The organism is Streptomyces sp. NPDC002386 (assembly GCF_053593175.1).
Genome location: NZ_JBSFBX010000006.1, coordinates 89,818 through 202,626 on the forward strand (window position 1 = coordinate 89,818; position 112,809 = coordinate 202,626).

General features: G+C 72.0%; 103 protein-coding genes, 2 tRNA genes, 2 pseudogenes and 1 riboswitch. Of the genes and pseudogenes, 65 read left to right on the plus strand and 42 right to left on the minus strand.

What is annotated here, in order from left to right:
• Window positions 1-2,032, minus strand: a 2,032-nt coding sequence (locus tag ACWCPN_RS14385; protein WP_451205475.1) for a DEAD/DEAH box helicase, incomplete at its 3' end; no start/stop codon positions are given.
• A gap of 505 nt (window positions 2,033-2,537) precedes the next feature.
• Here ACWCPN_RS14385 and ACWCPN_RS14390 point away from each other — a divergent pair.
• Entirely contained in the window at window positions 2,538-3,284 is a 747-nt protein-coding gene (locus tag ACWCPN_RS14390; protein WP_365120020.1) for a ferritin-like fold-containing protein, read from the plus strand.
• Window positions 3,285-3,340: 56 nt separating this feature from the next.
• Here the strand turns inward: ACWCPN_RS14390 and ACWCPN_RS14395 are convergent, their stop codons facing one another.
• The 4 genes from ACWCPN_RS14395 to ACWCPN_RS14410 form a co-directional block, all read right to left on the minus strand.
• Window positions 3,341-3,613, minus strand: a complete 273-nt coding sequence (locus ACWCPN_RS14395; protein WP_351662479.1) for a hypothetical protein — start codon at window positions 3,611-3,613, stop codon at window positions 3,341-3,343.
• A gap of 287 nt (window positions 3,614-3,900) precedes the next feature.
• A complete protein-coding gene (locus ACWCPN_RS14400) occupies window positions 3,901-4,128 on the minus strand; it encodes a DUF3107 domain-containing protein (RefSeq protein WP_199211899.1) in 228 nt (75 codons plus the stop codon).
• 133 nt (window positions 4,129-4,261) lie between these two features.
• On the minus strand, window positions 4,262-4,903 hold the full coding sequence (locus ACWCPN_RS14405) for a TetR/AcrR family transcriptional regulator (protein ID WP_199211900.1): 642 nt from the start codon (window positions 4,901-4,903) through the stop codon (window positions 4,262-4,264).
• A 169-nt stretch (window positions 4,904-5,072) separates the two neighbouring features.
• A complete protein-coding gene (locus ACWCPN_RS14410) occupies window positions 5,073-5,309 on the minus strand; it encodes a hypothetical protein (RefSeq protein WP_451205480.1) in 237 nt (78 codons plus the stop codon).
• Between the two features lie 265 nt (window positions 5,310-5,574).
• Here ACWCPN_RS14410 and ACWCPN_RS14415 point away from each other — a divergent pair, with 265 nt between their 5' ends.
• From ACWCPN_RS14415 to moeZ, 12 genes are all read left to right on the plus strand, one after another.
• Entirely contained in the window at window positions 5,575-6,558 is a 984-nt protein-coding gene (locus tag ACWCPN_RS14415; protein ID WP_199211902.1) for an alpha/beta fold hydrolase, read from the plus strand.
• Between the two features lie 6 nt (window positions 6,559-6,564).
• On the plus strand, window positions 6,565-8,196 hold the full coding sequence (locus ACWCPN_RS14420) for a DUF3152 domain-containing protein (protein ID WP_451205483.1): 1,632 nt from the start codon (window positions 6,565-6,567) through the stop codon (window positions 8,194-8,196).
• 56 nt (window positions 8,197-8,252) lie between these two features.
• Window positions 8,253-8,348: an Ms4533A family Cys-rich leader peptide gene (locus ACWCPN_RS14425; RefSeq protein WP_351662488.1), complete on the plus strand. Its 96-nt coding sequence runs from the start codon at window positions 8,253-8,255 to the stop codon at window positions 8,346-8,348.
• 179 nt (window positions 8,349-8,527) lie between these two features.
• Complete coding sequence (locus tag ACWCPN_RS14430; protein WP_451205485.1) at window positions 8,528-10,246, plus strand: ABC transporter substrate-binding protein; 1,719 nt, start codon at window positions 8,528-8,530, stop codon at window positions 10,244-10,246.
• A gap of 4 nt (window positions 10,247-10,250) precedes the next feature.
• Window positions 10,251-11,300, plus strand: coding sequence for an ABC transporter permease (locus ACWCPN_RS14435; RefSeq protein ID WP_451205487.1), 1,050 nt, complete (start codon window positions 10,251-10,253; stop codon window positions 11,298-11,300).
• Complete coding sequence (locus ACWCPN_RS14440; RefSeq protein ID WP_451205490.1) at window positions 11,297-12,295, plus strand: ABC transporter permease; 999 nt, start codon at window positions 11,297-11,299, stop codon at window positions 12,293-12,295. The genes ACWCPN_RS14435 and ACWCPN_RS14440 overlap by 4 nt, the downstream gene beginning before the upstream one ends.
• Window positions 12,292-13,884, plus strand: coding sequence for a dipeptide ABC transporter ATP-binding protein (locus ACWCPN_RS14445; protein ID WP_451205493.1), 1,593 nt, complete (start codon window positions 12,292-12,294; stop codon window positions 13,882-13,884). Before ACWCPN_RS14440 ends, ACWCPN_RS14445 begins: the two co-directional genes overlap by 4 nt.
• A gap of 201 nt (window positions 13,885-14,085) precedes the next feature.
• Window positions 14,086-15,789 (plus strand): DUF3492 domain-containing protein, encoded by a 1,704-nt coding sequence (locus ACWCPN_RS14450; RefSeq protein ID WP_451205496.1) that lies wholly within the window; start codon window positions 14,086-14,088, stop codon window positions 15,787-15,789.
• A gap of 170 nt (window positions 15,790-15,959) precedes the next feature.
• The gene (locus ACWCPN_RS14455) at window positions 15,960-17,267 is read left to right on the plus strand and encodes a hypothetical protein (RefSeq protein WP_451206035.1); all 1,308 of its coding nucleotides are present in this window, start codon (window positions 15,960-15,962) and stop codon (window positions 17,265-17,267) included.
• A gap of 207 nt (window positions 17,268-17,474) precedes the next feature.
• Entirely contained in the window at window positions 17,475-18,434 is a 960-nt protein-coding gene (locus tag ACWCPN_RS14460; RefSeq protein WP_199211905.1) for an NAD-dependent epimerase/dehydratase family protein, read from the plus strand.
• On the plus strand, window positions 18,422-19,171 hold the full coding sequence (locus ACWCPN_RS14465) for a spherulation-specific family 4 protein (RefSeq protein ID WP_451205500.1): 750 nt from the start codon (window positions 18,422-18,424) through the stop codon (window positions 19,169-19,171). Before ACWCPN_RS14460 ends, ACWCPN_RS14465 begins: the two co-directional genes overlap by 13 nt.
• Window positions 19,172-19,234: 63 nt before the next feature.
• Window positions 19,235-20,413, plus strand: a complete 1,179-nt coding sequence (gene moeZ / locus ACWCPN_RS14470; RefSeq protein ID WP_451205503.1) for an adenylyltransferase/sulfurtransferase MoeZ — start codon at window positions 19,235-19,237, stop codon at window positions 20,411-20,413.
• 175 nt (window positions 20,414-20,588) lie between these two features.
• Here moeZ and ACWCPN_RS14475 read toward each other — a convergent pair whose 3' ends face one another.
• From ACWCPN_RS14475 to ACWCPN_RS14490, 4 genes are all read right to left on the minus strand, one after another.
• Entirely contained in the window at window positions 20,589-21,089 is a 501-nt protein-coding gene (locus tag ACWCPN_RS14475; RefSeq protein WP_451205506.1) for a lamin tail domain-containing protein, read from the minus strand.
• 450 nt (window positions 21,090-21,539) lie between these two features.
• Complete coding sequence (locus ACWCPN_RS14480) at window positions 21,540-23,096, minus strand: alpha/beta hydrolase (RefSeq protein ID WP_451205509.1); 1,557 nt, start codon at window positions 23,094-23,096, stop codon at window positions 21,540-21,542.
• 133 nt (window positions 23,097-23,229) lie between these two features.
• Entirely contained in the window at window positions 23,230-24,780 is a 1,551-nt protein-coding gene (locus ACWCPN_RS14485) for an alpha/beta hydrolase (RefSeq protein WP_451205512.1), read from the minus strand.
• An 84-nt stretch (window positions 24,781-24,864) separates the two neighbouring features.
• Entirely contained in the window at window positions 24,865-27,717 is a 2,853-nt protein-coding gene (locus tag ACWCPN_RS14490; RefSeq protein WP_451205515.1) for a lysylphosphatidylglycerol synthase transmembrane domain-containing protein, read from the minus strand.
• Window positions 27,718-27,902: 185 nt separating this feature from the next.
• Here ACWCPN_RS14490 and ACWCPN_RS14495 point away from each other — a divergent pair, with 185 nt between their 5' ends.
• From ACWCPN_RS14495 to nudC, 5 genes are all read left to right on the plus strand, one after another.
• Window positions 27,903-28,289, plus strand: coding sequence for an MGMT family protein (locus ACWCPN_RS14495; protein ID WP_365119962.1), 387 nt, complete (start codon window positions 27,903-27,905; stop codon window positions 28,287-28,289).
• A 275-nt stretch (window positions 28,290-28,564) separates the two neighbouring features.
• The gene (locus tag ACWCPN_RS14500) at window positions 28,565-31,939 is read left to right on the plus strand and encodes an ATP-dependent helicase (RefSeq protein WP_451205519.1); all 3,375 of its coding nucleotides are present in this window, start codon (window positions 28,565-28,567) and stop codon (window positions 31,937-31,939) included.
• A 113-nt stretch (window positions 31,940-32,052) separates the two neighbouring features.
• Window positions 32,053-35,736 carry a UvrD-helicase domain-containing protein gene (locus tag ACWCPN_RS14505; RefSeq protein ID WP_451205522.1) on the plus strand — a complete coding sequence of 1,228 codons (3,684 nt, stop codon included), beginning with the start codon at window positions 32,053-32,055 and terminating at the stop codon, window positions 35,734-35,736.
• Between the two features lie 47 nt (window positions 35,737-35,783).
• A complete protein-coding gene (locus ACWCPN_RS14510) occupies window positions 35,784-37,187 on the plus strand; it encodes a dipeptidase (RefSeq protein ID WP_451205526.1) in 1,404 nt (467 codons plus the stop codon).
• A 161-nt stretch (window positions 37,188-37,348) separates the two neighbouring features.
• Entirely contained in the window at window positions 37,349-38,293 is a 945-nt protein-coding gene (nudC, locus tag ACWCPN_RS14515; RefSeq protein WP_199211909.1) for an NAD(+) diphosphatase, read from the plus strand.
• Window positions 38,294-38,377: 84 nt separating this feature from the next.
• On the opposite strand, the pseudogene ACWCPN_RS14520 reads toward nudC, so the two are convergent.
• A pseudogene (locus ACWCPN_RS14520) lies at window positions 38,378-38,482 on the minus strand (NrdH-redoxin); the annotation flags it as partial.
• A 44-nt stretch (window positions 38,483-38,526) separates the two neighbouring features.
• Between ACWCPN_RS14520 and ACWCPN_RS14525 the strand changes: the two are divergent.
• Window positions 38,527-40,230, plus strand: a complete 1,704-nt coding sequence (locus tag ACWCPN_RS14525) for a recombinase family protein (protein WP_451205529.1) — start codon at window positions 38,527-38,529, stop codon at window positions 40,228-40,230.
• Between the two features lie 137 nt (window positions 40,231-40,367).
• Here the strand turns inward: ACWCPN_RS14525 and ACWCPN_RS14530 are convergent, their stop codons facing one another.
• Window positions 40,368-40,901, minus strand: coding sequence for a helix-turn-helix domain-containing protein (locus ACWCPN_RS14530; RefSeq protein ID WP_451205531.1), 534 nt, complete (start codon window positions 40,899-40,901; stop codon window positions 40,368-40,370).
• Between the two features lie 198 nt (window positions 40,902-41,099).
• Here ACWCPN_RS14530 and ACWCPN_RS14535 point away from each other — a divergent pair, with 198 nt between their 5' ends.
• From ACWCPN_RS14535 to ACWCPN_RS14550, 4 genes and pseudogenes are all read left to right on the plus strand, one after another.
• On the plus strand, window positions 41,100-41,288 hold the full coding sequence (locus tag ACWCPN_RS14535) for a hypothetical protein (RefSeq protein ID WP_451205534.1): 189 nt from the start codon (window positions 41,100-41,102) through the stop codon (window positions 41,286-41,288).
• A complete protein-coding gene (locus ACWCPN_RS14540; RefSeq protein ID WP_451205536.1) occupies window positions 41,285-41,428 on the plus strand; it encodes a hypothetical protein in 144 nt (47 codons plus the stop codon). The genes ACWCPN_RS14535 and ACWCPN_RS14540 overlap by 4 nt, the downstream gene beginning before the upstream one ends.
• 348 nt (window positions 41,429-41,776) lie before the next feature.
• Window positions 41,777-42,361: a recombinase family protein gene (locus ACWCPN_RS14545; RefSeq protein WP_451205539.1), complete on the plus strand. Its 585-nt coding sequence runs from the start codon at window positions 41,777-41,779 to the stop codon at window positions 42,359-42,361.
• A gap of 157 nt (window positions 42,362-42,518) precedes the next feature.
• Window positions 42,519-43,318, plus strand: a pseudogene (locus ACWCPN_RS14550) (hypothetical protein).
• A 247-nt stretch (window positions 43,319-43,565) separates the two neighbouring features.
• Here ACWCPN_RS14550 and ACWCPN_RS14555 read toward each other — a convergent pair.
• Window positions 43,566-43,823 (minus strand): mycoredoxin, encoded by a 258-nt coding sequence (locus ACWCPN_RS14555; RefSeq protein WP_451205541.1) that lies wholly within the window; start codon window positions 43,821-43,823, stop codon window positions 43,566-43,568.
• A 193-nt stretch (window positions 43,824-44,016) separates the two neighbouring features.
• Here ACWCPN_RS14555 and ACWCPN_RS14560 point away from each other — a divergent pair, with 193 nt between their 5' ends.
• The 4 genes from ACWCPN_RS14560 to ACWCPN_RS14575 all read left to right on the plus strand — a co-directional run bounded on the left by ACWCPN_RS14560 (window position 44,017) and on the right by ACWCPN_RS14575 (window position 47,557).
• Window positions 44,017-46,212 carry an ATP-dependent DNA helicase UvrD2 gene (locus tag ACWCPN_RS14560; RefSeq protein ID WP_451205543.1) on the plus strand — a complete coding sequence of 732 codons (2,196 nt, stop codon included), beginning with the start codon at window positions 44,017-44,019 and terminating at the stop codon, window positions 46,210-46,212.
• 201 nt (window positions 46,213-46,413) lie between these two features.
• Entirely contained in the window at window positions 46,414-46,695 is a 282-nt protein-coding gene (locus tag ACWCPN_RS14565; protein ID WP_451206037.1) for a hypothetical protein, read from the plus strand.
• 173 nt (window positions 46,696-46,868) lie between these two features.
• Window positions 46,869-47,237: a WhiB family transcriptional regulator gene (locus ACWCPN_RS14570; protein ID WP_250403421.1), complete on the plus strand. Its 369-nt coding sequence runs from the start codon at window positions 46,869-46,871 to the stop codon at window positions 47,235-47,237.
• A complete protein-coding gene (locus tag ACWCPN_RS14575; RefSeq protein ID WP_451205546.1) occupies window positions 47,234-47,557 on the plus strand; it encodes a hypothetical protein in 324 nt (107 codons plus the stop codon). Before ACWCPN_RS14570 ends, ACWCPN_RS14575 begins: the two co-directional genes overlap by 4 nt.
• 104 nt (window positions 47,558-47,661) lie before the next feature.
• On the opposite strand, the gene ACWCPN_RS14580 is transcribed toward ACWCPN_RS14575, so the two are convergent.
• Window positions 47,662-49,032 (minus strand): ABC1 kinase family protein, encoded by a 1,371-nt coding sequence (locus ACWCPN_RS14580; protein WP_451205548.1) that lies wholly within the window; start codon window positions 49,030-49,032, stop codon window positions 47,662-47,664.
• On the minus strand, window positions 49,025-50,263 hold the full coding sequence (locus ACWCPN_RS14585; protein ID WP_451205551.1) for a TOMM precursor leader peptide-binding protein: 1,239 nt from the start codon (window positions 50,261-50,263) through the stop codon (window positions 49,025-49,027). The genes ACWCPN_RS14580 and ACWCPN_RS14585 overlap by 8 nt, the downstream gene beginning before the upstream one ends.
• Window positions 50,264-50,564: 301 nt before the next feature.
• On the opposite strand from ACWCPN_RS14585, the gene ACWCPN_RS14590 reads away from it, so the two are divergent.
• The 4 genes from ACWCPN_RS14590 to ACWCPN_RS14605 all read left to right on the plus strand — a co-directional run bounded on the left by ACWCPN_RS14590 (window position 50,565) and on the right by ACWCPN_RS14605 (window position 54,411).
• Window positions 50,565-51,161, plus strand: coding sequence for a M48 metallopeptidase family protein (locus ACWCPN_RS14590; protein ID WP_365119933.1), 597 nt, complete (start codon window positions 50,565-50,567; stop codon window positions 51,159-51,161).
• A gap of 135 nt (window positions 51,162-51,296) precedes the next feature.
• Entirely contained in the window at window positions 51,297-52,946 is a 1,650-nt protein-coding gene (locus ACWCPN_RS14595; protein ID WP_451205554.1) for a TerD family protein, read from the plus strand.
• Between the two features lie 11 nt (window positions 52,947-52,957).
• Window positions 52,958-53,638 (plus strand): AIM24 family protein, encoded by a 681-nt coding sequence (locus ACWCPN_RS14600; RefSeq protein WP_359545680.1) that lies wholly within the window; start codon window positions 52,958-52,960, stop codon window positions 53,636-53,638.
• A gap of 17 nt (window positions 53,639-53,655) precedes the next feature.
• Complete coding sequence (locus tag ACWCPN_RS14605; RefSeq protein ID WP_392292223.1) at window positions 53,656-54,411, plus strand: AIM24 family protein; 756 nt, start codon at window positions 53,656-53,658, stop codon at window positions 54,409-54,411.
• Between the two features lie 52 nt (window positions 54,412-54,463).
• Here the strand turns inward: ACWCPN_RS14605 and ACWCPN_RS14610 are convergent, their stop codons facing one another.
• Together ACWCPN_RS14610 and ACWCPN_RS14615 are read right to left on the minus strand one after the other, a co-directional pair.
• A complete protein-coding gene (locus ACWCPN_RS14610; RefSeq protein ID WP_451205558.1) occupies window positions 54,464-54,985 on the minus strand; it encodes an NUDIX hydrolase in 522 nt (173 codons plus the stop codon).
• Window positions 54,982-56,418 carry a zinc-dependent metalloprotease gene (locus ACWCPN_RS14615; RefSeq protein WP_451205561.1) on the minus strand — a complete coding sequence of 479 codons (1,437 nt, stop codon included), beginning with the start codon at window positions 56,416-56,418 and terminating at the stop codon, window positions 54,982-54,984. The genes ACWCPN_RS14610 and ACWCPN_RS14615 overlap by 4 nt, the downstream gene beginning before the upstream one ends.
• Before the next feature lie 191 nt (window positions 56,419-56,609).
• Here ACWCPN_RS14615 and ACWCPN_RS14620 point away from each other — a divergent pair, with 191 nt between their 5' ends.
• The 4 genes from ACWCPN_RS14620 to ACWCPN_RS14635 all read left to right on the plus strand — a co-directional run bounded on the left by ACWCPN_RS14620 (window position 56,610) and on the right by ACWCPN_RS14635 (window position 59,857).
• Window positions 56,610-57,770, plus strand: coding sequence for an NAD-dependent epimerase/dehydratase family protein (locus ACWCPN_RS14620; RefSeq protein WP_199211920.1), 1,161 nt, complete (start codon window positions 56,610-56,612; stop codon window positions 57,768-57,770).
• Between the two features lie 171 nt (window positions 57,771-57,941).
• Window positions 57,942-58,403 (plus strand): molybdenum cofactor biosynthesis protein MoaE, encoded by a 462-nt coding sequence (locus ACWCPN_RS14625; protein ID WP_199211921.1) that lies wholly within the window; start codon window positions 57,942-57,944, stop codon window positions 58,401-58,403.
• A gap of 128 nt (window positions 58,404-58,531) precedes the next feature.
• Window positions 58,532-58,708 (plus strand): hypothetical protein, encoded by a 177-nt coding sequence (locus ACWCPN_RS14630; RefSeq protein WP_199211922.1) that lies wholly within the window; start codon window positions 58,532-58,534, stop codon window positions 58,706-58,708.
• A gap of 51 nt (window positions 58,709-58,759) precedes the next feature.
• Window positions 58,760-59,857 carry a YlbL family protein gene (locus tag ACWCPN_RS14635; RefSeq protein WP_451205565.1) on the plus strand — a complete coding sequence of 366 codons (1,098 nt, stop codon included), beginning with the start codon at window positions 58,760-58,762 and terminating at the stop codon, window positions 59,855-59,857.
• Between the two features lie 71 nt (window positions 59,858-59,928).
• On the opposite strand, the gene ACWCPN_RS14640 is transcribed toward ACWCPN_RS14635, so the two are convergent.
• Window positions 59,929-60,471 (minus strand): PPA1309 family protein, encoded by a 543-nt coding sequence (locus tag ACWCPN_RS14640; protein ID WP_199211924.1) that lies wholly within the window; start codon window positions 60,469-60,471, stop codon window positions 59,929-59,931.
• A 163-nt stretch (window positions 60,472-60,634) separates the two neighbouring features.
• Between ACWCPN_RS14640 and ACWCPN_RS14645 the strand changes: the two genes are divergently transcribed.
• The 4 genes from ACWCPN_RS14645 (at window position 60,635) to ACWCPN_RS14660 (ending at window position 65,815) form a co-directional block, all read left to right on the plus strand.
• Complete coding sequence (locus ACWCPN_RS14645) at window positions 60,635-63,532, plus strand: UPF0182 family membrane protein (protein ID WP_451206040.1); 2,898 nt, start codon at window positions 60,635-60,637, stop codon at window positions 63,530-63,532.
• Between the two features lie 41 nt (window positions 63,533-63,573).
• Window positions 63,574-63,647 (plus strand) — tRNA-Met (locus ACWCPN_RS14650).
• Window positions 63,648-63,854: 207 nt separating this feature from the next.
• Complete coding sequence (locus tag ACWCPN_RS14655; protein ID WP_451205568.1) at window positions 63,855-65,675, plus strand: tetratricopeptide repeat protein; 1,821 nt, start codon at window positions 63,855-63,857, stop codon at window positions 65,673-65,675.
• A 66-nt stretch (window positions 65,676-65,741) separates the two neighbouring features.
• Window positions 65,742-65,815, plus strand: a tRNA-Met gene (locus tag ACWCPN_RS14660).
• Between the two features lie 145 nt (window positions 65,816-65,960).
• Here the strand turns inward: ACWCPN_RS14660 and ACWCPN_RS14665 are convergent.
• Window positions 65,961-66,377, minus strand: a complete 417-nt coding sequence (locus tag ACWCPN_RS14665; protein ID WP_451205571.1) for a Fur family transcriptional regulator — start codon at window positions 66,375-66,377, stop codon at window positions 65,961-65,963.
• Between the two features lie 143 nt (window positions 66,378-66,520).
• Here ACWCPN_RS14665 and ACWCPN_RS14670 point away from each other — a divergent pair, with 143 nt between their 5' ends.
• Window positions 66,521-67,975, plus strand: coding sequence for a catalase (locus ACWCPN_RS14670; protein ID WP_451205574.1), 1,455 nt, complete (start codon window positions 66,521-66,523; stop codon window positions 67,973-67,975).
• A 72-nt stretch (window positions 67,976-68,047) separates the two neighbouring features.
• Here the strand turns inward: ACWCPN_RS14670 and ACWCPN_RS14675 are convergent, their stop codons facing one another.
• The gene (locus ACWCPN_RS14675) at window positions 68,048-68,443 is read right to left on the minus strand and encodes a CBS domain-containing protein (RefSeq protein ID WP_451205578.1); all 396 of its coding nucleotides are present in this window, start codon (window positions 68,441-68,443) and stop codon (window positions 68,048-68,050) included.
• A 150-nt stretch (window positions 68,444-68,593) separates the two neighbouring features.
• Complete coding sequence (gene hisN / locus ACWCPN_RS14680) at window positions 68,594-69,400, minus strand: histidinol-phosphatase (protein WP_451205581.1); 807 nt, start codon at window positions 69,398-69,400, stop codon at window positions 68,594-68,596.
• Window positions 69,401-69,543: 143 nt separating this feature from the next.
• On the opposite strand from hisN, the gene ACWCPN_RS14685 reads away from it, so the two are divergent.
• A complete protein-coding gene (locus ACWCPN_RS14685; RefSeq protein WP_451206042.1) occupies window positions 69,544-70,149 on the plus strand; it encodes a TetR/AcrR family transcriptional regulator in 606 nt (201 codons plus the stop codon).
• Window positions 70,150-70,223: 74 nt separating this feature from the next.
• On the opposite strand, the gene ACWCPN_RS14690 is transcribed toward ACWCPN_RS14685, so the two are convergent.
• From ACWCPN_RS14690 to ACWCPN_RS14705, 4 genes are all read right to left on the minus strand, one after another.
• Window positions 70,224-70,547: a DMT family transporter gene (locus tag ACWCPN_RS14690; RefSeq protein ID WP_358927546.1), complete on the minus strand. Its 324-nt coding sequence runs from the start codon at window positions 70,545-70,547 to the stop codon at window positions 70,224-70,226.
• Between the two features lie 84 nt (window positions 70,548-70,631).
• Complete coding sequence (rsgA, locus tag ACWCPN_RS14695) at window positions 70,632-71,642, minus strand: ribosome small subunit-dependent GTPase A (RefSeq protein WP_451205585.1); 1,011 nt, start codon at window positions 71,640-71,642, stop codon at window positions 70,632-70,634.
• Window positions 71,643-71,658: 16 nt separating this feature from the next.
• Window positions 71,659-72,999, minus strand: coding sequence for a 3-phosphoshikimate 1-carboxyvinyltransferase (gene aroA / locus ACWCPN_RS14700; protein WP_451205588.1), 1,341 nt, complete (start codon window positions 72,997-72,999; stop codon window positions 71,659-71,661).
• A 28-nt stretch (window positions 73,000-73,027) separates the two neighbouring features.
• Window positions 73,028-73,738, minus strand: a complete 711-nt coding sequence (locus ACWCPN_RS14705) for a M50 family metallopeptidase (protein ID WP_451205591.1) — start codon at window positions 73,736-73,738, stop codon at window positions 73,028-73,030.
• 50 nt (window positions 73,739-73,788) lie between these two features.
• Between ACWCPN_RS14705 and ACWCPN_RS14710 the strand changes: the two genes are divergently transcribed.
• The 10 genes from ACWCPN_RS14710 (at window position 73,789) to ACWCPN_RS14755 (ending at window position 83,731) form a co-directional block, all read left to right on the plus strand.
• Window positions 73,789-74,604 carry an SOS response-associated peptidase gene (locus ACWCPN_RS14710; RefSeq protein ID WP_451205594.1) on the plus strand — a complete coding sequence of 272 codons (816 nt, stop codon included), beginning with the start codon at window positions 73,789-73,791 and terminating at the stop codon, window positions 74,602-74,604.
• A gap of 10 nt (window positions 74,605-74,614) precedes the next feature.
• Window positions 74,615-75,244 carry an alpha/beta hydrolase family protein gene (locus tag ACWCPN_RS14715; protein WP_451206044.1) on the plus strand — a complete coding sequence of 210 codons (630 nt, stop codon included), beginning with the start codon at window positions 74,615-74,617 and terminating at the stop codon, window positions 75,242-75,244.
• 254 nt (window positions 75,245-75,498) lie between these two features.
• Complete coding sequence (sigR, locus tag ACWCPN_RS14720) at window positions 75,499-76,200, plus strand: RNA polymerase sigma factor SigR (RefSeq protein ID WP_199211933.1); 702 nt, start codon at window positions 75,499-75,501, stop codon at window positions 76,198-76,200.
• Complete coding sequence (gene rsrA / locus ACWCPN_RS14725) at window positions 76,197-76,508, plus strand: mycothiol system anti-sigma-R factor (RefSeq protein ID WP_451205598.1); 312 nt, start codon at window positions 76,197-76,199, stop codon at window positions 76,506-76,508. The genes sigR and rsrA overlap by 4 nt, the downstream gene beginning before the upstream one ends.
• A 125-nt stretch (window positions 76,509-76,633) precedes the next feature.
• Window positions 76,634-77,980 (plus strand): HD-GYP domain-containing protein, encoded by a 1,347-nt coding sequence (locus tag ACWCPN_RS14730; RefSeq protein WP_451205601.1) that lies wholly within the window; start codon window positions 76,634-76,636, stop codon window positions 77,978-77,980.
• The gene (locus tag ACWCPN_RS14735; RefSeq protein ID WP_451205604.1) at window positions 77,977-79,218 is read left to right on the plus strand and encodes an HD-GYP domain-containing protein; all 1,242 of its coding nucleotides are present in this window, start codon (window positions 77,977-77,979) and stop codon (window positions 79,216-79,218) included. Before ACWCPN_RS14730 ends, ACWCPN_RS14735 begins: the two co-directional genes overlap by 4 nt.
• Window positions 79,219-79,318: 100 nt before the next feature.
• Window positions 79,319-80,299, plus strand: a complete 981-nt coding sequence (locus ACWCPN_RS14740) for a hypothetical protein (protein WP_365119907.1) — start codon at window positions 79,319-79,321, stop codon at window positions 80,297-80,299.
• A gap of 70 nt (window positions 80,300-80,369) precedes the next feature.
• Window positions 80,370-81,020 carry a peptide deformylase gene (gene def, locus ACWCPN_RS14745; protein ID WP_199211936.1) on the plus strand — a complete coding sequence of 217 codons (651 nt, stop codon included), beginning with the start codon at window positions 80,370-80,372 and terminating at the stop codon, window positions 81,018-81,020.
• A gap of 258 nt (window positions 81,021-81,278) precedes the next feature.
• Window positions 81,279-82,364, plus strand: a complete 1,086-nt coding sequence (gene cyc1, locus ACWCPN_RS14750; protein ID WP_451205608.1) for an epi-isozizaene synthase — start codon at window positions 81,279-81,281, stop codon at window positions 82,362-82,364.
• On the plus strand, window positions 82,361-83,731 hold the full coding sequence (locus ACWCPN_RS14755; RefSeq protein WP_365119900.1) for a bifunctional albaflavenone monooxygenase/terpene synthase: 1,371 nt from the start codon (window positions 82,361-82,363) through the stop codon (window positions 83,729-83,731). The genes cyc1 and ACWCPN_RS14755 overlap by 4 nt, the downstream gene beginning before the upstream one ends.
• Window positions 83,732-83,750: 19 nt before the next feature.
• On the opposite strand, the gene ACWCPN_RS14760 is transcribed toward ACWCPN_RS14755, so the two are convergent.
• Window positions 83,751-84,716 (minus strand): helix-turn-helix domain-containing protein, encoded by a 966-nt coding sequence (locus tag ACWCPN_RS14760; RefSeq protein WP_199211938.1) that lies wholly within the window; start codon window positions 84,714-84,716, stop codon window positions 83,751-83,753.
• A gap of 92 nt (window positions 84,717-84,808) precedes the next feature.
• On the opposite strand from ACWCPN_RS14760, the gene ACWCPN_RS14765 reads away from it, so the two are divergent.
• Window positions 84,809-85,063, plus strand: a complete 255-nt coding sequence (locus tag ACWCPN_RS14765; RefSeq protein WP_451205611.1) for a hypothetical protein — start codon at window positions 84,809-84,811, stop codon at window positions 85,061-85,063.
• On the opposite strand, the gene ACWCPN_RS14770 is transcribed toward ACWCPN_RS14765, so the two are convergent.
• The 6 genes from ACWCPN_RS14770 to nagB form a co-directional block, all read right to left on the minus strand.
• Window positions 84,976-85,989: a ribonucleotide-diphosphate reductase subunit beta gene (locus ACWCPN_RS14770; protein ID WP_351662632.1), complete on the minus strand. Its 1,014-nt coding sequence runs from the start codon at window positions 85,987-85,989 to the stop codon at window positions 84,976-84,978. The genes ACWCPN_RS14765 and ACWCPN_RS14770 overlap by 88 nt on opposite strands.
• On the minus strand, window positions 85,989-88,373 hold the full coding sequence (locus tag ACWCPN_RS14775; protein ID WP_451205614.1) for a ribonucleoside-diphosphate reductase subunit alpha: 2,385 nt from the start codon (window positions 88,371-88,373) through the stop codon (window positions 85,989-85,991). The genes ACWCPN_RS14770 and ACWCPN_RS14775 overlap by 1 nt, the downstream gene beginning before the upstream one ends.
• A 125-nt stretch (window positions 88,374-88,498) precedes the next feature.
• Window positions 88,499-88,623: riboswitch (cobalamin riboswitch) on the minus strand.
• Window positions 88,624-88,770: 147 nt separating this feature from the next.
• The gene (gene mctP, locus ACWCPN_RS14780) at window positions 88,771-90,399 is read right to left on the minus strand and encodes a monocarboxylate uptake permease MctP (protein ID WP_451205616.1); all 1,629 of its coding nucleotides are present in this window, start codon (window positions 90,397-90,399) and stop codon (window positions 88,771-88,773) included.
• Complete coding sequence (locus tag ACWCPN_RS14785; protein ID WP_451205619.1) at window positions 90,396-90,659, minus strand: DUF3311 domain-containing protein; 264 nt, start codon at window positions 90,657-90,659, stop codon at window positions 90,396-90,398. Before ACWCPN_RS14785 ends, mctP begins: the two co-directional genes overlap by 4 nt.
• A 138-nt stretch (window positions 90,660-90,797) precedes the next feature.
• Window positions 90,798-91,562 (minus strand): GntR family transcriptional regulator, encoded by a 765-nt coding sequence (locus ACWCPN_RS14790; RefSeq protein WP_199211944.1) that lies wholly within the window; start codon window positions 91,560-91,562, stop codon window positions 90,798-90,800.
• A 201-nt stretch (window positions 91,563-91,763) separates the two neighbouring features.
• Window positions 91,764-92,549 carry a glucosamine-6-phosphate deaminase gene (gene nagB / locus ACWCPN_RS14795; protein ID WP_451205622.1) on the minus strand — a complete coding sequence of 262 codons (786 nt, stop codon included), beginning with the start codon at window positions 92,547-92,549 and terminating at the stop codon, window positions 91,764-91,766.
• A 192-nt stretch (window positions 92,550-92,741) separates the two neighbouring features.
• On the opposite strand from nagB, the gene ACWCPN_RS14800 reads away from it, so the two are divergent.
• Complete coding sequence (locus ACWCPN_RS14800; RefSeq protein WP_451205625.1) at window positions 92,742-93,371, plus strand: TetR/AcrR family transcriptional regulator; 630 nt, start codon at window positions 92,742-92,744, stop codon at window positions 93,369-93,371.
• Between the two features lie 335 nt (window positions 93,372-93,706).
• Complete coding sequence (locus ACWCPN_RS14805; protein WP_199211947.1) at window positions 93,707-95,182, plus strand: sensor histidine kinase; 1,476 nt, start codon at window positions 93,707-93,709, stop codon at window positions 95,180-95,182.
• A 164-nt stretch (window positions 95,183-95,346) separates the two neighbouring features.
• Here ACWCPN_RS14805 and ACWCPN_RS14810 read toward each other — a convergent pair whose 3' ends face one another.
• On the minus strand, window positions 95,347-95,604 hold the full coding sequence (locus ACWCPN_RS14810) for a WhiB family transcriptional regulator (protein WP_016639615.1): 258 nt from the start codon (window positions 95,602-95,604) through the stop codon (window positions 95,347-95,349).
• Between the two features lie 321 nt (window positions 95,605-95,925).
• Entirely contained in the window at window positions 95,926-96,894 is a 969-nt protein-coding gene (locus ACWCPN_RS14815) for a diacylglycerol/lipid kinase family protein (protein ID WP_365119887.1), read from the minus strand.
• Window positions 96,895-97,052: 158 nt separating this feature from the next.
• Here ACWCPN_RS14815 and ACWCPN_RS14820 point away from each other — a divergent pair, with 158 nt between their 5' ends.
• Window positions 97,053-97,505, plus strand: coding sequence for a hypothetical protein (locus tag ACWCPN_RS14820; protein WP_451205630.1), 453 nt, complete (start codon window positions 97,053-97,055; stop codon window positions 97,503-97,505).
• 19 nt (window positions 97,506-97,524) lie between these two features.
• Here the strand turns inward: ACWCPN_RS14820 and ACWCPN_RS14825 are convergent, their stop codons facing one another.
• The 3 genes from ACWCPN_RS14825 to ACWCPN_RS14835 form a co-directional block, all read right to left on the minus strand.
• Window positions 97,525-98,598, minus strand: a complete 1,074-nt coding sequence (locus tag ACWCPN_RS14825; protein ID WP_451205632.1) for an RNA polymerase sigma factor SigF — start codon at window positions 98,596-98,598, stop codon at window positions 97,525-97,527.
• A 17-nt stretch (window positions 98,599-98,615) separates the two neighbouring features.
• The gene (locus tag ACWCPN_RS14830; protein WP_004925829.1) at window positions 98,616-99,029 is read right to left on the minus strand and encodes an ATP-binding protein; all 414 of its coding nucleotides are present in this window, start codon (window positions 99,027-99,029) and stop codon (window positions 98,616-98,618) included.
• A 261-nt stretch (window positions 99,030-99,290) separates the two neighbouring features.
• Window positions 99,291-99,551 carry a UBP-type zinc finger domain-containing protein gene (locus ACWCPN_RS14835; protein ID WP_199211950.1) on the minus strand — a complete coding sequence of 87 codons (261 nt, stop codon included), beginning with the start codon at window positions 99,549-99,551 and terminating at the stop codon, window positions 99,291-99,293.
• A 62-nt stretch (window positions 99,552-99,613) separates the two neighbouring features.
• On the opposite strand from ACWCPN_RS14835, the gene ACWCPN_RS14840 reads away from it, so the two are divergent.
• Window positions 99,614-101,209 (plus strand): Na+/H+ antiporter, encoded by a 1,596-nt coding sequence (locus ACWCPN_RS14840; RefSeq protein ID WP_451205637.1) that lies wholly within the window; start codon window positions 99,614-99,616, stop codon window positions 101,207-101,209.
• Between the two features lie 34 nt (window positions 101,210-101,243).
• On the opposite strand, the gene ACWCPN_RS14845 is transcribed toward ACWCPN_RS14840, so the two are convergent.
• Together ACWCPN_RS14845 and ACWCPN_RS14850 are read right to left on the minus strand one after the other, a co-directional pair.
• Window positions 101,244-102,137, minus strand: a complete 894-nt coding sequence (locus tag ACWCPN_RS14845; RefSeq protein WP_451205639.1) for a 1-aminocyclopropane-1-carboxylate deaminase/D-cysteine desulfhydrase — start codon at window positions 102,135-102,137, stop codon at window positions 101,244-101,246.
• Between the two features lie 31 nt (window positions 102,138-102,168).
• Entirely contained in the window at window positions 102,169-102,762 is a 594-nt protein-coding gene (locus ACWCPN_RS14850) for an N-acetylmuramoyl-L-alanine amidase (protein WP_451205641.1), read from the minus strand.
• A gap of 290 nt (window positions 102,763-103,052) precedes the next feature.
• Between ACWCPN_RS14850 and ACWCPN_RS14855 the strand changes: the two genes are divergently transcribed.
• Both ACWCPN_RS14855 and ACWCPN_RS14860 read left to right on the plus strand, forming a co-directional pair.
• Window positions 103,053-104,459 carry a family 2B encapsulin nanocompartment shell protein gene (locus ACWCPN_RS14855; RefSeq protein WP_451205644.1) on the plus strand — a complete coding sequence of 469 codons (1,407 nt, stop codon included), beginning with the start codon at window positions 103,053-103,055 and terminating at the stop codon, window positions 104,457-104,459.
• 112 nt (window positions 104,460-104,571) lie between these two features.
• Complete coding sequence (locus ACWCPN_RS14860; RefSeq protein ID WP_451205647.1) at window positions 104,572-105,702, plus strand: family 2 encapsulin nanocompartment cargo protein polyprenyl transferase; 1,131 nt, start codon at window positions 104,572-104,574, stop codon at window positions 105,700-105,702.
• A gap of 179 nt (window positions 105,703-105,881) precedes the next feature.
• Here the strand turns inward: ACWCPN_RS14860 and ACWCPN_RS14865 are convergent, their stop codons facing one another.
• Complete coding sequence (locus tag ACWCPN_RS14865) at window positions 105,882-106,472, minus strand: TetR/AcrR family transcriptional regulator (protein WP_451205650.1); 591 nt, start codon at window positions 106,470-106,472, stop codon at window positions 105,882-105,884.
• A 143-nt stretch (window positions 106,473-106,615) separates the two neighbouring features.
• Between ACWCPN_RS14865 and ACWCPN_RS14870 the strand changes: the two genes are divergently transcribed.
• The 3 genes from ACWCPN_RS14870 (at window position 106,616) to ACWCPN_RS14880 (ending at window position 107,860) form a co-directional block, all read left to right on the plus strand.
• Window positions 106,616-107,200 (plus strand): dihydrofolate reductase family protein, encoded by a 585-nt coding sequence (locus ACWCPN_RS14870; RefSeq protein WP_451205653.1) that lies wholly within the window; start codon window positions 106,616-106,618, stop codon window positions 107,198-107,200.
• 26 nt (window positions 107,201-107,226) lie between these two features.
• Window positions 107,227-107,454 carry a hypothetical protein gene (locus tag ACWCPN_RS14875; protein WP_451205656.1) on the plus strand — a complete coding sequence of 76 codons (228 nt, stop codon included), beginning with the start codon at window positions 107,227-107,229 and terminating at the stop codon, window positions 107,452-107,454.
• Window positions 107,455-107,527: 73 nt separating this feature from the next.
• Complete coding sequence (locus ACWCPN_RS14880) at window positions 107,528-107,860, plus strand: DUF952 domain-containing protein (protein ID WP_451205659.1); 333 nt, start codon at window positions 107,528-107,530, stop codon at window positions 107,858-107,860.
• A gap of 121 nt (window positions 107,861-107,981) precedes the next feature.
• Here the strand turns inward: ACWCPN_RS14880 and ACWCPN_RS14885 are convergent, their stop codons facing one another.
• From ACWCPN_RS14885 to ACWCPN_RS14895, 3 genes are all read right to left on the minus strand, one after another.
• Window positions 107,982-108,725 carry a VOC family protein gene (locus ACWCPN_RS14885; protein ID WP_451205661.1) on the minus strand — a complete coding sequence of 248 codons (744 nt, stop codon included), beginning with the start codon at window positions 108,723-108,725 and terminating at the stop codon, window positions 107,982-107,984.
• 43 nt (window positions 108,726-108,768) lie between these two features.
• Complete coding sequence (locus ACWCPN_RS14890) at window positions 108,769-109,224, minus strand: VOC family protein (protein WP_199211957.1); 456 nt, start codon at window positions 109,222-109,224, stop codon at window positions 108,769-108,771.
• A gap of 92 nt (window positions 109,225-109,316) precedes the next feature.
• Window positions 109,317-109,715, minus strand: coding sequence for a helix-turn-helix transcriptional regulator (locus ACWCPN_RS14895; protein WP_365119867.1), 399 nt, complete (start codon window positions 109,713-109,715; stop codon window positions 109,317-109,319).
• A 39-nt stretch (window positions 109,716-109,754) separates the two neighbouring features.
• Here ACWCPN_RS14895 and ACWCPN_RS14900 point away from each other — a divergent pair, with 39 nt between their 5' ends.
• The 4 genes from ACWCPN_RS14900 to ACWCPN_RS14915 all read left to right on the plus strand — a co-directional run bounded on the left by ACWCPN_RS14900 (window position 109,755) and on the right by ACWCPN_RS14915 (window position 112,643).
• Window positions 109,755-110,273, plus strand: a complete 519-nt coding sequence (locus ACWCPN_RS14900; protein WP_451205666.1) for a GNAT family N-acetyltransferase — start codon at window positions 109,755-109,757, stop codon at window positions 110,271-110,273.
• 47 nt (window positions 110,274-110,320) lie between these two features.
• A complete protein-coding gene (locus ACWCPN_RS14905) occupies window positions 110,321-110,758 on the plus strand; it encodes a VOC family protein (RefSeq protein WP_451205669.1) in 438 nt (145 codons plus the stop codon).
• A gap of 178 nt (window positions 110,759-110,936) precedes the next feature.
• Complete coding sequence (locus ACWCPN_RS14910) at window positions 110,937-111,914, plus strand: magnesium transporter CorA family protein (protein WP_451205672.1); 978 nt, start codon at window positions 110,937-110,939, stop codon at window positions 111,912-111,914.
• A gap of 195 nt (window positions 111,915-112,109) precedes the next feature.
• Window positions 112,110-112,643 carry a DUF5994 family protein gene (locus ACWCPN_RS14915; RefSeq protein ID WP_451205675.1) on the plus strand — a complete coding sequence of 178 codons (534 nt, stop codon included), beginning with the start codon at window positions 112,110-112,112 and terminating at the stop codon, window positions 112,641-112,643.
• The last annotated feature ends 166 nt before the right edge of the window (window positions 112,644-112,809 follow it).

Genomic DNA, 112,809 nt, shown 5'->3' on the forward strand with positions numbered 1-112,809 from the left:
CGGTCTTGCGGGTGCGACGCGGCTTGGCCTCGGCCTCGGGCGCCTGGGGTGCCTCGGTGGTCTCCGGTGCGGCGACCGCCTTCTTGCGGGTGCGGCGGGGCTTGGCCTCGGTGGCTTCCGCGGTGTCCACGGCGGTCTCGGCGGCGGCCGCGGTCTTGCGGGTGCGACGCGGCTTGGCCTCGGCCTCGGGCGCCTGGGGTGCCTCGGTGGTCTCCGGTGCGGCGACCGCCTTCTTGCGGGTGCGGCGCGGTTTGGTCTCCGTGGCTTCCGCGGTGTCCACGGCGGCCTCGGCGACCGGTTCGGCGGCCTTGCGGGTCCGGCGGCGCGGCTTCGGCTCGACGGCCTCGACCACGGCCTCGGCCGCTGCCTCCACCGGGGCGGACTCGGCCACGGGCGCCTCGGCCACCGGTGCCTCGGCCACGGCGCTCTCGGCCGGCTGGGCGGCCTTCCGCGTGCGGCGACGGCGCGGCTTCTCCGGAGCGTCCAGGACGGCCGGGCCCTCAGCCGTGTCCACCGACTCGACGGCGGGCGACTCAACGGCGGGCGTCTCGACGGCGGGCGTCTCGACGGTCGCGGCGGCGGCCGTCACCGGCTCGGCCCCGTTCCCGCCGCGCGTGCGGCGACGGCGGCGCGGGGTGCGGGTGCCCGCGGTCTCCTCGGCGGTGCTGGACTCGGTGGCCGGCGCCGGGGCCGCGGCGGCGTCCGTCGGGGCCCCGCCGCGCGTGCGGCGACGGCGGCGCGGAGTGCGGGGTGCGCGCTCACGCTCGGCCGCGGGGGCGGCACCGGACTCGGCGCGGCCGCCACGGCCGCCCCGGCTCCGGCCGCGCGCTCCGCGGCCACCGGTCTCGCCCAGGTCCTCGAGCTCCTCCGCGTCGAGCCCGGCGCGGGTCCGCTCCGAACGCGGCAGTATGCCCTTCGTGCCCTCGGGGATGCCGAGGTCGGAGAACAGGTGCGGGGAGCTCGAGTACGTCTCCGCCGGGTCGTTGAAGTCCAGCTCCAGCGCCTTGTTGATGAGCTGCCAGCGCGGGATGTCGTCCCAGTCGACGAACGTGATCGCCGTACCCTTGGCGCCCGCGCGGCCGGTGCGGCCGATGCGGTGCAGGTACGTCTTCTCGTCCTCGGGGGACTGGTAGTTGATGACGTGGGTCACGCCCTCGACGTCGATGCCGCGCGCGGCGACGTCGGTGCAGACGAGGACGTCGACCTTGCCGTTGCGGAAGGCCCGCAGGGCCTGCTCGCGGGCGCCCTGGCCCAGGTCGCCGTGGACCGCGCCGGAGGCGAAGCCGCGCCGTTCGAGCTGCTCGGCGATGTCGGCGGCGGTGCGCTTGGTGCGGCAGAAGATCATCGCGAGCCCGCGGCCGTCGGCCTGCAGGATGCGGGCGGCCATCTCCGGCTTGTCCATCGAGTGCGCGCGGTAGACGAACTGCTTGATGTTCGCGACCGTCGCGCCCTCGTCGTCCGGCGAGGTGGCGCGGATGTGGGTCGGCTGCGACATGTAGCGGCGCGCGAGGCCGATGACCGCGCCCGGCATGGTCGCGGAGAACAGCATGGTCTGGCGCCTGGCCGGAAGCATGTTGATGATCTTCTCGACGTCGGGCAGGAAGCCCAGGTCGAGCATCTCGTCGGCCTCGTCGAGGACCAGGCTCTTGATGTGGTTCAGGTTCAGCTTCTTCTGGCCCGCCAGGTCCAGGAGCCGGCCCGGGGTGCCGACGACCACGTCGACGCCCTTCTTCAGGGCCTCGACCTGGGGCTCGTAGGCCCGGCCGCCGTAGATCGCGAGGACGCGCACGTTGCGCACCTTGCCCGCGGTCAGGAGGTCGTTGGTGACCTGCTGGCACAGCTCGCGCGTCGGGACGACGACGAGCGCCTGCGGGGCGTCGGTCAGGGCCTCGGGGGCGGCGCGTCCGGCCTCCACGTCGGCGGGGACCGTCACGCGCTCCAGGAGCGGGAGGCCGAAGCCCAGCGTCTTGCCGGTGCCGGTCTTGGCCTGGCCGATGACGTCCGTGCCGGAAAGGGCGACGGGGAGCGTCATCTCCTGGATGGGGAAGGGGGTGACGATGCCGACGGCCTCCAGGGCCTCGGCCGTCTCGGGAAGGATTCCGAGGTCTCGAAACGTCGTAGTCAGGGTGCTGCCTCTTCTGTGTGGCGCGGCGCGAGGCGAGCGCGGGGGTCTTTGACGGACCGTGCCGGGGACGTCGGCTGCCATACGGGCGAACCACTCGGGCCAGCCGTAAAGCACGGGACCTCTGCCGACGCTCTAGCGCTCGTACCGCTGAGGGTGTCCCTCCGGTCGACGTACGTAAGAGCCGTACGGCCGGGGAGGGCTGTCGGGTCGGAGCCGATCGGGCCACCGACCGGGCATCCTCATGCGTGCGGCCTGTCGGGACGCGTCGAACATCGTCGACGCACTCTGCCAGGCGCATTACCACCATACCCCGGATTCGCGCACATGCGATGGCCGATTTGCTCACGTAGTCGTGGTCACACCGGTTGGCCGGGGGCTTCCGGGGCAGGCGGAGCGGACTATTGTGCGCCTCATGACTAGCTCTGACAAGCCTGAGAACGCGCCCGCCGCCGATGCCGGACCCACCGGCGTCGCCGCCCAGGACTGGGCCCGGGCCTCCGCCGACCCGCAGTACCGCGCCGCGGTCGTGGACCTGCTCGGAGCGCTCGCGTACGGCGAGCTCGCGGCGTTCGAGCGGCTCGCGGAGGACGCCAAGCTGGCGCCGACGCTCGCGGACAAGGCGGAGCTGGCCAAGATGGCCTCGGCCGAGTTCCACCACTTCGAGCGGCTGCGCGACCGGCTGACCGAGATCGGCGAGGAGCCGACCGCCGCGATGGAGCCGTTCGTCGCGGCCCTGGACGGCTTCCACAAGCAGACGGCGCCCTCGGACTGGCTGGAGGGCCTGGTCAAGGCTTACGTCGGCGACTCGATCGCCAGCGACTTCTACCGGGAGGTCGCGGCCCGCCTGGACTCCGACTCGCGCGAGCTGGTCCTGGCCGTCCTCGACGACACCGGGCACGCCGAGTTCGCGGTGGAGAAGGTGCGTGCGGCGATCGACGCGGACCCGCGCGTGGGCGGACGGCTGGCGCTGTGGGCGCGGCGGCTGATGGGCGAGGCGCTGTCGCAGTCGCAGCGCGTGGTCGCCGACCGCGACGCGCTGTCCACGATGCTCGTGGGCGGCGTGGCCGACGGGTTCGACCTCGCCGAGGTGGGCCGGATGTTCTCCCGCATCACCGAGGCGCACACCAAGCGGATGGCCGCGCTGGGCCTCGCGGCCTGAGACCGGGCCCCGGCGTTCGGGGGGGGCGCCGCGCGCCCCCTTGCCGGCGCAGCTCGCTACGCCGGGATCGATCGTCGGCGCAGCCGGCGGCCGGCCGGGCGGAGCAGCAGGGACAGGGAGGCCGCCGAGACGACCGCGGCGCCCAGCAGGCTCAGCAGGGCGGTGCCGGGACCGAGTGCGCTGTGGGTGACGAAGTCACCGAAGAGGGCGCCGGCGACGCCCGTCGCGAAGACCAGGGCGGGGGCGGGCAGGCGGTGTGCCAGCCGCTGGGTCGCCGCCCAGGCGAGGAGCAGGCCGACCAATGCGGATCCGAGTGCTTCCAGGATCATGTCGGGGGTCCCTCCCACGGCCGGCCGGTGCTTCGCGGTCGTAGCCCGTCCTACCCGTGACCTGCGCAGTGCAACCCTCCTCCGTGAACGACATGTGCGCCATCTGTGCGCGGTCACCACGGCCGCCACGGCGGCCCGGCCCCCACGGCGGCCCAGCCCCGCCGCGGCCCGGACCTGACTGCGGCCCGGACCTGACTGCGGCACGAGCACTTCGGCGCCTCCGGCACCGGAAAGACGGAAGGGACCCGGCGGCACAGTGCCGCCGGGCCCCTTCCGCTGAACAGGACCTACAGAGTGCCGAAGCCGACCTTGCGGACGGTCGGCTCGCCGATCTCCACGTACGCCAGACGGTCCGCCGGCACCAGGATCTTGCGACCCTTCTCATCCTCGAGGCTGAGCAGCGGCGTCTTTCCGGCCAGGGCCTCGGCCACCACGCGCTCGACCTCGGCGACGCTCTGACCGCTCTCCAGAACGATCTCGCGGGGCGCGTGCTGCACGCCGATCTTGACCTCCACGGCTATGTCCCTCCGACGGTCAGTGCTGTGCGCGATCTTCCGCGCCGTACCAGCACACATTAGCCCGGTGAGGGGACGTACACGCTGCGGGCCGGAACGCCATCAGCGAACACCGCGGGGGAACAGATGACCGTCAGTGGTGATCGAGGCCGTGCAGCGGGAAGCCGGCGATGCCCCGCCAGGCCAGCGAGGTCAGCAGCTGCACCGCCTGGTCGCGCGGCACGCTGCGGTCGCTGTGCAGCCAGGAGCGCGCCACGACCTGGGCGAGACCGCCGAGGCCGGAGGCGAGCAGCATCGACTCCGCGCGCGAGAGACCGGTGTCCTCGGCGATGACGTCGCAGATGGCCTCGGCGCAGTCGTTGGTGACCTTGTCGACGCGCTCGCGCACCGCGGGCTCGTTCGTCAGGTCGGACTCGAACACCAGGCGGAAGGCGCCGCCGTCGTCCTCCACGTAGGCGAAGTAGGCGTCCATGGTGGCCCGGACGCGCTGCTTGTTGTCGGTCGTCGAGGCGAGCGCGTTGCGCACCGACTGGATCAGCGCCTCGCAGTGCTGGTCCAGCAGCGCGAGGTAGAGGTCCAGCTTGCCGGGGAAGTGCTGGTAGAGCACCGGCTTGCTGACGCCCGCCCGCTCGGCGATGTCGTCCATCGCCGCGGCGTGATAGCCCTGCGCGACGAAGACCTCCTGGGCGGCGCCCAGCAACTGGTTCCGTCGGGCTCGGCGTGGCAGCCGTGTGCCACGTGGGCGTGCCGCCTCAGTCTGCTCGATGGCTGTCACGCCGCCTCCCAAAGTCGTCCACGTGCGGTGTAGGCCGCGCGGCCATCGTACTTTTCGGTAACCGTGCTGTGCGCGGTGCGAGCGCAGAATTTCACGTACCGGACGGCGATGAAAGCGGTTGACGCCCCCCTGGCGCGGCCGAACGGGTACCGCCCGGTCGCCTCCGGGGTCAGCGGTAGTCGTCCTCGTCGAGGGAGACCACCCGCCGCTGCTCGACGAGATCGGCCTCGCTTCCGCGGGCCGGGTCCACGTCCGTCAAAGGGTCGTCGCGCTCCGGGGTGACGTCCGTGTGCTGCTCGGCGGAGTCCCCCTCGGGGGCCTCGACGTCGACCTCCGGGGCGCTGTCGTCCTCCCGGTCCTCGATCGCGTCGGGCTCGATGGGGTCCTCGATGGATTCGTGGGTCATGGTGGGCTCCCTTCCTACGAACGTCCCTGGATCCGGCAGGGGCCACATGCGGGTGCCCTCTCTATGAGCCTAGGAGACACCCGATCCCGGTGCCATGCCGTGAACGCCCGCCTTGCCGTGTGGTTGAGCGGCTCCCGCGGTGCGGCCGCCCCGTCCGCCCCGTCCGGTCCCCGCCGGGGTCCCGAACCTGTGTCCGTGACGCACCGGTGCAATCTGTGACGGCGAACACATGAGCCGCTATGTGATCGTCTCGTAACATTGCCGCATGTCTTCGACCGAGTCGCCGTCCGTACCGGCCGCAAGTGTCCTTCCCAGGGTCGCGCCCGTCCGGGTCGGAGAGGGCGAGCGGCTGAGGTCGGTGGGGCTGCCGGGGGTCACCCTGTCGCTGCGTTCGCGGCCGCCCGCGCGCGAGGGGCTGCCGCCCGCGTTCTTCGTCCACGGCCTCGGCGGTTCCTCGCAGAACTGGTCGTCGCTGATGGCGGAACTGGACGGCGTGGTCGACGGCGAGGCGGTGGACCTGCCCGGCTTCGGCGACTCCCCGCCGCCGGACGACGGTGACTACTCCGTCACCGGGCACGCGCGCGCGGTCATCCGCTGCCTGGACGCCGCCGGCCGCGGCCCGGTGCACCTCTTCGGCAACTCCCTCGGCGGCGCGGTCGCCACGCGCGTGGCCGCCGTCCGGCCGGATCTCGTCCGCACGCTCACCCTCGTCTCGCCCGCCCTGCCGGAGCTGCGGATCCAGCGGACCGCGGTGCCGACGGGGCTGCTGGGCGTCCCCGGGGTCGCCCGGCTGTTCACCCGGCTCACCCGGGAGTGGACCGCCGAGCAGCGGGTGCGCGGGGTCATGGCGCTCTGCTACGGCGACCCGGGACGTGTGTCCGCCGAGGCGTTCGGCCACGCGGTGGAGGAGCTGGAGCGCCGGCAGCAACTCCCTTACTTCTGGGACGCGATGGCGCGCTCCGCGCGCGGTATCGTCAACGCCTACACCCTGGGCGGACAGCACGGGCTGTGGCGGCAGGCCGAGCGTGTGCTCGCCCCCACCCTCCTGATCTACGGTGGCCGCGACCAACTGGTCGGCTTCCGCATGGCCCGCAAGGCCGCCCGCTCCTTCCGCGACTCGCGTCTGCTGTCGCTGCCGGAGGCGGGGCACGTCGCGATGATGGAGTACCCGGAGACGGTGGCGGGGGCCTTCCGGGAACTCCTCGCGCAGGCCGGGAGACCGGCCGCCGACACGGACACGGAGAGCTGAGGGCTGGTGGGACGCCACAGTCGCCGCGGAGCGGCCCCCAGGGCCGGCTCCGCGGACACAAAGGCACAGGGAGAGGCACGGGGCGCGGCCCCCGGGGCCGGGCGCGAGGTCCGGCTCCCCGGCCAGCGACAGGCCCCGGCGGGCGGCCCGAACGCCCCGGGGACGGCACCGCGCCCGGCGCCGGGTGTGCCCGGTTTCCCGCCCGGCACGCCCGCGCGAGGTGTGCCGGGCTTCCCGGACGGCACGCCCGCCCACGGGGTGCCGCGCCTGCCGGACGGCACGCCCGCGCGAGGTGTGCCGCGCCTTCCGCAGGGCAATCCGCTCCATGTGACACCCAGGCTTCCGGACGGCACTCCCGCACGAGGCGTGCCCGGGCTTCCGGACGGCACGCCGGCCCGTGGCGTTCCGCGACTCCCCGACGGCACGCCCGCGCGAGGGGTGCCGCGGGTCGGTGGCGGCGCCTCCCGGACCCGTGGCGGGCATCCCGAGCAGCGTGAGGCCGGGGGCGGCTGGGGCGAGTTCAAGGGGGCGGCCGGCGGCGCCAGGACGGCTCCCGGCGGCCCCGGTGCGCCCGGGGGAGAGCCGGCGGCTCCCGGTGCCGCGCGGGGCGCGGGCGGCCCCGGCACGGCCCTTCCGCGGCAGCGGCGGCGGCAGGCCGGTCCCCGGCAGGACTACCTGGACGCCTTCGACGAGGACCTCGACGTCTTCGAGCCCGGCGCCGGCCGCCGCGCCGAACCAGGCGGCGGACAGCGGCCGTACGACCCCAAGACGGACACGGCCGCCGCCGGAGCCGGTTCCGGACCGGGCGGCGACGGGGCCGGGGCCACTGTGCCCGCGCCGCGCTCCGGAGGCCGGAGCCGGGCCTTCACCGGTATAGCGGCCGCCGCCGTGACCACCGCTCTGGCGATCGTCGTCGCCGGACAGGTCGCCGACGGACACGACGGCAGCGGCGTCCAGGCCCGGTCCGCCACTGGCCGGGCGGGCGACGCACCGGCCCCCGGCGGCACCGCGCCCTCCGCCGCGCCGAGCGTGGCGGCGCTGACGTACGACCAGAAGATGGCCCGGACGTACCGGCTCGGCGCCGAGCTGAAGGGCTCCGGGAAGTTCGACGCGGTTCCCGGCCTCGACAGGGCGCCCGGCAAGGGGCAGAAGTACACGTACCGCGTGGACGTCGAGCAGGGACTCGGTCTGGACGGCGCGCTGTTCGCCGAGGCCGTGCAGAAGACGCTGAACGACGACCGCAGTTGGGCCCACGACGGCGCCCGTACCTTCGAGCGGATCTCCTCCGGCAAGCCGGACTTCGTGATCACGCTCGCCAGCCCGGGCACCACCGCCGAGTGGTGCGCCAAGTCCGGCCTGGACACCACGGAGGACAACGTCTCCTGCGACTCCGCGTCCACCGAGCGCGTGATGATCAACGCCTACCGGTGGGCGCAGGGCAGCGAGACATACGGGGACAAAATTCATGAATACCGGCAGATGCTGATCAATCACGAAGTGGGTCACCGGCTCGGACACGGTCATGTGACCTGCGACAAGGACGGCGAACTCGCCCCGGTCATGCAGCAGCAGACCAAGTTCCTCGACCACGACGGAATCCACTGCCGTCCCAACCCCTGGCCGTATCCCAGGAGTTGACGGACGGCGCTTGTGTCACATTGACATGAGTCGCATGTTCGTTCATATTTCTCAGCATGTGGTCCCGTCATACCGTCTCTCGCAGCGCCGCCATCGAGCTGGCGCTGTTCGGTGTGACCGCGCTCTGCGTGGCCGACATCCACTGTCGCTGACGCCGCCTCCCTGGCGTTCGCGTCGCGACTTCTCTCCCCTTTCTCATCCGTGACCGTGTCACGGACGTTCACGACGACCCGACGCCGGGGCCGACGTCTGTCCGCAGTCGTCTCACTCCTCGTCCATCTGTCTCACTTTTCGAGAAATTCTCGATCAGCCCCGAGAGGTCGTCATTCCGATGCGTCAACCGTCCGTCATAGCGCGCCGCGTGGCAGCGGCATCCGTCAGCCTGGTCGTGGCAGCGGGCGCCGCCGCCTGCGGCCCGAAGGACAACGATGCCAAGGGCTCAGCCGGCGACTCCGCGCCGCACAGGGGCGGCACCCTCACGGTGCTGAACTCCAACCCGCAGGCGGACTTCGACCCCGCCCGCCTGTACACCTCCGGCGGCGGCAACGTCCCCTCGCTCGTCTTCCGCACCCTCACCACCCGCAACCGCGAGAACGGCGCGGCCGGCGCCGAGGTCGTCCCCGACCTCGCCACCGACACCGGGCGCCCCAGCAAGGACGCGACCGTGTGGACGTACACCCTGCGCAAGGGCCTCAAGTACGAGGACGGCACCCCGATCACGTCCGCCGACGTCAAGTACGGCATCGAGCGCTCCTTCGCGCCCGAACTGTCGGGCGGCGCGCCCTACCTGCGGGACTGGCTGGTCGGTGCCGCCGACTACCAGGGTCCCTACAAGGACAAGAAGGGGCTGTCGGCGATCGGGACGCCGGACGAGCGGACCATCGTCTTCCATCTGAACAAGCCCGAGGGCGAGTTCCCCTACCTGGCCACCCAGACCCAGTTCACGCCCGTGCCCAAGGCCAAGGACACGGGCACGAAGTACGAGGAGCACCCGGTCTCGTCCGGCCCCTACAAGGTCGTCAGCAACGAGAACGACGGCGAGCACCTCGTCCTGAAGCGCAACACGTACTGGTCCGCGGCCGTCGACGCCGAGCGCAAGGCCTACCCGGACACCATCGACGTCCGCTCCGGCCTCGACTCCTCCGTGATCAACCAGCGGCTGTCCGCGTCCCAGGGAGCGGACGCCGCCGCGGTCACCACGGACACCAACCTCGGTCCGGCCGAACTCGCCAAGGTGACCGGTGACAAGGAGCTGGCCGCGCGCGTGGGCACCGGCCACTTCGGCTACACGGACTACATCGCCTTCAACCCGAAGGTGAAGCCGTTCGACGACCCCAAGATCCGGCAGGCGATCTCCTACGCCGTCGACCGGTCCTCGGTGGTCAACGCGGCCGGCGGCAGCGCGCTCGCCGAGCCCGCCACCACCTTCCTGCCCGACCAGAAGTCCTTCGGCTACACGCCCCACGACCCGTTCCCGGCGGGCAGGTCCGGCAACGCGGCCAAGGCCAGGGAACTGCTGGCTCAGGCCGGCCACAAGAACGGCCTCACCGTCACGCTGACCCACTCCAACAGCAAGGACCTCGAGACCAGCCCCGAGATCGCGACCGCGGTCCAGGACGCCCTCAAGAAGGCCGGCATCACGGTCAGGCTGCAGGGCCTGGAGGAGAACGACTACGCGGACAAGATCCACAGCGTGAAGACCGAGCCGGGCTTCTTCCTCGCCCACTGGGGTGCCGACTGGCCCTCCGGCGGCCCCTTCCTCGCCCCGATCTTCGACGGCCGGCAGATCGTCAAGGACGGCGCGAACTTCAACACGGGCCTGCTCGACGACAAGTCGGTCAATGACGAGATCGACGCGATCAACAAGCTGACCGACCTCGACGCGGCCGCCGAGCGGTGGGGCGCGCTGGACAAGAAGATCGGCGAGAAGGCCCTCGTGGTGCCGCTGTTCCACCCGGTCTACAAGCGCCTGTACGGCGAGGACGTCCGGAACATCGTCATCAGCGACTGGACCGGCGTTCTCGACATCTCCCAGGTCGCGGTGAAGTAAAGCCGTGAGCGAGGCACTTGTCGCCACCCAGGCCCCCGGGACGGACACCGTCGTCCCGGGGGCCTCGGGGGCCCGTCAGTTCTGGCGGCGGCTGCGGGCGCAGCGCGCCGCCCTGGTCGCCGCGGCCGTCGTCGCGCTGCTCCTCCTGGTCGCGCTCGCCGCGCCGCTGCTCACCGCCCTGGAGGGCCAGGACCCCACCACCTACCACCCGTCCCTGATCGACTCCGCGCGCGGGGGCGTGCCCATCGGCTCGTTCGGCGGCGCCGGCGGCGGCCACTGGCTGGGCGTCGAGCCGCAGACCGGGCGCGACCTGTTCGCCCGGCTGGTGTACGGGGCGCGGGTGTCGCTGGGGGTCGCGCTGGCCGCGACCGCGATCCAGGTGACCCTCGGCGTGCTGATCGGGATCGCCTCGGCGCTCGGCAGCAGGCTCATCGATCAACTGCTGAGCCGGATCACGGACATCATCATCGCCCTGCCGCTGATGATCATGGCGCTGGCGCTGCTCGCCATCGTTCCCACGAGCTTCCCCCGGCCCGTCCTGGTCACCTTCGTGATCGGCCTGATCGCCTGGGGCAACATCGCCAAGATCACGCGCGCGCAGACGCTCACCCTCAAGGGGCTCGACCATGTGGCCGCCGCGCGGCTCAGCGGCTGGGGCACCTGGCGGATCGCCCGTCGTGAGCTGCTGCCCGGGCTCGCCGCACCCGTCATCACCTACGCGGCCCTGCTCGTCCCCATCAACATCTCGGTCGAGGCGGCCCTGTCGTTCCTCGGTGTGGGCGTCAAACCGCCCACGCCCTCCTGGGGACAGATGCTCACCGCCGCCGATGTCTGGTACCAGGCGGCGCCGCAGTACCTGCTGCTGCCCGCCGGCGCCCTCTTCGTCACCGTCGTCGCGCTGACCGTCCTCGGCGACGGGGTGCGCACCGCCCTGGACCCGCGCGCGGCCTCCCGGCTGCGCGTCGGCACCGGTGCCAAGGGCGAGGGCAGGGCGGCCGTGACCGGCCCGGGCGACGGAGCGGCCACCGGGCCCGGCAAGGAGGAGAGCGCATGAACGGGTTCGGCGGTTTCGTGCTGCGCCGCACCGTCGGTGCCCTGGTCACCCTGCTCGCCATCTCGGTGATCATCTACGTCGTCTTCTACGTCACCCCCGGCAACGTCGCGCAGATCAGCTGCGGTCCGCGCTGCTCGCCGGCCCAGGTCCACCAGGTCGCCCAGCAGCTCCACCTGGACGACCCCCTGTACCTGCGCTACTGGCACTTCCTGCAAGGCGTCCTCGTCGGCCAGGACTACTCGACCGGCACCTCGGGGGCGCACTGCCCGGCGCCCTGCCTCGGGCTCTCCTACCAGAGCGACCGGCAGGTCACCGACATCATCCTGACCAAGCTCCCGGTCAGCCTGTCGCTGGTGTCCGGCGCGATGGTGATCTGGCTGGTCCTCGGCGTCGGCACCGGGGTGCTCTCCGCCTGGCGCCGCGGCCGGTTCACCGAGCGGGCGCTGACCGCGGTCACCCTCGCGGGCACGGCCACGCCCGTCTTCGTCATCGGTCTGGTGCTGATGATCGTGGTCTGCGGGGAGCTGCGGCTGCTGCCGTTCCCGCAGTACGTGAAGTTCACCGACGATCCCGAGCAGTGGGCGTGGAACCTGCTGCTGCCCTGGCTGTCGCTCGCTCTCATCGAGGCCGCCGCGTTCGCCCGGCTGACCCGGGCGGCCATGCTGGAGACGCTCGCCGAGGACCACGTACGGACGTTCCGCGCCTACGGCGTCTCCGAACGCTCGGTCGTCGGGCGGCACGCCCTGCGCGGGGCGCTCGCGCCGGTCATCGCGCTCAACGCCAACAACTTCGGCGGAGCGGTCGGCGGGGCCGTCCTCACCGAGACCCTCTTCGGTCTCCCCGGCATCGGGCAGGAACTGGTCCACGCGGTCAAGGTGGTGGACCTGCCGGTCGTCGTCGGCATGGTCCTGGTCATCGGCTTCTTCGTGGTCATCGCCAACGCCGTCGCGGACGTCCTGTACGCGGTGGCCGACCGACGGGTGGTACTCGCATGAGCCTGGTCGAAGTCACGGACCTGACCGTGGAGTTCGGGTCCCTGCGGGCCGTGGACGGACTCTCCTTCCGGCTGGCGCGGGGCGAGGCACTCGCACTGGTCGGCGAGTCCGGTTCCGGCAAGTCCACGGTCGCCGGCGCCCTGCTGGGCCTGCACCGGGGCACCGGGGCGCGGGTCGGCGGCTCGGTCCGCGTCGCGGGCACCGACGTGCGGCAGGCCTCGGACGAGGAGCTGCGCGCGCTGCGCGGCGCCAGGGCGGCCATGGTCTTCCAGGACCCGCTGTCCTCGCTCGACCCGTACTACGCGATCGGCGACCAGATCGCCGAGGTGCACCGCGTGCACACGCGCGTGTCGCGCCGCGCCGCACGCGCGCGTGCCGTCGAGGTACTGGACCGGGTCGGCATCCCGGACGCGGGGCGGCGGTCCCGTTCCCGCCCGCACGAGTTCAGCGGCGGCATGCGCCAGCGCGCACTGATCGCCATGGCGCTCGCCTGCGAACCGGACCTGCTGATCGCCGACGAGCCCACCACGGCCCTGGACGTCACCGTCCAGGCCCAGATCCTCGATCTCCTGCACACGCTGCGCGAGGAGACCGGCATGGGCCTGCTGCTCGTCACCCACGACGTCGGGGTCGCCGCCGAGAGCGTCGACGAGGTGCTCGTCATGCGGCACGGCAGGGCCGTCGAACACGGCCCGGTCGGCACGGTCCTGGCGTCACCCGGGCAGGCGTACACCCGCGAACTGCTCGACGCCGTCCCGCGCGTGGACGCGCCGCGGGCCGCCGCGCGGGCGTCCGGGGAGACCGTGCTGGAGGCCACCGGCCTGCGGCGCGAGTTCGGGCGCGGCAGGAGCGCGTTCGCGGCCGTGGACGACGTCTCGCTGACCGTCCGCCGGGGCGAGACCCTGGGCGTGGTGGGGGAGAGCGGCAGCGGCAAGACGACGCTGGGCCGCATGCTGGTCGGGCTGCTGGAGCCGACCGCCGGCGGGATCCGCTACGCGGGACGCCCGCACACCGGCGTGGACCCGGCCGTCCAGATGGTCTTCCAGGACCCGGTCTCCTCCCTGAACCCCCGCCGCAGCGTGGGCGAGTCCGTCGCGGACCCGCTCCGCGCGCGCGGCGAGCGGGACGAGCGGCGCATCCGGGCCCGGGTGGGCGAACTGCTGGAGCGCGTGGGGCTGGAGGCGGCGCACTACGGCCGCTACCCGCACGAGTTCAGCGGCGGCCAGCGTCAGCGCGTGGGCATCGCCCGGGCGCTCGCCGCCGACCCGCGCGTCATCGTCCTGGACGAGCCGGTCTCCGCGCTCGACGTCACCACCCAGGCCCAGGTGGTCGCGCTGCTCGGCGAGCTGCAGCGGGAACTCGGCCTCGCGCTCGTGTTCATCGCGCACGACCTCGCCGTGGTCCGCCAGGTCAGCGACCGGGTCGCGGTCATGCGCCGGGGACGGATCGTGGAGTCCGGTCCCGTGGACGAGGTCTACGACGCCCCGCGCGAGCCGTACACGAAGCAGCTCCTGGCCGCCGTGCCCGCGCTCGATCCGCAGCTCGCGGCCCGACGGCGGGCGGCCCGGCGGGAGTTGGCCGCGGCGTAACGTTTCACGCACGGACGATCACCTTCCGCAGTCTTAGCGCGACAGAACGCGACGCGCACCCGAAAGTCACGACCGTTCACCCCTTTTGGTGGCGCGACGGACAACCGTCCGTCGCGCCACCGCTCTGTCCGCATACGTTCGTCCCGCTGCGAGCCGCCGGGACGAAGGCGGCTTCCCACCACGGAGATCGGGGGTGCACACGTGCGCATCGGACTGCTTACGGAGGGTGGCTACCCGTATGTGGGCGGTGACGCCGGGCTCTGGTGCGACCGGCTCGTGCGCGGGCTCGCCCAGCACGAGTTCGACGTCTACGCGCTCAGCCGCGGCCGGCAGCAGGAGGACGCGGGCCGGGTCCCGCTGCCACCGCAGGTCGACCGGGTGCGCACCGCTCCGCTGTGGAGGGCCGAGGGCGACGGGGTCGCCTACGGCCGGCGCGCGCGCCGGCGCTTCACCGAGTACTACGGCGAACTGGTCGAGGCCCTGAGCGGCGGACCCGGCGCCGCCTCCGGAACCGGGCCCGCCCAGCAGGCGGACCGTTTCGGCAACGCGCTGTACGGCCTCGGCGAACTCGCCCGTGACGAGGGCGGACTGGTCGGCGCCCTCCGCTCCGACACCGCCCTGCGCACCCTGGAGCGCGCCTGCCGCGCCCCCGGCGCGCCGCGCACGGCGCGCGAGGCGCGCGTGGCCGATCTGCTCACGGTCACCGCCCACCTCGAACGCGCCCTGCGCCCCCTCTCCCTGGACTGGTACGGCGCCGACTGCCTCGGCGCCGCCGACCTCTGCCACGCCACCGCCGGCGGCACCGCCGCCCTGCCCGGACTGCTCGCCCGGCACCTGTGCGACGTGCCCCTGCTGGTGACCGAGTACGGCGTGCAGCTCCGCTCGCACTACCTGGCCCTCGGCCCCGACGCCGCCGCCCCCGCCGTACGCGCGCTGCTCGCCGCCTTCCACGGCCTGCTCGCCGCCGAGGTCTACCGGCGCGCCACCCTGCTCACCCCCGGGAACGCGCACGCCCGCCGCTGGCAGGAACGGTGCGGCGCCGAGCGCGCCCGGATCCGCACCGTGCACCCCGGCATGGACGCCTCCCCGTTCACCGAGGTCGGCGAGTCCCCGGACCGCGCCGATCCGCACACGCTCGGCTGGGTGGGGCGCGTCGAACCGGCCAAGGACCTCGTGTCCCTGCTGCACGCCTTCGCCGAGGTCCGGAAAGAGGAGCCGAAGGCCCGGCTGCGGATCGTCGGCACGCCCGTGGGCCCCGAGGGCGAGGCCTACCTGGGCCACTGCCGGGTGCTCGCCGCCCAGCTCTTCCCGGACGAGGCGGAGGGCGTGCACGCGGTCGGCGACAACCCGGTCTCCTTCGAGGAGATCGGCGACCCCGAGGTGCCGGCCCTGCCCGACGCCTACGCGGGCGCCGCCGTCGTCATCCTCTCCAGCGTCGTGGAGGGCTTCCCCAACACCCTGGTGGAGGCCATGTTCAGCGGCCGCGCCACGGTGTCCACCGACGTGGGCGCCGTGGTGGAGGTGATCGGCGGGACCGGCCTCGTCGTACCGCCGCGCAACCCCCGGGCGCTCGCCGAGGCGTGCGTCGCGCTGCTGCGCGACCCCGAGCGCCGTGAGCGCCTCGGTGCCGCCGCACGCGCCCGCGCACTGGAGCTGTTCACCGTCGAGCAGAACATCGAGGCGTTCGACGGCATCTACCTGGAGATCGTCTCGCACTGCCCGGTGCGCCGCGTCGTCCTCGACGAGGACGGCGATCCGCTGCCGTTCGCCGCCCCGGCCGAGACCCATGTGCCCGTCCACTGGACCGGACCCATGGCCCGGGAACGCGTCCGGGAGGCGTCCGGCCGGCCACCGGGCGACCCGGTCCGCGCGACCTCCGGAGCGGTATCGGAGGGGACGCTGTGAGCGGCACGGAAGGCGGCGCCCCGAGAGGTTCCGGCCGGGCGGAGGGCGCAGGCGGTGACCGGGACGTCATGCGGGAGTCGCGCGGCGGGCCGGGCGGCCCGGGCCGGTCGAACGGAACGGACGCGCCGCGCGGTACGGACTCCCTGAGCGGTGCGGACCCGCTCGACGTCATGGACCGGCCGGGCGGATCCGACCGGCCCGGGATGCCGGCCGGTGGCACGGCCTGGGACGAGCGGTCGCGGGAATGGCTCACCGGCGCCGTGGCGCACCCCGGACCGGCCGCCCGGAGCCGCCCGGACGCCGGCGCCGCCGGCTCCGCGTCCCCGGCCCGGACGGGCGCGGACGCCACGCCCGCCGGAACCCGTACGACCCCGTTCCGGCGCGGCACCGCCGACCCCGTCAAAACTCTGCTGCACCGTCACCGGGAACTGTGCGAGCGGGCCGTGGACCCGCTGGAGATCGCGGCCGGACTGGAGGCGCACGGCGTCACCGACCGGACCGCCGCCCGGTTCCGCCACCGCGACGTCTTCTCGCTCGCCGAGGAGCTGTACGCGCGCGTGCCCCGCGACGGCGCACCGCACCCCCGTCCCGAACCAGGCCGGGGACCCCGCGTCCGGGCCGGCTGGGTCCTGCTGACCCTCCTGCCCGGAGCGTGCGCCGCGACCACCCTGACCGGACTGCGCCTCACCCAGGGCCAGTTCCGCCCGCTGGTGGCCGGCGTCGGCCTCCTCGCCCTCGCCGTCGTGACACGCGCCGCCCTGCGCCGCGGCCCGCTCGCCGCGGTGCGCGGCCCGGTCCCGTGGCGCACGGCTGTCGGCCTTCGCGCCTGGACCCTCTGGCTGCTCGGCTACGCCCTGCTCGGCGACGGACTCCTGCAGGCCGTCGTCGCGGGCGGCCCCGACGCCCCGCCCACCGGCGCTCCCGACGGCCCCTGGCCCATGACCGCCGCACCCGCGCTGGCACTCACCCTGGCCTGCGCCCCGGCCGCCTGGTGCGCCCACCTCCTCGCCGCCGGAGCCCGCCGCCGCCTCGCCGGCAGCCGGGGACTGGAGGACTTCACCAGCGCCGCCCGGCCGCTGCTGACCGGTGTCCTCGGCCTGTTCCTCGGCGCCCTCACCGGCCTGCTCGCCCTGTGCGGCACGGCTCTGCACGAGAGCGCGGCCTATCCGCGGGGTCTCGCCCTGGGCGCCCTCCTGCTGCTCGCCCGCCTCCTCGTCGCGCACCGCCGGCGGCACGCGGCCGTGCTCGCCCTGGGAGCCGCCGCGTTCACCGAGGCGGCGGCGCTCGCCCTGCTGCTGGCCGCCCGGCTGCCCGGCTGCGCCTTCCTCGCCGTGCCCGTCCAGTTCCCCGTGGACTCCTGGGGCCCGGCCGCCGTGCCGACGCTCGCCTGCGGCGCCGCGGCGCTCGCCCTGCTGGTCCACGCGTTGCGCACCCTGACCCGGGCCTCGGCCCACGCCCCGGCGGGAGCACCCGAGTGAGGCTTCCGCCACCGGCCCCGGCCGCGTCCGCCCCCACTCGCGCCGAGCGCGCGGCGACCGGCCACGGCCACGGCGTCCGGCCCCCCACCGCGGGCCACCGCATCACCCCTTCGAAGGAGAAGACCAGATGACCACCTCCCGACACGGAGCGCCCGGAGCGTCCGGAGCCTTGGGAGCCGCCGGAGCGCACACCCCGGGAGCTGCCCGATGAGGGTCCTGCTGATCGGAGCCAACGGATACATCGGCCGCTTCGTCGCCGACCGTCTGCTCGCCGACCCGGCCGTCCAGCTCACCGCGCTCGGCCGCGGCGACGACGCCGACGTCCGCTTCGACCTCGCCTCGGGCAGTCCCGGAGCGCTCACCCGCTTCCTGGACGCGGTCCACCCCGGCGTGGTCGTCAACTGCGCCGGGGCCACCCGGGGCGGCGCCCGAGACCTCGTCCGGCACAACACCGTCGCCGTCGCCACCGTCTGCGAGGCCCTGCGCCGCAGCGGCTGCGGAGCCCGGCTGGTGCAGGTCGGCTGCGGCTCCGAGTACGGCCCCAGCCAGCCCGGCTCCTCCACGGCCGAGGACGCCGTGCCCCGCCCCGGGGGCCCGTACGGCGTCAGCAAGCTCGCCGCCACCGAACTGGTCCTCGGCTCCGGCCTCGACGCCGTCGTGCTCCGCGTCTTCTCGCCCGCCGGACCCGGTACGCCGGCCGGCTCCCCGCTCGGCCGGCTCGCCGAGGCCATGCGCCGCGCCATGCAGTCCGGCGACGGTGAACTCAAGCTCGGCGGACTTGGCGTCCAGCGCGACTTCATCGACGTCCGCGACGTCGCACGCGCCGTGCACGCCGCCTCCCTCTCCGCCGCGCAGGGAGTCATCAACATCGGTTCCGGCCGCGCCGTCCGCCTGCGTGACGCCGCCGCCGTCCTCGCCCGGGTCGCCGGATACGGCGGCGCCCTGCACGAACTCGACGCGCCCCCCGGACCGCTGCGCAGCGCCATCGGCCACCCCCGCGCCGACTCCGAGCACGCGGCCCCGGTCGCCTACCCGTACCCGGACGGCTGCGGCAGCTGGCAGCAGGCCGACGTGCGCACCGCCCGCGACCGGCTCGGCTGGCGCCCCCGCATCAACCTCGAGGAATCCCTCGCCGACATCTGGATGGAGGCGGCATGCCGCATCTGACCAGCACCACAGCGAGCACCACCGGCACCGGCGTCCGTACCGGCCTCGGCATCCCCGGCTACGCCCATCCGCTGGTCGCCCCGGCCCAGTGGGCCGAACTCGCCCGCCCCGGCACGCCCCTCGACTGGGTGGTGCTCAACGTGGCCGCCGGGCCCGGCAGCCGTCCCGACCCGCACTGCCTGGAAGCCGCGGGCCGGCTGCGCAACGGAGGCGTGCGGGTCCTCGGCCACCTGGACCTCGCCCACGGCGTCCGCCCGTTCGGCGACCTGCTCTCCGACGCCCACCGCCACCTGGAGTGGTACCGCGTCGACGGCTTCCTGCTCGACCGGTGCCCCACCGAGCGCGGCGCGCTGCCCGAGGTCCGACGGGTCATCACCACCCTGCGGGCGATCAGTGACACCGCTCACGTCGTCCTGGGCCACGGCAGCCACCCGCACCCCGGTTACGCCGAGAACGCCGACCAGTTGGTGACGTTCTCGGGCGCCTGGTCCGACTACCGCTTCTCGCAGGCCGCCGAGTGGACCGCCGACTATCCGCCCGAGCGTTTCTGCCACTTCGTCCACGGCGTGCCGCGCGGCCACCTGGAGGAGGCGCTGCGCATCGCCCGCTGGCAGGGCGCGGGCACGATCTACCTCACCGACCGCACCGACCGCGGCGGCCGGGACGACCCCTGGGAGACGATGCCCGGCTACTGGGACGAAATCGTCTCGCGGATCGGAACAGGTGTCTCGGAATGAAGAAGCCCGTGGCAGTGTTACAGGGAGAACAACCGTAGTGATCGACCGACCAACGGAGTCCCCGTGTCGCTGCCACCCCTGGTCGAGCCAGCCTCTGAGCTCACCGTAGACGAGGTCCGCCGGTACTCCCGCCACCTGATCATCCCCGACGTGGGGATGGACGGGCAGAAGCGGCTGAAGAACGCCAAGGTGCTCTGTGTGGGCGCCGGCGGCCTGGGCTCGCCGGCGCTGATGTACCTGGCCGCCGCGGGCGTCGGCACGCTCGGCATCGTGGAGTTCGACGAGGTCGACGAGTCGAACCTGCAGCGTCAGATCATCCACAGCCAGTCCGACATCGGCCGCTCCAAGGCCGAGTCCGCGCGGGACAGCGTCAAGGGCATCAACCCGTACGTGAACGTGGTCCTTCACGAGGAGCGGCTCGAGGCCGACAACGTGATGGACATCTTCAGCCAGTACGACCTGATCGTCGACGGCACGGACAACTTCGCGACCCGCTACCTGGTCAACGACGCGTGCGTGCTGCTGAACAAGCCCTACGTGTGGGGTTCGATCTACCGCTTCGACGGCCAGGCCTCCGTCTTCTGGTCCGAGCACGGTCCCTGCTACCGCTGCCTCTACCCGGAGCCCCCGCCCCCCGGCATGGTCCCCTCCTGCGCCGAGGGCGGCGTGCTGGGCGTGCTGTGCGCGTCCATCGGCTCCATCCAGGTCAACGAGGCCATCAAGCTGCTCGCCGGCATCGGTGAGCCGCTGGTCGGCCGCCTGATGATCTACGACGCCCTGGAGATGCAGTACCGCCAGGTCAAGGTCCGCAAGGACCCGGACTGCGCGGTCTGCGGCGAGAACCCGACCGTCACCGAGCTCATCGACTACGAGGCCTTCTGCGGCGTCGTCTCCGAGGAGGCCCAGGCGGCGGCCGCCGACTCGACGATCACTCCCAAGCAGCTCAAGGAGTGGATCGACGACGGCGAGAGCATCGAGATCATCGACGTCCGCGAGCCGAACGAGTACGAGATCGTCTCCATCCCCGGCGCCCGGCTGATCCCCAAGAACGAGTTCCTCATGGGCACCGCCCTGGAGAGCCTCCCGCAGGACAAGAAGATCGTCCTGCACTGCAAGACGGGTGTCCGCAGTGCGGAAGTCCTCGCGGTCCTGAAGTCCGCGGGCTTCTCCGACGCGGTGCACGTCGGCGGCGGCGTGATCGGCTGGGTCAACCAGATCGAGCCGGACAAGCCGGTCTACTGATCAACGCTCTCACCGTCCGGTGGGACAGACGAAGCCCACGGCTCTGACCAGCTCAGAGCCGTGGGCTTCGGGTTTCTCGGGCCGTGCGGGGCGGGCGTGGCGTTCTCCCGGGCGAGTGCCACGCCCACCTGTTCAGCGGGAACGCGGGTCAGCGTTCACCGGTTCGCGGCCAGGGTCAGCGACGGTGGCCGCGGTCGCCGCGGTGGTCACGGTCGCGGTCACCGTCACGGTCACGGTCACGGTCGCGGCCCCAGGAGGCGTCGTCGACGAAGCGGCCGTAGTCGTTGCGCAGGGTCGCCGTGTCCGAGCGGTCCCAGACGGACCGGTTGCGGTCCTGGAACACGTCGCTGCGGGTGTCGTGGCCGTAGCCGGTGTGCACGCGGACGGTGGAGCGACCGGCCAGCCGGTAGTGGTGGAAGGTGTAGGTGTGGCCGTCCCTGTCGGCCAGGGTCCAGCCGTCGAGGTTCACCGGGCGGCGCGAGTTGTTGGTGACGTCGACCCACTCCCGGTTCAGGGCGCGGTTCGAGCGGTCGTCGCGTCCCGGGGCGTCGTACCGCACGCTGCTGATGTAGACGCTGTCGCGGTGGTGGTGGCGGCCGTGGTGGTGGTCGGCGGCCGAGGCCGGCAGGGCCACGGCTCCCACAGCGGCGGCCGCCACGGCGGCGACAGCGGTCATGCGGCGCACGGATGCGGAAACGGTCACGAGGATCCCCCTACAGGAGTCCATGGCACCCCCCTCGTGGAACTGCGGACGCAGGAACTCCGCAGGCCGGTGGTGGTGCGTTGTACGAGTGGCGGCCGGCTGACCGCGCACTCACACTGTGCAAGCCGTGCGCCCGGTTTGTGGGGGAGATGTGCGCGGCATTACGGGTTCAACATATTCCTGTGACTCTCTACTGCAACGTCCATGTATGACTCCAACACACCGAATTGAACGTTCGTCAGGAAAACGGCCGCTTCATTACTGGCCCGCCCGGCTCGTGAGGCCGGCCCACCGGCCCGCCGTGCCGGGCCGGTGTCACCCGAAAGTGAGTAACAGGAATCCCCCCGACCGATCGGACTAGTCCGTTGCGGCACGGCTGTGTCCCACGCCGGAGCGCCCCTGCCCGGCTCCGGTCGACTGTGGTCAGGAGCAGACCTTGCCGTCCTCCGGCACCGTTCCGTCGAGCAGGTAGGCGTTCACCGTGGAGTCGACGCAGTCGCTGCCGTTGCCGTACGCCCCGTGTCCCTCGCCCTTCCAGGTGAGCGCGACACCGACGCCCTTGCCCAGTTCGTCGGCCATCCTGCGCGCGCCCTCGTAAGGGGTGGCCGGGTCCCCCGTGTTGCCGACGAGCAGGATCGGAGCCGCGCCCGGTGCGCTCACCCGCGGGGTGTCGTACTGCCCGGCCACCGGCCAGTCGTGGCACCAGCCGGCCGTGTCCCAGCCGAGGTAGTCCCCGAAGACCGGTGATATCCGCTCGAACTCGGGCAGCAGGCTCCTCGTCCTGGCCGGCGTGGGCCGCTGCTTGTCGTCCAGGCACGAGATGGCCCGCTGCGCGTGGCCCCTGGTGCCGTAACGCCCCGAGGGGTCCCGCTCGTTGTACTGGTCCGCGAGTGCGAGGAGCTTCGAGCCGTCGCCCTGCTCGGCGGACTTCAGCGCACTGGTCAGCCGGGGCCAGCCGGCCTCGCTGTACAGGGGCAGGATGATGCCGGTGAGGGCGAGCGTCTGGGTCAGCTTCCGTCCGGACGCCGTCGGCAGGGGCTTGGCGTCGATGCCCTTCAGCAGCGCGGCTATGTGCCGCGTACCCCGCTGCGGGTCCTGGCCGGTGGACCTCAGGTAGTCCTCCAGAGCCCGCTGGAAGCCCCGTGCCTGGTTCTTCGCGTGGCCCACCGTGTCCGCGGCCGGGTCCACCACCGCGTCGAGGATCATCCGGCCGACGTGCTCGGGGAACAGGTGGGCGTAGACGCCGCCGAGTTCGGTGCCGTAGGAGATGCCGAAGTAGTGCATCGTCCGGTCACCCAGCACGTGCCGCAGCAGATCCATGTCGCGGGCGGTGTCGGTGGTCGAGACGTGCTCCAGCAGCCGGCCCGCGGCCCGTTCGCATCCCTTCCCGAAGTCGGCGGCGTCCCGGAAGTACGCCTTCTCCTCGGCCGGATCGTCCGGGGTGGCGTCCACGGCCTCGGCGGCTTCGATGTCCCGGTCGCCGCGGCAGCGCACGCCCTCGCTGGCGCCGACCCCGCGCGGATCGAAGCTCACCAGGTCGTAGCGCTCGCGCAGCGTGGGGATGGTGGCGCCGTAGTACGGCATCGTCGTCACGCCCGAGCCGCCGGGGCCGCCGAAGTTGAACAGCAGCGAGCCGATCCGGTCGTTCCCGGTCGCCCGGGCCCGGATGAGCGCGACGCCGATCGTCGGACCCTCGGGCTTCGACCAGTCCAGCGGCACCTTGAGCGTGGCGCACCGCCATGCGTCGCCCGGCGCCGCGGAGTCCTCGCCGGCCCCGCACCGGTGCCAGCCGAGCCGTTGGGAGGTGAGTGAGGACGGCAGGTTCGCCAGGGACGCCGCCGGTGCGGAGGCCGTGTCCTTCGGGCCGGCCGGGCCCGTTGCCTTGCCCTCGTCATGGCCCCCGCCCGAGCCGCCGCCACCGCACCCGGCCACCAGCAGCGCCGCGGCCACCCCGGCCGTCCACCGCAGAACCCGTAGCATGCGCACCCCCCTCGCAGGCCCCCCGCGTCGTGCCGCGGAAGGCGTCCACGTCATGGTAGGCGGCGGGGACGGGGCCCGTGACGGGCTGTGGATAACCGTCTGACCTGCATATTTACTGCAGTGGTCGGGTTTTTCAGGAACAGACCGTGCCGGCCTTCGGCACCTTCCCGTCCAGCAGGTATCCGTTCACCGCGCTCTGCACGCACTTGTTCTTGCTGTCGTACGACCCGTGCCCCTGGCCCTTGTACGTCAGCTCGACGCCGACGCCCTCGCCGAGCGCGTCCACCATCTTCTTCGCGCCCTCGTAGGGGGTGGCCGGGTCGCCGGTGTTGCCGACGACGAGGATCGGCGCCGATCCCGGTGCGCTGACGTCGGGATGGTCGGCGGCGCCCGGTACCGCCCAGTCGGTGCAGCTGAGCATGCCCCAGGCCAGGTAGTCGCCGAACAGCGGGGAGACGGCGCGGAACTGCGGCAGCCTCCGCCGGACCTCGTCCGCGGTGTAGCGCGGCTTCTCGTCGGCGCAGTTGATGGCGATGTTCGCCGCGGCGATGTTGCTGTACTCGCCGTTCTCGCTGCGCCCGTTCATCGAGTCGGAGAGCAGCATCAGGATCTTGCCGTCACCCTCGTACGCCTGCTGCAGCCCCTCGGTGAGGTACTCCCAGAAGTCCTTCGAGTACAGGGCCTGGGCGATGCCGTTGGTCGCCGCGGTCTGGGTGAGCTGCCGCGGGAAGGCACCGGGGATCGGCTTCTTCTCCAGGTCCCTGAGCAGTTTGGCGATGCGGTCCTTGACGTCCTGCGCGGTGTCGCCGATCGGGCAGTCCTCGGTCTTCGACGTGCAGTCCGCGGCGAAGTTGTCGAGCGCCAGCTGAAACCCCTGGGCCTGGCCGAGCGCGCTCTGCGCGGGGTCCTTGGTGGGGTCGACGACCGCGTCCAGGACCGCCCGGCCGACGTGCTCGGGGAACAGGTGGGCGTAGACGCCGCCGAGTTCGGTGCCGTAGGAGATGCCGAAGTAGTGCAGCTTGTCGTCGCCGAGCACCTGGCGCATCAGGTCCATGTCGCGGGCCGCGTCGGTGGTGCGGACGTGCGGCAGAATATTCTCGGAGTGCTTCTCGCAGTTGGCGTTGAACTGCTTGGTGCGGTCGATGAGCTGGGTCTGCTCGGCGCTGTCGTCGGGTGTGGCGTCCTGCTGGAAGTACTCGTCGAGCTGGGCGTCGCTCTCGCACTCCACCGGCACGCTCCGGCCCACCCCCCGCGGGTCGAAGCTCACCAGGTCGTAGCGGGTGTTCAGGGTGGCGTAGTCCTGGCCGAACGCGGGGAGCGTGGTGACGCCGCTGCCGCCGGGGCCGCCGAAGTTGAAGATCAGCGAGCCGATCCGCTTGCCCGGGTCGCCGCTCGCCCTCGCACGGATCAGCGCGATGTCGAGGGCGTCTCCCTTGGGCTTGCTCCAGTCCACGGGCGCCTTCATGGTGGCGCACTGCCACTGGGTGCCGTCCGGCAGCGGCGACGGGGAGGAGCCGCCGCCCTCCGCCGCGGACGGGGCCGGGCAGTCCTTCCAGTCCAGCTTCTGCGCCGTCAGGTCCCCGTTCCCGTTCCCGGCACCGTCGCCGCACCCGGCCAGGAGGGCGGCCAGCAGCACGGCGCTGGTGGTCAGGGCAGCGGCACGCAGCCTGGAGGGGTTCGCCATGCCTCCATCGTGCGCGCGTGCGGGCCGGGGCGCGCGGGGCACGGGCCGTACGAGCGACGCCCCGGCCCCGGTCCGCGGGAGCGCCTACAAGGCGCCCTTGCGGGTGAGCTGGTTGAAGGCGAGCCAGCCGGGCAGCACCGGCAGCCACAGCGTGAGCAGCCGGAACAGCAGGACGGCCGGTGCCGCGACCTCCTTGGGAAGGCCGACGGCGATCAGGCCGAGCGTGAGGCTCGCCTCGACCGCGCCGACACCGCCCGGGGTGGGCGCCGCGGAGCCGAGCGCGTTGCCGGCGAGGAAGACCACGGCCACGCTGGCGATGCTCAGCGAGGTCGATCCGTCGCCGAAGGCGCGGATGGAGGCGTCCAGGCACATCACGAAGCAGGCGGTCAGCAGCAGCATGCCGCCGATGCCGGTGACGAGCTTCTGCGGCCGCTGGAGCACGTCGAGCATGCGCGGCACGACACCGGCGAACAGCGACCGCACGCGCGTGACGACGAACTTCCGCAGGAACGGCACCGACGTCACCACGAGCACCAGCACCGCCACCGTCAGCAGGCCGGCGATGACCGTCCGGGACGGCGACAGCGACGGCGTCTTCTCGGTGCCCGTCAGGTAGCCGAAGGACAGCAGCATCAGGATGTGGCAGCCGAGCCCGAAGAGCTGCGAGGCACCGACGCTGGCGACGGCGAGCCCCGGGCGCACTCCGGCGCGCTGCAGGAAGCGCGTGTTGAGGGCCACGCCGCCGACGGCCGCGGGCGCCACGATCTTCACGAACGAACCCGCCACCTGGGCGCCCACGGTCCTCGGGAACGGCACCCGCTCCGGTACGAATCCCAGCAGCGCCATCGCGGCGGCCACGTAGCTGAGCGCGGAGAAGAGCACCGCCGCCAGCACCCAGCCCCACTGCGCGTTGGCGACCAGCGGACCGAACTCGATGTGGGTGAGCTGCGTCAGCAGGAAGTACGCGCCGATGGCGCCGGCGATGAAGCTGATCAGCGTGCGCGGACGCACCCGCTCCAGGCGGGCCGGCTCCACCGGGGCCTGGGGCCTGATCCGCAGCACCTCGTGCCGGATCTGGGTGAGCAGGTCCTCCTCGCGGGCCTCGTCCAGGGCCTCGTCGATGGCCCGCTTCTCGGCCCGCTGCTCGGCGCGGACCGTCTTCTTGTCGGGCTTGCCGGGGGCGGGGCCGGCCGTCGCCGAGGCTTCCTCCGCCCGGGCAAGCTTGGCCTGCCGGGAGGCCTCCAGCACCGCCTCGCGTTCCCGCTCGGCCCGCTCCCGGCCGAGGCGGCGCAGCGTCGCGCGCGTGGCGCGCGTCAGGGCGATGGGCTGCAGCATCGGCAGGCAGTCCGCGACCGCGTCCGGGCCGAGCACACCGACCGCCGAGGCCACCGCCCGCTCGGCGCCCGCCCGCAGGCCGAGCGTGGTGATGAGCTGGGCGACGTCCATGCGCAGCAGCAGGTCACCGGCCGCGATCTCGCCGCCGCGCAGCTCGGTGAGGATCACGTTGCCGGAACGATCCACCAGAATCGCGTCGCCGGCCAGCCTGCGGTGCGCGATCCGCCGGGACTGCAGTGCCTGGGCCTGCCGCCAGGTGTTGCGCAGCAGCTCGTCGGTGATCTCCTCGTCCGCCAGGGAGTCCAGCGTGCGCCCGCCGGTGTGCTCGTAGACGAGCATGACCGCGTCCGGGCCGAGCTCGGAGGTGGCGATCAGCTTGGGCGCGTTGGCGCCGGCCGCGATCGCCGCGTACGCCAGCAGCGCCTCCTGCTCCAGTGCCTGGCGCAGCGACTGCAGGCTGGAGCGGGTGGCGAAGCCGCGCAGGGTCAGATTGCGCCAGGCCCGGTAGAAGAAGCCCTGGGCCTGCTGCTCCCGGTCGACGACCGTGACGTCCAGCGGCCGGCCGTCCTCCAGGGTGACGAAGTAGCGCCGGCCGCGGTCGCCGTTCTCCGACTCCGCGGTCTCCTCGCGGGCCGCGGCGACCGGGTGGAAGCCGACGTGCCGGAGGCCCGCCATCAGCGTCCGCCCCGTGGGACGGACGTTCGGCGAGCCGACCGCGTACAGCGTGCCGTAGGCGACGGTCCAGCCGATCAGCACGGTCAGGATGATCGAGAAGGGTGTCGTGTAGCCGGTGACGAGCATCGAGAACGCGTCGAGCAGCAGCACGATCCACAGCACGGAGCGCCATCTGGGTCTGCGGGACATCCCGACGGCCGTCATGTAGGCGATGACGGGCGCGAGATAGCCGTGCACCGGGTCGGTGAGGGCGTGGATGTCGCCCGGCGAGGGCTGGGTGAGCGCCTCCTGGATGGAGCCGGGTGCGGCCCGGGCCACCCACAGGTCGGTGGCGAGGGTCACTCCGTGCGCGAGGACCGCCGCGAGCACGCCGTCGGCGATCCGCAGCCCGTCCCGTTTGATCAGCCGTTCGATCGCGAAGGCGACCGGCACCAGCAGGATCGCGATGCTGGAGGCGAGTCCCGCGATCTTGATCAGCAGGTCGGGGGCCTGCCCGGTGCCCTTGTTGATGTCCTGTTCGAGGCCCGAGGTGGTGCCGTGCGCGAACGCGGCGACCGCGAGCAGCACGACGACGGCCAGCACGCCCACGAGCAGCCGCATGAGGTCGGACGGACGGTGCACGCGCGCGGGAAGCAGCGGTTCGTCGCCCTCCACCTCCTCCGGGTGAGCCTCGTCACCGGAGCCCGCGCCCGGGCGCGGGGTGCCGGGGGGAGTCGCCTCGGCACCCCCCGCGTCGTCGTCGCGCGCGCGTGCGGCGTCGTGCTCACGCGCGTTCGTGGCGTCCTCGCGCGTGCCCTCGCCGGTCACGGCGCCGCCGTCCCGGCCCGCCGCGCCACTGCCCTCCGGGCCCGAGGCGGCGGCGTCGGGACGCGCGGACGCGTCAGGGGTGCCCGCCGCGCCTTCGGGGTGCACACCCTGCTGCTTCATCGTCTCTTCTTGGTCTCGTATCACCGGTCACCGCCCGCACGATGGTGGCATGCCCCACCGGCACTCGCGGGCATCAGGGTGCAGATGCGGGGTCGGACAGTCTGCCGGAACCGCCGCCCGAGGGCGAGGGCCCGCCCCCTGCCTTCCGCGCCGCGATGTCGGTGGGGTACGGCAGGATGGGGCGAATGAGCGAGCGGAGCCCTGCCGAGGACACCCGGGTCGGATGCGAGGACGCGCTGCCGGAGTACGCGGAGCGGGTCCTCGAGGTCGCCGAGCTGATCCCGCCCGGTCGGGTCATGACGTACGGCGATGTCGCCGAGTGGCTCGAGGAGGGCGGACCGCGCCAGGTCGGCCGGGTGATGTCCCTCTACGGGGGCAGCGTCCCGTGGTGGCGCGTGGTCCGTGCCGACGGCGTGCTGCTGCCCGGCCACGAGCTCGGCGCGCTCGCCCGATACCGGGCGGAGGGCACCCCGCTCAAGGCGGCGGGCAGGAGCGCCGAGGGCCATCTGCCGCGGCTCGACATGAGACGGGCGCGATGGGACGGCGGCACGGGCACGGACGGTCACACCTGACAGCTTCCGCCATCGGATGCCCCCGAGGGGAATCGGTGGCCCGTACGAGGGACACGGGGGACGTCCGTTGCATGACGTACGTTCGATGGTCGAGGGATACGCGTGACACCGGGGCCCCGAGGGGTCCGGGAGCCACGAGGGAAGAAGCGGAAGACCTGCTTCCGTCCGATGTGGCGGCGTAGCGTCGGCCGCACGTGTGCCCCTCACCCCGCGGCCACCGCCTCGCACGCGTGACCGCCCGCCCACCAGCACAACCACCAGGACCGGCGAACCACGTGAGCTCCTCCTCCACCACCAGCCGTCTGCCGCACCCCCCGGTGCGGCAGGGGAACCGTGGCGCCTACCGGCTGGTGCGTACCCCGCCCGCCGAGCCCGACCCCCCTCGACTGGACGCCGCCCAGCGCGCCGTGGTTGACCATCGCACCGGACCGCTGCTCGTCCTCGCCGGTCCGGGCACCGGCAAGACCACCACCCTCGTGGAGTCCGTGGCCGCGCGCGTCGCCCGCGGCGCCGACCCCGAACGCATCCTGGTGCTGACGTTCAGCCGCAGGGCCGCCGTCGACCTGCGCGACCGCATGGCCCTGCGCATCGGCGCGGCCCGCGCGCCCCGGGCGACCACCTTCCACTCGTACTGCTACGCCCTGCTCCGGGCCCACCAGGACAGCGGTCTGTTCGCGGAGCCGCTGCGCCTGCTCTCCGGACCCGAGCAGGACGTCACCGTCCGCGGGCTGCTCGCCGGGCAGCCCGACCTGGAGCGGCTCGGCCTGAACCACGTGCGCTGGCCGGACGAGCTGCGCGCCTGCCTGACCACCCGCGGCTTCGCCGACGAGGTCCGCGCCGTCCTCGCCCGCAGCCGTGAGCTGGGTCTCGGCCCCGGCGCCCTGGACGCCTTCGCCCGCCGCATCGGCCGCCCCGACTGGCGTGCCGCCGCCGCGTTCCTCGCCGAGTACCTCGACGTCCTCGACCTCCAGGGCGTCATCGACTACGCCGAACTCGTCCACCGCGCGGTGCTCCTCGCCCACCGCCCCGAGGTCGCGGCCGGGCTCGCCGCCCGGTACGACGCCGTCTACGTCGACGAGTACCAGGACACCGACCCGGCCCAGGTGCGGCTCCTGCACGCCCTGGCCGGCGGCGGCCGCACCCTGGTGGCCCTCGGCGACCCCGACCAGTCGATCTACACGTTCCGGGGCGCCGACGTGAACGGCATCCTGGACTTCCCGGCGGCCTTCCCGCGCCCGGACGGCCGGCCCGCACCCGTCGAGGTGCTGCGCGCCGCCCGCCGCTCCGGCGCCGCCCTGCTGGCCGCCACCCGCCTGATCACCCGGCGCATGCCGCTGACCCGGCTGCCCGCCGAGAAGGTGCGCGCCCACCGGGAGCCCGAGGCCGTACGCGACGGCGGCCGGGTCGAGGTGTACACCTACCCGACACCCGGCACGGAGACGGAGAACATCGCCGACATCCTGCGCCGCGCGCACCTGGAGGACGGCGTCCCCTGGAGCGACATGGCCGTCCTGGTGCGTGCAGGCGCCCGGAGCATCCCGACGCTCCGCCGCGCCCTCACCGCGGCGGGCGTCCCCCTGGACATCGACGGCGACGACCTGCCACTGCGCCACGAGCCCGCGGTGGCACCCCTGCTCACCGCCCTGCGGACGGTGGCCACGGCCGAGTCACGGCGAGCACCCGCGCGGGCGGAGACCGAGGCCGCGGCGGAGACCGAGGCCGCGGCGGAGGAAGCGGCCGGGGCGGGGGAAGCGGCCGGAGGGGAGCGCGACCTCTCCTGGCTCGACGCCGAGACCGCGCTCACCCTGCTCGCCTCCCCGCTCGCCGGCATGGACACCGCCGACCTGCGCCGCCTCGGGCGCGCCCTGCGCGAGGAGGAACGGGCCGCCGGGAACCCGCTGCCGGCGCCCTCCGACGAACTCCTCGCGCGGGCCCTCGCCGAACCCGAGCGCCTTGTCACCCACGACCCGGCCTACGCGCGCGGGGCACAGCGTCTGGGCGCGCTGCTCCGCACCGCTCGCGAGCGCCTGGCCGCCGGCGGCACCGCCGAGGAGGCGCTGTGGGACCTGTGGCAGGGCACGCCCTGGCCCGGCCGGCTGGAACGCGCCGCCCGGCGCGGCGGCGCGGCCGGCCGCAACGCCGACCGCGACCTGGACGCGGTGTGCGCGCTGTTCGCCACCGCCGCCCGCGCGGAGGAGCGCGTCGGCGGCCGCGGCGCCCTCAACTTCCTGGAGGAGATCGAGGCCCAGGACATCGCCGCCGACACCCTCACCCGGCGGGCCGTGCGCCCCGACGCCGTCCGGCTGATGACCGCGCACCGCGCCAAGGGCCTGGAGTGGCGGCTCGTCGTGGTGGCGGGCGTCCAGGAGGGGCTCTGGCCCGACCTGCGGCGCCGCGGCTCCCTGCTGGAGGCCGACCGCATCGGCCGCGACGGACTCGCCGAACCGCTCACCCCGGGCGCCCTCCTCGCCGAGGAACGCCGCCTGTTCTACGTGGCCGCCACGCGCGCGCGTGAACGTCTCGTCGTCACCGCCGTGAAGGCGCCGGCCGACGACGGCGACCAGCCCTCCCGCTTCCTGACCGAGCTGGGCGTCGAACCGCGGGACGTCACCGGCCGCCCCCGCCGGCCGCTGTCCGTGGCCGCGCTCGTCGCCGAGCTGCGCGCCACCACCGTCGACCCGGGCGCCTCCGCCGCGCTGCGGGAAGCGGCCGCACACCGCCTGGCCAGGCTCGCAGCCCTCGCCGACGAGGACGGCCGGCCCCTGGTGCCGTCCGCCCACCCCGACCGCTGGTGGGGCATGTTCGAGCCGACCGAGAGCAAGGTGCCGCTGCGCGACCGCGACCAGCCCGTCGTGCTCTCCGGCAGCGCTCTCGACCAGCTCGCCAACACCTGCGCGCTGCAGTGGTTCCTGGGCCGCGAGGTGAAGGCCGACGCGCCCGCCACCGCCGCCCAGGGCTTCGGCAACGTCGTCCACGTCCTCGCCGACGAGGTCGCCTCCGGCCGCACCCCCGCCGACCTCGACGTCCTGATGGAACGCCTGGACTCGGTGTGGAACGCGCTCGCCTTCGACGCGCCCTGGAAGTCGGCCCAGGAGAAGGACAACGCGCGCGCGGCCCTCGAACGGTTCCTGAACTGGCACGTCCTGGACCGCACCGGCCGTACTCCCGTGGCGAGCGAGCAGGACTTCGACGTCACCCTCGCCGCGGGCGACTACCAGGTCCGCATCCGCGGCCAGATGGACCGGGTCGAGGCGGACGGCGAGGGCCGCGCCTACGTCGTGGACTTCAAGACCGGCAAGCAGGCCCCCAGCGGCGCCGAGGTGGCCCGCCACCCGCAGCTCGCCGTCTATCAGCTCGCTGTCCGCGAGGGCGCCGCCGACGACGCGTTCGACGGCGAGCGCCCCGAGGCCGGCGGCGCCGAGCTGGTGCACCTGCGGCAGGGCGCGGCCGGACGCGACGGCGGGGAGACCCTGCCCAAGGTGCAGACCCAGGAGCCGCCCGCGGGGGAGTGGGTCGGCGAGCTGCTGGCCACCGCCGCCGGAAAGGTCCTCGACGAACGCTTCACCCCCACCACCGGCCAGCACTGCGCCCACTGCGCGTTCCGTGCCTCGTGCAGCGCCCGGCCGGAGGGGCGGCACGTGGTCGAGTGACCTCCCACGAGGCACCGTGACGCACAGCACCACGCGCGCTGACCTGCGGTTCTTCCGGCTCGGGCGGCCGATGCGTCCCCAGTTGTCAGTGCCCGCCGCTAGCCTCTGACGACATGCCCGCCCGTATCACCGACCCCGAGCAGCTCAAAGAGCTCCTCGGTATCCCGTTCACCCCGGAGCAGACGGCCTGCATCACCGCGCCGCCCGCCCCGCAGGTGATCGTGGCCGGAGCCGGCTCGGGCAAGACCACGGTGATGGCGGCCCGCGTCGTCTGGCTGGTCGGAACCGGCCAGGTCGCCCCCGAACAGGTGCTCGGCCTGACCTTCACCAACAAGGCCGCGGGCGAACTCGCCGAACGCGTCCGCACGGCGCTGATCAAGGCCGGCGTCACCGACCCCGACGCCCTCCCGGCGCCCGGCAGGCACCCCTCGCCGACGGCGCCGCCCGCCGATCCCGCGTGGCCCGACCCGGACAACCCGCCGGGCGAGCCGGTCATCTCGACCTACCACGCCTTCGCCGGCCGGCTGCTGACCGACCACGGCCTGCGCATCGGCCTCGAACCCAGTTCCCGGCTGCTCGCCGACGCCACCCGCTACCAGCTCGCCGCGCGCGTGCTGCGCGAGGCCCCCGGCCCCTACCCCGCGCTCACCCGTTCCTTCGCCGACCTCGTCAGCGACCTGCTCACCCTCGACTCCGAACTCGCCGAACACCTCGTCGACCCCGAGGAACTGCGCGCCTGGGACACCGGCCTGCTGCACACCCTGGCCGACGCCAAGCTGACCAACGCCGATCTGCGCAAGGTCCCCGACACCGCGGCCGCCCGCCGTGAACTGGCCGGCCTCGTCCTGCGCTACCGGGCCGCGAAACGCGAACGCGACCTGCTCGACTTCGGCGACCAGATCGCGCTGTCCGCCCGCCTCGCCGGTGTCCCCGAGGTGGGCCGCCTGCTGCGCGAGGAGTTCCGCGTCGTGCTGCTGGACGAGTACCAGGACACCTCCGTCGCCCAGCGCGTCCTGCTGTCGGGGCTGTTCGGCGGCGGCACCGGCCACCCCGTGACCGCCGTCGGCGACCCCTGCCAGGCCATCTACGGCTGGCGCGGCGCCTCCGTCGCCAACCTCGACGACTTCCCCGAGCACTTCGCCCGCCACGACGGCCATCCCGCGACCCGCCAGGCGCTCAGCGAGAACCGCCGCAGCGGCGGCCGCCTCCTCGACCTCGCCAACGGCCTCGCCGAACCGCTGCGCGCCATGCACGCGGGCGTGGAGGCCCTCCGCCCCGCCCCCGGCGCCGAGCACGACGGCACGGTCCGCTGCGCCCTGCTGCGCACCCACGCCGAGGAGACCGAATGGATCGCCGACTCCATCTCCCACCTCGTCCGCACCGGCAGGGCGCCCGGCGAGATCGCCGTGCTGTGCCGCACGGCCACCGACTTCGCCGAGATCCAGGGCGCCCTCGTCGCCCGTGACATCCCCGTCGAGGTGGTCGGACTCTCCGGGCTGCTGCACCTGCCCGAGATCGCCGACCTCGTCGCCGTGTGCGAAGTCCTCCAGGACCCGGGCGCCAACGCCGCCCTCGTCCGCCTGCTCACCGGCCCCCGCTGGCGTATCGGCGCCCGCGACCTCGCCCTCCTCGGCCGCCGCGCCCGCCTGCTCGTCGCCTCCGCGCGCGCGGACGGCACCGAGGACCCCGACCGCAGGCTCGCCGAGGCCGTCGAGGGAACCGACCCCTCCGAAGTCGTGTCGCTCGCGGACGCCCTGGACACGTTCCTGGAGTCGCCTCTGCGCGAGGACGACCGGGACGGCGACGCACTGCCGTTCTCCCCGGACGCGCGCGTGCGCTTCGCCCGCCTCGCGGCGGAACTGCGTGACCTGCGCCGCTCCCTGTCCGACCCGCTCATGGACGTCCTGCACCGCGTCCTCGCCGTCACCGGCCTGGAGGTGGAGCTGTCCGCCTCCCCGCACGCGCTCGCCGCGCGCCGCCGCGAGACCCTGTCGAACTTCCTCGACATCGCCGCCTCCTTCGCGGCCGGCGACGGCGAGGCCACCGTGCTGGCCTTCCTCGGCTACCTGCGTACCGCCGCCCAGTACGAGAAGGGCCTCGACAACGCCCTGCCCGGCGGCGAGAACACCGTCAAGGTGCTCACCGCGCACAAGTCCAAGGGCCTGGAGTGGGACGTCGTGGTGGTCCCCGGGCTGGTGAACGGCACCTTCCCCAGCGCACAGGGCCGCGAGAAGTGGACCGCGCAGGCCAAGGTGCTGCCGCACGTCCTGCGCGGCGACGCCGACACCCTGCCCGACATCGGCTCCTGGGACTCCCGGGGCATGAAGGCCTTCCACGAGGCCATGAAGGAACACCAGCACACCGAGGAACTCCGCCTCGGATACGTCACCTTCACCCGCCCCCGCTCCCTGCTCCTCGGCTCCGGCCACTGGTGGGGGCCCAGCCAGAAGAGGCCGCGCGGGCCCTCCGGCTTCCTCCAGGCCCTGCACGACCACTGCGCCGCCGGCCACGGCGAGATCGAGGCCTGGGCCGACGAGCCCGCCGAGGACGAGGAGAACCCGGCGCTGCACACGGCCGGCGCCGAACAGGCGTGGCCGCTGCCGCTGGACGACACCGCCCTGGCCCGGCGCCGCGCGGCCGCCGGGACCGTCCGCGCCCACCTGGACGCCCTGGCCGCCCGGCAGCACACCCGGCCGCCCGCCGACCACGACCCCGGCACCCTCGACGACCCGGACTGGCCGGCACCGCCGGACGACGAGGACTTCCCGTACGAGGAGGGGACCCCGTACGACACGTACGACGAGGGGACCCCGTACGACGCGTACGACGAGGGGACTCCGTACGACGAGCACCCGTACGACGACGAGACGCCCCACGAGGCCGAGTCCTCGTACGACGAGCACGCGCCCTCCCCGGAGCAGCCCGGCGGCTGGGACTCCTGGACCGCCGAGCGGCCGGCCGTGCCCCACCAGGCATCGGCCCCCGACGAGCGGACCCACCGCCGAGGACCCGCCCACCCTGCCGGAGGACCGGCGCACCCCGAGCCCGCCGCCCCGGACGAGACCCGCGTCACCCCCGAGGAGGCCCGCGCCATCGCCTCCTGGGACCGCGACCTCGACGCCCTCACCGGCGAGCTGCTGCGCGCCCGCCACGGCATCACCGACGTCCCCCTGCCGGCCACCCTCACCGCGTCCCAGCTGATGCGCCTAGCCGAGGACCCCGACGGGCTCGCACAGGAACTCGCACGCCCCATGCCGCACCCCCCGCAGCCCGCCGCCCGCCGGGGCACCCGCTTCCACGCCTGGGTCGAAGCCCGCTTCGAGGAACTCACCCTGCCCATGCTCGAACCGGACGAGCTGCCCGGCGGCGAGGCCGAGATCACCGACGAGCGCGACCTCGAAGCCCTCAAGGAGGCCTTCGAACGCACCGAGTACGCCCACCGCACCCCCTGGCGGATCGAGGCCCCCTTCCAGCTCACCCTCGCCGGCCGGGTCGTGCGCGGCCGCATCGACGCCGTCTACAGGAACGGCGACGGCGACCGGGCCACCTACGAGATCGTCGACTGGAAGACCCACCGCGCCCACACCGCCGACCCCCTCCAGCTCGCCGTCTACCGGGTCGCCTGGGCCGAGCAGCAGGGCGTACCGCCCGATTCGGTCACGGCCGCCTTCCTGTACGTGCGCACCGGCGAGGTGGTACGCCCCGAGGCGCTGCCGGACCGCGCCGCCCTGGAACGGCTGCTGACGGACGAGCGTCCCGGCCACCCGCGCGAGACGGCCGAGGGCACCCGAGTGTGACGAACGGCCTGCCCAGGGTGGCCCCACGGGCCGATAGGCTCGTGAGCATGAGCCAGACCCCGGACAGCGCCGTCCGCACGTACATCGACGAGCACCGCGCCGCCTTCCTCGACGACCTCACCGCATGGCTGCGCATCCCCTCCGTGTCGGCCCAGCCCGACCACGCGTCCGATGTACGGCGCAGCGCCGACTGGCTCGCCGCCAAGCTCGAGGAGACCGGTTTCCCGACCGTCGAGGTCTGGCCGACCCCGGGCGCCCCGGCCGTCTTCGCCGAATGGCCCTCCGGCGACCCCGAGGCGCCCACCGTCCTCGTCTACGGCCACCACGACGTGCAGCCCGCCGCCCTCGAGGACGGCTGGGACAGCGAGCCCTTCGAGCCCGTCGTCCGCGGAAACCGCCTCCACGCGCGCGGGGCCGCCGACGACAAGGGCCAGGTGTTCTTCCACACACTCGGCGTCCGCGCCCACCTCGCCGCCACCGGCCGCACCGCCCCCGCGGTCAATCTCAAGCTGCTGATCGAGGGCGAGGAGGAGTCCGGTTCCCCGCACTTCCGCACCCTCGTCGAGGAGCGCGCCGAACGGCTCGCCGCCGACGCCGTCATCGTCTCCGACACCGGCATGTGGTCCGAGGACACCCCGACCGTCTGCACCGGGATGCGCGGCCTCGCCGAGTGCGAGATCCGCCTGTACGGCCCCGACCAGGACATCCACTCCGGCTCCTTCGGCGGTGCCGTGCCCAATCCCGCCACCGTCGCGGCCCGGCTCGTCGCCGCCCTGCACGACGAGCACGCGCGCGTGGCCGTCCCCGGCTTCTACGACGGCATGGTCGAGCTGACCGACCGCGAACGCGAGCTGTTCGCCCAGCTCCCCTTCGACGAGGCGACGTGGCTGCGCACCGCCAAGTCGCGCGCCACCCACGGCGAGGCCGGACACACCACCCTGGAACGCATCTGGGCCCGCCCCACCGCCGAGGTCAACGGCATCGGCGGCGGCTACCAGGGCCCCGGCAGCAAGACGATCATCCCGTCCTCCGCCACGGTGAAGCTCTCCTTCCGCCTGGTCGCGGGCCAGGACCCCGACCACATCGAGAAGGCGGTCCGCGCCTGGGCCGCCGAGCAGCTGCCCGCCGGCATCCGGCACGAGATCGACTTCGGCTCCGCCACCCGCCCGTGCCTGACCCCCCTCGACCACCCCGCACTGCAGTCCGTGGTCCGCGCCATGAGCCGCGCCTTCCAGGGTCCGGTCCGGTACACCCGCGAGGGCGGCTCCGGCCCCGCCGCCGACCTCCAGGAGGTCCTCGGCGCCCCCGTCCTCTTCCTCGGCATCTCCGTCCCCTCCGACGGCTGGCACGCCCCGAACGAGAAGGTCGAGCTCGACCTCCTCCTCAAGGGCGTCGAGACCAGCGCCTACCTCTGGGCCGACCTCGCCGGGAACTGGCGGCACGCCCCCTGACCGGCCGGCGCCGTACGGGACGGCACCGCGCGCGGGGCACACTGGAAGAACCGCTCGCACGCCCCGCCCGCGCCCGGCCCGGTGCCCACACGCCCCACGTCCGCCGAACCACCCGCCGAAACGAACCGTTGCACCTTGCACTGGGGGAGTTGGAAGCACCCGTGACCACCTGGACCGACCAAACCGCCGACCGCCCCATCTCGCTCACCGCCCCGAGCGGCATCGACCGCGCCGCCCACCACCGGCTCGACGAAGCCTGGCTCGCGGCGGCGTGGAGCCACCCCACGACCCGCTGCTTCGTGGTCTCCGGCGGCCAGGTGCTCATCGACGAGACGCCCGACGGCCGCACCGAACTCGTCATGACCCCCTCCTTCGAGGCGCCGCTCACCGAGGCCCACCGCTACTTCCTCGGCAACGACGAGGAGGGCGTCAGCTACTTCGCACTCCAGAAGGACGCCCTGCCCGGCCGTATCGACCAGTCCGCGCGCCCGGCGGGACTCCGCGAGGCGGGGCTGCTGCTGTCGCCGCGGGACGCGGGCCTCATGGTGCACGCCGTCGGCCTGGAGAACTGGCAGCGCACCCACCGCTTCTGCTCGCGCTGCGGCGAGCGCACGGTCATCGCCGCCGCCGGCCACATCCGCCGCTGCCCGGCCTGCGGTGGCGAGCACTACCCGCGCACCGACCCTGCGGTGATCATGGCCGTGACCGACGAGGACGACCGGATCCTGCTCGGCCGGCAGGTCCACTGGCCCGAGGGCCGCTTCTCCACGCTCGCCGGGTTCGTCGAGCCCGGCGAGTCCATCGAGCAGTCCGTGCGCCGCGAGGTCTTCGAGGAGGCCGGCGTCCACGTCGGCCCGGTCGAGTACGTGGCCAGCCAGCCCTGGCCCTTCCCGTCCAGCCTCATGCTCGGCTTCATGGCCCGCGCCACCTCCACCGACATCACCGTCGACGGCGACGAGATCCACGAGGCCCGCTGGTTCTCCCGCGAGGACCTGCGCACGGCCTTCGAGACCGGCGAGGTGCTGCCGCCCTACGGCATCTCCATCGCCGCCCGCCTGATCGAGATGTGGTACGGCAAGCCGCTGCCGACGCGGAGCGTCATCTGAGACACCGCTGACATGCGACAGGGCGGCACCCGGGTGATCGGGGGCCGCCCTGTCGCACGTCTCACCGCGGAAACCCGCGGAGCGTCACGCCGCCAGCTTCTGCTTCACCTGGGCCAGCGACGGGTTCGTCAGCGTGGAGCCGTCGGCGAAGAGCACGGTCGGCACGGTCTGTAGACTTCCCTCCTGCTTGCGGCGGCCAGGGGAGGCCGCCCACGTCTTGGGGAGGGGCAAGGGTGAGTGACAAGCCCAGGGCGCTTGGCGTGGTCCGTCTGTCTGTAGGCAACGAGAACCAGACCGGCGAGGAAACGCAGCGGACCCGTATCAGCAAGCGTGCGGACGCGGAGGAAATGGAACTGGTCGACTTCGCCGTCGACATCGACGTTTCGGCTTCCATCTCGCCGTGGGTACGCCCGTCCCTGGGGGACTGGCTCAACAACAAGAAGGACCAGTTCGACCACATCATCATCCTGAAGATCGACCGCATCGCGCGGTCGGTCCGCCACCTCTCGGACATCGTCGAGTGGTGCGAGGCGAACGGTAAGGGGCTCATCTCCTGCGAGGAGGGATTCGACCTCTCGAAGCCGTGGGGCAAGACGATCGCCAAGATCCTGGCCGTGGTCGCAGAGGCCGAGTTGGACGCCATCAAGGCCCGCAACAAGGCTTCCCGGGAGACCATGCGGAAGACCGGTCGTTGGCCGGGTGGCCTTGTTCCGTTCGGACGCAGAGCGGTGAAGGGTGACGCAGGCTTCACCCTGGAACTCGACCCCGAGTACGGCCCGACGCTGATCGAGATGATCCGGCGCTTCATCGAGAAGCCGAGCTTCACGGCCGTCGCCGACTGGCTGAACGAGCAAGGCGTACCCACGGCTCAGGACATCGCTCGTATTCGCGCGGCGGCAGGCGAGAGCACGACTCGGCTGGCGGACCCGAAGCCTCGGGGAGCCAGGTGGACGCCGACCACAGTGCAAGCCGTACTGGTCAGCCGCTCTCTGCTTGGGGAGTACGTGCGAGCCAATGGCGCCGTGGTCCGCAACGACGACGGCACACCCGTCATGCGGTCTGAGCCGGTACTGAACGAGGAGGAGTGGACGAAGCTGTCGGAAGCCGTCGCCTCGGTCAAGTACAAGAAGCAGAAGGGCTCTACGTCGCCGACGGTGGGCGTGACGTTCTGCATGCTGTGCGGTAGCTCCCTCTACTTCGTGAAGGGGGACCCGGCCAAGGGCAAGCGCGAGCGGTATCGGTGTCACGGCAACAAGAGCAAGGGCATCCAGGCATGCCCGAAGCAGAGGTTCTGGGCAGAGGACTTGTATCCCTGGCTGGAGTCGGCCCTGTTGGGCGAGATCGGCCACTTGGAACGGATGGAGTCGAAGACGACCATCGACGACAGTCGTGCGGCGAAGCTCGCCGTGATCGACGGCAAGATGAACCAGCTCCTGAAGGAACTCCAGCAGAACGAGATCAGCGCCGTTGCGTACGCCTCGCAGGTCGCCAGCCTTGCCCAGGATCGGGAGAAGGTCACCAACCAGGAGGGGCCGAAGCCGGTGACCATGTGGACAGGTACGGGCGAGGGCTACGCGGAGTGGTGGGAGCGGTCGAGTGTCGACGAACGGCGTGAATGGCTGAAGAAGCACAAGGTCAAGGCGTACTTCGGACATGACGTCCTGGCCATCGATCCCGGCGACCTGATCGAGAACATCAAGCAGCAGGCCATTACGTACTGGGACGTGCCCTCCAAGTCTTCTCAGGTGCTCTCGCCGATCACGCCGATCTCGTTGCACGGAAAGCCGTACGAGAAGCCGAAGCCGCTCACGGGTGTGGAGTGGGAGATCGTCAGCCGCTGGGAGGACTTCGATGCGGAACGGGCAGCGCAGCGGGCGAAGGCTGAGGAGGAAGCCAAGGGAGTAGAGGGAACCGAGATGGTTCCGATCTCTGCCTGATGCAGGCTGAGCAACCGAGGAAGGCCCCCGACCTGGGGGCCTTCTGTCTTCCGATCAGAAGGGCGGCGGCTCGTGCCCTGCTTCTTGAAGCCGGTCGGTCAAGCCGTTGTAGTTGAAGTCACCGGCGAGGGAGCTGCCTATGGCTCTCCAAACCAGCGTCGACGGCGCTCCTCCTGCTTGACCGTCTCCACGTCTACGAAGAAGAAGGAGGGGGCCGGAGGCCCCCCAAGGGAGCCAGCCCCTTCGTCTTCCTTCTGGGGGCCGCTCCCGCGGCCCACCTTCGCCGGCTGCTTGAGCTCTTCGTCTTCTCCCTGTAGGCCCTGTGCCGGGGGCCGCTCTTCGCCTACCGGCTTGCTCTTCGCCGTTGGCTCCTCACTCCTACCGCCGTCGCTCTTGAAGGTAGGTAGGTTGTATGGCTCCTCAGCCATACACTCCTGCTTCGGCAACGTGAGCCGGTAGATCACCGGACCGTCCGGCACCTTGCCTGTCTTCGTGAGCCAGCCAGCCCTACGCAGCCTGCCAACGATCTTGTTGACCGTCTGCTCTGGAGCCTTCCCGCCGTAGCCGAGTTCCCTGGCAATCGTCCCGTTCGACGGGCATGCGTTCTCGCCCGTCTCGTAGTCCGCGTACAACGCCATCGCGACGCCGACCAACTTCTCTGAGGTCTTCATGTCAGAGCGCACCAGCGCACGACGCCACACGTGTTCCTGTGTCTCGGGTTTCCCTTCTCCGGCGACAACATCCGCCCCGCCTACGTCACGGGGGACCCGCAATGTACAGGGCGCGGAAGGGAAAAGCGCAGGTCACTGCATGTGAGGCGCCTCTCAAAATGCGGCCGTACATGGGCCCACCCCCGCTACGCTGACGCGATGAGCAATCCCGACAGCGCCCCTGACTGCGACCTTGCGTTCGCCCTTCAGGTCACTGGCTTCGAGCTGGCCACCGAACCACCGGCCCCGGACACCCCGCTCGCCCGCATCCTGGCCTACGCCGCCGAGCACGGGCACGAGAGCCTGACCGATGAGCACTTCGACATGGCGAAGCTGAGGCTCCTGTGACGGCCGACCCGAAGGAAGACGCGGCACTCGACGCATGGATCGAGGAGCAGGTGGCCAAGGCTCCGCCCCTGGGCGAGGAGCAGTTGAACACGATCCTTTCCCTGATGGGGCTTGGGCCCCTCGTGGCCCAGGAAGGCTGACGCGGGGGCGGGCCTCCGCCCTTCACCTGTTCGCTGGCGTTCCTGTGGCGCTGGCCATGATTGCCCCTGAAACCGTGGCGCAATCTTGGCCGGTGAGACACGGCGGTCGGGCAAGGCCCCTCCAGGGGGTCATCCCCCACCCCTTCCGCCGTCGCTCCCTCTCACCTGTCGCCAGCCACAGGCCGCCGACCGTGGCGCAGCGTGACCAGGAACGGGCGTCTCGAAAACCGAGGTTTGTGAGACGAGACGGCATGCGCCCCACGAGGGGGCGCAGCACTGTTCAAAACCCGTCTCGAAACTTCCGCCTCAGGCTTGACGTATTGAGACGAGTTCTGAGACAGTCCGGCCGTGACGACGAACACGATCACTGGCCAGCTCATCGGTTACGCCCGCGTCTCCACCGACGACCAGGAATGCCAGCTTCAGCGCGACGCACTGACGGCCGCAGGCTGCGCCCGCATCTTCGAGGACAAGGCCAGCGGGAAGAACGCCAACCGGTCAGAGCTCACGGCGGCACTGGACTACGCCAGACCCGGCGACACCCTGTGCGTGTGGAAGCTCGACCGCTTCGCCCGGTCGCTCATCGACCTTGTGACCATGGTCGACACCCTTCGAGAGCGCGGCATCGGGTTCAAGGTGCTCACGGGTGCGCTGGCCAACATCGACCCCGGTACGGCCGACGGCCGTCTCATGCTTCAGGTGGTCGGAGCCATGGCGGAGTTTGAGCGCAGCCTCATCAAGGAGCGCACCCGCGCAGGACTGGACGCAGCCAAGGCACAGGGGCGTACCGGCGGACGGCCGACCGTGGTTGATGAGGACGTACTCACTGTGGCCCGCGCCAGGAAGGCGAAGGGTGAGAGTGTGAGCGCCATCGCCAAGGCTCTCGGGGTGTCACGAGCCACCCTGTACCGCCACCTCGGCGAGAGCGCCTGAGGCAGGCGTATACAGGTGCATCCCGAATCAGGAAAGGCAGCGACGGCCCGCCGCCGGTGTCCGCTGCTCGCGCTCTCTGAGGCTTTCGCGACCGCAGCCCAGCTCCGGAGTGCGGTAGTCGCGAGCCGTGTCAGACCTGCGTGCAACACTGCGGTCCATGCCTCTCGCTGATCTCACTCTCGACCAGTGGCAGTCCTTCGAACTGCCTACCGCACGCCGCGTCGCCGAGGAGGCCGCTGGCTTGGTGGACGGCCGGGTGACCCTCGTCGAGACCACGGAGCACCTCGGTGCCCCGCTGCATCGCGTCCGGATCGAGCGGAACGAGCAGGAATTCGCTCTGATACCCGGAGGGCCGGTGTCCCTCGGCTTCGACCTGGACAGCTGGCAGCCGACCCTGCAGCAGACTGCCGACTCTACGCCGAGAGCCTGGAACAGGGCTTCGGCTACGGACCCGACCTGCGGGCCCATCTCGCGCAGGTGCTCAGCCCCCGCCGGAGCGTCGTTCTGGCCACTGTGCTCATGGCTGCGGAGGACGAGGACCTGACCGAGTTGCCTGCTGACATGCCGGCTGTTCTCGCGGCTCGTGGCCTGCGGATGCCGAGCTCCGACGAGTGGGAGCACGCTTGTGGAGCTGGAGCAGAGACCCTGTTCCGGTGGGGAAACGACTGTCCCCTCGACCGCATCCCCTACGAGGACCGCACAGGCCCGCAGAACCAGCTGAGCGCCTTCGGTCTACGCATCGCCTACGACACCTACCGTACGGAGCTGACGAGCGACGCCACTGCAGTCCACGGCGGGGACGGCGGCGAGTCGGTGTGCGGCGGCTACGGTCACATGCTGGCATGGCTGCCCCTGGCCACCGCCAATCGCAACCCATCCATGGCCGAGTTCGTGTATGGCCCGGACGGTGAAGACCTTTGCGAGGATTTCTCCACCCGGCCTGTGCTCACGCTCTGAACCTGCAGCTCTGCTTTCGCGCGCTGAGAGCTTCTGTTGGCGACGGCCGCCAGGCGGAGTGCTCAGTCTCTCGCGCCCCTGTGGGACACGTGCAGGAGTTCGGGTGATGACGGTCTCCTGTCGACCACGGCGGTAGCCGATACCGGGCGTGCCGAGGGCGGGCTTCCTTGTCCTGCTGCTGGGGTCCCCAGGGCACACAAAACCCCCGATCGGCGTCAGACCGGCCGGGGGTTGCGTCTCGCGAGAGTCAGGCGCTGAGTGCCTGCTTGACCTGGGCAAGGCTCGGGTTCGTCATGACGACCTCAGAGCCCCCCTGGGCGGGAACTACCAGAACCGTCGGGACCGTCTGGTTTCCGCCGTTCGCCTTCTCCACGAAGGCGGCGGACTCCGGGTCCTGCTCGATGTTGATCTCGGTGTACGCGATGCCCTCGCGCTCCATCTGGCTCTTCAGCCGACGGCAGTAGCCACACCAAGTCGTGCTGTACATCGTCACAGTGCCCTGCATGTCTCGCGCTCCTCAGGCAGCTCGGGAAGGTCGTCCAGGGGAAGAACGTAAGGGATCCGGCGGGCATTCCCCGCCCCGGGCCGCGGGTCGCCGGGCCCCCGCGTCTGTGACGCCTGCCGCATCAGTACGACCGCGGGCCCCCGCCTGTGGACAACCGGCGCAGCGGTCCCGGGCGACCTGGCAGCATGGCCATGTGACAGCAGCAACGCACTCCACCCTCTTCCCGTGGGTCCCGGGCACGGCCGACGCGGTGCTCGAAGGGCTCGACCCCGAGCAGCGCGAGGTGGCCACCGCCCTGCACGGGCCGGTGTGCGTCCTGGCCGGAGCGGGGACCGGCAAGACCCGGGCGATCACCCACCGCATCGCCTACGGGGTCCGGGCGGGCATCCTCCAGCCGTCCAGCGTGCTCGCCGTCACCTTCACCAACCGTGCCGCGGGAGAGATGCGCGGGCGCCTGCGCCAGCTCGGCGCCCAGGGGGTCCAGGCCCGCACCTTCCACTCCGCGGCGCTGCGACAGCTCCAGTATTTCTGGCCGAAAGCGGTCGGCGGCTCCATGCCCCGGCTCGTCGACCGCAAGATCCAGCTCGTCGCCGACGCGGCCGCCGCCTGCAAGCTCCGCCTCGACCGGGGCGAGCTGCGGGACGTCACCGCCGAGATCGAATGGTCCAAGGTCACCCAGACCGTCCCCGCCGACTACGCGTACGCGGCTGCGAAGGCCGGCCGGGAGTCCCCGCGCGACCAGGCGGAGATCGCCCACGTCTACGCTGCCTACGAGGACCTCAAGCGCGACCGCGCGGTCATCGACTTCGAGGACGTCCTGCTGCTGACCGTCGCCGTCCTCCAGGACCGGCACGACATCGCCGATCAGGTGCGCAGCCAGTACCAGCACTTCGTCGTCGACGAGTACCAGGACGTCAGCCCCCTCCAGCAGCGGCTTCTGGAACTCTGGCTCGGCGACCGCGACAGCCTGTGCGTCGTCGGGGACGCCAGCCAGACGATCTACTCGTTCACCGGAGCAACGCCCGACCACCTCCTCGACTTCCGCGCCCGTCATCCGCGCGCCACCGTCGTCAAGCTGATCCGCGACTACCGCTCCACCCCGCAGGTCGTCCACCTCGCCAACGGCCTGCTCACCCAGGCCCACGGCCGTGCCGCCGAACACCGGCTGGAACTCGTCTCCCAGCGCGGGCCCGGACCCGAGCCCGTCTACAGCGAGTACACCGACGAGCCCGCCGAGGCCGAGGGCGCCGCCCGGCGTATCCGGGAGCTCATCGACGCCGGTGTCCCGGCCTCCGAGATCGCCGTCCTGTTCCGTACGAACTCCCAGTCCGAGACCTACGAGCAGGCCCTCGCCGACGCCGGGGTCCCCTACCAGCTGCGCGGCGCCGAGCGCTTCTTCGACCGGCCCGAGGTCCGCAAGGCCGGTGTGGCCCTGCGCGGCGCGGCCCGCTTCGGCGGCAACGACGCCCTGCTGGACGACGTGGTCGACCTGCCCTCGCAGGTGCGCGCCGTGCTGTCCGGGGAGGGCTGGACCAGCACGCCTCCGGCCGGCTCCGGCGCCGTCCGGGAGCGCTGGGAGTCCCTGGCCGCCCTGGTCAACCTCGCCCACGACTTCTCCGCCGCCCGCCCCGGTGCCACCCTCGGCGACTTCGTCGCCGAACTCGACGAGCGGGCGGGCGCCCAGCACGCCCCGACCGTCCAGGGCGTCACCCTGGCCTCCCTGCACGCGGCCAAGGGCCTGGAGTGGGACGCGGTCTTCCTCGTCGGCATCGCCGAGGGCATGGTGCCGATCACCTACGCCAGGACCGACGAGCAGATCGAGGAGGAGCGCCGCCTCCTCTACGTCGGCGTGACCCGCGCCAGAGAGCGGCTCCATCTCTCCTGGGCCCTGTCGCGCGCACCGGGCGGACGGGCCAACCGCAGGCCCAGCCGCTTCCTCGACGGCCTGCGCCCCGGCACCGCCGCCGTCGCAGGCCGCAGCGGCACCGGCGCCGGCGGAGGCATCGAACGCGGCGCGGCGGCCCGCGGCCCGGCCGTCCCCCGGCGCGCCCAGCGCACCGTGGCCCGCTGCCGGGTCTGCGGCCGCACCCTGACCGACGCCGGCGAGATGAAGCTGATGCGCTGCGAGGACTGCCCCTCGGACATGGACGAGGGCCTCTACGAGCGTCTGCGCGAGTGGCGTGCGGTCCAGGCGGAGCGCAGCGGGCAGCCGGACTTCTGCGTCTTCACCGACCGCACCCTGATGGCCATCGCCGAGGCACGGCCCGAGGACCCCGCGGGACTCTCCCGCATCCCTGGTGTCCGTGCCCGCAAGCTGCAGCGTTACGGGGCCGATGTTCTGGCCATCTGCGCAGGTCAGGAGATCGGGGCGGACGGCGGGCGCGACTGATGCGAACTCGTCGAAAAAATAGTTTGCGCACGCCCCGGGAATCCCCATAGGTTCTAGGCACGGAAGCGGCGGCCTTCTCCAAGGTCCTGACTCCGTGTTGTACTTGCATATCCGAATGGATCGGTTCACCCCGGTCCCCCCAGACGCCGAGAGGAGGCGAGTCCAGTGACCAGCATCGAAACCATCATCAGCACGGCCAAAATGACCGATCGCTCGACCGTCTCCACGTGCATGCTCGGCGCCTCGAACCAGGGCACCGGTCTGTCCGGCATTCGTGCCGTCCGTCCGGCGTCCTCCCCTGCTCTCGCGGTCCTTCCCGTCCGTGAGCGCAATGAGCGACCGACGAAGGCACTGGAAGCGGTAGTGGCACAGGCACATGCCTATGTCTTTGCGGCGGCCGGTGCCGGATTCCGGAAGCAGACGACGCAGCACCACCTGATGTGGGCCTTCCGTGGGCCAGAACCCTGGAGTGATCCAGCCTGATCGCCGATCAGGCCGGCGCCTTCAGGGCCGCGGAACCCCACCCGGGATCCGCGGCCCTTCTGTTTTCCCCGAACGGGGACGACGGAGCGAAGGGGCCTCGGGACAGGAAAGAACCCGGTACCAAGCCGACGCCCGGTCAACAGGCCGGAACGACAGACGAGGAAGACCGAACCGTGCAACTCGAAGCGCACGCCCCGTCCGTACCGCCTTCACGCACCATCCCCCCGCCCGGCCTCACGGAGGACTCCACCTTGATCCCCCTCACCGCGCTCACCGCGCTCGACGACGCCATCGAGAACCTCGGCGTACCCGTCCCCTGCCGTTCCTACGACCCCGAGGTCTTCTTCGCCGAGTCGCCGGCCGACGTCGAGTACGCCAAGTCCCTCTGCCGCACCTGCCCGCTGATGGAGGCGTGCCTCGCCGGGGCGAAGGAGCGGCGTGAGCCCTGGGGCGTCTGGGGTGGCGAGCTGTTCGTCCAGGGTGTCGTCGTCGCCCGGAAGCGGCCGCGTGGCCGCCCGCGCAAGAACCCGGTCACAGCATGAACGCCGCAGGAACCATCGACCGTCCCCTCACGCACGACCCCAAGAAGCAGGCCCCGATGAAGCCGTCCACCAGCGAGCCCGCAGGCTCCGCGACCTCAGACTTCACCACCACCGGCGCGAACGACTCGCGTCAGAACAGGACCCGAGAGATGCAACTCATCCCAGAAGCCCTGGCTCGTGCGCATATGCACGACATGCTGCGGGGCGCCGAGCAGGAACGCCGGGCCGCGCGCCTGGCGACCGCTCGCCGCATGCAGCGCCGGGCGGAGCGCGCCTCCATGCGTGCCCGCCGTGCGCTGGCCATGGCCGTCATGCAGTGATCCAGCACACCTGAAGCGGTGGCCTCCCGGTACAGGGAGGCGAATCCTTCACCACGGGGGTCGGTCCGTCCGAACGGACCGGCCCCCGCCGTGCGTTGTGGTCGCTACGCCTCGGCCGCCGGCTCCTCCTCGTCCAGTTCGTCCGCGGGGACGAAGCCGGGCAGCCACTCCTCCAGCTCCTCACGCAGCCGCACCGTGGCTCCGAGCTGGCAGAGCACACCGATGGTGCTCAGCGTCACCCGGTGGATCAGCAGGTAGGCCGGCGGCAGGTTGAGCTGCTTGCCCAGCTGGTAGGCGGGGGAGCGGACGTCGGCGATCCGGGCGGCCTGGCTGCGCATCCACGAGCGGGTGAAGGTGAACGCCTCGACCCGGGCCGGCTCGATGATCGGCAGCAGGTAGTCGAGGACCGCGTCGGGGTCCAGCTCTATGGACTCCTTGACGAACCCCTCCGTGCACAGCAGCTCGTAGACGGGATCCGCCTCGCCGTCCAGGGTCATCCGCAGCGTGACGCCTATCGGCTCCGGCAGGCCGCCCGGGAGCCGGTCGACGGTGCCGAAGTCCAGCACGCCCAGGCGCCACTCGCCGTCACCGTCCGGGTCGCCGGGCAGCAGACGGAAGTTGCCCGGGTGCGGGTCGGCGTGGAGCAGACCGGTGCGGGCCGGGCCGGAGAAGAGGAAGCGGGCCAGGAGCTGGCCGGCCCGGTCGCGCTGCTCCTCGGTGCCGTCGTTGATGATCTCCGACAGCGGGATCCCGTCGATCCACTCCGTGACCAGGATCTGATCGCACTGGTGCACCACCGCCGGGACCATCACGTCCGGGTCGTCCGCGAACTCCTCCGCGTGCGCCTGCTGGGCCTGCGCCTCCAGCGCGTAGTCCAGCTCCTCGGAGACCCGGTCCCGCATCTCCGCGATCAGTGGCTTGATGTCCATGCCGGGAATCAGCGGCCCCAGCAGCCGGGCGAAGCGGCTGAGTTGGGTCAGGTCGGACAGCAGGGCCTCGCCGGCGCCCGGGTACTGCACCTTGACCGCCACCTCGCGGCCGTCGTGCCACACCGCACGGTGGACCTGCCCGATGGAGGCCGCGGCCGAGGGCTTGTCCTCGAACTCGAGGAACAGCTCGCGCCACTCCGCGCCCAGCCGCTCCTCGAGCACCGCGTGGACCGTGCGGGTCGGCATCGGCGGGGCGGCGTCCTGCAGCTTCGTCAGCGCCGCGCGGTAGGGGCCGGCGATCTCCTCGGGCAGGGCGGACTCGAAGACGGACATCGCCTGCCCGAACTTCATGGCCCCGCCCTTGAGCTCGCCGAGGACCTTGAACAACTGCTCCGCGGTCCGCTGTTGCAGTTCCCGCCCGACGATCTCCGCGGACTCGCCCACGATCCTCTTGCCCAGCCCCCAGGTCGCCCGTCCGGCGAAGCCGAGCGGGAGCGCGGCGAGCTTGGCGGTACGGGTGACCGCCTTCCGTGGAAGATCAGACATGCGCCCTCCAAGTCCCAGTCGGCCGCAACGCGCCTGCCTCGCGTCGTTGCTCCGGCGACGGCCGTCGCACCGCCATTGTCTCGCGCGGCTCCCCGTCCGTGGAGGAGTGCTCCCCCTTACCTCTCTCCGCGGCCCCGCAGTCGCATGCGGGGTGCGGCCGGATCGGCCGGGAATGCCAGGTCAGGCCGGGTAGCGACATCTCCCAGCGGGTACCCGCGGCGGACGGCGACTCCCCGTCGAGGAAGGCCAGGGCGTGGGCCGCGGCCAGTCCGGCGACGGTCGTGGCGAGAGCCAGATCACAGGCCCCCACCCGGCGGGCGTGGCCGGAGCGCCACTGGGCGGCCAGCCGGGGCCAGGCCGGGTCGCGGTCCGTGCGGTCCTGGTGCAGACAGCCCGCGCAGCTCGTCCCGCCCGGCAGAACGAGGGGCCCCACGACGCCGGTACCCTCCACGACGCCCGCGTACAGATGGGGCGTGCCGGAGGCCATGAGCGGTTCGGCGGTGAACGGGTCCGGCGCGTGCACGGCGACGTCGTCGCGTGGGGCGAGGATCACGAGGGAGAGGCCGGGGTCGTCGGTTCCGGCTCCGGTGCCCGCGGTGGCCGTGGCGCGGGCGGAGCGGGTGCGGCGCGCCGGCCGGCCCGGGGCCGCGCGGCGGACCGCCGCCCGTGCCGCGTCCTGCCGGCGTTCGCGCAGCGAGTCGGCGGGCAGCCCGCCCGGGGCCACGTCCCACGGCTCGACACGCCCCACGTCGCGCACCTCGACCTCCCCGACCCCGGCCCCGGACAGCACCGACGCCAGCACGGCCCCCACCCGCCCCGCTCCCCGTACCTGCACGCGCAGCTCGCCGCGCGCGGCGAGCCGGCCGAGCGCGCCGCCCGGTTCCGGAGTGGTCAGGGACAGCGACGCGAGGTCGGGGCGCAGCCGCTCCAGGACGTCCGTCCGCTCCCGCAGGGCGTCGGCGGCCGGCCCGCCGCCGCGCGTGTCGTCGAGCAGGCCCGCGCGGGCCAGCCGCCCGAGCAGCGCGTCGACCCGGCCGTCCGGCAGGTCCATGCGCCGTCCCTCGTCCCGCAGCAGGGGCAGGCCCCGGGTGCCGTTGAGCAGGTCCAGGAAGCTGCCGGTCGCCGTGTCCATCGGTCCCAGTGTCATCGCGTGCGCCGGGGTCATCCCGAACTGCACGGTGTTGAGGTCGCGCCAGCCGCGCCGCAGCGCGGGTTTCACCATCGGATGCATGACAGTCCCCGTGTCCGTCGCATTCTCCTGAATTGTTCCCCGGATGGGCAAACGTTCCGTGGTCGCGTCGCCCATGTCTCTTGGGCCGGTGGAGCCGGTCACGCTCCGCCGACCTCCGCCAGCATGCCGGGCCGGGCCGCGGCGGTGCTCGAAGTTATTCACAGGCTGGGGGTGTTCGTCGTACTGATCCTCGGCGTCAGTCGGGCAAATCGGTCGTACTAATCAAGCACATGGTGGGGCGCCGCCATCCGAGCGCCCCGGAGCCGGGACTTCGGCCCGCCCCAGCGGGTAACGTCGGGGCGTGCCCGCCGACCCCCTGCACCGCGCCGGAAACCCACAGCGCAGCACGACCAGCCAGCCGCCGAGCGGCTCGGGGGCGAGCGCGATCGAGGTCCGCAGGAGTACCCGGCGCCGCCGGACGGTCTCCGCGTACCGCGAGGGCGATCGCACCGTCGTGCTGATCCCCGCCCGCATGTCCGCGGCGGAGGAGCAGCGCTGGGTGACGCTCATGCTCGACAAGCTCGCCGCCCAGGAGAGCAGGCGGGTACTGGGCGACACCGAGCTGACCGAGCGCGCCGAGCGGCTGTCCGCCCAGTACTTCGAGGGCCGGGCGCGTCCCGCGTCCGTGCGCTGGGTCACCAACCAGAACACCCGCTGGGGCTCGTGCACTCCGGCCGAGGGCAGCATCCGCCTCTCGCACCGGCTGCAGGGGATGCCCGAGTACGTCGTCGACTACGTCCTCTGCCATGAACTGGCGCATCTGCTGGTGCCCGGTCACGGGGCCGACTTCTGGCGGCTGCTGGAGTCCTACCCGCGCACCGAGCGGGCCCGCGGCTACCTCGAAGGGGTGGTGGCGGCCGGGCGGCTGCCGCACGTGCCCGGCGCGCGCGGTGAGTGACCGGACCGTGCGCGGGGCGCGCGGCCGGTTGTGTACCGGCTCTGTACCGACTCGCACCGGCCGCGTCCTCTGCCGAAATTTGCGGTTAGCCTGGCGCGACGCACTCACATTCGGGATGGGGGACGGTCGTAACGCATGGCCAGGGAATTCCAACGCGGCCACAAGGCCAGGATCAGTGACCTGACGACGGGCACCGATCTGTACGTAGGCGTGCAGATCTCCGCCCCCGGACTGACCTTCGACATCAGCTGCTTCGGTCTGGACGCCGACGAGCGCCTCTCGGACGACCGGTACTTCATCTTCTTCAACCAGCCGAAGTCCCCCGAGGAGTCCATCCAGCTGCTCGGCGCCCAGGCCGGCGACACGGAGTCGTTCCGCGTCACGCTGGACCGCGTCCCGGCGGGCATCCGGAAGCTCTCCTTCACGGCGACCGTCGACGGCGCCGGGCAGATGTCGCAGATCGGCCCCGGATACCTGCGCGTCGTGGCCGGCGGCGAGGAGGTCGCGCGGTACTCCTTCGACGGCTCGGAGTTCTCCACCGAGCGGGCCGTCATGCTCGGCGACTTCTACTTCAAGGACGTCTGGCGGTTCGCCGCGGTCGGTCAGGGCTTCGACGGCGGTCTCGACGCGCTGCTGAGGAACTTCGGCGGCGAGGTGCTGGAGGAGGAGGCTCCGGCCGCCCCGCAGCAGCCGCAGTCCACGGCCTCCCCCGGCTTCGCCCCGCCCGCCCAGGCCGCCGCCCCGCCCGCGTTCGGCGCCCCCGCCGCCCCGGCACCCGCCCCCGCGCCCGCTCCGGCCCCGCAGGGCTTCACCCCGCCGCCGGCTCCGGCGCCCGCCCCGAACGTGCACGGCGCGCCGACGGTCATCGCGCCCCTGACCCCGCCCGCCGGCGGCACCGTCCCGCCCCCGGCCCCGGCTCCCGCGCCCTACGGCCAGCCGCCGCAGCCTTCTTACGGGGGCCAGCCCAGCGCCCCGATGCCCCCCGGCTACGGCCAGCAGCCCTCCCACGGCGGACCGCCCGGAGCGCCCCTGCCCCCCGGCTACGGCCAGCAGCCGCCCTACGGCCACGTCCCCGGCCAGCAGGCCGCCGGTCACGGTGTCCCGCAGGGCGCCCCCCAGGGCGGGGCCGGAGTGACGGCCGCGCTGCAGAAGTTCAGGGAGACGCCCACCGGGCAGCGCTGGACGCCGCAGAACTCCAAGCTCATCCGCGTCGACCTCGGGATCGGCGGCCAGCCCGTACTGGCCCGGCAGGGCAGCATGGTGCTCTACCAGGGCAAGGTCGACTTCAGCTACAAGGGCGCCGGGTTCGCCGGGCGGATCGTGGGCAACGCGACCGGCCAGGAGATGCAGCTGATGAGCTGCACCGGCCAGGGCCAGGTGTTCTTCGCCGACAACTCCACCCACGTGCACCCCGTCGAGCTCCAGGGCGACGCGATCTGCGTCTCGGCGGAGAACGTCCTCGCCTTCGACGAGAGCCTCCAGTACGAGGTCCGGCGCATCGAGGGGCACGGCATCCCCGGCGGTGCGCTGTTCACGATGCAGTTCCAGGGCACCGGCACGATCGTCGTCAAGACGCACGGCACCCCCGTGGTGCTGCCGGTGACGCCGACGACGTTCGCCGACTGCAACGCGGTGGTCGCCTGGTCGGCGGCCTCCCAGGTGATCGTCTCCAGCCAGGTCCGGATGCGCCGCAACGCGTACCCGGGCGACACAGGAGAGAGCGTCAACCTGCAGTTCCGGGGTGCTCCCGGCAACTTCATCGTCGTCCAGCCGTACGAGGTCTGAGGGAGCCCGTCATGAACCAGCCGCTCGCGGGCTACGCTCCCGCACCCGTCACCGCCCGCATGGAGAACCACGGCAGCCACATGCTGAAGGTCGCCATGCAGACCGGCAGCGACCTCCTCGCGCGCGTGGGGTCGATGGTCGCCTACGAGGGCTTCATCCAGTACGAGCCCAACCCGCCGGCCGTCCGCCAGATCGCCCGCGACTGGATGACCGGCGAGGGCGCCCCCCTGATGAAGTGCTCCGGCGACGGACTGCTCTACCTCGCCGACTACGGCGCCGACGTCGTCGTGATCAACCTCAACGGCGACGGCATCTCGGTCAACGCCACCAACCTGCTCGCCTTCGACGCGCACCTCAGCTGGGGCGTGGAGCGGGTGAAGGGGCTCGCCAAGTTCGCCGGGCAGGGCCTGTGGAACACCAAGATCTCCGGACAGGGCTGGGTCGCGCTGACCTCACGGGGCAAGCCGATCGTGGTCGACTGCGGCGGCGGCGAGGACGAGACGTACGTCGACCCGGACGCGCTCGTCGCATGGTCCCCGAACCTGAAGGTGAAGGGCAAGCGCAGCTTCAAGGCGCAGTCGCTGATCGGCCGGGGCAGCGGTGAGGCCTACCAGATGGCCTTCTCCGGCCAGGGCATCGTCGTCGTCCAGCCCAGCGAGGACAGCACCGACCGCCTTCGGTTCCGGGGCTGAGGGGGAGTCAGAACATCATGCAGAGCCCGCTTTTCGCCCACAACGACCAGCAGACCCAGGAGCGCTGGAGCCTGCAGAACAAGCAGATGCTCCGCGTCACCCTGGAAGGCCACGACGACCTCCTCGCGCGCAAGGGGACGATGGTCGCCTACCAGGGTCTGGTCGAGTTCGACGCCGAGTACCGCAGCAACGGACAGGCCCGCGCGCGAAGGCACACCGGCGAGGGCCTGGACCTGATGCGCTGTCACGGACAGGGCACCGTCTACCTCGCCAACCTCGCCCAGTACGTGCACGTCATGGACGTCGAGCAGGACGGGCTGACCGTCGACAGCTCCTACGTCCTCGCCATGGACTCCTCGCTGCACCACGAGGTCATCGCCGTCGACAGCCTGTACGGCATCTCCGGTTCCGGGAAGTACCAGCTCAACATCACCGGACGCGGCAAGGTCGCCCTGATGACCTCGGGCGCGCCGCTGCTGATGCAGGTCACGCCCGACAAGTACGTCAACTGCGACGCCGACGCGATCGTCGCCTGGTCCACCGGGCTGCGGGTGCAGATGCAGGCCCAGACGCACTCCTCCGGTGTCTGGCGGCGGCGCGGCAGCACCGGTGAGGGCTGGGAGCTGAGCTTCATGGGCTCCGGCTTCGCGCTGGTGCAGCCCAGCGAGCTGCTGCCGCCGCAGAACGCGCAGATCGGACAGGGACTCGCCGCGCAGTTCGGCATGGGCCAGCAGGGCGCGCGCGGACAGAACCAGGGCAACGTCTGGAGCTGAGCGCGCCTGAACCGGCGAGGGGTGACCGCCCGGGCGGTCACCCCTTCCGCGTTCACAGCCGGGCGCGCGCGGCCTCCACCAGGCGCACGACGGAGTCGTCGGCCACGCCGGCCACCTCGTCGTACGCGAACCAGCGCAGGTCCAGGGACTCGTCGCTGATCTGCTGGACGGCTCCGGGCGGGGCCAGCACCGCGTACTGGACGTCGAGGTGCCAGTGGCAGGGCGGCGGGAGCGGATGCCGGTCCAGCCGGACCGGGCCCCCGGGCACCAGGGACAGCCCCGTGATGCCCGACTCCTCCGTCGCCTCCCGCAGGGCGGCGTCCCGCAGGGTGGCGTCGACGGGCTCGCAGTGGCCGCCCATCTGCAGCCACATCCGCAGCTTCCGGTGCAGGGTCAGCAGCACCCGGCCCCGCTCGGGGTCGAGCACCAGCGCGCTCGCCGTGAGGTGACCGTCCGCGCACGCCTTCCACATGCCGTCCGGGTGGGCCGCCAGATGATCCAGGTAGGCCTGGCGCAGCTCGTCCTGGCCCTCGTACCCCTTCAGCACGAGGACCGCGTCGTCGTACAGGCTCACTCGGTGTCGTCGCCCCCGGCCTCGTCGTCCTTCTTCAGGTTCGGCTTCTCGCCGGCGCCGCCCGCCGCCTCGCCGAGCATCTTGTCCAGCTCGGAGAAGTCGAGCTGCTCACGGTGCACGAAGCCGTCCGGATCGTCCAGGTCGGTGGCCGTCGGCAGCATGTCCGGGTGGGCCCACAGGGCGTCCCGGCCGTCCACCCCGCGCGCGTCCGTGAGCGAGGCCCACAGCCGCGAGGCGTCACGCAGCCGGCGCGGACGCAGCTCCAGGCCGATCAGCGTCGCGAACGTCTGCTCCGCCGGGCCGCCGGTGGCACGGCGGCGGCGCAGGGTCTCGCGCAGGGCGTCGGCGGACGACAGGCGCGGTTTCGCGGCCGCGTGCACCACCGCGTCCACCCAGCCCTCCACGAGCGCCAGAGCGGTCTCCAGACGGGCCAGGGCCGCCTTCTGCTCGGGCGTGTCCTCCGGCTGGAACATGCCCTGCTGAAGGGCGTCCTGAAGCTGCTCGGGGTTCTGCGGGTCGAACTGCCCGACCACGTCCTCCAGCTTGGCCGTGTCGACCTTGATGCCGCGCGCGTAGCCGTCGACCGCGCCGAACAGGTGCGAGCGCAGCCACGGCACGTGCGCGAACAGGCGCTGGTGAGCCGCCTCGCGCAGGGCCAGGTAGAGCCGGACCTCCTCCTGCGGCACGCCGAGGTCCTTGCCGAACGCCTCCACGTTGGCGGGGAGCAGCGCGGCCTTGCCGGCCGGGCTCAGCGGCAGGCCGATGTCGGTGGAACCGACGACCTCGCCCGCGAGCACGCCCACGGCCTGCCCGATCTGCGTGCCGAACATGGCCCCGCCCATCGAGCGCATCATGCCGATCAGCGGGCCCGCCATGGCCTGCATCTCCTCCGGCAGGACGTCACCCATGGCCGCGCCTACCCGCTCGGCGACCGGGTCGACCAGCTCCTGCCAGGCGGGCAGGGTCGCCTCGACCCACTCGGCGCGGGACCAGGCCACCGCCGAGGCCGCGCCCGACGGCAGGGAGGTCGCGTCGTCCAGCCACAGGTCGGCCAGACGGACGGCTTCCTGGACCGCGGAGCGCTCGGCGCCGCCGATGCTCGCGTCCTTCACGCCGTCCGGGGTGCCCTGGGAGACGGTCTGGCGGGCGATCTGCTTGGCCATGTCCCAGTTCACCGGGCCGCCCTCGTAGGAGAGCATCTGGCCGAGCTGCTGGAAAGCGGCGCCCAGGTCGGTGGGGTTCAGGGACCCGAACATCGCTGCGAGCGGGTTGTCGGCGCCGGGGCCGCCAAAGCCTCCGGCTCCGGGCAGCCCGAAACCGAACGGGTTGGCCGGTCCCTGCTCACCACCGCTCTGCTGGTCCTTCTTCTTGCCCTCGTCGCCGTCCTCCGGCTCCTCCGGCGGAAGGCCGAATCCGAATGGGGTGTCACTCACGGGATTCCTCGGCTGGTAAGGCCACCGGTTCTCTCCGGCGGCGCGGCTGCCCGACGTCACCACCCAGCGTAGACACCCGGACCCGATCGGGCCTCGGTGCTTCGCCCACGGAAAGCCTGCGGCAGGATGGATGCACCTGGTACGTGCGCCTCAGTCGCGCCCGTACCGAAGACAACCGCTGGAGACGCCCGGTGAGTTCCCCAGATCCGCAGGTTCGCGCAGCGCGAAACCATACAGACCGCCCGTCGCCCGACCACGGTCCCGCGACCACGGCGCGGCGCGCCGACGGGACGACCGCCGTGCGCGGGCCCGTCGTGGCGGTCACCGGCGCGGCCGCCGGGATCGGCGCCATGCTCACCGAGCGGCTCGCGGCCGCCGAGGAGATCAAGCAGGTCATCGCCATCGACGAGCGGCGCGGGGAGTGCGATGCCGCGCAGTGGCACATCCTGGACGTGCGCGACCCGGCGATCGCGGACAAGCTGCGGGGCGCGGACGTCGTGGTGCACCTCGCGCTCGACCTCGACCTGGAGACCGACCCGGCGGCCCGCACCGCCTACAACGTCCGGGGCACGCAGACCGTGCTGACCGCCGCCGCGGCGGCCGGAGTGCACCGGGTCGTGCTGTGCACCTCGGCGATGGTCTACGGGGCGCTGCCGGAGAACGAGCTGCCCCTGTCGGAGGACGCCGAGCTGCGGGCGACGGCCGAGGCCACCGGCGTCGGGGACCTGCTGGAGATCGAGCGGCTGGCCCGGCGCGCCCCCCGCGCGCATCCGGGGCTGAACGTGACCGTGGTGCGGCCCGCGGTGCTGGTGGGAGGCACCGACACCGCGCTGACCCGGTACTTCGAGTCGCCCCGCCTGCTCGTGGTCGCCGGATCGCGTCCGGCCTGGCAGTTCTGCCACGTCGAGGACCTGTGCGCCGCCCTGGAGTACGCCGTCCTGGAGAAGGTGGACGGGGAACTGGCGGTCGGCTGCGACGGATGGCTGGAGCAGGAGGAGGTCGAGGAGCTGACCGGGATCCGGCGGATGGAACTGCCGTCGGCGGTCGCCCTGGGCGCCGCCGCCCGGCTGCACCGGATCGGCCTCACCCCGTCCCCGGCGGGCGACCTGGCGTACACGATGTACCCCTGGGTGGTCAGCGGCAGCCGGCTGCACGACGCCGGGTGGCGGCCCCGCTGGACCAACGAGGAGGTGCTGGCGGAGCTGCTGGCGGAGGTCTCCGGGCGGCACACGGTCGCCGGACGCCGGCTGGGACGCAAGGACGCCACGGCCGCGGGCGCGGCGGGGGCGACGGTGGCCCTGCTGGGCGCCGCCGCGGTGGTGCGGCGGGCCCGCAAGGCCCGCCGCAGGTGAGATCCGGGGGCACCTGGCGAGGGGCTCCGTGAGCGGCCGCGTGCCGCCCACCCCGTAGCTCCGTGAGCGGCCGCGTGCCGCCCGGCCTGTAGGAGGCTCCAAGCCATCCCGCGCGCGAGCCTGGTGAAAGTCGTATTCCGGTGGGGCGGGGGTGTGCGGCACGATGGGGGCATGGCACCCACGAACGATCACCCCGGTGAGCAGGCGGCTCAGGACCCCATCAAGCTGATCGGCGTCCGGGAGACCCCGCTCTCCGTGGACGAGGTGTTCGCGGCCGTCGGGGACGACGCCGCGGGCGGTGTCGCGCTGTTCGTGGGGACGGTGCGCAACCACGACGGGGGCGCCGACGTCGACGCGCTCGGGTACTCCTGCCATCCGAGCGCCGAGGCGGAGATGCGGCGGATCGCCGAGAAGGTCGCCGCCGAGTTCCCGGTGCGGGCGCTGGCCGCCGTCCACCGGGTGGGGGACCTCCGGGTCGGGGACCTCGCCGTCGTCGTCGGCGTGTCGTGCCCCCATCGGGGTGAGGCGTTCGAGGCCTGCCGCAGGCTCATCGACGACCTGAAGCACGAGGTGCCCATCTGGAAGCACCAGCGGTTCTCCGACGGGACCGAGGAATGGGTCGGCGCCTGCTGACCGCCGTCACCGTCGGCCCACCGGCCCGCCCGGTTGCGTAACCACCCCCCTCGCGTGAGCGTTGTCAGTGCGGATGGTTAATCTGCTGATCAGTCAGTCGCGGACGCTCATGGGGTTGGGAGGTCGGCATGGCGGCGCTCGCCTGGTTGCTGATTCCGCTGGTTGCCGCGGTCGCGGCCGGACTGTGGGGGAGTTGGGCCAATCGGACCCGGAGAATCCGCAGCGACGGTCCCGAGCTGGACGGCTACGCGCGGTTCCGCGAGGCCATGGAGAAGAAGTCCCACTCCGGCGCCCCCGGCGCCTGAGGATTGGTGCCCTGACGGTGCGCTGACAGAGGCGTCCCGTACTGTCGTGGCATGCCACGCCGCACCGCGACGATGCTCGCCTCCACCCTGATGCTGATCGCGCTCCTGTGCGCGGGTGTGCTCATCCCCGTGCCGTACGCGGAGATGTCTCCCGGGCCGACCGTGAACACGCTCGGGGAGCACGACGGCGAGCCGGTGCTGCAGATCTCCGGCCACAAGACGTACGCGACGGACGGTCACCTGAACATGACCACCGTCCGCGTCACCAGCGCCGACTTCCGGATGAACCTGGTGGAGGCCGTCTACGGCTGGCTGGCGCACGACAGCAAGATCGTGCCGCACGACACCCTCTACCCGGACGGCAAGACCGAGCAGCAGTCCACCCAGGAGAACGCCGAGGAGTTCAGCCAGTCCCAGGAGAGCGCCAAGGTCGCCGCCTTGAAGGAACTGGGCGTCCCCGTGAAGTCCTGGGTGATCGTCTCCACCGTCGTCAAGGGCTCCCCGGCCGAGGGCCGGCTGCACGCGGGCGACGTGATCAAGGCCGTGGACGGGACGGCCGTCGGGCAGCCGTCCGACGTCGCCCGGTTCGTCACCCGGCACAAGCCCGGCCAGAAGGTCGTCTTCACCGTCGTCCCGGCCAAGGAACAGGCCGCCGCCGAGAAGCAGCACAGGACGGCGGCGAAGACCCGGGACGTCGCCCTCACGACGGCGACCTCCCACGACAGCGGCGCCCGGCGCGCCATCGTCGGGATCTCCGCCGGGACCGACCACACCTTCCCGTTCAGCATCGACATCAAGCTCGCCGACGTCGGCGGGCCCAGCGCCGGACTGATGTTCGCGCTCGGCATCTACGACAAGCTCACCCCGGGCAGCCTCACCGGCGGGAACTTCGTCGCCGGCACCGGCACCATCGACGACAGGGGGACCGTCGGGCCGATCGGCGGCATCGAGATGAAGACCGTCGGCGCCCGCAACAAGGGCGCCCGGTACTTCCTCACCCCCGCCGACAACTGCGCGGCAGCCGCCAAGGACACCCCGAGCGGGCTCACGCTCGTCAAGGTGAAGACCATCGGCGACGCGCTCGGCGCCCTGAAGGACATCCGCGGCGGCGACACCGCCGCCCTGCCGAAGTGCACCGCCAAGAGCTGACCGGCGGCCCCGGGACACGGCTGGGGGCGCCCCCGATCACCGGGAGCGCCCCCATCGCCGTACCGGGGTGATCAGTCCGCGAAGGTCGCCGCCAGCGCCTCGGCCAGGCCCGGCACCAGCTCCGGCCCCGTCAGGACCTCCGTCGAGGAGTCCTTCTCGCGCAGGCGCAGCGCCGACTCGCGGCCGCCGTCGCGCAGCACCGCCACCGTCATACGGACCTCCTGGCGCTCGGGGTGCTCCGCCACCCACTTCGCCAGCTTGGCCTCGCTCAGGCCCTTCGGCACCTGCGCCTCGGCGGACGGCGGCAGCATCAGGCGCTCCACGGTGAGCGCGCAGCCCACCACCGCGTCCGGCCAGGCGATGGTGCCGAGGAACTCGTCGAGCGCCTTGTCCGCCGGAACCTCGTCCTGCTCGATCGGGGTGAGGCCGGCCGCCTCGGACTCGTCGTCGAGGCCGAGCTGGGTGGCGAGCGAGGGTTCCTGGGCCCGCAGTCGTGCGGTGTCTACGAGGGCGAAGAGGCGGGCGGGCTGGTCCCAGCCGAGGCCGGAGGCGTACTCGTCGATCTCGAGTACGGCCCGGGTGAGCGGGTTCGCTGCCATGGGAGTGTTGGACATGGTCACAATCCTGCCTCGTTCCCGGGCGGAATCGGGAACCGAGTGAACCGTGAGTAAGTTGCATAGGTGTGGCCCGCGATCACGGGGGGCCTCGGCCGACCCGTGAGAACGGGGGCCTGACGTATCGACAGCGAACTTCGAGGTGCGCACCTTGGCTTTCCAGATGCCGGACCGCGGCGGAGGCCCGACGGGGCCACGGATCAGAGCGGGACGCCCGTCCCGGCGGGCCCGGGCCCTGCTCATGACGCTGGGCGTCCTCGCCGTCCTCGGCATGGTGTTCACCATGTTCGCGGGCTTCTGGACGGACTGGCTGTGGTACCGGTCGGTGCACTACTCGTCCGTGTTCACCACCACGCTGTGGACCAAGATCGGGCTGTTCTTCGTCTTCGGGCTGCTGATGGCCGTCGCCGTCGGCCTCAACATCTGGCTGGCCCACCGGCTGCGGCCCCCGCTGAGCGCCATGTCCATGGAGCAGCAGAGCCTCGACCGCTACCGGATGGGCATCGCGCCGTACAAGACCTGGCTGCTGCTCGCCGTCGCCTGTCTCGTCGGTCTGATCGCCGGTGCCTCCGCGGCCGGACAGTGGCGCACCTGGCTGATGTGGGTCAACGGCGTGCCCTTCCACCAGAAGGACCCGCAGTTCCACCTCGACGTCTCCTTCTACGCCTTCGACCTGCCCTGGTACCGGTTCCTGCTCGGCTTCGGCTTCGCCACCGCGATCCTGTGCCTGATCGCCGCCGCGCTCACCCACTACCTGTACGGCGGGCTGCGCGTCACGAGTCCGGGCGCGCGCGCCACCGCCGCCGCGACCGGGCACCTGTCGGTGCTCCTCGGCATCTTCGTGGCGCTGAAGGCGGTCGCCTACTGGCTCGACCGGTACGGGCTCGCCGTCAAATCCAGCGACTTCAAGGCGACCGGCAACTGGACCGGCCTGCGCTACGTCGACGCCAACGCCTACCTGCCGGCCAAGACGATCCTGTTCTGCATCGCCGTCATCTGCGCGCTGCTGTTCTTCGCCACCCTGTGGCGGCGCACCTGGCAGCTTCCGGTCATCGGTTTCGGCCTGATGGTCCTCTCCGCGGTCCTGATCGGCGGCCTGTACCCGGCCATCGTGCAGAAGTTCCAGGTGCAGCCCAACGAGCAGGCCAAGGAAGCCCCGTACGTCCAGAAGAACCTGGAGGCGACCCGCGAGGCCTACGGGATCGACGACACCAAGGTCACCGAGTACGCCGGCAAGTCCACCACCGCGGACAAGACCGAGCTGCGCGACAGGGTCGGCGACACGGCGAGCATCCGCATCATGGACCCGAACGTCGTCTCGCCGACGTTCCAGCAGCTGCAGCAGATCAAGGGCTACTACGGGTTCCCGGCCAACCTCGACGTCGACCGGTACGCCAAGGACGGCAAGGAGCAGGACACCGTCATCGGCCTGCGTGAGCTGAACCTGGGCGGCATCCCCAAGAACAACTGGATCAACGACCACTTCCGCTACACGCACGGCTACGGCGCGGTCGCCGCCAAGGGCACCGAGGCCGACTCCGAGGGCCGCCCGGTCTTCACCGAGAAGAACCTGCCGTCCGAGGGCTCCCTCGGCAGCTACAAGCAGCAGATCTACTACGGTGAGAAGACCACCACGTACTCGATCGTCGGCGGCCCCCAGAAGGAGGTCGACTACTCCGACAACGAGCGCGAGAAGACCACCAGCTACCAGGGCAGGAGCGGGGTCAACCTCGACAGCCCGGTCAACCGGGCCGCGTACGCGGTGGCGTTCAACGAGCCGCAGATCCTCTACTCGGGCGCGATCGGCAAGGGCTCGCGGATCCTGTACAACCGCACCCCCAAGGAGCGCGTCGAGGCGGTGGCTCCCTGGCTGACCATCGACGGTGACGCCTACCCGGCCGTGGTGAACCACCGCATCCAGTGGATCGTCGACGCGTACACGACCACCAACGGCTATCCGTACGCGTCCCGTACGACGCTCGGTGACACGACGGCCGACTCGCTGACCGCGACGAACAACTCCCGCGCGGTGGTGGCCCAGCAGAACCAGGTCAACTACATCCGCAACTCCGTGAAGGCGACCGTCGACGCGTACACCGGCGAGGTCAAGCTCTACCAGTGGGACACCGCGGACCCCGTGCTGAAGACCTGGATGAAGGCCTTCCCCGGGACGGTCCAGCCGCGCGCGGACATCTCCGGGGACCTGATGCAGCATCTGCGCTACCCGCAGGACCTGTTCAAGGTCCAGCGCGAGCTGCTCACCCGCTACCACGTGACCGACGCGCAGACCTTCCTCAGCGGCAGCGAGGTGTGGGAGGTGCCCGACGACCCGTCGAACGACTCCGGCAACGCGGTGCCGCCGTACTACCTGAGCATGAAGATGCCGGACCAGAGTGCCCAGGCGTTCTCGCTGACGACGACGTTCACACCGAACGGGCGGGACAACCTCAGCGCCTTCATGGCCGTCGACTCCGACCCGGGCACGAGCGACTACGGCAAGATCAGAGTCCTCAAGCTGCCGGCGAGCACCACCGTCTACGGTCCCAAGCAGGTGCAGAGCCAGTTCAACTCGGAGTCGGACATCGCCGAGACCATCAGCCTGCTGAGCAGAGGCCACTCCAAGGTCGAGTACGGCAACCTGCTGACGGTGCCCCTGGACGGAGGACTGCTCTACGCGGAGCCCGTCTACGTCCGTGGTGGCTCGCTGAAGTACCCCCTGCTGCGCAAGGTGCTGGTCACCTACGAGGGCAGGACCGCCTTCGAGAACACCCTGGACGAGGCGCTGAACAAGGTGTTCGGGGTCGAGGGTTCGACCACACCGCCGAAGACCGGGGACAACCCGCCCGACACCGGCGACCCGACGGTCAGGCAGGCGCTCGACGACGCCCAGAAGGCGTTCGAGGCCGGGCAGGAGGCCCTGCAGAAGCCGAAGCCGGACTGGTCGGCGTACGCCAAGGCGCAGGACGATCTCGAGGCCGCGCTGAAGCGGGCCGAGGAGGCGCAGGCCAAGGCCGACAAGGCCGCAGGTGGCGACAAGAGCGGGGGCGGCGGCAAGAGCTGATCAAGACCACCCCGCGCCGTGATACGGTTGCTGAACAACGGCGCGGGGTGGAGCAGCTCGGTAGCTCGCTGGGCTCATAACCCAGAGGTCGCAGGTTCAAATCCTGTCCCCGCTACTGAAGACGAAGGCCCGGATTCCTTACAGGGATCCGGGCCTTCGTGGTGTGCGAACTCATGTACAGATCGGGAGGACGGCCGCGCCGCCGTGGGGAGTTGGGCTGTCTGTGTTTGACTTATCTCTCTGTGGGCATGTCGACAAAACGCTGAAGTGACCTCACGGGCTGCGGTATACCGGGTGTACCCAGGTTGCAGGTGGTGCGACGATGGACGTTATGGGGGACAAGGCAACTCTGTTCGAGACAGGGCGATTTGTGCAGTCTCCGGGTGAGGGGGCGACCCGGGATGAAATGGGCGACACGGGCGACACGGCCGAGGACGCGCGCCTCCGGCTCGCCGCGCGGACCGGCGACACCGAGGCGATGAGCGTCCTCGGTGCCATGCTCCTGCGCGGCGGCGACCTCGACGGAGCCGAGCCCCACCTGCGTGCAGCCACCGCGGCCGGCGACCGCGCCGCCGCCAACAACCTGGGTGTCCTGCTGCACCAGCGCGGCTATGCCGAGGAGGCCGCCGGCTGGTGGCGGATCGCCGCGGTGGCCGGTTCGGCCGCCGCCGCGCACGCGCTCGGCCGCCACCACCGCGAGCGCGGGGACGAGCCCGCCGCCGAGTACTGGCTGCGCCAGTCCGCCGAGCAGGGCCACGCCCTGGGCGCCTACGCGCTCGCCGACCTGCTGGAGCACCGGGGGGACGCCGCGGCCGGGGACTGGATGCGGGCCGCCGCCGAACGCGGGCACCGCGAGGCCGCCTACCGGCTGGCGCGCGCGCTCGACCGGAAGGCCGGCGCCGAGGAGGAGGGCGGGTCCGACAACGCTGTCGAGGAGACCGAGCAGTGGTACCGCCAGGCCGCGGCCCGCGGTCACCGGCGGGCCGCGCTGCACCTCGGGGCGATCCTGGAGAAGCGCGGGGACCTCAAGGAGGCCGGGCGCTGGTACCTGACCTCCGCCAAGGACGGGGAGGCCCGGGCCGCCTGCGCGCTGGGCTTCCTGCTGCGCGACGCCGGGGACACCGAGAGCGCCGCCGTGTGGTGGCTCAGGGCCGCCCAGGACGGCGACGGCAACGCGGCCAACGCGCTGGGCGCGCTGCACGCCGAGCGCGGCGAGACGCAGACCGCCGAGCGCTGGTACCGGGCCGCGCTGGACGCCGGGGACGACAACGGGGCCTACAACCTCGGGCTGCTCTGCGCCGAGCAGGGCCGGACCGCGCAGGCCGAGCAGTGGTACCGGCGGGCGGCGTACGCGGGGCACCGGGAGGCGGCGAACGCGCTGGCCATCCTGCTGCTCCAGGGCGACGACCCGGCCGGAGCGGAGCCCTGGTTCTCCAAGGCCGCCGAGGCCGGCAGCGTGGACGCCGCGTTCAACCTGGGCATCCTGCACGCCGGGCGGGGCACGGACGAGGACGCCGATGTCGCGCTGCGCTGGTACGAGCGCGCGGCCGCCGCCGGGCACACCGAGGCCGCCCTACAGGTCGGGATGGCCCGGCTGCGCGAGGGCGACGAGCAGGGGGCCGAGCGGCACCTGCGCTGCGCGGCAGGCGGCGGCAACCCCGAGGCGGCCTACCGGCTCGCGACCCTGCTGGACGCGCGGCGGCCCCCGGAGCCGGCCCACGAACTGGGTGAGGTCGTGCACGAGAAGACCGAGTGCGAGGAGTGGTACGAGCGGGCGGCCACCCAGGGGCACCGCCGTGCCCAGGTCCGGGTGGGCATGCTCGCCGCGGCCCGGGGCGACGTGGTCGAGGCCGCGCGGTGGTACCGGGCGGCGGCCGAGGCCGGATCGCGCAACGGGGCGTTCAACCTGGGCCTGCTGCTGGCCCGGGAGGGCAGCGAGCCCGAGGCGGCGGTGTGGTGGACTCGGGCCGCCGACGCCGGGCACGGCCGGGCGGCGCTCCGGCTGGCCCTGGTCTACGCGCGTCGTGGTGAGCTGGCGGAAGGGCAGAGGTGGGCCGACCGCGCGGTGGCGCTGGGGCCCGCGGAGGTGTCCGAGCGGGCGGGCCGGCTGCGGGACGCCCTGCGCGAGGAGCTCTCGGCGTGACCTGGCCACTCGCCGGCAATGGATTTGCTTCCGCGGGCTTCCCTCCCGTAGTGTCGTGTTCACCGACGCGGGGTGGAGCAGCTCGGTAGCTCGCTGGGCTCATAACCCAGAGGTCGCAGGTTCAAATCCTGTCCCCGCTACTGAAGGCCGAGGGCCGGAATCCAGAAATGGGTTCCGGCCCTCGGTCGTTTGCGCCACCCGTTTCCGCTTCCCCGGTGCGAGCGCGCGAAAAAGGAGAGGGGCCGCGGCCCCTCTCCTCACCTGTCCGGTGTCACTCGTCCCGCGTCACGCACCCGCGCAGTTCGGGCACAGGCCCCGGTACGTCACCTCGACGTCCGACACCGTGAAGCCGAAGCGCTCGGTGTCGGGGAGGTCGGCGAGCGGGTTGCCCGTGGGGTGCACGTCACGGATCGCGCCGCACCGGGCGCAGACCAGGTGGTGGTGCGGCCGGTGCGCGTTCGGGTCGTAGCGCTTGGCGCGCTTGTCCGTCGTGACCTCGATCACCTCGCCGAGGGTCACCAGCTCGCCCAGCGTGTTGTAGACGGTCGCCCGGGAGATCTCCGGCAGCTTCGTGACGGCCCGCGCATGGACCTCGTCGGCCGTCATGTGGACGTGATCGCCGTCGAGAACCTCGGCCACCACGCGTCGCTGTGCGGTCATCCGCCATCCGCGTCCGCGCAGCCGTTCCAGTAGGTCGCTCATGGAAGCAGCGTAACAGCAAGAGGACCAGATCCCGAACAGGTGTGACTTTGGAATCACATTTGACTTGGACAATGTCCAATGTAGGATCGAAGCTAGTTTTGACCGGTGGACAGGACCGGTCGGGAGTGACGCAGGAGGCGCACGTGACCCAGGGACCGCTCACCACGGAGGCCGGTGCACCGGTGGCCGACAACCAGAACAGTGAGACCGCAGGCGTCGGCGGCCCGGTGCTCGTGCAGGACCAGCTGCTCCTGGAGAAGCTGGCCCACTTCAACCGCGAGCGCATCCCGGAGCGCGTCGTGCACGCCCGGGGCGCGGGGGCGTACGGCACCTTCACGGTGACCGCCGACGTCACCCCGTACACCCGGGCCGCGTTCCTCTCCGAGGCCGGCAAGGAGACCGAGACCTTCCTGCGCTTCTCGACCGTGGCCGGGAACCTGGGTGCGGCGGACGCGGTCCGCGACCCGCGCGGCTTCGCGCTGAAGTTCTACACCGAGGAGGGCAACTACGACCTCGTCGGCAACAACACCCCGGTGTTCTTCATCCGCGACGCGATCAAGTTCCCGGACTTCATCCACACCCAGAAGCGCGACCCGTACACCGGTTCCACGGAGGCGGACAACGTCTGGGACTTCTGGGGCCTGAGCCCGGAGAGCACCCACCAGGTCACCTGGCTGTTCGGCGACCGCGGCATCCCGGCGTCGTACCGGCACATGGACGGCTTCGGCTCGCACACCTACCAGTGGAACAACAAGGCCGGCGAGGTCTTCTGGGTCAAGTACCACTTCAAGACCGACCAGGGGATCAGGAACCTCACCGCCGCGGAGGCCGAGGTCCTGGCGGGCAAGGACCCCGACTCCCACCAGCGCGACCTGCGCGAGGCGATCGAGCGCGGCGAGTTCCCGAGCTGGACCGTGGGCGTGCAGATCATGCCGGCGGCGGACGCGGCGACGTACCGCTTCAACCCGTTCGACCTGACCAAGGTGTGGCCGCACGCGGACTACCCGGTCATGGAGATCGGCAGGCTGGAGCTGAACCGCAATCCGCGGAACGTCTTCGCCGAGGTCGAGCAGTCGGTCTTCAGCCCCGCGCACTTCGTGCCCGGCATCGGCCCGTCCCCGGACAAGATGCTCCAGGGCCGCCTGTTCGCGTACGGCGACGCGCACCGCTACCGCGTCGGCGTCAACGCCGACCACCTGCCGGTGAACCGCCCGCACGCCGCCGAGGCGCGCACCAACTCCCGGGACGGCCACCTGTACGACGGCCGGCACGGCGGTGCGAGGAACTACGAGCCGAACAGCTTCGGGGGACCGGGGCAGACCGGCCGGCCGCTGTGGCAGCCGTTCGACGGCTTCACCGCGGGCACCGGCGGCCACCCGACGCCGCGGCACGCCGAGGACGACGACTTCGTGCAGGCGGGCGACCTCTACCGGCTGATGTCGGAGGAGGAGAAGGAGCGACTGGTCGCCAACCTGGCCGGGGCGGTCTCCCAGGTGTCGCGCGAGGACATCGCCGTGCGCGCGATCGGCAACTTCCGCGAAGCCGACGCCGACTTCGGCAAGCGGCTGGAGGCCACGGTGCGGGCGCTGCGCGGCTGAGCCGCCCTCGGCGGGCCGGGCGCCGGCCGGGGCGGGCCGGACCCCCAGGGGGTCCGGCCCGCCCTTGTGTGCTCAGAGCGCCGGTGCGGGCTCCCGGGCCGGGACCCAGCAGCGGATGATGTCGCGGACCGACACGATGCCGACGGGCTCGCCGCGGTCGAGGACCACCAGGTGCCGGAAACCGCCGCGGGTCATGGCCCGGGCCGCCTCCTGGAGGGTCCAGGTCGGGGTGGCGAAGACGACGTCGGTGGTGGTGTGGGCGTGGGTGCGTTCCGTGTCCGGGTTCTGGCCGAGGCCGACGGAGTTGAGGATGTCGCGTTCGGTGAGGATGCCGACGCCGCCGGCGTCGGGGTCGAGGACCACGGCGGCGCCGACGTGGCGGGCGGACATCAGGGCGGCTGCCTGACGCAGGGTGTGGGCGGGGCCGACGGTGAGGATCACCGTGCTCATGGCGTCTCGGACGATCATGGAATGAGGCCACCTCCTAGGAATCCATGGCGTTGTGCACGGATTCACAAATTCACAAGTGGGGGTCGACCTCAGAGTGCCCGGTAAAGAGCGGGTCAACAAGAGGGCGCGCGCGGCCAGTTGAGGGCGTGCGCGGAACTGGCCGGGCCGTCAGGGGCGCCGGCGCCGGTCCAGATGGTCCAGCAGGACGTCGTGCAGCAGGCCGTTGGAGGCCGCCGCGTTGCCGCTGTGCGGGCCCGGACGGCCGTCGAGCCCGGTGAAGGTGCCGCCGGCCTCGGTGACGATGATCGCGTTCGCCGCCATGTCCCACAGGGACAGCTCCGGCTCGGCGCAGATGTCGACGGAGCCCTCCGCGACCATCATGTAGGGCCAGAAGTCGCCGTACGCGCGCGTGCGCCACACCTCGCGGGTCAGGTCGAGGAAGCCGTCCAGCCGGCTCTGCTCCTCCCAGCCGGAGAGCGAGGAGTACGCGAAGGACGCGTCGGCCAGCTCGCCGACGTGGGAGACGTGGATGCGGGACGCGGAGGTCAGACTGCGGCCCGTGAAGGCGCCGTGGTCCTTCGCGGCCCACCAGCGGCGGCCGAGGGCGGGTGCGGAGACGAGGCCGACGACCGGGTGGTAGCCGCCCTCGCCCGCTTCCATCAGCGAGATGAGGGTGGCCCAGACCGGGACGCCCCGGACGTAGTTCTTCGTGCCGTCGATCGGGTCGATCACCCAGCGGCGCGGCCCCGTGCCCTCGACGCCGAACTCCTCACCGAGGACGGCGTCCCGTGGCCGGGCTCGCTTGAGGTGGCCGCGGATGAGTTCCTCCGCCGCCTTGTCCGCCTCGCTGACCGGCGTCATGTCCGGCTTCGTCTCCACCTTCAGGTCGAGCGCCTTGAAGCGGTCCATGGTGGTGGCGTCGGCCGCGTCCGCGAGTACGTGGGCGAGTCGGAGGTCGTCGAGGTAGTCCGGCATGCCTCGAACCGTATCTGCCATGGACGCCCCGGGGCCACAAGGGCCCGGACCGGGCGGGGCGCGACGGTGGCCCGCGCACCCTTGACAGTGCGTGGGAGCGCGTCAAATCTGGGCGCAGAGTTGTCCGCCCCAGGGAGGCGATGATGCCTGCGGCCCGGGAATCCCTACTGGACGCCGCCGCCACGGCGCTCGCGCGCCGGCCGTGGACCGCGGTGCGGATGGTCGACGTGGCCGCGGCGGCCGGGGTGTCCCGGCAGACGCTGTACAACGAGTTCGGGAGCAAGGAGGGGCTGGCCAGAGCGCTGGTGCGGCGGGAGGCCGACGGATATCTCGCCGGGGTGGAACGGGCCCTCGCCGCGCACACCGACCCCCGCGACCGGCTGACCGCCACCGCCGAGTGGATGGCGTCGGCGGCCCGGGACAGCGCGCTGGTACGGGCCCTGCTCACCGGGTGCTGGAGCGAGCGCCTGCCCGCGCCGGCGCTCGCCGCCGTGCGCTCCTCCTCCGTCGTACCCGCGCAGCGCCGGGCGGACGGGCCGCTGCCCTCGCCCGGCGACTTCGTGCGGCTGGTCCGGGACCGCGCGGTCACCGTGCTGGCCGGGCCCGCCGCCGCCACGGAGCACACCGCCGACCTGACCCGCTCCTGCGAACTGGCCGTGCGCCTCGCCCTGTCCTGCGTCGCGGCACCACCGGAGGAGGACGGCGTGGCGGAACTGGTGCGCGGCGTCCTGGGGCGTCACCTGGTCTGAATCGCGTCCTGGCGGCCGGACGGCCGGGCGCCGTCCCGGCCCGAGGGCGCCGACGGCGGGCCGGCGGGAGGACGTCAGTGCGCCGAGCCCGACAACTGGAGACCGATCACGCCGATGATGACGAAGGAGATCGAGACGATCTTCAGGGTCGACACCAGGTCGCCGAGGAAGACCATGCCGTAGATCGCGGTGCCCGCCGCGCCGATCCCGGTCCACACGGCGTACGCGGGGCCGACGTCGAGTTTCTTCAGGGACAGGGTCAGCAGGCCGAAGCTGCCCAGGGCGAAGGAGGCGAAGGCGATCGTGGGCCACAGCCGGGTGAACCCGTGCGAGAGCTTGAGGCACACGGCGAAACCGGTCTCCAGAATCCCGGCCACTATGACCAGCAGCCACGCCATGTGCGGTCCTCCCGTAGGTCCGGATCTCCGGCTCGGTGCGATTATGCACTTACCGAACGCGACCCCCGGCAAACCCCGCGGCCCTCAGTCGCCGTCCCTGCGGTCCCGCGTGGCCAGCAGCCGGCGCAGCGAGTAGAGCCGCGCCGGATCGGCGTGACCCTCCTCGACGAACGCGTCCAGCGCGCAGTCCGGCTCGTCGTGGCTGCACGCGCGCGGGCAGCCCTCGGTGCCCGGCTCCAGGTCCGGGAAGGCGAGGATCACCCGGGAGGGATCGATGTGCGCCAGGCCGAAGGAGCGCACCCCCGGGGTGTCGACGACCCATTCGTCCGCCCCGGCGAGGGGCAGGGCGAGGGCGGAGGTGGTGGTGTGGCGGCCGCGGCCCGTCACCGCGTTGACATGGCCGGTCGTGCGCCGCAGGTCCGCCGGGACGAGCGCGTTGACCAGGGTCGTCTTGCCCACGCCCGAGTGGCCCACGAACGCGGTGATCCGGCCTTCCAGGTACTCGCGCACCCGGTCGGCGGCGTCGCCGTTCTCCAGTTCCTCCCGGCTGGTGACGACGTACGGGATGTCGAGCGCGCCGTACAGCTCCAGCAGTTTGTCCGGCGGGGCCAGGTCGGACTTCGTCATCACCAGCAGCGGCTCCAGGCCGCCGTCGTAGGCCGCCACCAGGCAGCGGTCGATCAGGCGCGGGCGCGGCTCGGGGTCGGCGAGGGCCGTGACGATCGCCAGTTGGTCGGCGTTGGCGACGACCACCCGCTCGTAGGGGTCGTCGTCGTCCGCGGTGCGGCGCAGCACCGAGGTGCGCTCCTCGATGCGCACGATCCGCGCGAGGGTGTCCTTCTTGCCGGACAGATCGCCGACCAGTGCCACCCGGTCGCCCACGACGGCCGCCTTGCGGCCCAGCTCCCGGGCCTTCATCGCCAGCACGGTCCGGCCCTCGACCAGGCAGGTAAGGCGGCCCCGGTCGACGGTGAGGACCATGCCCTCGGCCGCTTCCTCGTGCTTGGGCCGGATGTTGGTGCGCGGCCGGTTGCCCTTGCGGTTGGGGCGGCTGCGGATGTCGTCCTCGTCGGTGTGCTTGCCGTAGCGGCGCATGATCCCAGTCCGCCCGTCAGTTCCCCAGCATCCCGGTCCACAGCTCGGGGAAGTCCGGCAGGGTCTTCGCCGTCGTCGCCACGTTCTCGATCCGCACACCTTCGACCGCCAGGCCGATGATCGCACCGGCGGTGGCCATGCGGTGGTCCTCGTAGGTGTGGAACACCCCGCCGTGCAGCGGGCGCGGGCGGATGTGCAGGCCGTCGGCCGTCTCGGTGACGTCGCCGCCGAGCTCGTTGATCTCCTTGGTGAGCGCGGCCAGCCGGTCCGTCTCGTGCAGCCGCAGATGGGCCACGCCCCGCAGGGTCGAGGGGGAGTCGGCGAGCGCGGCGACCGCGGCGATGCCCGGGGTCAGCTCGCCGACGTCGCTCAGGTCGACGTCGATGCCGTGCACGGCGCCCGAGCCGGTGAACACCAGCCCGAACTCGGTCAGCTCGCAGGAGCCGCCCATCTCGGTGAAGATCTCGCGCAGCCGGTCACCCGGCTGGGTGGTCCGCTCCGGCCAGTCCGGGATCAGCACCTTGCCGCCCGTGACCAGGGCCGCGGCCAGGAACGGCTGGGCGTTGGACAGGTCCGGCTCGATCGTCAGGTCCCGGCCGAGCAGCGCACCCGGCGTCACCCGCCACACGTTCGGCTCGCCGCCCGACTCCGGGGTGTCCACCTGGGCGCCGACCGCGCGCAGCATGTCCACGGTCATCCGGATGTGCGGCAGGGAGGGCAGGGAGGCCCCGGTGTGCCGGACCTCGACACCCTGGTTGAAGCGCGGGCCGGACAGCAGCAGCGCGGAGACGAACTGGGAGGACGAGGAGGCGTCGATCGACACCGGACCGCCGTCCAGCGCCCCGGCGCCGTGCACGGTCAGCGGCAGCGCGCCCCGGCCGTCGTCGTCGATCCGGGCGCCGAGCACCCGCAGCGCGTCGATCACGCCGTTGAGGGGCCGCTCGTACGACCGCGGGTCCCCGTCGAACCGGATCGGGCCGTCGGCCAGCGCGGCCACCGGCGGCAGGAAGCGCATCACCGTGCCGGCGTTGCCGACGTCGACCGTGGCCGGACCGTGCAGGCCGGTGGGCAGCACGCGCCAGGCCTCACCGGAGCCGTCCGGGCCGCCCGCGACGGAGGAGCTGGACGACACGGTCTCCTCGATCTCCACGCCCATGGCCCGCAGCGCGCCGGCCATCAGCAGGGTGTCGCGGGAGCGCAGCGGACGGCGCAGCCAGCCGGGCTCGGAGGCGAGGGCGGCCAGCACGAGGGCTCGGTTGGTGACCGACTTGGACCCGGGCACGTGGACCGTCGCGTCGACGGCTCCGCTCGCGTGCGGGGCGGGCCAGAGGGCGGGAGGGGCGGTGTTCGGGGCCATGGGGCCACTTTATAAGGAGGGGCCGGTATCAACCCTCCAGCAGCCAGCGGCCGCCGCCGATCAGGGAGCACAGGGAGACCGCGTGGAACAGGAACAGCCACAGGCCCGCCGGGACATGCGTCAGACGGGAGAGCTGGTCCGCGTCGGAGTCGCCCGCGCCGCCCCGCATCCGCTTGGCCTGCAGCTCGAACGGCGGCCGGACCCCGCCGAGCAGCAGGAACCACACCACCGCGTACGCGAACGCCGCCTGCACCTGCGGCCCCGTGAGCCACGACACCAGCAGGAAGGCGCCGCCGGTCAGCACCACGGTCAGTGCCCCGTAGGCGTTGCGGATCATCACCAGCATGACGACCAGCAGGGCGGTCGCCGCCCACAGCAGCACGGTGATGCGGCCGGCCGCCAGCAGCGCGGCACCGCCCAGGCCCAGCAGCGAGGGCGCCGTGTACCCGGCGGCCGCGGTGAGGATCATGCCCAGGCCGTACGGCTTGCCCCGGCTGACGGTGAGGCCGCTGGTGTCGGAGTGCAGGCGGATGCCGGTGAGCTGCCGGCCGGTGAGCAGCGCCACCAGGCCGTGCCCGCCCTCGTGCGCGATGGTGATGGCGTTGCGGGCTATGCGCCACAGGGGGTGCGGCACGACGACGGCCAGCGCGGCGACCCCGGTGGCCAGCACCACCCACAGGCCGGGATCGGGCTGGGTGCCGGTGAGCCGGTCCCAGAGGCCGGCGGTGAGGCTTTCCATTTGACCGAGCAGCTCCCTGTCCTCGTGCGGAGTCTGGCAGTGTGGCACGTATGTGCGGACGGTATGCATCCAGTCGTAGGCCCGAGGATCTCGCCGGAATCTTCGAGATCGAGAAGTGGGAGCCGGAGGAGACCCTGGAGCCGGACTACAACGTGGCTCCTACCAAGGAGGTCTACGCCGTACTGGACCGTCCGTTGAAAGACGCCGCGGACCCGCGTCCGGTTCGGCAGCTCCGCAGGCTGAGGTGGGGCCTGGTGCCCTCCTGGTCCAAGACGCCCGAGGGCGGCGCCCGGATGATCAACGCGCGCGCCGAGACCGTGCACGAGAAGCCCGCCTACCGCCGCGCCTTCGCCGCCCGGCGCTGCATCCTGCCCGCCGACGGCTACTACGAGTGGGTCACCGGCACCCAGGAGCGCGAGCTGGAGGTCGAGGGGAAGAAGAAGCGGCCGCGCAAGCAGCCGTACTTCGTGCTGCCCGCCGACGGCTCGGTCTTCGCGATGGCCGGCCTGTACGAGTTCTGGCGGGACCGGACCCTGCCCGACGACCACCCGAGCGCCTGGTGGGTCACCTGCTCGGTGATCACCACGGAGGCGGAGCGGACCCCACTGGCCGTCGCCCCCGCCGAGGGACCGCACTCCCTGGCCGACATCCACCCCCGCATGCCGCTCATGCTCACCCCGGAGCGCTGGGACGCCTGGCTGGACCCCTCCCGCACCGACCCGGAGGACCTGCGCGGGCTGCTCGACCCGCCCCCGCACGGCCTGATGCGCGCCTACCCCGTCTCCACCGCGGTCAGCAACGTCCGCAACGGCGGCCCGGAGCTGCTGAAGGAGCTGGAGGCCCCGGAAGTCGGCACACTCTTCTGACGTGACCACCATGACCGCACAGACCGTCCCGACCGACGCCGGCGACGCCCGGATCACCTGGCACCGGGCGGGCGCCGCCCGCCTCGTCCTCGCGGTGAGCCATGGCGCCGGGGGCGGCATCGAGGCCCGCGACCTCCAGGCGCTCGCCCGGGTGCTGCCGGCCCACGGGGTGACCGTGGCCCTCGTCGAGCAGCCCTGGCGGGTGGCCGGCAAGAAGCTCGCACCCGCGCCGAAGACCCTGGACACCGGCTGGCGCGGCCTGTGGCCCGCGCTGGCGGCGCCGGGCCTGCCCGTCGTCTCCGGCGGCCGCAGCGCGGGCGCCCGGGTCGCCTGCCGCACCGCGGCGGAACTGGGCGCGCACGCCGTGCTCGCGCTCAGCTTCCCGCTGCACCCGCCGGGCCGGCCGGAGAAGTCCCGCGCCGCGGAACTGCTCGGCGCCGGGGTCCCCACCCTCGTCGTGCAGGGCGGTAACGACCCCTTCGGCAGGCCGGCGGAGTTCCCCGAGGGGGACCACCGGATGATCGAGGTGCCCGGCGGCGACCACGGGTTCGCCGTGCCCAAGCGCGCGGAGATCACCCAGGAGCGGGCGCTGGAGATCATCACCGACGGCGTCGCGGAGTGGACCGGCTCACTCGGGTGACCCGGGAATGCCCGGCGGCGGGGCGCTGTTGAGGCGGACAGAAGTGCTGAGGGATCAGCGCCGACGTCGTAGGAAAGGAAGTCCGCCGCATGGGTTCGACGTACTGCCCGAGCCGCAGCAGCCGCGCTGACCTGGACTGGACGGTGCTGCACGCGGCCAAGACCGCTCCTATTCGAGCGGCGGCAGGTACGGGTCGTGTTCTATCCTCCGAAACAGGTGGGACCGGTCTCGGTCCCGTCCGGGAACTTGAGGAGGTGGGTCCGGTCACCGGTACCGACGCAGGGACCGACAACGGCCAGGCGGAGCAGCCCGAGGGCCGGGGCATGAGCGCGGACACGGAGACCGGCTCCGAGTCGACCGCGGAGCGCAGCGCGCGCTTCGAGCGGGACGCGCTGGAATTCCTCGACCAGATGTACTCGGCCGCCCTGCGCATGACGCGCAACCCGGCCGACGCCGAGGACCTGGTTCAGGAGACCTACGCCAAGGCGTACGGGTCCTTCCACCAGTTCCGCGAGGGCACCAACCTCAAGGCGTGGCTGTACCGGATCCTGACCAACACCTTCATCAACTCGTACCGCAAGAAGCAGCGCGAACCCCAGCGCAGCGCGGCCGAGGAGATCGAGGACTGGCAGCTCGCCCGCGCCGAGTCGCACATGTCGACGGGTCTGCGCTCCGCCGAGTCGCAGGCGCTCGACCACCTGCCCGACTCGGACGTGAAGGAAGCGCTGCAGGCGATCCCCGAGGAGTTCCGCATCGCCGTCTACCTCGCGGACGTAGAGGGCTTTGCGTACAAGGAGATCGCGGACATCATGGGGACACCCATCGGAACGGTGATGTCCCGGCTGCACCGGGGCCGCCGTCAGCTGCGCGGCATGCTGGAGGACTACGCCCGCGAACGCGGACTGGTCCCGGCGGGCGCCGGAGAGTCGAACGAAGCGAAAGGCTCGGGCTCATGAGCTGCGGAGAGCCGCACGAGACGGACTGCAGTGAGGTGCTCGACCACCTCTACGAGTTCCTCGACAGCGAGATGCCGGACATCGATCGCGACAAGTTCCAGCACCACTTCGAGGAATGCTCGCCGTGCCTGGAGAAGTACGGCCTGGAGCAGGCCGTGAAGAAGCTCGTCAAGCGGTGCTGCGGCCATGACGACGTGCCCGCCGACCTGCGTGCCAAGGTCATGGGGCGGATCGACCTGATCCGCTCCGGGCAGACCGTCCCCGAGCACGACGTCACCACGGCGCCGGTGACACCGCAGGAGTCCTGACCCGCGCCCTCCGGCCAAACGGCCCTGTCACCCGAACGTGCTAATCCTCGGGTCATGGGCCCCCGGCCCCCCCGAATCCCGTCCTAGGCTCCGAGCCTGCACCGGCACGGTCGGGGGAGGGCGCGATGGAGGCGACGGTTCCGGCGAGAGCGCAAGGCTATGTGGCCTGTGTCGCCCTGCTCGCCGCGTTCTGCGTCCTGCCCCTGCACTCCATCCGCACGCCCTGGTGGGTGCTGGCCCTGCTCGCCGCGCTGTACGCGGCCTGCGAGCACGTCGTACGGCGCCGCTTCGGCGGAACGTTCTATCCGGTGCTGCTCGCCGGCGCCTTCCTGCTGCCGCCGCCCGCCGCCGCGCTCGTGCCGCTGCCGGCCGCCCTGCTCGCCCACGTCGAGCACGGGCCGGTGCTGCCCCGGCGCGTCTGGCGGGCCGCGCAGCCCGCGCTCGCCGTGTGGGCCGCGGCCCGGGTGCACTGGGCGCTCGGCGGCCGGGACGCCGTCGTGGCCCACGCCTTCCCCTACGCCCTCGTACCCGCGGGGGCGGCGGTGCTCGCCTTCTGCGTGGTGCTCAGCGCGCTCGACGGCGGCCTCCTCGCCGCGGGTGTGGGGGTGCCGCCCACGCCTCTGCGGCAGTGGGGGAGGGCGCCCGCGCGCCGGGCCTGGCGCGGGCTGCTGTCCCGCTCGCTGGCACCGGTCGCGGTGCACGGGCTAGCCGGGCTGATGATGGCCGTGCTGTGGCGCAGCCGGTACGGCCCCGTCTCCGCGCTGCTCGTACTGCTGCCGATGGGCGTCTCCTGCTGGGTCTTCGCGCAGTACCACCGGGAGCGGGCCGCCCACCAGGCCACCATCCGCGCCCTGGTGCAGGCCGTCGACATCAAGGACGGCTACACCCGCGGCCACAGCGAGCGGGTCGGCCGGGCCTCGGTGCTGATCGCCCGCGAACTCGGGCTGGACGACGAACGCGTCGAGGTGCTCCGCTTCGCAGGCATCCTGCACGACGTCGGCAAACTCGGCGTCCCCACCCGGCTGCTGCGCAAGGACGGCCCGCTGACCCCCGAGGAACGGCGCATCATCGAGCTGCACCCGGAGTACGGCCACGAGATGGTCCGCGGGATCTCCTTCCTCGGCGAGGCCCGCGCGGCGATCCTGCACCACCACGAACGGCTCGACGGCAGCGGCTACCCCTACGGGCTGGCGGGCGGTCAGATTCCCGAGTGCGCCCGCGTGGTCGCCGTCGCCGACGCCTTCGACGCGATGACCTCCACCCGTTCCTACAGCAGGGCCCGCCCGGTGGAGGCGGCGGTCGAGGAACTGGAGCGCTGCGCGGGCACCCACTTCGACCCGCGCATGGTCACCGCCCTCGTCCGGGCGCTGGGCAGGCACGGCTGGCATCCGGCCGTCACCGCCGACGACGCCCCGCGCACGGTCCCCGTCCAGCAGCCGGCCGGCGGCCGCCGCAGCGGGGCACACCGGTGACCGCACTCCGGCTCATCCACGCCTGCGCAGCCGTCACCGCCACCGTGAGTCTCGCCCTCACCCTGTGGAACGGCGTCGACGACCCGGGCGTCGCGCTCGCCTTCGGCGTGCTCATAGCCGTCGGCGAGCTGACCCGGTGGTCCGGCACCGGGGCGCGCCGCACCGCGCCGCTGGGCACCGCCGGGTCGCTGTCGTACGCCCTGCTGGGGCCCGACGCGGGGCACCCCACCGGGCACAGCGCCGCGCAGGTCGTCACCGTCGTCCTCGCCGCCTCCCTGCTCGGCGGCGTCCCGCACATCTGGTGCGGCCGCACACCCACCCTCGACCACCTCGCCCGCCGCGTCCTCACCGCGGGCTTCGCCGCCGTCTGCTTCCAACCCCTCTACAACGGGGGTGCGTTCCGGACCTGGGACGGTCCCGCCTACGCCCTGCTGCTCGTCGCGCTGCTCGTCCTCACCGCGCTCTGCGACGCCGTCCTCGCCGCGGCCCTCGCCCACTCCCGCACCCGCTGGCGCTTCGGCCCGCTGCTGCGCGAGGAACTGCGCGGACTGCTCGGCATCGGCTTCGCCGTGTGCGCGACCGGCGCGGTGATGGCGCTCGCGGTCGCCGTGGCCGGGCTGTGGGCGCTGCCCGTGTTCTGCCTGCCGTTGCTGCTCACCCAGCTCTCGGTCCGCCGCTACGCCGCCGTGCGGGCCACCTACCGGCAGACCATCGCGTCCCTCGCCCGGGCCACCGAGGTGGCCGGCTGCACCCCCGCCGGGCACGCCCGCCGGGTCGCCGCGCTCAGCCGGGCCGTCGGCCGCGACCTGGGCCTGTCCCGTCCCGAGCTGACCGTGCTGGAGTACGCGGCGCTGATGCACGACATCGGCCAGCTCAGCCTCGTCGACCCGGTCCCGGCCGGGGCCACCGCCACGCTGCCCGGCGAGGAGCAGCGGCGCATCGCGCTGCTCGGCGGCGCCGTCGTACGGCAGACCGGGGTGGACGCGGAGGTCGCCACGGTCGTCGAGCGCCAGGCCGACCCGTACCCGGAGCAGCCGCTGGCCGCGCGGATCGTGCGGGCCGTGAACGCCTACGAGGAGAAGGCCCGCGACGCCGGGCCCGAGGGTCCGCTGCTGGCTCTGGAGGAGCTGCGCCTGGCCACCGCCGGGGATTACGCTCCCGAGGTTGTCGAATCCCTCGCCCGGGTACTCTCCCAGGCGCTGTCTGACCCCGCGTGTGACGGGGTAACCCATGGGTAATGAGCGCCTTTGAGGCCGTACGTGGTTGGATGCGAGGGAGAGGGTGTCCGGGGGCACAAGCCAGCCCACTGTGCGGAAATGGAACTGGCAGGCGGGAATCGTGAGGATCTTCGGAAAGGGACGACACCGGCCCTCCGCCTCCTGGCGGCAGGCCACCGACCGGGCGTTCACGCTCATCGGAGACGGCCGGTACGAGGACGCGGGCGAGCTGCTGACACGCGCGGCCGACCTGGAACCCTGGCTGGCGGAGTCCTGGTTCAACCTCGCTCTGCTGCACAAGTTCCGGCACGACTGGGAGCAGGCCCGGGCCGCCGGGCTGCGGGCGGTCGCGCTGCTGGACCGGGAGACCGGCGCCCCCGACTGGTGGAACGTCGGCATCGCCGCCACCGCCCTGCAGGACTGGCCGCTGGCCCGGCGCGCCTGGCAGGCCTACGGGCTGAGGGTGCCCGGTGGCGCCACCGCGGCGGGCGAGCCGCTCGGCATGGACCTGGGCAGCGCGGCCGTACGGCTCTCGCCGGAGGGCGAGGCCGAGGTGGTGTGGGGCCGCAGGCTGGACCCGGCGCGGATCGAGGTGCTGTCCATCCCGCTGCCCTCGTCCGGGCGGCGCTGGGGGGAGGTCGTGCTGCACGACGGCGTTCCGCACGGCGAGCGCACCACGTCCGCCGGGCACTCCTTCCCGGTGTTCGACGAGATCGAGCTGTGGGCGCCCTCGCCCGTGCCCACCTGGGTGGTGCTGCTGGAGGCGGCCACGGAGGCCGACCGGGACGCCCTGGAACAGCTCGCGGCGGACGCGGGGTTCGCCGCGGAGGACTGGTCCTCCTCGGTGCGGCTGCTGTGCCGGATGTGCTCGGAGTCACGGATGCCGTCGGACGAGGGCGACGGTGTGCACCTGGACCCCCACGACCACAGTGAACCCGGTCACCCCGGGCCGCTCGGGCACCGTACCGACGGGCAGCTCTGGGTGCCGGAGCGGGAGTGCGGGGTCGCCGCGCCGGCGTCGCTCGTCCGGGGCCTGCTCGACGGGTGGGTCGCGGACAGCCCGGACTCCCGGGACTGGCGCGATCTCGAAGAGGTTTGCTGACCACCGGTGACCGGCCGCGTTTAGGCTGTATCCGAGATTTCCAAGGCTTGCAGGAAGGCATACGTCGGTCATGGCGCAGCAGGACACCGATCAGCAGCACGCGGGCGTGCTCCCCGTCGACGACGAGGGCTACGTCGTCGACACGGAGGACTGCGAGGAGCGCGAGGGGACCTGGCGCGAGCGCGGCACCTCGCGGCCGATCACGGTCGTCGGCAACCCGGTGCTCCACAAGGAGTGCAAGGACGTCACCGAGTTCGGCGCGGAGCTGGACCAGCTGGTCGCCGACATGTTCGCCAGCCAGCGCACCGCCGAGGGCGTGGGCCTGGCCGCCAACCAGATCGGCGTGGACCGCAAGGTCTTCGTGTACGACTGCCAGGACGACGAGGGCGTCCGGCACGTCGGAGTGGTGTGCAACCCGAAGCTGGTCGACCTGCCGGCCGACCGGCGCAGGCTGGACGACAGCAACGAGGGCTGCCTGTCCGTGCCCACGGCGTACGCGCCGCTCGCGCGTCCCGACTACGCCGAGGTGACCGGTCAGGACGAGAAGGGCAACCCGATCAAGGTCCGCGGCACCGGCTACTTCGCACGGTGTTTGCAGCACGAGACCGATCACCTCTACGGCTACCTCTACATCGACCGCCTGTCCAAGCGTGATCGCAAGGACGCGCTGCGCCAGATGGCCGAGAACGAGCCACGCTACCCCGTGGTCGCCAACGACTGAGGCGCCCGGCCGGAGCCCCGGCCACCGCGCGGAGCAGCGACGACGTCCGTCACGACGCCCGTCCGGGATCCTTCCCGGACGGGCGTCGCTCATTTGTTCGTCACATGAATCCCGGCAACCTGGGGTGGTGATTGAAGCAAATCCGTTCCCTCGGCGGTCAGTTGTGGTGCTGAATGGGAAGTGCGGGGATACGCAACGGCGCACGCCCGGCACGACAAGGAGGGCTGTGCGCTCCTGGCGGCTGAGAGGGGACAGTTCGTGCACGCTTTCTCACACGGCACCACATCGACGACCTCGGTGGCGGTACCGCCGTCTCTCGCACTTCCGGTGATCGAGGACTCCTTTCCACGACAACTCCACCCGTATTGGCCGAAGCTCCAGGAGAAGACCCGGCAGTGGCTGCTCGAAAAGCGGCTGATGCCGGCGGACAAGGTGCGGGAATATGCCGACGGACTGTGCTACACCGACCTCATGGCGGGGTACTACACCGACGCCCCCGACGAGGTCCTGCAGGCCATCGCCGACTACAGCGCCTGGTTCTTCGTCTGGGACGACCGCCACGACCGTGACATCGTCCACGGGCGGGCCGCCGACTGGCGGCGCCTGCGCCGCCGGCTGCACGCGGCCCTCGACGCGCCCCGGCAGCACCTGGGCCATCCCGACCCGGTGGTCGCCGGGCTCGCGGACAGCGTGCTGCGGCTGTTCTCGTTCCTGCCGCACACCTGGAACCAGCGGTTCACCCGGCACTTCCACACGGTGATCGACGCCTACGACCGCGAGTTCCACAACCGCACCCGGGCGTACGTCCCGCAGGTCGAGGAGTACCTCGCCCTGCGGCGGCTCACCTTCGCCCACTGGATATGGACGGACCTCCTGGAGCCGAGCGCCGGGCGTGAACTCCCGGACGCCGTCCGGAAAGCCCCGGCCTATCGCCGCGCGGCACTGCTGAGTCAGGAATTCGCCGCCTGGTACAACGACCTCTGCTCACTGCCCAAGGAAATCGCGGGCGACGAGGTGCACAATCTCGGAATCAGTCTCGTCACGCACCAGGGGCTGACCCTCGAGGAAGCCGTCGAGGAAATCAGGCGACGCGTCGAGGAATGCATCGAAGAATTCATCGGAGCCGAACGCGAGGCGCTGCGGTTCGCGGACGAACTCGCCGACGACGGCACGGTGTCGGGAAAGGAACTCGGCGCCGCCGTCCGCGCCTGCGTCGGCAATATGCGGAACTGGTTCAGCTCCGTCTACTGGTTCCACCACGAGTCGGGCCGCTACATGGTCGACAGCTGGGAGGACCGGGCCACACCCCCGTACGTCAACAACGAAGCGGCAGGTGAGAAATGACCGTCGAGTCCGTGAAGCCCCAGACAGCCGAGACGGCGGAACCGCGCGAGGCACCCCTGGCCGGCGGCGCCGTCCCGGTCCTCGGCCACGGCCTGAAGCTGGTCCGCGACCCGCTCGCCTTCATGTCCGGGCTGCGCGCGCACGGTGACGTGGTGCGTCTGAAGCTCGGCCCCAAGACGGTCTACGCCGTCACCACCCCCGAACTCACCGGCGCGCTCGCGCTCAGCACCGACTACCGGATCGACGGGCCGCTGTGGGAGTCCCTGGAGGGCCTGCTCGGCAAGGAGGGCGTGGCCACCGCCAACGGCCCCCGGCACCGGCGCCAGCGGCGCACCATCCAGCCCGCGTTCCGGCTCGACGCGATCCCCGCGTACGGGCCGGTCATGGAGGAGGAGGCGCACGCGCTGACCGAGCGCTGGCGGCCCGGCGAGACCGTCGACTGCACCTCGGAGTCCTTCCGGGTCGCGGTGCGTGTCGCGGCCCGCTGTCTGCTGCGCGGCGAGTACATGGACGAGCGCGCCGAGCGGCTGAGCGCCGACCTCGCCACCGTGTTCCGCGGTATGTACCGCAGGATGGTCGTCCCGCTCGGACCGCTGTACCGGCTGCCGTTCCCGGCGAACCGTGAATTCAACCGGGCATTGGCCGATTTGCATCTCCTGGTCGACGAGATCGTCGCCGAGCGGAGGGCATCTGGTCAAAAGCCGGACGATTTGCTGACGGCATTGCTGGAGGCGACGGACGACAATGGTGAGCCCATCGGGGAACAGGAGATCCACGACCAGGTGGTGGCGATAGTCACCCCGGGCAGCGAAACGGTCGCCTCCACGATCATGTGGCTGCTCCAGGTGCTCGCGGAACATCCGGAACACGCCGAGAAGGTGCGTGCCGAGGTCGAATCCGTGACCGGCGGCCGGCCCGTCGGATTCGAGCACGTCCGCCGGCTCACCCACACCAACAATGTCGTCGTCGAGGCCATGCGGCTGCGGCCCGCCGTATGGATTCTGACGCGGCGCGCGATCTGCGACACCACGCTCGGCGGTTATCGCATTCCGGAGGGCGCGGACATCGTCTACAGCCCGTACGCCATCCAGCGCGACGCCCGCTCCTACGGCGACCACCTCGGCTTCGACCCCGACCGCTGGCTGCCGGAGCGGGCCAAGGAGGTGCCCAAGTACGCCATGAGCCCCTTCAGCGTCGGCAACCGCAAGTGCCCCAGCGATCACTTCTCCATGGCCCAGCTGACCCTGATCACCGCGGCGATCTCGGCGAAGTACCGCTTCGAGCAGATCGGTGCGTCGGACGACACCACCCGGGTGGGCATCACGCTCCGGCCGCAGCGGCTGCTGCTGAAGCCGGTGCCCTGGTAGGCCGCCGCCACCGGCGCGCTCAGGCGGCCTCGGGGCCGCGGAACGCGCGCCGGTAGGCGTTGGGGGTCGTGCCGAGGGCGCGGACGAACTGGTGGCGCAGCGCCGCCGCCGTACCGAAGCCGGTGCGGGAGGCGATCGCGTCCATGGTCTCGTCCGTGCCCTCCAGCAACTCCTGTGCCAGCAGCACCCGCTGGCGCAGCAGCCAGCGGTAGGGGGTCGTCCCCGTCTCCTGCTGGAAGCGGCGGGCGAAGGTGCGCGGGGCCATGTGGGCGCGGGCGGCGAGCTGTTCGACGGTCACCTCCTGGCCGAGGTGCCCCTCCATCCATACCAGCACCTCGCCGACCGTGTCGCACGGAGTCTCGGGCAGCGGCCGCTCGATGTACTGCGCCTGTCCGCCGTCCCGGTGCGGCGGCACCACCATCCGCCGGGCGATCTTCTTCGCGACCTCCGGGCCCTGCTCCTTGCGCACGAGGTGCAGACAGGCGTCGATGCCGGCCGCGGTGCCGGCGGAGGTGATCACCGGGTCCTCGTCGACGTAGAGGACGTCCGGTTCGATGATCGCCCGGGGGTTGCGCAGCGCCAGCTCCCCCGCCTGCCGCCAGTGCACGCTGCACCGCCGGCCGTCGAGCAGTCCGGCGGCGCCGAGCACGAACACGCCCGAGCACACGCTGAGCACCCGGGTGCCCCGCTCCACCGCCCGCACGAGGGCGTCGAGCAGGGCGGGCGGGTACTCCCGGGTCACGTAGTCGCTCCCGGCCGGCACCGCGATCAGGTCGGCCTCCTCCAGCCGCTCCAGACCGTAGGGAGTCGACACGGTGAGCCCGCCGACATGGGTGCTCAGAGCCGGGCCCTCCGCCGAGACCACGGCGAAGTCGTACACCGGCAGGCCCTCGTCACTGCGGTCGATGCCGAACACCTCGCACACCACCCCCAGCTCGAAGGGGTGCACGCCGTCCAGCAGCACTGCCGCCACGTTTCTCAGCATGCTGCCAGTGTGCCCCGAGGCTGGCAGTAAATCGAGGGTGTGCGGCAGTCCTGCCACTGTTGGTAAGGAGCATCCGGCGCGACAGTGGTGTCATGACCGGAAACCAGATCGAAGGCCTGATCGGAATGCTCACCACCCTCGGCATCCTGGTCCTCCTGATCCTCCCGTCCGTCCTCGGCATCGCCCGCGACAGGCGAGTCGACCGACAGCTCAGGGAGGCTCAGGAGGCCCGGGGCGCGCAGAGCCGGGAGAAGGAGGTTCAGAAGTCCTCGTCCAGGTCGACCGTGCCCTCCACGGCCACCTGGTACGCCGACGGGCGGCGCTCGAAGAAGTTCGTCAGCTCCTGAACGCCCTGCAGCTCCATGAAGGAGAAGGGGTTCTCCGAGCCGTACACCGGGGCGAAGCCCAGGCGCGTGAGGCGCTGGTCGGCGACGCACTCCAGGTACTGCCGCATCGACTCGGTGTTCATGCCCGGGAGGCCGTCACCGCACAGGTCGCGCGCGAACTGCAGCTCGGCCTCGACGGCCTCCCGCAGCATGTCCGTGACCTGCCCGCGCAGCTCGTCGTCGAACAGGTCCGGCTCCTCCTTGCGGACGGTGTCGACCACGTCGAAGGCGAACGACATGTGCATCGTCTCGTCGCGGAACACCCAGTTGGTCCCGGTGGCCAGACCGTGCAGCAGACCCCGGCTGCGGAACCAGTAGACGTACGCGAACGCGCCGTAGAAGAACAGACCCTCGATGCACGCGGCGAAGCAGATCAGGTTCAGCAGGAAGCGGCGGCGGTCGGCCCTGGACTCCAGCCGGTCCAGCTTCTCGACCTCGTTGATCCACTTGAAGCAGAACCCGGCCTTCTCCCGGATGGAGGGGATGTTCTCCACCGCCGCGAAGGCCGCGGCCCGGTCGTCCGGATCGGGCAGGTAGGTGTCCAGCAGCGTCAGGTAGAACTGGACGTGCACGGCCTCCTCGAAGAGCTGGCGGCTCAGGTAGAGCCGGGCCTCGGGGGAGTTGATGTGCTTGTAGAGGGTCAGCACCAGGTTGTTCGCGACGATCGAGTCGCCCGTCGCGAAGAAGGCGACCAGACGTCCGATCAGATGCTGCTCGGCCGGCGTCAGCTTCGCGAGGTCGGCGACGTCCGAGTGGAGGTCGACCTCCTCGACGGTCCAGGTGTTCTTGATGGCGTCCCGGTAGCGCTCGTAGAAGTCCGGGTAGCGCATCGGGCGGAGAGTCAGCTCGAAGCCGGGGTCGAGCAGGTTCTTGGCTTCGCTGGTCATCACTGGCAGGCCTCGCAGGACTCGGGGTTCTCAAGGGAGCAGGCGACCGCGTCGGGGTCGGCGACCTGCTGCACGGGGACGGTGGCGCGGGTCTGCGCCCGGGCGGCGCGGGCGATCCTCGTCGCGGGGCGGGAGCGCAGGTAGTACGTCGTCTTCAGGCCCGACTTCCAGGCGTACGCGTACATCGAGGAGAGCTTGCCGATGGTCGGCGTCTCCAGGAACAGGTTCAGCGACTGCGCCTGGTCGAGGAACGGGGTCCGGGCCGCCGCCATGTCGATCAGACCGCGCTGCGGGATCTCCCACGCCGTGCGGTACAGGGCCCGTACGTCCGCCGGGATCCAGGCGAACTCCTGCACCGAGCCGTTCGAGTCGCGCAGCGCCTCACGGGTTCGGGCGTCCCACACGCCCAGCTCCTTCAGGTCCTTCACCAGGTAGGAGTTGACCTGAAGGAACTCACCGGACAGCGTCTCGCGCTTGAACAGGTTGGACACCTGCGGCTCGATGCACTCGTACACGCCCGCGATGGACGCGATGGTGGCCGTGGGAGCGATCGCCAGGAGCAGCGAGTTGCGCATGCCGACCTCGGCGATCCGCGCGCGCAGGGCCGCCCAGCGCTCCGGCCAGGTGAACTCCACGCCGTAGTGGTCGGGGTGCAGGACACCCTGCGCGGTACGGGTCTTCCGCCAGGCCGGCAGCGGGCCGTTGCGCTCGGCGAGGTCCGCGGACGCCTCGTACGCGGCGAGCATGATCCGCTCGGCGATCCGCGAGGACAGGGCCCTGGCCTCGGGGGAGTCGAAGGGCAGCCGCAGCTTGAAGAACACGTCCTGCAGGCCCATCGCGCCCAGGCCCACCGGACGCCAGTTGGCGTTCGACCGGCCGGCCTGCTCGGTCGGGTAGAAGTTGATGTCGACCACGCGGTCGAGGAAGGTGACGGCCGTGCGGACGGTGTCGTCGAGCCGCTCCCAGTCGAGGTCGCCGGCCGCCGTGTCCACGAACGCGCCGAGGTTGACCGACCCCAGGTTGCAGACCGCGGTCTCGCCGTCGTCGGTGACCTCCAGGATCTCGGTGCACAGGTTGGAGGAGTGCACGACGTGGCCCGGGGTGGCCGTCTGGTTGGCGGTGCGGTTGGCCGCGTCCTTGAAGGTCATCCAGCCGTTGCCGGTCTGCGCGAGGGTGCGCATCATGCGGCCGTACAGGTCCCGGGCGGGCATCGTCTTCTTCGCGAGCCCGGCGGCCTCCGCCCGGCGGTACGCGGCGTCGAACTCCTCGCCCCACAGGTCCACCAGCTCCGGCACGTCCGCCGGGGAGAACAGCGACCACCGCTCGTCGGCGTCGACCCGGCGCATGAACTCGTCCGGGATCCAGTGCGCGAGGTTCAGGTTGTGCGTCCGGCGGGCGTCCTCACCGGTGTTGTCGCGCAGCTCCAGGAACTCCTCGATGTCGGAGTGCCAGGTCTCCAGGTACACCGCGGCGGCGCCCTTGCGCCGTCCGCCCTGGTTCACCGCGGCCACCGAGGCGTCCAGCGTCTTCAGGAACGGCACGATGCCGTTGGAGTGCCCGTTGGTGCCCCGGATCAGCGAACCGCGGCTGCGGATGCGGGAGTACGACAGACCGATGCCGCCGGCGTGCTTGGAGAGGCGGGCGACCTGGTGGTACCGGTCGTAGATGGAGTCCAGCTCGTCCAGCGGGGAGTCGAGGAGGTAGCAGGACGACATCTGCGGGTGCCGGGTGCCGGAGTTGAAGAGGGTGGGGGAGGAGGGCAGGTAGTCGAGGCGGCTCATCAGCCCGTAGAGCGCCGCGACTTCGTCCACGGAGCGGGCGGTGTCGTCCTCGGCCAGTCCGGCGGCGACGCGCAGCATGAAGTGCTGGGGCGTCTCGGTCACCCGCCGGGTGATGGGGTGGCGGAGCAGGTAGCGGCTGTGCAGCGTGCGCAGGCCGAAGTAGCCGAAGCGGTCGTCGGCCGCCGTGTCGACCAGCGCGTCGAGCCGTTCGGCGTGCAGCCGTACGAACTCCGCGGTGCGGTCGGCGATGAGGCCCTCGCGGTGGCCCACGGCGACGGACCCGGTGAAGGACGTGACGCCCTGGGAGGCGGCCTCGGCGCGGATGGAGACGGTCAGCAGCCGGGCGGCCAGCCGGGAGTAGGCGGGGTCCTCGGAGATCAGTCCGGCGGCCGCCTCCGTGGCCAGTTCGCGCAACTCCGCCTCGTCGGCCCGGGCGGACCGGCCCCGCAGGGCGGCCGCGGCGACCCGGCCGGGGTCGGCGTCGGGGAGGTCGGCGGTCAGCTCGGTCAGGGTCCGCAGCAACGCGGTACCGGGACCGTCGGTCTCCACCGGGGCTCCGCTCGCCGGGGTGGCTGAAGCCGGGTCGGCTGGCGCGATGGTCACGTGGGGCTCTCCCTCGCTCGGCACGGGGCCTTGCGGAGGGCAGGGGGCGGCACGAGCGCACACGGCGTCGCGTCCCCGGCCCATTCCACGAGGCCCGGACGTCGATGAGCACCCGGACCGGGACGGCCGGGCGCGCGCTGCCGGCAGGTCCTCGGACTGGAACAGGCGTGCGGAAGCACGCAAGTACACCGTTGCGGGACAGTTCCGGATTCGCACCGGATTCCCCTGCGGCGACAGCGAGCATGAGCATACATCTAGTGCCGGGCTGTCGTGTCACCCCCACATGTTGTGCCTGTTGCGTGTTGCGGCGGCTCCGCAGGGTCAACTCGCATGACAGCGGGCCGCCGAGGGTCGTGCCCTCGGCGGCCCGCTGCGGGGTGGTGCGTGTCCGGTCGCGCTAGTGGGCGCTTCCCGCGGTTGCGGGCGGGAGTTCCACCGCGACCCCGGGGTCGCCGGCGTCCGCCGTGTAGTCCTCCGGCCTGGTCTCGTCGAGTCCCTCCGGGGCCTTCACGGCCTTCAGGACGACGGTGAGCACCACGGTGACCACGACGTTGAGCACGAACGCGGTGAGACCGATGTAGCCGATCTCGCCGATACCCGGGATCTCCTTCGCGGAACCGCCGAAGTGCTTCTGGGTCGGCGAGGCCACCCCGTACGCGGCGAGCGTGCCGTACACCATGCCGACCGCCCAGCCCGCGAGCAACGCCCAGCGGTGGAACCAGCGGGTGAACAGGCCGCCGACCAGGGCCGGGAAGGTCTGCAGGATCCAGATGCCGCCCAGCAGCTGGAAGTTGATGGCGACCGTCTTGTCCATCGTCAGGACGAAGACCAGCGCGCCCACCTTCACCAGCAGCGACACGATCTTGGAGACGCGGGTCTCCTCCTTCGGCGTGGCGTCCGGCTTGATGAAGTCCTTGTAGATGTTGCGCGTGAACAGGTTCGCCGCCGCGATGGACATGATGGCCGCGGGCACCAGCGCGCCGATGCCGATCGCCGCGAAGGCCACACCCGCGAACCAGTCCGGGAACATGTTCTCGAAGAGCTGCGGGATCGCCAGCTGGCCGTTGGTGACCTTCACCCCGGCCGCGATCGCCATGAAGCCGAGCAGGGCCAGCAGACCCAGCATCAGCGAGTACAGCGGCAGGAGCGTGGTGTTGCGGCGGATCACCTCACGGCTCTTGGACGACAGGGTCGCGGTGATCGAGTGCGGGTACATGAACAGGGCGAGCGCGGAACCGAGCGCCAGGGTGGCGTACGTCCACTGGCCCGCCTCCGGCGGTGCGAGCGCGCCGCGCGGCTTGCCGGTCGCCGGGTTCACCTGGCTGAAGGCGTCGCCCGCCTTGGCGAAGACGTCGTCGAACCCGCCCAGCTTGATCGGGATGTAGATGATCGCCACCGCGATGACGATGTAGATCAGCGTGTCCTTCACGAACGCGATCAGGGCGGGGGCCCGCAGACCGGACGAGTAGGTGTACGCGGCCAGCACGCCGAAGGCGATCAGCAGCGGCAGGTCCTTCACGAACCAGTTGGTGTTCTCCCCGCCGCCGACGCCCATCACGTCCAGCACCGCCTGGATGCCGACGAGCTGGAGCGCGATGTAGGGCATCGTCGCGAGGATGCCGGTGACCGCCACGGCCAGCGACAGGCCCTTGGAGCCGAACCGGCCGCGCACGAAGTCCGAGGTGGTGACGTAGCCGTGGCGGTGCGAGACGGACCAGAGGCGGGGCAGGAACGTGAAGATCAGCGGGTAGACGAGGATCGTGTACGGGACCGCGAAGAAGCCGGCCGCGCCCGCCGCGTAGATCGCCGCCGGTACGGCGACGAAGGTGTACGCCGTGTACAGGTCGCCGCCGAGCAGGAACCACGTGATCCAGGTGCCGAACGACCTTCCGCCCAGGCCCCATTCGTCCAGGGAGTGCTCGTTGTCCGCCTTGCGCCAGCGCGCGGCCATGAAGCCCATGACCGTGACGGCCAGGAAGAAGAAGATGAAGACGCCGAGAGCGACGCCGTTGACGCCGTCCTTCACTTCGCCGCACCCCCGCTCCGGGCACCGCGGGCGCGCTGGTCACGCTGCCACAGCTTGTGGGCCAGCATCGTGAGCGCGGTCGAGATGACCACCCACAGCATCTGGTACCAGTAGAAGAACGGGATCCCGATGAAGGCGGGGTCCGTCTTGGAGTACGAGCCGACCCACAGCATCGCCACGAACGGCGCGACGAGACACAGACCGATGATCACCCGGACCGGCGTCACCACCGGTGGTCTCACTTCTTGCGTTTCGGACATGCCACGGCTCCGTCCCCTCGCTGATCACCTGTGTAATGCGCAGGCAATCTAGGTGACGCCGTCACGGCAGCGGAAGACCTCGTCCGCATATCGGCATATCGATTTCGCGTGCGGAGCGTGAAGGTTTTCCGCGCCCGGTCAGTCCTGGGGACGCTTGAGGCGGGCGACGAACTTGTACCGGTCGCCGCGGTAGACGGACCGCACCCACTCGACCGGCTGGCCGCCGCGGTCCAGGGAGTGGCGGGAGAGCATCAGCATCGGCAGACCCACGTCGGTGCCGAGCAGACCCGCCTCGCGCGGGGTGGCCAGGGAGGTCTCGATGGTCTCCTCGGCCTCGGCGAGATGGACGTCGTAGACCTCGGCGAGCGCGGTGTACAGGGACGTGTACTTCACCAGCGACCGCCGGAGCGCGGGGAAGCGCTTGGCCGACAGGTGGGTGGTCTCGATGGCCATGGGTTCGGCGTTGGCCATGCGCAGCCGCTCGATGCGCAGCACCCGGCCGCCGGCCGTTATGTCGAGCAGCTCGGCGAGCCGGTCGTCGGCGGTGATGTACCCGATGTCCAGCAGCTGCGAGGTGGGCTCCAGACCCTGGGCGCGCATGTCCTCGGTGTAGGAGGTCAGTTGCAGCGCCTGGGACACCTTCGGCTTGGCGACGAAGGTGCCCTTGCCCTGGATGCGCTCCAGCCGGCCCTCGACGACGAGCTCCTGCAGGGCCTGCCGGACGGTCGTGCGGGAGGTGTCGAACTCGGCCGCCAGCGTGCGCTCCGGCGGGACCGGCGTGCCCGGCGCCTGCGTCTCCGTCATGTCGAGCAGGTGCTTCTTCAAGCGGTAGTACTTGGGCACGCGCGCGGTACGGACGGTCGTGCCGGCCTCGTGCTCCGCACTGCTGACGTCGGTGCTCATGCTCTGCCTTCCCGGCTCCGGGTGCCGAAAGCGACCGACCGACCGTCGGCCACGGCTCACATCGTGGCACGGCTTCGTGCGTCGGGCTCCACCCGCACGCTCCGTGATCCCCTCTGTATACCGGCGCACCCTCTGCTGGTCTAGTCCAGAGGCCCCGGCGTCCCGCTCCTCGCGCGCCGGGGCGGGCGCGTCGGACGTCCTCTATATGCCCTGCCAGTCCGGCTTGCCGGCGTAGGTGTGGCGGAAGTAGTCGGCCAGCTTGAGCTTGGACGCGGCGGCCTCGTCGGCCACCACCGTCGCGTGCGGGTGCAGCTGGAGCGCCGACGCCGGGCAGACGGCCGCGACCGGCCCCTCGACGGTGGCGGCGACCGCGTCCGCCTTGCCCTCCCCGGTGGCGAGCAGCACCAGGTGGCGGGCCTCCAGGATGGTGCCGATGCCCTGGGTGATCACGTGGTGCGGCACCTGCTCGATGTCACCGTCGAAGAAGCGCGCGTTGTCGATCCGGGTCTGCTCGGTCAGCGTCTTGATGCGGGTGCGCGAGGCGAGCGAGGAGCACGGCTCGTTGAACCCGATGTGCCCGTCCGTCCCGATCCCGAGGAGCTGCAGGTCCACCCCGTCGGCCTCGCTGAGCGCGCGGTCGTAGGCCTCGCAGGCCGCCTGCACGTCCGCGGCGGTGCCGTCCGGCCCGGTGAAGGCCTCCATCCCGATGCCGAGCGGCTCCAGCACCTCCCGGCGCAGCACCGACCGGTAGGACTCCGGATGGTCGGCGGGCAGCCCGACGTACTCGTCGAGCTGGGCTATGCGCGCCCCGGAGGTGTCCACCGCACCGGAGCGCCACTTGCGTGCCAGTGCCTGGTAGACGGGCAGCGGAGTGGAACCGGTCGCCACGCCGAGCAGTGCGTCGGGCTTGCGTCGCAGCAGCTCGGCCATGGCCTCGGCGATCAGCTCGCCGCCTGCCGCGGCGTCCGGGACGATGACAACTTCCACGCTGGGCCTGCCGTTCTCAAGAGGGCTCGAAGTCTGGGAAACGTGCCATGTGGTTTAGACCAATCTAACAGAACGGGAGGCCGCGGGCAGGGGTTCCGCGGTCCACTCGGCCTTGTTTTCTAGCGATCGCTACATTAAAACTGTACTACGTGGCACCGGTATTTCTCTAGGGTTCGCTATAGAATGCTCTCCATGGTGACGGGTCGGGAGACGAACGCGCAGGCCAGGCCGTCGAGATCGCGGGGGCGCCCGCGCTCCTTCGACCGGTCGGCCGCCCTGGAGAAGGCGCTGACGGCCTTCTGGCGGCACGGCTACGAGGCGACGTCGGTCTCCGACCTCACCCGGATCATGGGCATCGGCACCCCGAGCCTCTACGCGGCCTTCGGTGACAAGCGGTCCCTGTTCGAGGAGGTCGTCCAGGTCTACGCCGCCACCCACGGCGCCTTCGCCGACCGCGCCCTGGCCGAGGAGCCCACCGCCCGGGCCGCCGTCGGGCGCACGCTGCGCGAGGCCGCCGCCCGGTACACCGACCCCGAGCGCCCCTTCGGCTGCCTGGTCGCGCACGCGGCCACCAACTGCACGAGCCCCGAGGTCGAGACCCTGCTGCGGGACCGGCGCGAGGCGTCCCTGGCCGCCCTGGCCGCCCGGATCCGGGCGGACGTCGCGGCCGGACTGCTGCCCGCCGGCACCGACGCCGCGGCCCTCGCCCGCCATGCGGCCGCCGTGCTCCACGGCATGTCCCAGCAGGCCCGGGACGGCGCGGCCCGGGCGGAGCTGGAGTCGCTCGCCGAAATTGCCATGGCCATCTGGCCCCGCGGCTGAGCCGGGCGGGCTAGGCTGCGTGGCATCGCGTGCCGTAGCGACGCATGCCCTCGCGCGCATGGACATGCCCTCGTGGTCTAGTCCACAATGCATAAGGGGATTCCCCAGGGAATAATGAACAGCTTCCGTCTTCCCCGCACAGGAAGGCGGACCGAGGACCCGGAGCTCTCTGCCCTGACTGCCCCGGCTCCTCGGCCTTCGGCCGGCCGGGACCGCACACCCCGCGGCCGATGATGCTCCGGGCTGCGGTGCCGGAAGGGTTGAGGGTCCCTTCCAGGCGCCGCGGCCCGCGGGTGTTTTTCGGGCACCCGTGCGGCCCCGGGTACGCTCGCATCGTGCCCTCCATGAACGAACTCGTACGCCAGCACACGGCCCTCGACGACTCCGACCTCGAGTGGCTCCACCTGCTGGTCTCGGAGTGGCAGCTGCTCTCCGACCTCTCCTTCGCCGACCTGGTGCTGTGGGTCCCGACCAGTGACGGCACCCGGTACGTCTCGGTCGCCCAGATGCGTCCCAACACCGGCCCGACCTCGTACCAGGACGACATGGTCGGCCATCTGGTCCCGCGCGGCCGGCGGCCCATGCTGGACGCGGCGCTGGACGAGGGCCGGATCGTGCGCGAGGGCGACCCGGAGTGGCGCGAGGAGGTGCCCGTCCGGGTCGAGTCCATCCCCGTACGGCGGGCCGGCCGCGTTCTCGGCGTCATCGCCCGCAACACCAACCTGCTCACCGTCCGCACACCGAGCCGGCTGGAGCTGACCTATCTCCAGAGCGCCTCGGACCTCGCGCAGATGATCGCGGCCGGTTCCTTCCCCTTCCCCGACCAGCAGGTCGACATGGACGCCTCGCCGCGGGTCGGCGACGGACTGATCCGGCTGGACGCGGACGGCACCGTCCAGTACGCCTCACCGAACGCCCTGTCCGCCTACCACCGGCTCGGCCTCGCCGCTGACCTGGTCGGTCACCACCTGGGCCGGACCACCGCCGAACTCGCGCCCACCCGGGGTCCGGTGGACGAGGCGCTCGCCAAGGTGGCGAGCGGCTGGGCGCCGCGCGAGTTCGAGATCGAGGCGCACGACGGGGTCATCCAGTTCCGGGCCATTCCGCTCAAGCCCAAGGGCACCCGCATCGGTTCGCTGGTGCTGTGCCGGGACGTCACCGAACTCCGGCGGCGCGAACGTGAGTTGATCACGAAGGACGCGACGATCCGGGAGATCCACCACCGGGTGAAGAACAACCTGCAGACCGTCGCGGCCCTGCTCAGGCTGCAGGCCCGGCGCATCGGTTCCGAGCGCGGCCGGGAGGCCCTGGAGGAGGCCGTCCGCCGGGTCGGATCGATCGCGATCGTGCACGAGACGCTCTCCCAGAACCTCGACGAGCGCGTGGAGTTCGACGACATCGCCGACCGCGTGCTGGCGATGGTCGCCGAGATCTCACCGGGCAAGGTGGCCGGCCGGCGCAGCGGGCGCTTCGGCATACTCGACGCCGAGGTGGCCACCCCTCTGTCGATGGTGCTCACCGAGGTGCTGCAGAACGCCCTGGAGCATGGCTTCCGGGAGGGCGACACCGGCACGGTCGAGGTCTCCGCGGTGCGCGGCGGCACCTCCAAGGAGGCCCGTCTGCTGGTCACCGTCCAGGACGACGGCGTCGGCCTGCCCGAGGGGTTCGACCCGCACCGCTCGGGCAACCTCGGCCTGCAGATCGTACGGACGCTGGTGGAGGGCGAGTTGGGCGGCACCTTCGACATGGTCCCGGCGCCGGAGCGCGGGACGAGGGTGATCCTCGACATCCCGGTGCGCGCGCAGAAGTGACCCCGCCCGGGCCCGGACAGCATTGAGCCCCGGACCACTTGGTGGTCCGGGGCTAAAGCTCGAAGCTATGCGCATCGGGGGTACTGCGCGCTGCGGCTCGGGGGCGGGAGATGCGTACGCGATGTACGCGCCGCCAAGCTCAGGCTGTCAGCAGGGGTGGGATGTCAGGCGGAGGCCTGACGGGCCCGGTTGCGGGCGGCGCGGCGCTTCATGGCGCGGCGCTCGTCCTCGCTGAGACCACCCCAGACGCCGGAGTCCTGACCGGACTCGAGCGCCCACTGCAGGCACTGCTCCATGACAGGGCAGCGACGGCAGACGGCCTTGGCTTCCTCGATCTGCAGCAGCGCAGGACCGGTGTTGCCGATGGGGAAGAAGAGCTCGGGGTCTTCCTCGCGGCAAACGGCGTTGTGACGCCAGTCCATGGCTGCTACCTCTCCTTGGTATTACGTGCAAGTTGCTTGTGAATGTGAACGCTTTCACGAATCCCTCAACAAGTGAAGGGCCGATCGTCGGGTCTTCCCCGGCGTGGTCCTGTGGTTTGAAGAGGGGTTCCGGTGATCAGTGGAGGCCGGTCTTGCGGGCCGTCCCGATCGCCACGTAGAGACTCGCAAACCTCAGCGGCGGATACAACCCCTTCAGGAAAGTTTTTTTTGATTCCTCGGTGTCGACTGGGTCACAGCCGTACTTCCATGGGGTGGACCCTGGCCTAAACGTTCGAGTGAAAGGACTTTCGCCTCTTCCGCTCACACAATCACACGCAGTGCGCGGCGTACGCCTGTGAACGTCACGCTCGTACGCAGCCCCAGGTGGTCACCGTCCATCTGAAGCGGCAGCGGCACCTTCGAATGCAAGGTGAAGCGGTCCAGATCATGGAGTGAGACGGCATGCTTCCCATGGGGTCCCCGCTCGGGGGACGAAGTGAGCAACTGGGTGCCATACCGGGCAACCGCGGCCGTGGACAGACGGCTGAGACCGAGTACGTCGAGGCCCGTGTCGAACGAGGCCTTAGGTGACGTGTACATCGGGCGATTGCCGAGATACGTCCAGGGGGACGTGTTCGAGGCTATGGCGACCACCAGATCGGTGACCGGGTCCGCGCCGGCACGTTCGAGCGTGATCGTGCCGTGCCTGCGGTGCTGCTCACCGAGGAACTGGCGCATCACCTGCCGTACGTACAGCGCGTGCGTCGACTTCTTCCCGCGCTCGCGCTGCTGTTCCACCCGGCCGACCACGCCGGCGTCGAAGCCCAGCCCCGCGTTGAAGGTGAACCAGCGCGCCGGGACCGACTCGTCCTCGGTGCCGGGCGTGCCCGAGGTAAGGCCCAGGCCGACGACCCGCTCCCTGCGCTCGCGCAGGGCGTCCAGCAGGGCGCCGGTGGCCTCGACCGGATCGTTGGGCAGACCGAGTGCGCGGGCGAAGACGTTGGTGGAGCCGCCCGGCACCACGGCGAGGCCCGGCAGCCGGTCCGGGTCGGGGCCCGCGTGCAGCAGGCCGTTGACCACCTCGTTGACGGTGCCGTCGCCGCCGAGGGCCACGACCATGTCGATGTCGGAGCTCTGCGCGGCCTGCCGGCCCAAGTCGCGCGCGTGGCCGCGGTACTCGGTGGTGACCGCCTCGAGCTTCATCTCGCTCGCCAGCGCGTGGATCAGCACGTCACGCCTGCGTGCGCTTGTGGTGGTTGCCGCCGGATTGACCACGAGAAGTGCACGCATGGATGGCAGCGTACCTACTGGGGGGTACCCGGCCCAGACCGAGGTAGGGATCCGGTAAGAGGAAGGGCGTGAGCCTGCCCACGTGGACCGCCGGCGCGGCGGCCGCGCACGGCACTTCCCCGCGGCCGCTCCGGACGGCCGGCGGATACCCTTCAGGGGTGAGCAGTGAGCAGAACCCCGCCCCGGACACCGCCGAAGCCCCCGCGGACTCCGGGCCGCGCCCGCGCCGGCTGACGTACGCGGCGGCGCTGGCCGCGCTGGAGGGTGCCGCCCTGGTGATCGGCGGTGTGTGGATCCTGGTCCTCGGGCTCACCGGCGCCCCGGACGACCGTCAGCAGGCCGTGACCGGCGGGATCACTCTGCTGGTACTGGCGCTGCTGCCGCTGCTCGCCGCGCGCGGCCTGCTGCTGCGCCGCGGCTGGAGCCGCGGGCCGGCGGTGATCACCCAGCTCATGGCCCTGCCGGTGGCCTACAACCTGCTCCAGGCCGACAGCATGGCCATTCCGGGCGGCATCGCCCTCGCCGTCGTGGCGGTCGCGGCCCTGGTGCTCCTGGTGAGCCCCGCGACGACCCGGGCGCTCGGGATCAAGGGTCCGGGCCGGGCCGACTAGACGGCCCGCTCCGGTCCGGTCACTCCTCCACCAGCAGCTTCTCCCGGAGCTGGGCCAGGGTGCGGGCCAGCAGCCGGGAGACGTGCATCTGGGAGATGCCCACCTCCTGCGCGATCTGCGACTGGGTCATGTTCCCGAAGAAACGCAGCAGCAGGATCCGCTTCTCGCGGGGCGGCAGGTCCTCCAGCAGGGGCTTGAGGGACTCCCGGTACTCCACGCCCTCCAGCGCCTCGTCCTCGGCGCCGAGGGTGTCGGCCACCGCGGGGGACTCGTCGTCGGTGTCGGGGACGTCCAGGGACAGCGTGGAGTACGCGTTGGCGGACTCCAGACCCTCCAGGACCTCCTCCTCGGAGATGGCCAGCTTCTCGGCCAGCTCGTGAACGGTGGGCGAGCGGCCGTGCAGCTGGGACAGCTCGGCCGTGGCCGTCGTCAGCGCGAGGCGCAGCTCCTGCAGCCGCCGCGGCACCCGGACCGCCCAGCCCTTGTCGCGGAAGTGCCGCTTGATCTCGCCGACCACGGTCGGGGTGGCGTACGTGGAGAACTCCACGCCGCGCTCCGGGTCGAAGCGGTCGACGGACTTGATCAGGCCGATCGTGGCGACCTGGGTGAGGTCGTCCAGCGGCTCGCCCCGGTTGCGGAAGCGGCGGGCGAGGTGCTCGACGAGCGGCAGGTGCATCCGGACGAGCTGGTTGCGCAGCTCCGCGTACTCCGCGCTGCCCGCGTTCAGCCGGCGCAGTTCGAGGAACATCGCACGCGCCCCGCTGCGGTCCTGGGGATCGTGATGGGTGGCGTGCACGGCCTCGGCGCCCACCGCGTCGTCCTCCGCGTTTCGCTCGTGCTCGCTCATCGTCCCGCCCGTAGCCCTTCCCCGAGCCCTCGCCCCCGCGCGGGCGGCGGACCCGGATCCGCCGCGTGCCTTCGGAGGCGCGCTCTGCACGGCACCGTCGCCGGCGGCCTCAGCGGAGTCGTCCTCCGGGTGCGGCCTGGCCTGCTCGGGGATGCCGTCGATGCCGTCAGCCATGCGTCGGGCGCCGTCCGTGGGGCCTTGGCCCTCCGCCGGCAGCTCCCGTGTGCCGCGCTCTTCGTCCCGCACCGGCCCGTCCCCGTTCCTCACGCCGGCCCGGGGCCCGCGCCGCGCTGTTTGTAGAGGCTGATCGACACGGTCTTGTCCTCGTCGACGGCGGACGAGACCTTCCCGGCCAGTGCGGAGAGCACCGTCCAGGCGAAGGTGTCCCGCGAGGGGGCGTGACCGTCGGTGGTCGGCGCCGACACCGTGACCTCGAGCGAGTCGTCGACGAGGCGGAAGACACAACTGAGCACGGAGCCGGGCACGGCCTGCTGCAGCAGGATCGCGCAGGCCTCGTCCACGGCGATCCGCAGATCCTCGATCTCGTCCAGGGTGAAGTCCAAGCGGGCCGCCAGACCGGCCGTGGCCGTCCGCAGCACCGACAGGTAGGCACCCGCAGCCGGCAGCCGGACTTCCACGAAGTCCTGGGTCGCGGGCTCGCCTGCGATCTGGGACACCCTCACCTCCATGGTGGTACAAGCTTTACGGGGCCGAGGGTCGCCCCCCGGGGTAACGCGTACGTGGTTCCGCGGTGACGCTATCGCGCTCCGAACGTTTCTGTCCCCGGGGCCCCAACCCCCTGGCGTCACTCACAGTAAAGCTGTGGATACGCTCCGTGTCTAGAGGGTTTGCGGGCCCAAATGGGAAGAGCGCGCGCCGGGTTGACGTACCCCGGCGTCACACGCCCGAACCGTCGGCGGCGGCCGCTCCCTGAAGTGTCACACGAGTACGTGGTCGACGAAGCACCAGCGCCAGTCCTCGCCGGGTTCGAAGGTCCGCATCACCGGGTGGCCGGTCTCCGTGTGGTGCCCCGTGGCGTGCCGTCCCGGCGAGGAGTCGCAGCAGCCGATGTGGCCACAGGTCAGGCAGAGCCGGAGCTGCACCGGATGTGTGCCCTGCGCGAGACACTCCGGGCACGTCTCGGTGAGCGGCTCGGGCTGAGGGTGCGGCAGCGCGTCGGAGTGCGTGCACTGTTTCATGATTGCCAGGTTACGACGGGCGTGCGGGTGACCGCGCGGAAAAACGAGGGTGGGCGAGGACCATGGACGTGATGCCGCTGCTCCTGCTGGTGGCGGGGAGTGCCGCGGTCGCCGGCGCGGCCCGGCGTACCCCGCTGCCGGCACCCCTGCTGCTGGTCGCGGCCGGCCTGGTGATCTCCTACATCCCCGGCGTGCCGGACTACCGGCTGGACCCCGAGGTGGTCCTGCCGCTCGTGCTGCCCCCGCTGCTGTACACCTCGGCGAGCGACAGCTCCTACCTCGACCTGCGCGCGCAGCTCAGACCGGTGGCGCTGCTGTCCGTGGGGTACGTGCTGTTCGCGACGGTCGTCGTCGGCTGGGCCGCCTATCTGGTCATCCCCGGGATGCCGCTGCCCGCGGCCCTGGTGCTGGGCGCGGTCGTGGCGCCGCCGGACGCGGTCGCCGCCACGGCGGTCGCCCGCCGGGTCGGGCTGCCGTCCCGGATCACCACGATCCTGCAGGGGGAGTCCCTGCTGAACGACGCCACCGCGATCACCGCCTACAAGGTGGCGCTGGCCGCCGCCATCGGCGAGGGCGCCACCTGGGCGGGCGGCATCGAGGAGTTCCTGATCGCGTCCGTCGGCGGTGTCGGCGTGGGCCTGCTGCTCATGGCGCCCCTGCACTGGCTGCGCACGCACCTGAGGGAACCGCTGCTGCAGAACACGCTCTCCCTGCTGATCCCGTTCGTCGCCTACGCCGTCGCCGAGCAGGTGCACGCCTCCGGCGTCCTCGCGGTCGTGGTCGTCGCCCTCTACCTCGGGCACCGCGCGTGGGAGGTCGACTTCGCCACCCGCCTCCAGGAGGACGCGGTGTGGAAGATGGTCGCCTTCATCCTGGAGTCCGCCGTCTTCGCCCTGATCGGCCTCCAGCTCCCGGTCGTCCTGAAGGGCCTGGGCGAGTACGAGGGCGTCACGGCCGCCTGGTACGCGGTCGTGGTCTTCGTGGTCGTCGTGCTCGCCCGGTTCGTCTGGGTCTATCCGGCGGCCTTCCTGCCCCGCCTGATGTCGGAGCGCATCAGGACCCGCGAGGAGAACCCGACGTGGCGGGGGGCGATGGTCACCTCGTGGGCCGGGATGCGCGGAGTGGTCTCCCTGGCCATCGCCTTCTCCATCCCGCTGACCGTCCACGGCGGCCACGCCTTCCCGCAGCGCAACCTGATCCTCTTCCTGACCTTCACCACCGTCATCGGCACGCTGGTCCTGCAGGGAGTGACCCTGCCGCCGCTGATCCGCCTGCTGAAGTTCCCCAGCCGCGACCGGCAGGCCGAGACGCTGGCCGAGGCCAACGCCCAGGCGCAGGCCTCCCTGGCCGCGGAGAGCCGCCTGGAGGAACTGCTCTCCGACGAGCGCAACGCCCTGCCGCCGCCGCTCGCCGAGCGCCTCCGCTCGGTGCTGGAACGCCGCCGCAACGCCGTCTGGGAGCGGCTCGGCCAGGTCAACCCGGTCACCGGTGAGTCCGTCGACGACACCTACCGCCGGCTGTCCCGCGACATGATCAGCGCCGAGCGCGCGGTGTTCGTCAGGCTCCGCGACCACCGCTACATCGACGACGAGATGCTCCGCGCGCTGCTGCGCAGGCTCGACCTGGAGGAGGCGGCCGCCTACCGCGAGGCGGCCTAGGGGGCGCCGGGGCGCCCGGCCCGCTCGCGCCGGGCTACGGGAAGGGCCGCCCGGTGACCACCGCCGCGACGGTCGTCCCGCGCGCGAAGGCGCCTTCCCCGGCCAGGGACGCCAGTGCGTGGAGCATCTTGGCGACATACAGACGCTCCACGGGCAGGGAATGCCGCTGCTCGAAGTCCTGTGCGAAGGCGTCGAGGGCCGGTGTCGTGCGGGCGTAGCCGCCGAAGTGGAAGCGGTCGTCCAGGGACCAGGTGCCGCTGCGGGCGCCGAAGGCGTCCTCCTGCAGGGCCTGTACGTCGGCGGCCAGGAAGCCGCCCTTGAGCACGGGTATGCCGAGCGCCCGGCTGCCGGGGGGCAGGCCGGCGGCGAGCCCGGCGAGCGTGCCGCCGGTACCGCAGGCCACTGCGACGACCTCGGCGTGACCGCCCAGCTCCTCGCCCAGGGCGCGGCAGCCGCGCACGGCCGCGGCGTTGCTGCCCCCCTCGGGGACGACGTACGCGTGCTCGGCGCCGGCGGCGCGCAGGATCGCGGCCCGGGTCCCCGGCTCGTGCTTGTGCCGGTATGTCGATCTGTCGATGAAGTGCAGTCGCATGCCGTCGGCCGCGCACCGGGCCAGCGACGGGTTGAGCGGCCGTCCGGCCAGCTCCTGGCCCCGGACCACGCCGGTGGTCGGCACTCCCAGGAGCCGGCCCGCCGCGGCCGTCGCGCGCAGATGGTTGGAGTAGGCGCCGCCGAAGGTGACCAGCGCCCGGCCCCGCGCCGCCTCGATGTTGGGGGCCAGTTTGCGCCACTTGTTGCCGATTAGCTCCGGGTGGATCAGGTCGTCCCGCTTGAGGAGCAGGCGCAGACCGCGCCGGTCGAACCGGTCGTCCCGTACCTCCTGCAGAGGCGAGGGCAGACGCGGGGCGAGCGGGCCGGTGCTGGTCACGCCCCCATTGTCGCCCGGTGGCCGCGGCCGGCTACGACTTCAGGCGGTCCCGCACCCGTTCCCGCAGCCACGTCATCGGGAAGCCGCGCGGGTCCACCTTGCCCGGCTGCCACTCCAGGTGGCCGATCACCGACCGTTCCGTCCAGCCGTGGTGGCGGCACACGGCCGCCGCGGCCCGCGCGATCGCGTCCAGCTGGGCCTCGGGCCACGGGTCGTCGCCGTCGCCCAGGTTCTCGCACTCGAAGCCGTAGAAGTGCCGGTTGCCGTCGGTGTTCGCCTCGTTGTCGGGCGGCAGCCGTTTCTCCGCGATCACGGCCCGCAGCACCTCGTCGTCACCGAGCCCGGCGTGGTTGGCGCGGCCGTGGCCGACCAGGTGGATCCCGCCGTCCTTGGTGATCACGCCGTGGCACAACGGGCCGGGGAGCTCCGCGTGCCCGTCGCGGCAGAGCTCGACGGTGCGGGCGCTGCCCCGGGTCACCGTGTGGTGGATCATCACGCCGTGGACCGGGCCCCAGGGGCCCTTGTGGTTGCGGTTGTGGTGCCGCCAGTCGCCGACCTCGACGACCGTCGCGCCCTCCGCTCGCAGAGCGGCCAGAAACGCGCTCGCGGACATGGGTGGGGCCATGACCGCCTCCTTCGTGCTGTGCCCGGTCGGCCGCCGGTCGCGGCCCACTCGTAAAGCTGCTTCTACCGAAAACGGACGTCCCGGACCACCTCGTTCGCACACCGTGCGAGCCGATCCGGACAGCTCGCGCATCCGGGGTGCCGCTGGACAAGATCCCACTTTCTGCCCAGTAGTGCGATGATCCATTCCCGCTCTTTCGGGTAATGGCACGGCTACGTTACGTGTTGGAAGCTTGCTCGTGAGACCGGTGTGCGACTCGGCGCCGGGCATACATGAGAGGGCATTCCCATATGTCGGTAGGCGAAGAGGTCCGCACGGAGCAGGGCAAGCCGCAGCAGTCTCTCGGCACGGCGGCAGCGCGGAACCTGGCCACCACCACCAAGTCGGTTCCGCAGATGCAGGAGATCAGCTCCCGCTGGCTGCTGCGCTCGCTGCCCTGGGTGGACGTGCAGGGTGGCACGTACCGGGTGAACCGGCGGCTGACGTACGCCGTCGGCGACGGCCGCATCACGTTCGTGAAGACCGGGGACCAGGTGGAGGTCGTACCGGCCGAACTCGGCGAGCTGCCGGCGCTGCGCTCGTACGAGGACGACGAGGTCCTCACCGAGCTGGCCCGGCGCTGCCGCCAGCGGAACTTCGCGCCGGGAGAGGTCATCGCCTCCTTCGGCGCCCGGACCGAGAAGGTCTACCTGCTGGCCCACGGCAGGGTCGAGAAGATCGGCTCCGGTCCGTACGGCGACGACGCGGTCCTCGGCGTCCTCGCCGACGGCGCCTACTTCGGCGAGGCGGCGCTGCTGGACCCGGACTCCATCTGGGAGTACACCGCCCGCGCGGACACCGCGTGCACGGTGCTGGTCCTCGGCCGGGACGACTTCGAGCAGGTCGCCGAGCGCTCCGACTCGCTGCGCGAACACCTGCGGCGGCTGCGCTCCATCCCCGAGCAGCGGACCAACAAGTTCGGTGAGAAGGAGGTCGAGCTGGCGGCCGGCCACAGCGGCGAGCCGGACATCCCGCACACCTTCGTCGACTACGAGGCCCGGCCGCGCGAGTACGAACTGAGCATCGCCCAGACCGTGCTGCGCATCCACTCGCGCGTGGCCGACCTGTACAACCAGCCGATGAACCAGACCGAGCAGCAGCTGCGGCTGACGGTCGAGGCGCTGAAGGAGCGTCAGGAGCACGAGCTGGTCAACAACCGGGACTTCGGGCTGCTGCACAACTGCGAGTACGACCAGCGGATCCAGCCGCACGACGGCGTACCCGGCCCGGACGACATGGACGAACTGCTCAGCCGCCGCCGGGGCACCAAGCTGTTCCTCGCCCACCCGCGCGCGATCGCGGCGTTCGGGCGTGAGCTGAACAAGCGCGGACTGGTCCCGGAGACCATCGACATCGGCGGCAACCGCATCCCCACCTGGCGCGGCGTGCCGATCTACCCGTGCAGCAAGATCCCGGTCACCGCGGAGCGCACGACCTCGATCATCGCCATGCGCACCGGTGAGGCCGACCAGGGCGTCGTCGGGCTGAGGCAGTCCGGCATCCCGGACGAGATCGAGCCGAGCCTGTCCGTCCGGTTCATGGGCATCAACGAACAGGCGGTCATCAAGTACCTGGTGACGGCGTACTACTCGGCCGCGGTCCTGGTGCCCGACGCGCTCGGCGTGCTGGAGAACGTCGAGATCGGCCGGTGGAGGTGACCTGCGCGCACCGCGCCGCCGTGTCCCCGCCCTCCGGGGCGGGTACATCCTCGGGGTATGCGTTCACCCCGGGCGGAGGCGCCGCCGTCCGCGGGCATCGCGAGGGGGAGCCATGGCCGACTTCATGACGGAGACCAGACAGCGCGCACCCGGACCGCGTGGACCGCGCGAGTCCACCGGTGGCGCCGCCGCCGGCCCGCCGGACGGGCAGGAGGCGACGGCGCTGCTGGAGCGGACCCGGGCCGTGGTGGACCCGGAACTGCGCGCGGCCGTCGACTCGCTGCCCGGTTCGATGCGCCGGATCGCCCGCTACCACTTCGGCTGGGAGCACGCGGACGGCACCGCGGCGGCGGGAAACGCGGGCAAGGCGATCCGGCCCGCGCTCGTCCTCGCGGCGGCCGCGGCGCTCGGCGGCCCGAGAGCCGCGGCGGCGGCCGTACGGGCCGCCGTGGCGGTCGAACTGGTCCACAACTTCACGCTGTTGCACGACGACGTGATGGACCGGGACACCACCCGAAGACACCGGCCCACGGCCTGGACCGTGTTCGGGGACGCCGACGCGATCCTCGCGGGGGACGCGCTGCAGGCGCTGGCCATGCGGCTGCTGGCCGAGGACCCGCACCCGGTCTCCGGACCGGCGGTCGCCCGGCTCGCCGACTGTGTCGTCGAGCTGTGCGCCGGGCAGCAGACCGACACGGCACTGGAGTCGCGCGCTCCCGAGGAGGTGACCCTGGCCGAGGTGCTCGCCATGGCCGAGGCGAAGACGGGCGCGCTGCTGGGCTGCGCCTGCGCGCTCGGTGCGCTGTTCGCGGGCGCCGGGGAGGAGGACGTGGCGGCGCTGGACGGCTTCGGGCGCCAGGCCGGCCTAGCCTTCCAGCTCATCGACGACGTGATCGGCATATGGGGCGACCCGCGGCGCACCGGCAAACCGGCCGGTGCGGATCTCGCCGCCCGCAAGAAGTCCCTGCCGGTGGTGGCGGCGCTGACCTCCGGCACCCCGGCGGGGGCCGAACTCGCCGCGCTGTACGGGAAGCCGTACGCCGAGGGGGAGGACGGGGGCGGCGAGGAGATCGCGCGTACGGCACTCGCGGTCGAACGGGCCGGCGGCCGGGACTGGGCGCAGGCCGAGGCGGCCGACCGGATGGCCCGGGCGGTGCAGGAACTGGCCCGCGCCGTCCCCGCGCCGGAGACCGCGGGCGGACTGCTGGCCCTGGCCGAGTTCGTGACCCGGCGCAGCAGCTGAGCCGGCCGTCGCCCGACGGCCGGCCGAGGACCCCGGAGTCACCGGGACCGTGCGGCTCCTGACCCCGCACGGTCACCGGGACTCCGGCCCGGGCGGGCCCCGCGCACCCCCACCGTGCGCGGGACCCGCCGCTCGTCCGTCAGGGGCGCGCGCCCCCCGGGCGGCCGGCCCGCCGGGCGCTACGCCTCCGGTACGACCGTCCGCACGATCCGCTCGACCAGGCCCTCCGGCACGGTCACACCCTCCAGGGCTCCGTCCAGGACGCCGGGGAGGGTGAGGTGTTCCAGGAGGAGACCGAGCATCGCGAGGTAGAGCACGGCGACGGTCTCGTCACCGCCGGGCAGACCGGCCGTGCGGTGGAACTCCATGCCCTGCTCCAGGTCGCCGCGCAGCGACGCGGTGAAGGAGGCCCGCAGTTCCGGGCGCCTGGTGGCTTCCAGGCGCATCTCGAACAGGGCCAGGTAGCCGGTGCGGTCGCGGGTCGCGCGGTCCATGAGGTCCCGCATGAAGGCCGCGACCAGGGCGCGGTCGCGGGGCCCCGCCAGCAGCGACTCCAGCACCTTCGGGTCCGGCGCGAGCCGCACGTGCAGCCGGGCGTCGATCTGGCGGAGCAGGTCGTCACGGCTGGTGAAGTAGTTGGAGGCGGTGCCGGTGGGCACACCCGCCTCGCCGTCCACCGCGCGGAAGGTCAGCCCGCGCGCGCCCTCCCGCGCCAGTACGGCGACGCCCGCGTCCACCAGCGCGGCGCGCCGCTCCGGATTGCCCGCCATGCGGAATCCCTTCTCCCACTTGAACCCGGACCGGATCCCGTCCCGGAGACACCTTGCAACCACTACGTCTGGAGTACTACAAATGAAGCACTACAAGCGAAGTGGTCATCCCGCCGCTCCGCAGCCTACGAAAAGAGACCCGCTTGCGAAAGCTCACGTACTTCGTCGCCTGCTCGCTCGACGGCTTCATCGGTGACGAACAGGGCGACGCCGCCGCGATGTTCCGCTTCCTCGACGAGGAGTACCTGGACTTCCTCCGGACGGAGTTCCCGGAGACCCTGGCCTCCCAGGCCCGCGCGCACCTCGGCCTGGACCACCTGGAGAACCGGCGGTTCGACACGGTCGTCCAGGGCCGCGGCAGCTACCAACTGGCGCTGAAGGAGGGCATCACCAGCCCCTACGCCCATCTGCGCGAGCTCGTCGCCTCGCGCACCCTCGGCACCTCGCCCGATCCGAACGTCGAGATCGTCGCCAACGACGTGGTCGGCCGCGTGCGCGAACTGAAGGCGGAGCAGGGCGGCCTGGACATCTATCTCTGCGGGGGCTCGCGGCTCGCCGGAAGTCTGCTCGACGAGATCGACGAACTCGTCGTCAAGAGCTACCCGATCGTCTACGGCACCGGCATGCGGATGTTCGGCACCGGCGCGGGGATCACACAGTTCGCCCTGGAGTCGGTCCGGACCTTCGGCAACGGCGTGATCGTGCGGACCTACCGCAGGGAGCGCTGAGCCCCCGGCCGCCCTACCCTGAGGACATGGGCAGCGAGAACAGTGTCTGTCCCGTCTGCGGGCAGCCCGTCGAAACGGTCGTCGGCCGGCACAAGACGCTGGGCGCGTGGGTGCCGAAGTGGGGCCCCGGTCCCTGCCGCAACCCCGACTGCGCGTCCCGCGCGGAGCACACCGAGCAGGCCGTAACGGGCGCCCCGGAGACCGGAACCGAACCCACGCGGCCCGGCGCGGCCGGCGGCACGCGGCCGTCCTGAACCCGCGCCGAGACCGCGCACCGGCCGTTTCTCGCCGGTGCGCGCGGCCGGGCCGGAGCCGTAGCGTGGCCGCATGCCGAAGCTTCCGCACATCGTCCACATCACCGAACGCGCGCTGTGGGACGCGGCCCGCGCACGCGGCACCTACGAGGTGTCCACCCGTGGCCGCACCCTCCAGGAGGAGGGGTTCGTCCACTTCTCCACCCGCGAGCAGCTCCCGCGCATCGCGGCCTTCCTGTACGGCGGGTACGAGGGCCCGGACGATCTGGTCGTCCTGGTGGTGGACCCGGCCCTGCTCGGCGTGCCGGTGAGGTACGAGGCCATGCCGCCGAACGGCGAGGAGTTCCCGCACGTGTACGGGCCGGTCCCGGTCGACGCCGTGGTGGACGTGGAGCCCTGGGGCTGACCGGGCGGTGCCGACGCGCACCGTCGCCGCCCACGACACCGGGCCGTGCGGGCAGCACCGGGCCGTGCGGACCCCGGCCGGCGCGGGGCGCGGCTGCTCCTCCGCCCGTACCCGGCCACGGCTACCCGGCCGCCGTCGGCAGGGCGCCCGTGCCGGGGTCGCGGCCGGTCAGGCAGTACGTGCCGCCGGCCGGGTCGCGCATCACCGTCCAGTGCGGCCCGTCCTGGACGTGGGTGGCGCCCAGCCGCTCGTGCCGGGTCCGGACCGCGCCGGTGTCCGCGCAGGCGAGGTCGAGGTGGGCGGAGGGCGGACGGTCGTCGTCGAGCCGCTGGAGCAGGATCCGCACCGGCTGACCGGCCGGCGGCCTGAGCACCCGGAACTCCGGCCGGGACCCGGTCAGCAGGTCCCAGCCGGTCAGCGACGCCCAGAAGGCGCTCTCGGCGTCGAACCCGGAGGGCGGGACGTCCAGGCACACCTGGTCCAGACGGCTGCCCCCGACCACCGGCGGCCGCACCTTCTCCCCCTGCCAGGCCCCGGCACAGAACGGCTGCCCGCCCGGGGAGCGCAGCACGGCCCAGTCCGAGTGATCGGCGACCGTCACCGCGCCGAGTCCGACGGCAGCCGCCATGAACGCCCGCACGTCGTCGACGAAGAAGTCCGGATGGGCCCCGCCGTCCCCGTCGAGGACGCCCTGCAGCTTCAGGCAGGGGTCCGCGCCGTCCGGCAGCAGCGTCACGAACTCCTGCAGCTCGCCGCGGAATCCGGAGAGCCGGGTGCCCGTGACGGCCGTCCAGAAGGCGTGGGCCTCGGCGAGACGGCCGAAGGGGCGGTCGGCGAAGGCGTACGTCCAGCGGATGGTGTCCATGGCCGGGATCGTAGGGCGCCGGCCGCGTCGGGCGCGCGGAGTCTCAGCCCGCCTCGGGGTCCACGGGCCAGCGGCCCGCACTCGGGTCCGCGGGCCGCTGGAGGAACCGCAGCATGTTCCCGGCCGGGTCGCGGAACGCGCAGTCCCGCACCCCGTACGGCTGGTCCGTCGGCTCCTGCAGCACATCGCCGCCGGCCTCCCGGACCCGCTCGTACAGCGCGTCGCAGTCGGCGGTGGTGAAGATGACGCCGCGCAGCAGCCCCTTGGCGAGCAGTTCGGCGATCGCCTGCTTGTCGGCCGGGGAGATGTCCGGGCTCGCGCCCGGCGGCTCCAGCACGATCTCCACGTCCGGCTGCAGCGGCGAGCCCACGGTGACCCACCGCATCCCCTCGAAGCCCACGTCGTTGCGGACCTCCATGCCGAGCACGTCACAGTAGAAGTGGAGCGCCTTGTCGTGGTCGTCCACGGCGATGAAGCACTGCTTGAGTTTCAGGTCCATGGCCTCACGCTAGGCCCAACCGCACCGCCCCGCGCGGAAGTCCCGGCCGAAGTGATCGCCGGGGCGCGGGCCGGAGTCCGGGCCCGGGAGGTTCAGTACGGCCTGCGGCGCGGCCGGGTGAACGAGCGCGCCACGCAGGAGGGGATCACCGCGCTCTCCTCGTGGGTGCCGGCCCGGTAGGCGCTCGGCGTCTGGCCGACCAGCTCGGTGAACCGGGAGCTGAAGGAGCCGAGGGAGGTGCAGCCGACGGCGAAGCACACCTCGGTCACCGTCAGGTCTCCGCGCCGCAGCAGCGCCTTGGCCCGCTCCACCCGGCGGGTCATCAGATAGCTGTACGGCGTCTCCCCGTACGCCTTGCGGAAGCTGCGCTGGAAATGGCCGGGCGACATGTGGGCGCCACGGGCCAGCTCGGTCATGTCGAGCGGCTCGGCGTACTCGCGGTCCATGCGGTCGCGCACCCGCCGCAGCCGCACCAGGTCCTCCAGGCTCATCCGGACAGCTTGGCACGGCGCGACTGCGATACTCCAGCCATGAACACGGGGACGGCAGCGGGCGGCGGGCGGGCGGACACGGCCCCGGGGGAACGCGCCGCGGACTGGTCGACGCGGTCCGCGACGGCCGCGGACATCGAGACGATCGCCGAGCTGCGGGCCGAGGTGATGCGCCCGGACCTGGAACGTCTCGGACGCTACGACGAGCACCGGGTCCGGCAGCGGCTGCGGGACTCCTTCTCCACCCGGTACACGTCGGTGATCCTGAGCGGCGGCGAGTTCGCCGGCTGCGTCACGGTCCGGCCCGCCGCCGGGGACCGGCAGTGGCTCGAGCACTTCTACCTCGCCCCAGGGCACCAGGGCCGGGGGCTCGGCTCCGCCGTCCTGCGCGCCGTGCTGGAGCGCGCCGACGCCCGAGGGGCGACCGTCGCGCTGGACGTCCTGCGGGGCAGCGCCGCCCGCGGGCTCTACGAGCGTCACGGCTTCGTCGTGGAGGCCGAGGACCCGGTCGACGTGTTCATGGTGCGCCCGCCCGGCGGGATCGGTCTCCCGCTGTAGGTCCGCGGCCCGATCCGCCGGGCGCCGGCGCGTGCCAGCCTCGTGCCATGACGCATTCCTGGCCCGGCCACCTCGATGTGGGAGCGGTCCGGTTCGCCCGGCCGACCGCGCACTACGACGACGTCGTGGTCTTCTACCGCGGCGTCCTCGGTCTGCCCGTGCTCGCCCAGTGGCGCGGCCACGCGGGCTACGACGGCATCGTCCTGGGTCTGCCCGGCACCCCGGTGCACATGGAACTCCTCCAGCACGGCGATCCGCCCCGCATCCCCGAGCCGCACCCGGAGAACCAGCTCGTGCTGTACCTGCGCGGCCCCGGGGCCGTGGCCGCCGCCGCCCGCCGGCTGACCGGGCACGGCCACAGCCCGGTACCCGCCGCGAACCCCTACTGGACCGAACGCGGCGCCGTCCTCTTCGAGGACCCGGACGGCTGGCAGGTCGTACTGGCGCCCTGGGTCTTCGGCGAGGAACCGCCACCGGGGGGCTGAGCGCGCGAACGGCGCGCGCGAAAGCCGGCGGGCATGCGCGAGCCGGCGGGCATGCGCGAGGTGCGAAAGCCGGCGGGCATGCACGGGGTGCGCCGCCCACCGAAGATCTTCGGAGCATGCCGCGCTGGGAATCCGGACGAAATGGAATGATCCGGGCGCGACGGTCTAGCCTCGAGCCATGGTGACGCGCACCCGGCTGTATCACGACGGCACCCTCGTCCTGGAGGACTTTCCCGCCAGTGACGTCTCCGCGCATCTGGCCGATCGGGCATCGGTCCTGTGGCTGGACCTGTACCGGCCCGGGCCCGCCGAGTTCGCCATGCTCGGCCAGGAGTTCGGCATCCACGAACTGGCTCTGGAGGATGCCGCACAGCATGGGCAGCGGCCGAAACTCGACCGCTATCGCACCCACGAGTTCCTCAGTGCCTATGCCGTGACCGTCGGCCCGGACGGTGCGGAACTGACGTACAGCGAGATCGCCGTGTTCCTGACCGCACAGGCCATGATCACCGTCCGCAAGGACGACGGTCTCGACATCGAGGAGGTCCTCGCCCGCTGGGACGACAGCCCGGACCTGACCGGCCACGGCGTCGGTTTCCTGCTGCACGGCCTGCTCGACCATCTCGTGGACGGTCACTTCGCCGCGGTCCAGCAACTGGACGACGGCATCGAGGAGCTGGAGGGTCTGCTCTTCGTGGCCGCGCGCCGGGAGATCGAGGCCGTGCAGCGCCGGGCTTTCGCGCTGCGCAAATCGCTCGTCCAGTTGCGCCGTGTCGTACTCCCGATGCGGGAGGTGGTCAACACCCTCATGCGCCCCGGCCTGCACGTGATCACCGACCCCCTCGTCCCGTACTACCAGGACGTCTACGACCACGTGCTGCGGGCCACCGAATGGACGGAATCGCTGCGGGACCTGGTGGCCTCGGTCATGGAGACGAACCTCTCGGTCCAGGCCAACAGCATGAACCTGATCATGAAGAAGGTCACGAGCTGGGCCGCGATCATCGCCGTACCCACCGCGATCACCGGCTACTACGGCCAGAATCTCCCCTACCCGGGCTTCGGCCGCCAGTCCGGATTCATCACCTCGGCAGCCGTCATCGTGACCCTGTCCGCACTGCTGTACGCGGCGTTCAAGCGGAAGGACTGGCTCTGACCGGCCCGATACCGGACACCGGAGATCAGGTTCCGCAAGCAGGAAAATACCTGGTCAAACCCGGCTTTTCGGACCTGTAGGCGGAGTAGTGTGGAGGAACCGGGAGTTCTTCGCGTACCGGCTCAGCCGCAGGTGCCGTTTCCGGTGATCGACAACGCCGGGCCGCACCCTCGAGCCCGGGGACAGGTCCGCGTCATGCCCGTGACCATTGACCGTACGGCATCGAGCAGGCGCGCGCCGTCGCCGCCGGCCCGGGTGTCCCTGACGCCCGCGCCGGGCGGGCTGGACGGCATGTGGTGGCCCCGCTCCCGTGCCCTCACCCGGGAACTGCCCACACTGACGGCGGCGCTGGGCGAACACTGGGGCCGCATCACAGGTATCACCGTGCATCCGGCCTACTGGCCCGTCATCCCGCACTGGGTGTCCGTCGCCGGGCGCAGCGTGCGGGTGGGATGCTCCACCGAGACTCAGGACCCGCACAGGCTGACTCTCTCCCTGCCCGACGGCCGCCGAGACGTCCTGGTGATTCCTCCGGAGACCCGGGTGGAGGCAGCCGCGCACCTGATGGCCGGCGACGGCGTCGACGTCCCGGCCCAGGAGGCCCCGGACGACGGGACCGGTGCCGAGAGCGGCGTAGAGGCGTGGGAGACCGACGGTGGATCGGGTAGGCCGTCGTCCCGGCTCGACCGGGCGCCCCGCGGCCCGTCGACGGGGGTGAGGGGCGTATGACTGCCATCGCCGCCGCCGTGCTGCTCGTCCTGATCGTCGTCGGAGGCGTTCTGATCCACCGGCTCAACGCTCAGCACGACGAGCGGATGGCTGACTTCCCCTACAGCGACGCTCTGCCGGGGGTCGGCCGCCATCGGACCCGGAGATACCGCCGGTCGGTGGCGGA

Coding starts and splice junctions, on each gene's coding strand:
- ACWCPN_RS14390 (WP_365120020.1), top strand. CDS start 2,538: ATGACTAGCTCTGACAAGCCTGAGAACGCGCCCGCCGCCGATGCCGGA.
- ACWCPN_RS14395 (WP_351662479.1), bottom strand. CDS start 3,613: ATGATCCTGGAAGCACTCGGATCCGCATTGGTCGGCCTGCTCCTCGCC.
- ACWCPN_RS14410 (WP_451205480.1), bottom strand. CDS start 5,309: ATGACCCACGAATCCATCGAGGACCCCATCGAGCCCGACGCGATCGAG.
- ACWCPN_RS14415 (WP_199211902.1), top strand. CDS start 5,575: ATGTCTTCGACCGAGTCGCCGTCCGTACCGGCCGCAAGTGTCCTTCCC.
- ACWCPN_RS14425 (WP_351662488.1), top strand. CDS start 8,253: ATGTGGTCCCGTCATACCGTCTCTCGCAGCGCCGCCATCGAGCTGGCG.
- ACWCPN_RS14430 (WP_451205485.1), top strand. CDS start 8,528: ATGCGTCAACCGTCCGTCATAGCGCGCCGCGTGGCAGCGGCATCCGTC.
- ACWCPN_RS14440 (WP_451205490.1), top strand. CDS start 11,297: ATGAACGGGTTCGGCGGTTTCGTGCTGCGCCGCACCGTCGGTGCCCTG.
- ACWCPN_RS14445 (WP_451205493.1), top strand. CDS start 12,292: ATGAGCCTGGTCGAAGTCACGGACCTGACCGTGGAGTTCGGGTCCCTG.
- ACWCPN_RS14455 (WP_451206035.1), top strand. CDS start 15,960: ATGGACCGGCCGGGCGGATCCGACCGGCCCGGGATGCCGGCCGGTGGC.
- ACWCPN_RS14460 (WP_199211905.1), top strand. CDS start 17,475: ATGAGGGTCCTGCTGATCGGAGCCAACGGATACATCGGCCGCTTCGTC.
- ACWCPN_RS14465 (WP_451205500.1), top strand. CDS start 18,422: ATGCCGCATCTGACCAGCACCACAGCGAGCACCACCGGCACCGGCGTC.
- ACWCPN_RS14475 (WP_451205506.1), bottom strand. CDS start 21,089: ATGACCGCTGTCGCCGCCGTGGCGGCCGCCGCTGTGGGAGCCGTGGCC.
- ACWCPN_RS14480 (WP_451205509.1), bottom strand. CDS start 23,096: ATGCTACGGGTTCTGCGGTGGACGGCCGGGGTGGCCGCGGCGCTGCTG.
- ACWCPN_RS14485 (WP_451205512.1), bottom strand. CDS start 24,780: ATGGCGAACCCCTCCAGGCTGCGTGCCGCTGCCCTGACCACCAGCGCC.
- ACWCPN_RS14490 (WP_451205515.1), bottom strand. CDS start 27,717: ATGAAGCAGCAGGGTGTGCACCCCGAAGGCGCGGCGGGCACCCCTGAC.
- ACWCPN_RS14495 (WP_365119962.1), top strand. CDS start 27,903: ATGAGCGAGCGGAGCCCTGCCGAGGACACCCGGGTCGGATGCGAGGAC.
- ACWCPN_RS14505 (WP_451205522.1), top strand. CDS start 32,053: ATGCCCGCCCGTATCACCGACCCCGAGCAGCTCAAAGAGCTCCTCGGT.
- ACWCPN_RS14510 (WP_451205526.1), top strand. CDS start 35,784: ATGAGCCAGACCCCGGACAGCGCCGTCCGCACGTACATCGACGAGCAC.
- ACWCPN_RS14530 (WP_451205531.1), bottom strand. CDS start 40,901: ATGAAGACCTCAGAGAAGTTGGTCGGCGTCGCGATGGCGTTGTACGCG.
- ACWCPN_RS14535 (WP_451205534.1), top strand. CDS start 41,100: ATGAGCAATCCCGACAGCGCCCCTGACTGCGACCTTGCGTTCGCCCTT.
- ACWCPN_RS14555 (WP_451205541.1), bottom strand. CDS start 43,823: ATGCAGGGCACTGTGACGATGTACAGCACGACTTGGTGTGGCTACTGC.
- ACWCPN_RS14565 (WP_451206037.1), top strand. CDS start 46,414: ATGACCGATCGCTCGACCGTCTCCACGTGCATGCTCGGCGCCTCGAAC.
- ACWCPN_RS14575 (WP_451205546.1), top strand. CDS start 47,234: ATGAACGCCGCAGGAACCATCGACCGTCCCCTCACGCACGACCCCAAG.
- ACWCPN_RS14580 (WP_451205548.1), bottom strand. CDS start 49,032: ATGTCTGATCTTCCACGGAAGGCGGTCACCCGTACCGCCAAGCTCGCC.
- ACWCPN_RS14585 (WP_451205551.1), bottom strand. CDS start 50,263: ATGCATCCGATGGTGAAACCCGCGCTGCGGCGCGGCTGGCGCGACCTC.
- ACWCPN_RS14595 (WP_451205554.1), top strand. CDS start 51,297: ATGGCCAGGGAATTCCAACGCGGCCACAAGGCCAGGATCAGTGACCTG.
- ACWCPN_RS14600 (WP_359545680.1), top strand. CDS start 52,958: ATGAACCAGCCGCTCGCGGGCTACGCTCCCGCACCCGTCACCGCCCGC.
- ACWCPN_RS14605 (WP_392292223.1), top strand. CDS start 53,656: ATGCAGAGCCCGCTTTTCGCCCACAACGACCAGCAGACCCAGGAGCGC.
- ACWCPN_RS14625 (WP_199211921.1), top strand. CDS start 57,942: ATGGCACCCACGAACGATCACCCCGGTGAGCAGGCGGCTCAGGACCCC.
- ACWCPN_RS14630 (WP_199211922.1), top strand. CDS start 58,532: ATGGCGGCGCTCGCCTGGTTGCTGATTCCGCTGGTTGCCGCGGTCGCG.
- ACWCPN_RS14635 (WP_451205565.1), top strand. CDS start 58,760: ATGCCACGCCGCACCGCGACGATGCTCGCCTCCACCCTGATGCTGATC.
- ACWCPN_RS14640 (WP_199211924.1), bottom strand. CDS start 60,471: ATGTCCAACACTCCCATGGCAGCGAACCCGCTCACCCGGGCCGTACTC.
- ACWCPN_RS14645 (WP_451206040.1), top strand. CDS start 60,635: ATGCCGGACCGCGGCGGAGGCCCGACGGGGCCACGGATCAGAGCGGGA.
- ACWCPN_RS14655 (WP_451205568.1), top strand. CDS start 63,855: ATGGACGTTATGGGGGACAAGGCAACTCTGTTCGAGACAGGGCGATTT.
- ACWCPN_RS14665 (WP_451205571.1), bottom strand. CDS start 66,377: ATGAGCGACCTACTGGAACGGCTGCGCGGACGCGGATGGCGGATGACC.
- ACWCPN_RS14675 (WP_451205578.1), bottom strand. CDS start 68,443: ATGATCGTCCGAGACGCCATGAGCACGGTGATCCTCACCGTCGGCCCC.
- hisN (WP_451205581.1), bottom strand. CDS start 69,400: ATGCCGGACTACCTCGACGACCTCCGACTCGCCCACGTACTCGCGGAC.
- ACWCPN_RS14685 (WP_451206042.1), top strand. CDS start 69,544: ATGCCTGCGGCCCGGGAATCCCTACTGGACGCCGCCGCCACGGCGCTC.
- ACWCPN_RS14690 (WP_358927546.1), bottom strand. CDS start 70,547: ATGGCGTGGCTGCTGGTCATAGTGGCCGGGATTCTGGAGACCGGTTTC.
- rsgA (WP_451205585.1), bottom strand. CDS start 71,642: ATGCGCCGCTACGGCAAGCACACCGACGAGGACGACATCCGCAGCCGC.
- aroA (WP_451205588.1), bottom strand. CDS start 72,999: ATGGCCCCGAACACCGCCCCTCCCGCCCTCTGGCCCGCCCCGCACGCG.
- ACWCPN_RS14705 (WP_451205591.1), bottom strand. CDS start 73,738: ATGGAAAGCCTCACCGCCGGCCTCTGGGACCGGCTCACCGGCACCCAG.
- ACWCPN_RS14710 (WP_451205594.1), top strand. CDS start 73,789: ATGTGCGGACGGTATGCATCCAGTCGTAGGCCCGAGGATCTCGCCGGA.
- ACWCPN_RS14715 (WP_451206044.1), top strand. CDS start 74,615: ATGACCGCACAGACCGTCCCGACCGACGCCGGCGACGCCCGGATCACC.
- rsrA (WP_451205598.1), top strand. CDS start 76,197: ATGAGCTGCGGAGAGCCGCACGAGACGGACTGCAGTGAGGTGCTCGAC.
- ACWCPN_RS14730 (WP_451205601.1), top strand. CDS start 76,634: ATGGAGGCGACGGTTCCGGCGAGAGCGCAAGGCTATGTGGCCTGTGTC.
- def (WP_199211936.1), top strand. CDS start 80,370: ATGGCGCAGCAGGACACCGATCAGCAGCACGCGGGCGTGCTCCCCGTC.
- ACWCPN_RS14755 (WP_365119900.1), top strand. CDS start 82,361: ATGACCGTCGAGTCCGTGAAGCCCCAGACAGCCGAGACGGCGGAACCG.
- ACWCPN_RS14760 (WP_199211938.1), bottom strand. CDS start 84,716: ATGCTGAGAAACGTGGCGGCAGTGCTGCTGGACGGCGTGCACCCCTTC.
- ACWCPN_RS14765 (WP_451205611.1), top strand. CDS start 84,809: ATGACCGGAAACCAGATCGAAGGCCTGATCGGAATGCTCACCACCCTC.
- ACWCPN_RS14770 (WP_351662632.1), bottom strand. CDS start 85,989: ATGACCAGCGAAGCCAAGAACCTGCTCGACCCCGGCTTCGAGCTGACT.
- ACWCPN_RS14785 (WP_451205619.1), bottom strand. CDS start 90,659: ATGTCCGAAACGCAAGAAGTGAGACCACCGGTGGTGACGCCGGTCCGG.
- ACWCPN_RS14790 (WP_199211944.1), bottom strand. CDS start 91,562: ATGAGCACCGACGTCAGCAGTGCGGAGCACGAGGCCGGCACGACCGTC.
- ACWCPN_RS14800 (WP_451205625.1), top strand. CDS start 92,742: ATGGTGACGGGTCGGGAGACGAACGCGCAGGCCAGGCCGTCGAGATCG.
- ACWCPN_RS14810 (WP_016639615.1), bottom strand. CDS start 95,604: ATGGACTGGCGTCACAACGCCGTTTGCCGCGAGGAAGACCCCGAGCTC.
- ACWCPN_RS14815 (WP_365119887.1), bottom strand. CDS start 96,894: ATGCGTGCACTTCTCGTGGTCAATCCGGCGGCAACCACCACAAGCGCA.
- ACWCPN_RS14835 (WP_199211950.1), bottom strand. CDS start 99,551: ATGAAACAGTGCACGCACTCCGACGCGCTGCCGCACCCTCAGCCCGAG.
- ACWCPN_RS14840 (WP_451205637.1), top strand. CDS start 99,614: ATGGACGTGATGCCGCTGCTCCTGCTGGTGGCGGGGAGTGCCGCGGTC.
- ACWCPN_RS14850 (WP_451205641.1), bottom strand. CDS start 102,762: ATGGCCCCACCCATGTCCGCGAGCGCGTTTCTGGCCGCTCTGCGAGCG.
- ACWCPN_RS14855 (WP_451205644.1), top strand. CDS start 103,053: ATGTCGGTAGGCGAAGAGGTCCGCACGGAGCAGGGCAAGCCGCAGCAG.
- ACWCPN_RS14860 (WP_451205647.1), top strand. CDS start 104,572: ATGGCCGACTTCATGACGGAGACCAGACAGCGCGCACCCGGACCGCGT.
- ACWCPN_RS14865 (WP_451205650.1), bottom strand. CDS start 106,472: ATGGCGGGCAATCCGGAGCGGCGCGCCGCGCTGGTGGACGCGGGCGTC.
- ACWCPN_RS14875 (WP_451205656.1), top strand. CDS start 107,227: ATGGGCAGCGAGAACAGTGTCTGTCCCGTCTGCGGGCAGCCCGTCGAA.
- ACWCPN_RS14880 (WP_451205659.1), top strand. CDS start 107,528: ATGCCGAAGCTTCCGCACATCGTCCACATCACCGAACGCGCGCTGTGG.
- ACWCPN_RS14885 (WP_451205661.1), bottom strand. CDS start 108,725: ATGGACACCATCCGCTGGACGTACGCCTTCGCCGACCGCCCCTTCGGC.
- ACWCPN_RS14890 (WP_199211957.1), bottom strand. CDS start 109,224: ATGGACCTGAAACTCAAGCAGTGCTTCATCGCCGTGGACGACCACGAC.
- ACWCPN_RS14895 (WP_365119867.1), bottom strand. CDS start 109,715: ATGAGCCTGGAGGACCTGGTGCGGCTGCGGCGGGTGCGCGACCGCATG.
- ACWCPN_RS14900 (WP_451205666.1), top strand. CDS start 109,755: ATGAACACGGGGACGGCAGCGGGCGGCGGGCGGGCGGACACGGCCCCG.
- ACWCPN_RS14905 (WP_451205669.1), top strand. CDS start 110,321: ATGACGCATTCCTGGCCCGGCCACCTCGATGTGGGAGCGGTCCGGTTC.
- ACWCPN_RS14910 (WP_451205672.1), top strand. CDS start 110,937: ATGGTGACGCGCACCCGGCTGTATCACGACGGCACCCTCGTCCTGGAG.
- ACWCPN_RS14915 (WP_451205675.1), top strand. CDS start 112,110: ATGCCCGTGACCATTGACCGTACGGCATCGAGCAGGCGCGCGCCGTCG.